At 68.0% G+C, this 112141-nt stretch carries 118 protein-coding genes (1 of these 118 cut by a window edge); 69 read left to right on the top strand and 49 right to left on the bottom strand.

From position 1 onward, the window contains the following. Positions 1-342, bottom strand: the 5' portion of a protein-coding gene (locus tag A5790_RS21665; RefSeq protein WP_066849080.1) for a restriction endonuclease. It extends 240 nt beyond the left edge of the window; only the first 342 of its 582 coding nucleotides appear in the window; the start codon lies at positions 340-342; the stop codon falls past the left edge of the window. Positions 343-434: 92 nt separating this feature from the next. On the opposite strand from A5790_RS21665, the gene A5790_RS21660 reads away from it, so the two are divergent. The 4 genes from A5790_RS21660 to usfY all read left to right on the top strand — a co-directional run bounded on the left by A5790_RS21660 (position 435) and on the right by usfY (position 2609). Next, on the top strand, positions 435-1115 hold the full coding sequence (locus A5790_RS21660) for a PAS and ANTAR domain-containing protein (protein ID WP_066849078.1): 681 nt from the start codon (positions 435-437) through the stop codon (positions 1113-1115). A gap of 83 nt (positions 1116-1198) precedes the next feature. Next, the gene (locus tag A5790_RS21655) at positions 1199-1570 is read left to right on the top strand and encodes a hypothetical protein (protein WP_066849076.1); all 372 of its coding nucleotides are present in this window, start codon (positions 1199-1201) and stop codon (positions 1568-1570) included. Beyond that, entirely contained in the window at positions 1567-2199 is a 633-nt protein-coding gene (locus A5790_RS21650) for a flavodoxin family protein (protein ID WP_066849074.1), read from the top strand. Before A5790_RS21655 ends, A5790_RS21650 begins: the two co-directional genes overlap by 4 nt. A gap of 101 nt (positions 2200-2300) precedes the next feature. Continuing rightward, positions 2301-2609, top strand: coding sequence for a protein UsfY (gene usfY, locus A5790_RS21645; RefSeq protein ID WP_066849071.1), 309 nt, complete (start codon positions 2301-2303; stop codon positions 2607-2609). A gap of 65 nt (positions 2610-2674) precedes the next feature. Here usfY and A5790_RS21640 read toward each other — a convergent pair whose 3' ends face one another. The 3 genes from A5790_RS21640 to A5790_RS21630 form a co-directional block, all read right to left on the bottom strand. Further along, entirely contained in the window at positions 2675-2911 is a 237-nt protein-coding gene (locus A5790_RS21640; protein WP_064346013.1) for a CsbD family protein, read from the bottom strand. Between the two features lie 105 nt (positions 2912-3016). Then, positions 3017-3220: a hypothetical protein gene (locus tag A5790_RS21635; protein ID WP_066849068.1), complete on the bottom strand. Its 204-nt coding sequence runs from the start codon at positions 3218-3220 to the stop codon at positions 3017-3019. Between the two features lie 534 nt (positions 3221-3754). Continuing rightward, a complete protein-coding gene (locus A5790_RS21630; protein WP_066849064.1) occupies positions 3755-4774 on the bottom strand; it encodes a DNA topoisomerase IB in 1020 nt (339 codons plus the stop codon). 256 nt (positions 4775-5030) lie between these two features. On the opposite strand from A5790_RS21630, the gene A5790_RS21625 reads away from it, so the two are divergent. Beyond that, positions 5031-5462, top strand: a complete 432-nt coding sequence (locus A5790_RS21625; protein ID WP_066849061.1) for an ATP-binding protein — start codon at positions 5031-5033, stop codon at positions 5460-5462. Between the two features lie 62 nt (positions 5463-5524). Further along, the gene (locus A5790_RS21620) at positions 5525-6247 is read left to right on the top strand and encodes an RNA polymerase sigma factor SigF (RefSeq protein WP_369816186.1); all 723 of its coding nucleotides are present in this window, start codon (positions 5525-5527) and stop codon (positions 6245-6247) included. Here A5790_RS21620 and A5790_RS21615 read toward each other — a convergent pair. Next, positions 6218-6655, bottom strand: coding sequence for an STAS domain-containing protein (locus A5790_RS21615; RefSeq protein ID WP_066849770.1), 438 nt, complete (start codon positions 6653-6655; stop codon positions 6218-6220). The two genes, A5790_RS21620 and A5790_RS21615, sit on opposite strands and share 30 nt — an antisense overlap. A 285-nt stretch (positions 6656-6940) precedes the next feature. Here A5790_RS21615 and A5790_RS21610 point away from each other — a divergent pair, with 285 nt between their 5' ends. Then, entirely contained in the window at positions 6941-7477 is a 537-nt protein-coding gene (locus A5790_RS21610) for an NTP transferase domain-containing protein (RefSeq protein WP_064394783.1), read from the top strand. A 27-nt stretch (positions 7478-7504) separates the two neighbouring features. Here the strand turns inward: A5790_RS21610 and A5790_RS21605 are convergent, their stop codons facing one another. From A5790_RS21605 to A5790_RS21575, 7 genes are all read right to left on the bottom strand, one after another. After that, a complete protein-coding gene (locus A5790_RS21605; protein ID WP_064394782.1) occupies positions 7505-7834 on the bottom strand; it encodes a hypothetical protein in 330 nt (109 codons plus the stop codon). 50 nt (positions 7835-7884) lie between these two features. Next, a complete protein-coding gene (locus A5790_RS21600; protein ID WP_066849058.1) occupies positions 7885-9687 on the bottom strand; it encodes an acetyl/propionyl/methylcrotonyl-CoA carboxylase subunit alpha in 1803 nt (600 codons plus the stop codon). Positions 9688-9880: 193 nt separating this feature from the next. Further along, complete coding sequence (locus tag A5790_RS21595; protein WP_066849055.1) at positions 9881-10294, bottom strand: SufE family protein; 414 nt, start codon at positions 10292-10294, stop codon at positions 9881-9883. Then, positions 10291-11187 carry a sulfurtransferase gene (locus A5790_RS21590; RefSeq protein WP_066849053.1) on the bottom strand — a complete coding sequence of 299 codons (897 nt, stop codon included), beginning with the start codon at positions 11185-11187 and terminating at the stop codon, positions 10291-10293. Before A5790_RS21590 ends, A5790_RS21595 begins: the two co-directional genes overlap by 4 nt. A 37-nt stretch (positions 11188-11224) precedes the next feature. Continuing rightward, a complete protein-coding gene (locus tag A5790_RS21585) occupies positions 11225-11866 on the bottom strand; it encodes a nucleoside triphosphate pyrophosphatase (RefSeq protein ID WP_066849051.1) in 642 nt (213 codons plus the stop codon). Further along, positions 11863-12114: an acyl-CoA carboxylase epsilon subunit gene (locus A5790_RS21580; protein WP_066849049.1), complete on the bottom strand. Its 252-nt coding sequence runs from the start codon at positions 12112-12114 to the stop codon at positions 11863-11865. Before A5790_RS21580 ends, A5790_RS21585 begins: the two co-directional genes overlap by 4 nt. Before the next feature lie 44 nt (positions 12115-12158). Continuing rightward, the gene (locus A5790_RS21575; protein WP_064394776.1) at positions 12159-13799 is read right to left on the bottom strand and encodes an acyl-CoA carboxylase subunit beta; all 1641 of its coding nucleotides are present in this window, start codon (positions 13797-13799) and stop codon (positions 12159-12161) included. Positions 13800-13942: 143 nt separating this feature from the next. Between A5790_RS21575 and A5790_RS21570 the strand changes: the two genes are divergently transcribed. Together A5790_RS21570 and A5790_RS21565 are read left to right on the top strand one after the other, a co-directional pair. Then, on the top strand, positions 13943-14749 hold the full coding sequence (locus tag A5790_RS21570) for a biotin--[acetyl-CoA-carboxylase] ligase (RefSeq protein WP_066849047.1): 807 nt from the start codon (positions 13943-13945) through the stop codon (positions 14747-14749). 63 nt (positions 14750-14812) lie between these two features. Further along, entirely contained in the window at positions 14813-15331 is a 519-nt protein-coding gene (locus A5790_RS21565) for a PH domain-containing protein (protein WP_064428555.1), read from the top strand. On the opposite strand, the gene A5790_RS21560 is transcribed toward A5790_RS21565, so the two are convergent. Next, complete coding sequence (locus tag A5790_RS21560) at positions 15286-15963, bottom strand: GtrA family protein (RefSeq protein ID WP_064428556.1); 678 nt, start codon at positions 15961-15963, stop codon at positions 15286-15288. The two genes, A5790_RS21565 and A5790_RS21560, sit on opposite strands and share 46 nt — an antisense overlap. A 103-nt stretch (positions 15964-16066) precedes the next feature. Between A5790_RS21560 and A5790_RS21555 the strand changes: the two genes are divergently transcribed. The 3 genes from A5790_RS21555 to A5790_RS21545 are packed head-to-tail and all read left to right on the top strand — an operon-like array spanning position 16067 to position 19007. Next, the gene (locus tag A5790_RS21555; protein WP_369829809.1) at positions 16067-17287 is read left to right on the top strand and encodes a 5-(carboxyamino)imidazole ribonucleotide synthase; all 1221 of its coding nucleotides are present in this window, start codon (positions 16067-16069) and stop codon (positions 17285-17287) included. Continuing rightward, positions 17280-17792, top strand: a complete 513-nt coding sequence (gene purE, locus A5790_RS21550; RefSeq protein ID WP_082694051.1) for a 5-(carboxyamino)imidazole ribonucleotide mutase — start codon at positions 17280-17282, stop codon at positions 17790-17792. The genes A5790_RS21555 and purE overlap by 8 nt, the downstream gene beginning before the upstream one ends. Before the next feature lie 51 nt (positions 17793-17843). Then, entirely contained in the window at positions 17844-19007 is a 1164-nt protein-coding gene (locus A5790_RS21545) for an acyl-CoA dehydrogenase (RefSeq protein ID WP_066849044.1), read from the top strand. 7 nt (positions 19008-19014) lie between these two features. Here the strand turns inward: A5790_RS21545 and A5790_RS21540 are convergent, their stop codons facing one another. The 3 genes from A5790_RS21540 to A5790_RS21530 form a co-directional block, all read right to left on the bottom strand. Beyond that, positions 19015-20448, bottom strand: a complete 1434-nt coding sequence (locus A5790_RS21540; RefSeq protein ID WP_066849041.1) for a multicopper oxidase family protein — start codon at positions 20446-20448, stop codon at positions 19015-19017. Positions 20449-20514: 66 nt separating this feature from the next. Next, positions 20515-21267 carry a TIGR03089 family protein gene (locus A5790_RS21535; RefSeq protein ID WP_066849039.1) on the bottom strand — a complete coding sequence of 251 codons (753 nt, stop codon included), beginning with the start codon at positions 21265-21267 and terminating at the stop codon, positions 20515-20517. Next, on the bottom strand, positions 21255-22721 hold the full coding sequence (locus tag A5790_RS21530) for an LCP family protein (protein ID WP_066849037.1): 1467 nt from the start codon (positions 22719-22721) through the stop codon (positions 21255-21257). Before A5790_RS21530 ends, A5790_RS21535 begins: the two co-directional genes overlap by 13 nt. Before the next feature lie 67 nt (positions 22722-22788). Between A5790_RS21530 and rfbD the strand changes: the two genes are divergently transcribed. Genes rfbD through A5790_RS21515 form a run of 3 tightly spaced genes read left to right on the top strand, consistent with a single transcriptional unit; the run spans position 22789 to position 25658 of the window. After that, entirely contained in the window at positions 22789-23679 is an 891-nt protein-coding gene (gene rfbD, locus A5790_RS21525) for a dTDP-4-dehydrorhamnose reductase (RefSeq protein WP_066849765.1), read from the top strand. An 18-nt stretch (positions 23680-23697) separates the two neighbouring features. Further along, entirely contained in the window at positions 23698-24585 is an 888-nt protein-coding gene (locus A5790_RS21520) for a glycosyltransferase family 2 protein (protein ID WP_066849034.1), read from the top strand. Then, complete coding sequence (locus tag A5790_RS21515) at positions 24582-25658, top strand: sugar phosphate nucleotidyltransferase (RefSeq protein ID WP_066849032.1); 1077 nt, start codon at positions 24582-24584, stop codon at positions 25656-25658. Before A5790_RS21520 ends, A5790_RS21515 begins: the two co-directional genes overlap by 4 nt. Positions 25659-25710: 52 nt before the next feature. Here the strand turns inward: A5790_RS21515 and A5790_RS21510 are convergent, their stop codons facing one another. The 3 genes from A5790_RS21510 to cofD are packed head-to-tail and all read right to left on the bottom strand — an operon-like array spanning position 25711 to position 28666. Further along, on the bottom strand, positions 25711-26247 hold the full coding sequence (locus tag A5790_RS21510) for an NUDIX hydrolase (protein WP_066849030.1): 537 nt from the start codon (positions 26245-26247) through the stop codon (positions 25711-25713). Continuing rightward, entirely contained in the window at positions 26244-27650 is a 1407-nt protein-coding gene (locus tag A5790_RS21505) for a coenzyme F420-0:L-glutamate ligase (RefSeq protein WP_066849027.1), read from the bottom strand. The genes A5790_RS21510 and A5790_RS21505 overlap by 4 nt, the downstream gene beginning before the upstream one ends. Then, positions 27647-28666 (bottom strand): 2-phospho-L-lactate transferase, encoded by a 1020-nt coding sequence (cofD, locus tag A5790_RS21500; RefSeq protein WP_066849024.1) that lies wholly within the window; start codon positions 28664-28666, stop codon positions 27647-27649. Before cofD ends, A5790_RS21505 begins: the two co-directional genes overlap by 4 nt. A 439-nt stretch (positions 28667-29105) precedes the next feature. On the opposite strand from cofD, the gene A5790_RS21495 reads away from it, so the two are divergent. Further along, positions 29106-29375, top strand: coding sequence for a WhiB family transcriptional regulator (locus A5790_RS21495; protein ID WP_174522824.1), 270 nt, complete (start codon positions 29106-29108; stop codon positions 29373-29375). Between the two features lie 9 nt (positions 29376-29384). On the opposite strand, the gene A5790_RS21490 is transcribed toward A5790_RS21495, so the two are convergent. Further along, on the bottom strand, positions 29385-29807 hold the full coding sequence (locus A5790_RS21490; RefSeq protein WP_064394761.1) for a metallopeptidase family protein: 423 nt from the start codon (positions 29805-29807) through the stop codon (positions 29385-29387). 157 nt (positions 29808-29964) lie between these two features. On the opposite strand from A5790_RS21490, the gene A5790_RS21485 reads away from it, so the two are divergent. The 4 genes from A5790_RS21485 (at position 29965) to manA (ending at position 34186) form a co-directional block, all read left to right on the top strand. Beyond that, positions 29965-30384: a DUF3499 domain-containing protein gene (locus tag A5790_RS21485; RefSeq protein ID WP_064345814.1), complete on the top strand. Its 420-nt coding sequence runs from the start codon at positions 29965-29967 to the stop codon at positions 30382-30384. 67 nt (positions 30385-30451) lie between these two features. After that, the gene (locus A5790_RS21480; protein WP_066849021.1) at positions 30452-31849 is read left to right on the top strand and encodes a phosphomannomutase/phosphoglucomutase; all 1398 of its coding nucleotides are present in this window, start codon (positions 30452-30454) and stop codon (positions 31847-31849) included. Further along, the gene (locus A5790_RS21475) at positions 31846-32955 is read left to right on the top strand and encodes a TobH protein (protein ID WP_066849019.1); all 1110 of its coding nucleotides are present in this window, start codon (positions 31846-31848) and stop codon (positions 32953-32955) included. The genes A5790_RS21480 and A5790_RS21475 overlap by 4 nt, the downstream gene beginning before the upstream one ends. A 4-nt stretch (positions 32956-32959) precedes the next feature. Further along, positions 32960-34186: a mannose-6-phosphate isomerase, class I gene (gene manA / locus A5790_RS21470; protein ID WP_066849016.1), complete on the top strand. Its 1227-nt coding sequence runs from the start codon at positions 32960-32962 to the stop codon at positions 34184-34186. 3 nt (positions 34187-34189) lie between these two features. Here manA and A5790_RS21465 read toward each other — a convergent pair whose 3' ends face one another. Together A5790_RS21465 and A5790_RS21460 are read right to left on the bottom strand one after the other, a co-directional pair. Beyond that, positions 34190-35140 carry a DUF808 domain-containing protein gene (locus tag A5790_RS21465; protein WP_066849013.1) on the bottom strand — a complete coding sequence of 317 codons (951 nt, stop codon included), beginning with the start codon at positions 35138-35140 and terminating at the stop codon, positions 34190-34192. Between the two features lie 43 nt (positions 35141-35183). Next, positions 35184-36554 (bottom strand): NAD(P)/FAD-dependent oxidoreductase, encoded by a 1371-nt coding sequence (locus A5790_RS21460; RefSeq protein WP_066849010.1) that lies wholly within the window; start codon positions 36552-36554, stop codon positions 35184-35186. A gap of 54 nt (positions 36555-36608) precedes the next feature. On the opposite strand from A5790_RS21460, the gene A5790_RS21455 reads away from it, so the two are divergent. The 6 genes from A5790_RS21455 to ahcY all read left to right on the top strand — a co-directional run bounded on the left by A5790_RS21455 (position 36609) and on the right by ahcY (position 42114). Beyond that, entirely contained in the window at positions 36609-38075 is a 1467-nt protein-coding gene (locus A5790_RS21455; protein WP_066849007.1) for an amino acid permease, read from the top strand. 192 nt (positions 38076-38267) lie between these two features. Then, on the top strand, positions 38268-39488 hold the full coding sequence (locus tag A5790_RS21450; RefSeq protein ID WP_066849004.1) for an alkane 1-monooxygenase: 1221 nt from the start codon (positions 38268-38270) through the stop codon (positions 39486-39488). Beyond that, on the top strand, positions 39485-39646 hold the full coding sequence (locus tag A5790_RS21445) for a rubredoxin (RefSeq protein ID WP_064394753.1): 162 nt from the start codon (positions 39485-39487) through the stop codon (positions 39644-39646). Before A5790_RS21450 ends, A5790_RS21445 begins: the two co-directional genes overlap by 4 nt. Before the next feature lie 27 nt (positions 39647-39673). Then, complete coding sequence (locus A5790_RS21440) at positions 39674-39853, top strand: rubredoxin (protein ID WP_064394752.1); 180 nt, start codon at positions 39674-39676, stop codon at positions 39851-39853. A gap of 17 nt (positions 39854-39870) precedes the next feature. Continuing rightward, positions 39871-40521, top strand: a complete 651-nt coding sequence (locus A5790_RS21435) for a TetR family transcriptional regulator (protein WP_066849001.1) — start codon at positions 39871-39873, stop codon at positions 40519-40521. 135 nt (positions 40522-40656) lie between these two features. Continuing rightward, positions 40657-42114, top strand: a complete 1458-nt coding sequence (ahcY, locus tag A5790_RS21430; RefSeq protein WP_064426922.1) for an adenosylhomocysteinase — start codon at positions 40657-40659, stop codon at positions 42112-42114. An 87-nt stretch (positions 42115-42201) separates the two neighbouring features. Here the strand turns inward: ahcY and A5790_RS21425 are convergent, their stop codons facing one another. Beyond that, positions 42202-42543: a heme-binding protein gene (locus A5790_RS21425; protein WP_066848998.1), complete on the bottom strand. Its 342-nt coding sequence runs from the start codon at positions 42541-42543 to the stop codon at positions 42202-42204. 111 nt (positions 42544-42654) lie between these two features. Continuing rightward, positions 42655-43341 carry a DUF899 domain-containing protein gene (locus A5790_RS21420; protein WP_066848995.1) on the bottom strand — a complete coding sequence of 229 codons (687 nt, stop codon included), beginning with the start codon at positions 43339-43341 and terminating at the stop codon, positions 42655-42657. Positions 43342-43481: 140 nt separating this feature from the next. Between A5790_RS21420 and A5790_RS21415 the strand changes: the two genes are divergently transcribed. Beyond that, on the top strand, positions 43482-44792 hold the full coding sequence (locus A5790_RS21415) for a lipase family protein (RefSeq protein WP_066848993.1): 1311 nt from the start codon (positions 43482-43484) through the stop codon (positions 44790-44792). Between the two features lie 15 nt (positions 44793-44807). On the opposite strand, the gene A5790_RS21410 is transcribed toward A5790_RS21415, so the two are convergent. Then, positions 44808-45434 (bottom strand): trimeric intracellular cation channel family protein, encoded by a 627-nt coding sequence (locus A5790_RS21410; RefSeq protein WP_066848990.1) that lies wholly within the window; start codon positions 45432-45434, stop codon positions 44808-44810. A gap of 719 nt (positions 45435-46153) precedes the next feature. Between A5790_RS21410 and A5790_RS21405 the strand changes: the two genes are divergently transcribed. The 8 genes from A5790_RS21405 (at position 46154) to A5790_RS21370 (ending at position 53996) form a co-directional block, all read left to right on the top strand. After that, positions 46154-47491 carry a DUF2254 domain-containing protein gene (locus A5790_RS21405; RefSeq protein WP_231987863.1) on the top strand — a complete coding sequence of 446 codons (1338 nt, stop codon included), beginning with the start codon at positions 46154-46156 and terminating at the stop codon, positions 47489-47491. Between the two features lie 39 nt (positions 47492-47530). Further along, complete coding sequence (locus tag A5790_RS21400) at positions 47531-48163, top strand: dTMP kinase (protein ID WP_066848984.1); 633 nt, start codon at positions 47531-47533, stop codon at positions 48161-48163. Between the two features lie 79 nt (positions 48164-48242). Further along, positions 48243-48929 (top strand): two-component system response regulator MtrA, encoded by a 687-nt coding sequence (gene mtrA / locus A5790_RS21395; protein WP_064345844.1) that lies wholly within the window; start codon positions 48243-48245, stop codon positions 48927-48929. A 73-nt stretch (positions 48930-49002) separates the two neighbouring features. After that, a complete protein-coding gene (gene mtrB / locus A5790_RS21390) occupies positions 49003-50649 on the top strand; it encodes an MtrAB system histidine kinase MtrB (RefSeq protein ID WP_066848981.1) in 1647 nt (548 codons plus the stop codon). Further along, entirely contained in the window at positions 50646-52403 is a 1758-nt protein-coding gene (gene lpqB, locus A5790_RS21385; RefSeq protein WP_066848978.1) for an MtrAB system accessory lipoprotein LpqB, read from the top strand. Before mtrB ends, lpqB begins: the two co-directional genes overlap by 4 nt. Positions 52404-52514: 111 nt before the next feature. Next, positions 52515-53015, top strand: coding sequence for a hypothetical protein (locus tag A5790_RS21380; protein ID WP_156656481.1), 501 nt, complete (start codon positions 52515-52517; stop codon positions 53013-53015). Beyond that, positions 53008-53565, top strand: a complete 558-nt coding sequence (locus A5790_RS21375) for a DUF6529 family protein (RefSeq protein WP_066848974.1) — start codon at positions 53008-53010, stop codon at positions 53563-53565. Before A5790_RS21380 ends, A5790_RS21375 begins: the two co-directional genes overlap by 8 nt. A 14-nt stretch (positions 53566-53579) precedes the next feature. Next, a complete protein-coding gene (locus tag A5790_RS21370; RefSeq protein WP_066848971.1) occupies positions 53580-53996 on the top strand; it encodes a ubiquinol-cytochrome c reductase iron-sulfur subunit in 417 nt (138 codons plus the stop codon). A 5-nt stretch (positions 53997-54001) separates the two neighbouring features. On the opposite strand, the gene A5790_RS21365 is transcribed toward A5790_RS21370, so the two are convergent. Then, on the bottom strand, positions 54002-55309 hold the full coding sequence (locus tag A5790_RS21365) for a DUF2252 domain-containing protein (protein WP_066848968.1): 1308 nt from the start codon (positions 55307-55309) through the stop codon (positions 54002-54004). Positions 55310-55353: 44 nt separating this feature from the next. On the opposite strand from A5790_RS21365, the gene A5790_RS21360 reads away from it, so the two are divergent. The 3 genes from A5790_RS21360 (at position 55354) to secA (ending at position 59961) form a co-directional block, all read left to right on the top strand. Then, on the top strand, positions 55354-55983 hold the full coding sequence (locus A5790_RS21360; protein WP_066848965.1) for a ComF family protein: 630 nt from the start codon (positions 55354-55356) through the stop codon (positions 55981-55983). 326 nt (positions 55984-56309) lie between these two features. After that, positions 56310-56945 carry a ribosome hibernation-promoting factor, HPF/YfiA family gene (gene hpf / locus A5790_RS21355; protein WP_197696866.1) on the top strand — a complete coding sequence of 212 codons (636 nt, stop codon included), beginning with the start codon at positions 56310-56312 and terminating at the stop codon, positions 56943-56945. Between the two features lie 193 nt (positions 56946-57138). Beyond that, on the top strand, positions 57139-59961 hold the full coding sequence (gene secA / locus A5790_RS21350; RefSeq protein ID WP_066848959.1) for a preprotein translocase subunit SecA: 2823 nt from the start codon (positions 57139-57141) through the stop codon (positions 59959-59961). Here the strand turns inward: secA and A5790_RS21345 are convergent. Both A5790_RS21345 and A5790_RS21340 read right to left on the bottom strand, forming a co-directional pair. Further along, positions 59958-60431: an SRPBCC family protein gene (locus A5790_RS21345; protein ID WP_066848956.1), complete on the bottom strand. Its 474-nt coding sequence runs from the start codon at positions 60429-60431 to the stop codon at positions 59958-59960. The genes secA and A5790_RS21345 overlap by 4 nt on opposite strands. 16 nt (positions 60432-60447) lie before the next feature. Further along, positions 60448-60969 carry an Rv3235 family protein gene (locus tag A5790_RS21340; protein WP_066848953.1) on the bottom strand — a complete coding sequence of 174 codons (522 nt, stop codon included), beginning with the start codon at positions 60967-60969 and terminating at the stop codon, positions 60448-60450. A gap of 202 nt (positions 60970-61171) precedes the next feature. Between A5790_RS21340 and A5790_RS21335 the strand changes: the two genes are divergently transcribed. From A5790_RS21335 to A5790_RS21315, 5 genes are all read left to right on the top strand, one after another. Further along, entirely contained in the window at positions 61172-62581 is a 1410-nt protein-coding gene (locus A5790_RS21335) for a wax ester/triacylglycerol synthase family O-acyltransferase (protein ID WP_066848950.1), read from the top strand. Positions 62582-62642: 61 nt separating this feature from the next. After that, complete coding sequence (locus A5790_RS21330) at positions 62643-64397, top strand: BCCT family transporter (RefSeq protein WP_066848947.1); 1755 nt, start codon at positions 62643-62645, stop codon at positions 64395-64397. A 6-nt stretch (positions 64398-64403) separates the two neighbouring features. Continuing rightward, positions 64404-64904: a hypothetical protein gene (locus A5790_RS21325; protein ID WP_369829810.1), complete on the top strand. Its 501-nt coding sequence runs from the start codon at positions 64404-64406 to the stop codon at positions 64902-64904. A 60-nt stretch (positions 64905-64964) separates the two neighbouring features. Then, on the top strand, positions 64965-66098 hold the full coding sequence (locus A5790_RS21320) for a ferredoxin reductase (RefSeq protein ID WP_066848942.1): 1134 nt from the start codon (positions 64965-64967) through the stop codon (positions 66096-66098). A 69-nt stretch (positions 66099-66167) separates the two neighbouring features. After that, positions 66168-67406 carry a fatty acid desaturase gene (locus A5790_RS21315; RefSeq protein WP_066848939.1) on the top strand — a complete coding sequence of 413 codons (1239 nt, stop codon included), beginning with the start codon at positions 66168-66170 and terminating at the stop codon, positions 67404-67406. A gap of 238 nt (positions 67407-67644) precedes the next feature. Here A5790_RS21315 and rsgA read toward each other — a convergent pair whose 3' ends face one another. Together rsgA and aroA are read right to left on the bottom strand one after the other, a co-directional pair. Then, positions 67645-68631 (bottom strand): ribosome small subunit-dependent GTPase A, encoded by a 987-nt coding sequence (rsgA, locus tag A5790_RS21310; RefSeq protein ID WP_066848937.1) that lies wholly within the window; start codon positions 68629-68631, stop codon positions 67645-67647. After that, the gene (aroA, locus tag A5790_RS21305; RefSeq protein WP_066848935.1) at positions 68628-69947 is read right to left on the bottom strand and encodes a 3-phosphoshikimate 1-carboxyvinyltransferase; all 1320 of its coding nucleotides are present in this window, start codon (positions 69945-69947) and stop codon (positions 68628-68630) included. Before aroA ends, rsgA begins: the two co-directional genes overlap by 4 nt. Before the next feature lie 44 nt (positions 69948-69991). On the opposite strand from aroA, the gene A5790_RS21300 reads away from it, so the two are divergent. The 8 genes from A5790_RS21300 (at position 69992) to A5790_RS21265 (ending at position 75959) form a co-directional block, all read left to right on the top strand. After that, positions 69992-70762: an SOS response-associated peptidase gene (locus tag A5790_RS21300; RefSeq protein ID WP_082961857.1), complete on the top strand. Its 771-nt coding sequence runs from the start codon at positions 69992-69994 to the stop codon at positions 70760-70762. Next, positions 70759-72288, top strand: coding sequence for a methyltransferase (locus tag A5790_RS21295; protein WP_066848930.1), 1530 nt, complete (start codon positions 70759-70761; stop codon positions 72286-72288). The genes A5790_RS21300 and A5790_RS21295 overlap by 4 nt, the downstream gene beginning before the upstream one ends. A 41-nt stretch (positions 72289-72329) precedes the next feature. After that, entirely contained in the window at positions 72330-72923 is a 594-nt protein-coding gene (locus A5790_RS21290) for a TetR/AcrR family transcriptional regulator (RefSeq protein WP_066848925.1), read from the top strand. Next, complete coding sequence (locus tag A5790_RS21285; protein ID WP_066848923.1) at positions 72920-73747, top strand: enoyl-CoA hydratase/isomerase family protein; 828 nt, start codon at positions 72920-72922, stop codon at positions 73745-73747. The genes A5790_RS21290 and A5790_RS21285 overlap by 4 nt, the downstream gene beginning before the upstream one ends. A gap of 118 nt (positions 73748-73865) precedes the next feature. Further along, positions 73866-74075 carry a hypothetical protein gene (locus A5790_RS21280; RefSeq protein WP_231987862.1) on the top strand — a complete coding sequence of 70 codons (210 nt, stop codon included), beginning with the start codon at positions 73866-73868 and terminating at the stop codon, positions 74073-74075. Then, positions 74072-74935 carry an oxygenase MpaB family protein gene (locus tag A5790_RS21275; protein ID WP_066848919.1) on the top strand — a complete coding sequence of 288 codons (864 nt, stop codon included), beginning with the start codon at positions 74072-74074 and terminating at the stop codon, positions 74933-74935. Before A5790_RS21280 ends, A5790_RS21275 begins: the two co-directional genes overlap by 4 nt. Beyond that, positions 74932-75180 (top strand): hypothetical protein, encoded by a 249-nt coding sequence (locus A5790_RS21270; RefSeq protein WP_066848917.1) that lies wholly within the window; start codon positions 74932-74934, stop codon positions 75178-75180. The genes A5790_RS21275 and A5790_RS21270 overlap by 4 nt, the downstream gene beginning before the upstream one ends. 32 nt (positions 75181-75212) lie before the next feature. Continuing rightward, positions 75213-75959: a YqjF family protein gene (locus tag A5790_RS21265; RefSeq protein WP_066848915.1), complete on the top strand. Its 747-nt coding sequence runs from the start codon at positions 75213-75215 to the stop codon at positions 75957-75959. On the opposite strand, the gene A5790_RS21260 is transcribed toward A5790_RS21265, so the two are convergent. Then, positions 75960-76808, bottom strand: a complete 849-nt coding sequence (locus A5790_RS21260; RefSeq protein WP_066848912.1) for an NAD(P)-dependent oxidoreductase — start codon at positions 76806-76808, stop codon at positions 75960-75962. It lies immediately after the preceding gene. 96 nt (positions 76809-76904) lie between these two features. Then, entirely contained in the window at positions 76905-77393 is a 489-nt protein-coding gene (locus A5790_RS21255) for an aminoacyl-tRNA deacylase (protein ID WP_066848911.1), read from the bottom strand. 242 nt (positions 77394-77635) lie between these two features. On the opposite strand from A5790_RS21255, the gene A5790_RS21250 reads away from it, so the two are divergent. Beyond that, entirely contained in the window at positions 77636-78292 is a 657-nt protein-coding gene (locus A5790_RS21250; protein ID WP_066848906.1) for a sigma-70 family RNA polymerase sigma factor, read from the top strand. Positions 78293-78336: 44 nt separating this feature from the next. After that, a complete protein-coding gene (gene rsrA / locus A5790_RS21245; protein WP_231984608.1) occupies positions 78337-78594 on the top strand; it encodes a mycothiol system anti-sigma-R factor in 258 nt (85 codons plus the stop codon). Between the two features lie 22 nt (positions 78595-78616). On the opposite strand, the gene A5790_RS26545 is transcribed toward rsrA, so the two are convergent. Then, positions 78617-78709 (bottom strand): 50S ribosomal protein bL37, encoded by a 93-nt coding sequence (locus A5790_RS26545; protein WP_090355725.1) that lies wholly within the window; start codon positions 78707-78709, stop codon positions 78617-78619. A gap of 154 nt (positions 78710-78863) precedes the next feature. On the opposite strand from A5790_RS26545, the gene A5790_RS21240 reads away from it, so the two are divergent. Continuing rightward, a complete protein-coding gene (locus tag A5790_RS21240; protein WP_043414713.1) occupies positions 78864-79079 on the top strand; it encodes a biotin/lipoyl-binding carrier protein in 216 nt (71 codons plus the stop codon). 37 nt (positions 79080-79116) lie between these two features. After that, entirely contained in the window at positions 79117-80604 is a 1488-nt protein-coding gene (locus A5790_RS21235) for a sensor histidine kinase (RefSeq protein WP_066848901.1), read from the top strand. Positions 80605-80721: 117 nt separating this feature from the next. Here A5790_RS21235 and whiB1 read toward each other — a convergent pair whose 3' ends face one another. Together whiB1 and A5790_RS21225 are read right to left on the bottom strand one after the other, a co-directional pair. Next, positions 80722-80976, bottom strand: coding sequence for a transcriptional regulator WhiB1 (whiB1, locus tag A5790_RS21230; protein ID WP_014208822.1), 255 nt, complete (start codon positions 80974-80976; stop codon positions 80722-80724). A 248-nt stretch (positions 80977-81224) separates the two neighbouring features. After that, entirely contained in the window at positions 81225-82190 is a 966-nt protein-coding gene (locus A5790_RS21225; protein WP_066848899.1) for a diacylglycerol kinase family protein, read from the bottom strand. A 51-nt stretch (positions 82191-82241) separates the two neighbouring features. Here A5790_RS21225 and A5790_RS21220 point away from each other — a divergent pair, with 51 nt between their 5' ends. Continuing rightward, positions 82242-82670 (top strand): hypothetical protein, encoded by a 429-nt coding sequence (locus A5790_RS21220; protein WP_066848898.1) that lies wholly within the window; start codon positions 82242-82244, stop codon positions 82668-82670. Here the strand turns inward: A5790_RS21220 and A5790_RS21215 are convergent. The 3 genes from A5790_RS21215 to A5790_RS21205 are packed head-to-tail and all read right to left on the bottom strand — an operon-like array spanning position 82619 to position 84848. Further along, complete coding sequence (locus tag A5790_RS21215; RefSeq protein ID WP_066848887.1) at positions 82619-83104, bottom strand: GNAT family N-acetyltransferase; 486 nt, start codon at positions 83102-83104, stop codon at positions 82619-82621. The two genes, A5790_RS21220 and A5790_RS21215, sit on opposite strands and share 52 nt — an antisense overlap. Further along, positions 83101-84195 carry an isochorismate synthase MenF gene (locus A5790_RS21210; RefSeq protein WP_066848883.1) on the bottom strand — a complete coding sequence of 365 codons (1095 nt, stop codon included), beginning with the start codon at positions 84193-84195 and terminating at the stop codon, positions 83101-83103. Before A5790_RS21210 ends, A5790_RS21215 begins: the two co-directional genes overlap by 4 nt. Next, positions 84192-84848 (bottom strand): acid phosphatase, encoded by a 657-nt coding sequence (locus tag A5790_RS21205; protein WP_369829808.1) that lies wholly within the window; start codon positions 84846-84848, stop codon positions 84192-84194. Before A5790_RS21205 ends, A5790_RS21210 begins: the two co-directional genes overlap by 4 nt. A gap of 6 nt (positions 84849-84854) precedes the next feature. On the opposite strand from A5790_RS21205, the gene A5790_RS21200 reads away from it, so the two are divergent. Continuing rightward, on the top strand, positions 84855-85721 hold the full coding sequence (locus A5790_RS21200; protein ID WP_066848880.1) for a ParA family protein: 867 nt from the start codon (positions 84855-84857) through the stop codon (positions 85719-85721). A 48-nt stretch (positions 85722-85769) separates the two neighbouring features. Here A5790_RS21200 and A5790_RS21195 read toward each other — a convergent pair whose 3' ends face one another. Together A5790_RS21195 and A5790_RS21190 are read right to left on the bottom strand one after the other, a co-directional pair. Continuing rightward, positions 85770-86987 carry a hypothetical protein gene (locus tag A5790_RS21195; RefSeq protein ID WP_066848877.1) on the bottom strand — a complete coding sequence of 406 codons (1218 nt, stop codon included), beginning with the start codon at positions 86985-86987 and terminating at the stop codon, positions 85770-85772. Between the two features lie 17 nt (positions 86988-87004). After that, the gene (locus A5790_RS21190; RefSeq protein WP_066848875.1) at positions 87005-88471 is read right to left on the bottom strand and encodes a DEAD/DEAH box helicase; all 1467 of its coding nucleotides are present in this window, start codon (positions 88469-88471) and stop codon (positions 87005-87007) included. 253 nt (positions 88472-88724) lie between these two features. Here A5790_RS21190 and A5790_RS21185 point away from each other — a divergent pair, with 253 nt between their 5' ends. Next, positions 88725-89420, top strand: coding sequence for a ferritin-like fold-containing protein (locus tag A5790_RS21185; RefSeq protein ID WP_066848873.1), 696 nt, complete (start codon positions 88725-88727; stop codon positions 89418-89420). Between the two features lies 1 nt (position 89421). Here the strand turns inward: A5790_RS21185 and A5790_RS21180 are convergent, their stop codons facing one another. After that, on the bottom strand, positions 89422-90168 hold the full coding sequence (locus A5790_RS21180) for a hypothetical protein (RefSeq protein ID WP_066848871.1): 747 nt from the start codon (positions 90166-90168) through the stop codon (positions 89422-89424). A 236-nt stretch (positions 90169-90404) separates the two neighbouring features. Between A5790_RS21180 and A5790_RS21175 the strand changes: the two genes are divergently transcribed. Next, entirely contained in the window at positions 90405-90650 is a 246-nt protein-coding gene (locus tag A5790_RS21175) for a DUF3107 domain-containing protein (RefSeq protein ID WP_064394334.1), read from the top strand. Here A5790_RS21175 and A5790_RS21170 read toward each other — a convergent pair. Continuing rightward, entirely contained in the window at positions 90637-91299 is a 663-nt protein-coding gene (locus A5790_RS21170; protein WP_064394435.1) for a TetR/AcrR family transcriptional regulator, read from the bottom strand. The genes A5790_RS21175 and A5790_RS21170 overlap by 14 nt on opposite strands. A 184-nt stretch (positions 91300-91483) precedes the next feature. Here A5790_RS21170 and A5790_RS21165 point away from each other — a divergent pair, with 184 nt between their 5' ends. The 3 genes from A5790_RS21165 to A5790_RS21155 all read left to right on the top strand — a co-directional run bounded on the left by A5790_RS21165 (position 91484) and on the right by A5790_RS21155 (position 94790). Beyond that, positions 91484-92512, top strand: a complete 1029-nt coding sequence (locus tag A5790_RS21165; RefSeq protein ID WP_064426867.1) for a DUF3152 domain-containing protein — start codon at positions 91484-91486, stop codon at positions 92510-92512. Positions 92513-92705: 193 nt separating this feature from the next. Then, positions 92706-93899: an adenylyltransferase/sulfurtransferase MoeZ gene (moeZ, locus tag A5790_RS21160; protein WP_066848869.1), complete on the top strand. Its 1194-nt coding sequence runs from the start codon at positions 92706-92708 to the stop codon at positions 93897-93899. A gap of 36 nt (positions 93900-93935) precedes the next feature. Then, a complete protein-coding gene (locus A5790_RS21155) occupies positions 93936-94790 on the top strand; it encodes a TIGR02569 family protein (protein ID WP_066849755.1) in 855 nt (284 codons plus the stop codon). A gap of 90 nt (positions 94791-94880) precedes the next feature. On the opposite strand, the gene A5790_RS21150 is transcribed toward A5790_RS21155, so the two are convergent. After that, positions 94881-95177, bottom strand: a complete 297-nt coding sequence (locus tag A5790_RS21150) for an MGMT family protein (RefSeq protein WP_066848866.1) — start codon at positions 95175-95177, stop codon at positions 94881-94883. 2 nt (positions 95178-95179) lie between these two features. After that, positions 95180-95953: an alpha/beta fold hydrolase gene (locus tag A5790_RS21145; protein WP_066848864.1), complete on the bottom strand. Its 774-nt coding sequence runs from the start codon at positions 95951-95953 to the stop codon at positions 95180-95182. Between the two features lie 64 nt (positions 95954-96017). Between A5790_RS21145 and A5790_RS21140 the strand changes: the two genes are divergently transcribed. Both A5790_RS21140 and A5790_RS21135 read left to right on the top strand, forming a co-directional pair. Then, positions 96018-99140 carry an ATP-dependent DNA helicase gene (locus A5790_RS21140; protein ID WP_066848862.1) on the top strand — a complete coding sequence of 1041 codons (3123 nt, stop codon included), beginning with the start codon at positions 96018-96020 and terminating at the stop codon, positions 99138-99140. Beyond that, positions 99137-102370: an ATP-dependent DNA helicase gene (locus A5790_RS21135; protein WP_066848860.1), complete on the top strand. Its 3234-nt coding sequence runs from the start codon at positions 99137-99139 to the stop codon at positions 102368-102370. The genes A5790_RS21140 and A5790_RS21135 overlap by 4 nt, the downstream gene beginning before the upstream one ends. Before the next feature lie 14 nt (positions 102371-102384). Here A5790_RS21135 and A5790_RS21130 read toward each other — a convergent pair whose 3' ends face one another. Further along, a complete protein-coding gene (locus A5790_RS21130; RefSeq protein WP_064394341.1) occupies positions 102385-102780 on the bottom strand; it encodes a hypothetical protein in 396 nt (131 codons plus the stop codon). Between the two features lie 48 nt (positions 102781-102828). Here A5790_RS21130 and A5790_RS21125 point away from each other — a divergent pair, with 48 nt between their 5' ends. Together A5790_RS21125 and nudC are read left to right on the top strand one after the other, a co-directional pair. After that, positions 102829-103905, top strand: coding sequence for a TrkA family potassium uptake protein (locus A5790_RS21125; RefSeq protein ID WP_066848857.1), 1077 nt, complete (start codon positions 102829-102831; stop codon positions 103903-103905). 10 nt (positions 103906-103915) lie between these two features. After that, positions 103916-104842 (top strand): NAD(+) diphosphatase, encoded by a 927-nt coding sequence (nudC, locus tag A5790_RS21120; protein ID WP_066849754.1) that lies wholly within the window; start codon positions 103916-103918, stop codon positions 104840-104842. A gap of 4 nt (positions 104843-104846) precedes the next feature. Here the strand turns inward: nudC and A5790_RS21115 are convergent, their stop codons facing one another. Further along, entirely contained in the window at positions 104847-105098 is a 252-nt protein-coding gene (locus A5790_RS21115; protein WP_064394343.1) for a mycoredoxin, read from the bottom strand. Between the two features lie 83 nt (positions 105099-105181). Between A5790_RS21115 and A5790_RS21110 the strand changes: the two genes are divergently transcribed. The 3 genes from A5790_RS21110 (at position 105182) to A5790_RS21100 (ending at position 108066) form a co-directional block, all read left to right on the top strand. Further along, entirely contained in the window at positions 105182-107305 is a 2124-nt protein-coding gene (locus tag A5790_RS21110) for an ATP-dependent DNA helicase UvrD2 (RefSeq protein WP_066849751.1), read from the top strand. Between the two features lie 158 nt (positions 107306-107463). After that, positions 107464-107643, top strand: a complete 180-nt coding sequence (locus A5790_RS21105; protein WP_066848854.1) for a hypothetical protein — start codon at positions 107464-107466, stop codon at positions 107641-107643. 141 nt (positions 107644-107784) lie between these two features. Continuing rightward, a complete protein-coding gene (locus tag A5790_RS21100) occupies positions 107785-108066 on the top strand; it encodes a WhiB family transcriptional regulator (RefSeq protein ID WP_066848851.1) in 282 nt (93 codons plus the stop codon). Positions 108067-108198: 132 nt separating this feature from the next. On the opposite strand, the gene A5790_RS21095 is transcribed toward A5790_RS21100, so the two are convergent. From A5790_RS21095 to A5790_RS21085, 3 genes are all read right to left on the bottom strand, one after another. Beyond that, positions 108199-109539, bottom strand: coding sequence for an AarF/ABC1/UbiB kinase family protein (locus A5790_RS21095; RefSeq protein ID WP_066848848.1), 1341 nt, complete (start codon positions 109537-109539; stop codon positions 108199-108201). Positions 109540-109581: 42 nt separating this feature from the next. After that, the gene (locus A5790_RS21090; protein ID WP_066848840.1) at positions 109582-110412 is read right to left on the bottom strand and encodes a cyclodehydratase; all 831 of its coding nucleotides are present in this window, start codon (positions 110410-110412) and stop codon (positions 109582-109584) included. Positions 110413-110515: 103 nt separating this feature from the next. Beyond that, the gene (locus tag A5790_RS21085) at positions 110516-111904 is read right to left on the bottom strand and encodes a zinc-dependent metalloprotease (protein ID WP_066848837.1); all 1389 of its coding nucleotides are present in this window, start codon (positions 111902-111904) and stop codon (positions 110516-110518) included. Positions 111905-112141 lie beyond the last annotated feature (237 nt).

The raw sequence follows: 112141 nt of genomic DNA, 5'->3' as shown, positions 1-112141 counted from the left end.
CGGTCGCTTGCCGACGATGATGTCGACCCCCCAGTCTCCGGTGATCGCGGTCATGATCACCGGCGCCCCGCAGGACCGGGCCACCCGCGCCACATGATCCTCGAACTCCGCACCCGACATCGCCGCGGTGAGGTCCTCGCGTGCGCCGGGAGTGGTGACACCGACGAGCGTGCCTGCGAGGAAGCGCGGAAGCGCGGCGAGCACCACCGGCACGACAAGCCCGAGCGCGAGGCTCCACTGCGGGGCGACCCCGAGAAGCCACGCCCCGACGCCCGCCGCCGAGGCCGAAGCCAGGTACAGCTTTACGCTCACGTGACGGATCGTAAGGCGCGACCCCGACATACCCGCTTCGGCCGATCCGGTGCTTGTCAGAGAAACCAGTGGACGATCGTGCTGGAATACACGTGTGCGATCACCGGAGTTAGCCTGCGATCATGACTGACGAGTTGCCCGATACCGACGGGCAGACACCCGTCGAGCAGGCGCTTGCCGGTGGCGACCCGCATCGGGTGGGCTGGTTCCGGTTCTACTTCGCCGACGAACGCTGGGAGTGGTCGCCGCAAGTCGAACGGATGCACGGCTACGAAGCGGGTACGACGGAGCCGACGACCGAGCTGGTGTTGTCACACAAACATCCCGACGACTACCGCCAGGTGGCGGCGACGCTGGATGAGATCCGCCGTACGTCGGGCGCGTTCTCCACCCGCCACCGGATCATCGACACCCACGGCAAGGTGCACCACGTGGTCGTGGTCGGCGACCAACTCTTCGACGACAACGATCAGGTCGTCGGAACCCACGGGTTCTATGTCGACGTCACCCCGTCCACGCTGCAGCGGCGCGACAGGGCCTTCAGTGCGGCGGTCACCGAGATGGCGGAGGCCCGCGGTCCGATCGAGCAGGCCAAAGGGATGCTGATGCTGATCTACCGGATCTCCGCCGATTCGGCGTTCGAGTTGCTCCTGTGGCGGTCGCAGGAAACCAACACCAAGCTGCGAATCCTGGCCGAGCAAATCGCCAGGGATTTCCTCGGGCTGTCCTACGAGGAGGAGTTGCCGCCGCGGTCGACCTACGACAGGCTGCTGCTCACCGCACACTATCGCGTCGAAAACTGAGGTTTATCGGGCCCAGCAGCCGGGAACACCCTCTGCGTCTAATTCACATCGCTGATTGCGCAGCAAATTCGGGAGTTCTCGTCGTGTACCACGGTCCCAGCGAGCTGAGGCATTTCGACATCGGCATCCGCGACGCGGTGCGGTTCGCCATCGGTATCGGCGCCACCGGCGCCATCTTCCTGCTCGGCGCGATGGTGTGGGTGAGCACCTGCCAGGGCGCGACGGCTGACACCCTGGCCTGCGGCGCGCCTCAACGGACCCTGCTGGCGCTCGCTGCGCCCACAGTCCTGCTCCTGGGCGGGGCCCGCGCCTTCTTCCGCGCCTACCAGAACTGGCGAAAGGGCGAGATGTCGACCGCGTGGCAGGGTGCGGGATGGTTCTTGGTGACGTCGATGCTGTTGGTGCTCACGACGAGCATGCCCGCCCTCACCGGTTCCGCGGTGCTCGGCGGATGAGCACACCGGCGAACGCCGACCGCCCGTTGGCCGCCGTAGCGCTGGTCTGCAGCCTCAAACCCAGCCCCGCCGAGTCGAGCAGCGCATTGATGGCCGAACACATCTGCGAGAACCTGCGAGGTGCGGGTGTCGAGACGGAGGTGCTGCGCTGTGTCGATTACGCGATCGCACCGGGCGTCGAGGCCGACATGGGCGACGGTGACGAGTGGCCGCAGATCCGCGAAAAGCTCTTGGGCGCTGACATCTTGGTGTTGTGCACCCCGATCTGGTTGGGGCATCCGTCCAGCGTCACGCAGCGTGTGCTGGAACGCCTCGATGCCGAACTGTCGAGCACCGACGACGCCGGCCGGCCGATCATGGTCGGCAAGGTCGCCGTGGTCGGTGTCGTCGGCAACGAGGACGGCGCTCACAAAGTGATCGCCGACTGCTTTCAAGGCCTCAACGACATCGGCTACACCATCTCGGCCCAGGGCGGCACCTACTGGACCGGCGAAGCGATGCAGAGCAAGGACTACAAGGACCTCGACGAAGTGCCCGAGCCCGTCGCGTCGACGACTGCCGCGTTGGCCCGCAACGCCGCTCATCTCGCAAGGGCACTGGGGGCCGACCAGTACCCGCCGTATGAGTGAAGGCCGGCGTTCGGCCGGTTTCTGCCCCACTGCGGTCGGGTAGTTCTAGCGTTGTCAATAGCCCATACCCCGGGCGGAGGTATGCCGAGAGAGGAGTACCGATGAAAAGCCCGAAGGATCCCGTCGACCACGCGAGGACGACGCGTCCCCACGCCGGCGAGTCGATGAAGGACACCAAGAACATGCCGGGGCTGATCCTCATCGGTATTGCCCTGGTGCTGTTCGTCTCGGCGCTGGCGGCTCACGGCGCTGACGAACACGGCGTCGGCGTCGGATTGGGCAGCGGGTCGGCTGCGCTGTTCATCATCGGCGGTGGCTGGCTGCTCGTCGAGCATCTGCGGGTACGTAAGATCGAAGATCGTTGGTACGCAGAACATCCCGAAGCGCAACGGCAGAAACCGAGTAGCTGACGCACTGAAAACTGAAAAGAGAAAAGCCCAGCCGGTTCGGCTGGGCTTTTCCCGATTTAGATCGGTTACTGCTCGTTCTCCTGGCGCTTTTCGGCAGCCTCGGCGCCTGCGCGCGCGGATTCCGCTTCGGCTTCCTTCTTGGCGGCGTCCTGCTGGGCATCGGCCTTGTCCTGCTGGGCCTTGCCTTCGCGAACCATGTCATCGCGGCCGGTGACGGTGCCAACCGTTTCCTTGGTCTTGCCCTTCACGTCCTCGACGACGCCCTTGATGCCTTCTTCAGGGCCACTGTTCTTCTCGGTCATGTTCACCTTCCGCAGTGCAGTGGATCAGTCCAACCACGAGGAACTTCCTCGCGCAGGTGTCGGGTTCCCGAGGGCCTGATCGACTAAACGCTCGCCAGAGCAGGGTCACTCCGTCGCCGCATCGTCCTCGGGGTCGATCTCCACCGCCTCCAGCTGCTCCTGCCAGTCGGCCGGCGAGGCCTCCAAAGGCGGATTCGGTTGCGAATCAACGCCCGCCTCCTCGTCGAGAACCGGTTCGCTGGCGGCGCGCTGTTGTTCCACCGCGTCGGCCACGGGAACGTCGTCGGGCAGGCCTTCGCTGTCTGACATGCCCGCTGGTGTACCCCCGGCCCACATAGCGAAACGGTGTCGCGCCGCACCCCGTCGGCGCGGTGATCTGGATGTCCGGTACAAATCGAGGCTTGTCCGTGATGCGAAAGTCGTGGGGGAATCGTCTTACAAGTCAAGGGCTCGGGTAGGCGGGGCACATGTCGGTCGTCTCGACTCCACGTTCGGTGCTGCTTTGACATGTACACCGGACCTGGACGGGATTGTCCACGCGCGCAAGGTGTTTCGTGGGCAAACTGTATGACGAGCCGATCGATCTGGGGTGTTGAAGCTTACGAAGAGATCGAGCTGACGAGCCGATGGCGGGACGGCGACCCGGTCTGGACATACCCGCCGTCTACGTGGAGCACAATGCTCCGCGGTTCGTTTCGCGGTCGACAGCGTCTATCCGGTTGCCGAACGGAGCGACATCGCCGAGCACGCGCCCGGAGCCATTGTCGTCGACACCCGCAACCTGCTCGATGCGGCGTTGCTCGAGCCCGGGATGACCTATCTGGGCAACGGAACCCCGTCGGGTTACTGACCTTTGGCAACTTTGCGGATGAGTCGGGCCGTGCCGCGGTCGAGCACCTCCTGCCGTTCGGCCAGGGTCTTCATCTTCGCGGCGCGTCGGGCGGCCGAGGCGATGGTGAGCTCGGACTCGTAGGCCTGCACGACTCGCGGGTCGACGTAGGAACCTCGGGCCACCGCGGGTGTGTTGCCGAGTTCCTCGGCGACCTCCTTCATCACCGCGGACTCGACGCGCTTGATCACAGTCTTGTTGACCGGCGGGTCGGCCTCGACGAACGCGGCAGCCGCCAGCACGGTGCCGTGCCAGGTCCGCAGGTCCTTTACCGTGTACCGATCCCCGACGAGCTCCTTGAACCGCGTGTTCAGGTCGTCGGCGTGAATGTCGATCCAGCTCGAACCGTTGCGGCACACCAGCAGCCGCTCGGTGCGCTCCGGGCGGCGCAACAGCGCGCGGATCGAGCGGACCGCTTCGGGGTCGTCGATCAGCAGCGTGCGCCGCACGCCGCTCTTGGCGGGAAAGTCGAATTCGATGGCGTCGCGCTGCAGGGTCACGTGCTCGCAAAGCAGCGTCGCGATGCCGTACGAGTTGTTCTCCTCGGCGTACTGCTCAGAGCCCGCCCGGAAGTATCCGAGATCGGCCAGGTGCAGTGCGAGGGCCAGCACCCGGTCGCGGTGCAGCCCGCGGCGGCGCAGGTCCGCGGCGATGCGCCTGCGCATCTCGGGCAGCGCGGCCGACATCTCCAGGACCCGGTCGAACTTCTCCTCGTTGCGCTCCTCCTGCCACCTCTGGTGGTAGAGGTACTGGCGCCGGCCCGCGGCGTCCGTGCCCACCGCCTGGATGTGACCGTTGGGGTAGGGGCAGATCCACACCTTCTTCCAGGCGGGCGGGATGACCAGATCCTTGATGCGCTGCAGGGTCTTCTCGTCGGTGACCGGGGTGCCGTCGGGATGTTCGTAGGAGAACCCGCGACCGCGACGCACCCTCCGCAGGCCGGGGCCGCTGACGACGCTACGGCGAAGTCGCATGTTTGGCCCCTGGATGCAGGGGGGTATTGAACCCCCACCATGGAGAAGTCTTACTTTGTCGCGCCGTCAAAACGCCGCTGCTCACAGTCGTGTTCACCGTTTGCTCGGTCGCGTTCGGGGTGGGAGCTTCGCCATGACCGGATAAATACCCGCGCCGGCGTGCGGCACACGTCGCCGTTCGCGGGTCACCGGAGTACTCGTGGTTAGGTGGGATCCGACCTGGGGTAATCTCGCTTCGACATTGCCGGGAGGTCAAATGGCCGACGTCGCCAACAAGAACAATGGGCACGGGCACGGCGCGCGGTCGGTGGAACTCCGGGTCGCCGCCGAACTCGAGAACCTTGCGGTTCTGCGCACCCTGGTCGCCGCGGTGGCGACCTTCGAAGACCTGGACTTCGATGCCGTCGCCGACCTGCGTCTCGCGGTCGACGAGGCCTGCACCAGGCTGATCCGATCCGCAGTACCCAACTCTGTGCTGCTGCTCGTCATCGACCCACGCGACGACGCCGTCGTCATCGATGCGTCCACCACGTGTAAGAGTTCCGACATCCTGGCGCCCGGTAGCTTCAGCTGGCACGTGCTGAGTTCACTGACCGACGAGGTGACAACCTTCGAGAACGGGCACGGGCCCGAGAACGCCCAGGTGTTCGGGATCTCCATGACGACGAGACGAGCGACGCTGCAGTGACGCCGTCGACGTCACAGGGTTCGTCGTCGCGTTCGAACTCTGAGTACGCGGATGTCGCCGACATGTTCCGCGAGCTGAAGAACGTGCCGGAGGACTCGCCGAAGTTCCAGCGGCAGCGCGACCGCATCGTCGAGCGCTGCCTTCCGTTGGCCGACCACATCGCGCGGCGCTTCGACGGGCGCGGTGAGCCACGTGAGGATCTCGTGCAGGTGGCCCGTGTCGGGCTGGTGAATGCGGTGATCCGCTTCGACGTCGAGGCCGGCTCGGACTTCGTCTCGTTCGCGGTGCCCACCATCATGGGCGAGGTCCGACGGCACTTTCGCGACAACAGTTGGTCGGTCAAGGTGCCGCGGCGGCTCAAGGAGCTCCATCTGCGACTCGGCGCCGCCACCGCGGAGTTGTCGCAGCGGCTCGGCCGCGCCCCGACGGCGTCGGAGCTGGCGGCCGAGCTGGGCATGGACCGCGACGAGGTCGTCGAGGGCCTGGTGGCCGGGAGCTCCTACAACACGCTGTCGATCGACAGCGGCGGCAGCGGAACCGAGGACGCCCCCGCGATCGCCGACACACTGGGCGACGTCGACCTGGGCCTCGACCAGATCGAGAATCGGGAAGCGTTGCGGCCCTTGCTCGCTGCGCTGCCCGAACGCGAACGCACCGTGTTGCTGCTGCGCTTCTTCGAGTCACTCACCCAGACGCAAATCGCTGAGCGCGTTGGTATCTCGCAGATGCACGTGTCGCGCCTGCTCGCGAAATCCCTAGCTCGACTCCGGGACCAGTTGCAGTAGGGGCTTGGTGCTCTTGCCATCCGCGAGCGCTGTCTCGATGCTGTCGCAGACTGGCAATGCAGCATCCGGATCGCAGATGCGCAACAAGCGGCTGACCGACGCACTCGGCAACAGCGCCCACTCGATCTTCTCGCCTGCGGTGCGTACGTTGAGCGTGTGCAGCGCGGAGAAACCTGCGGTGCCGAAGAATTCGACGCCCGACAGGTCGACGACGATGCGCTCGAGCTCTGCGGCGTGGCGCATCGCGTAGTCGACGAACTCCTGGGAGTTCGCGGCGTCGATCTCACCGTGGGCGCTGACGATCGCGGTGTCCGGCTGCACCCGGCGGGTCACGAAGTGCGCGGTGTGGCAGTCGCGAGTCTCGTCGGACTGCGCTTGTACAGCGACTGATAAATCGGGATTAGACATGTGTGACTCCATCAGTGAATGTCTCATTCGTACTGTGGTTCACGTCAAAAATTTGGGCCCTGCGTATTCAAAGCCGTCGCAGCAGAGGCGGGGAGTTCTGCCCTTGCACGTCGATGACGTTCCAGCTCGGCTGTGAACTCAACCTGGACTGAACCCTACGCTGCTAACTGACCATGCACAATCGCTATCAAGACCGCCGCCGTAACCGCTGGTCACAGCGGTCAAAACCCCTGACTTCATGACAAATTTGACGAAACTAGAGTCACATCGGAGAGTGGGTGCGCGATGACGCTGAAGGTCACCGGTGTGGTGCTGGCCGCAGGCGCGGGCACCCGCTACGGGATGCCCAAAGTGCTTGCAGCTCAAGGTGAATGGCTCAGAGCCGCGGTCAACGCCTTGAGGGACGGCGGATGTGGCGATGTGGTGGTGGTGCTGGGTGCGGCGGTGGTCGAGGTTCCCCGGCCTGCGCGCGCTGTGTTCGCCGAGGCCTGGGCGGACGGGTTGTCGGCATCGCTGCGGGCCGGGCTCTCGGCGGTCGAGGCCGATTACGCCGTGCTGCACACCGTCGACACACCCGATGTCGGAGCGGACGTCGTGGGTCGGGTGGTGGACGCGGCGGTGGCGTCGGAGTCGGGTATCGCGCGCGCACGCTACGGGCAATCGCCTGGCCACCCCGTGGTGATCGCGCGCAGGCACTGGGCCGCGCTGCTCGAAGAGGTCCACGGCGACGAGGGCGCGCGCTCGTTTCTGGCAGCGCGCGACGACGTCGTTGCGGTCGATTGTGCCGATCTGGCGACGGGTCGCGACATCGACGTCAGGTGATGTCAGGTCACGCCGGCGAGCCGGCAATCAGGTGACCGTGAGGCCCAGCATCGCCGTCGCGAAGCGGCGTACGGAGTGCTCGGCGATCGCGGCCGCATCGGCGTAGCCGTCGCGAAATCGCGTGTGCACCACCGCGGCCTGCGGGTCGATCCTGATCTCGGCCAGCATCTCGCCGGTGGTCGGTTCACACACCGCCCAGGTGTATGCGGTGTCGGACAACCACTGCGCGCGGCAACGAGCGATGTAACCGGGATCGGTCTCACCCATCTCGGCGAGCGCGGGGGCGTCGTCGATCAGCTCGTCATCGCGCGGCGCGCGCAAATACCATGCGCCGGCGTTGATTTCGACGGGCTCCATGGCGATTTCGGTGCGCTAACGCTCGCTGCGCGATCGGTTGCGCACCGAAATCACTTGATCTCGGCGAGGACGGTGCCCTGGGTGATCGCCGCGCCGGGCTCGACCGCCAAGCCGGTGATCGTGCCGTCCTTGTGCGCGGTGACCGGGTTCTCCATCTTCATCGCCTCGAGCACCACGACGAGGTCACCGGCGGAGACCTCCTGGCCCTCCTCGACAGCGACCTTGACCACGGTGCCCTGCATCGGCGCGGTCACGGCGTCGCCGGAGGCCGCCGCTCCGCCGCCACCGCCACGCTTGCGGGCCTTCGGCTTCTTCCGCACGACATTGGAACCGGCGCCGCCCGCACCGCCGCCGCCACCGAGCGCGAGATCGCCGGGCAGCGACACCTCCAGCCGGCGGCCGCCGACCTCGACCACCACGGTCTGCCGCGGGACGGTGTCCTCTTCCTCGATCGGATCGCCGCCGGTGAACGGTTCGATCGTGTTGTCCCACTCGGTTTCGATCCAGCGGGTGTGCACGGTGAAGCCGTTGTCGTCGCCGATGAACGCGGGGTCGGATACGACCGCCCGGTGGAACGGGATGACCGTGGCCAGCCCTTCGACGGTGAACTCGTCCAGCGCGCGACGGGACCGCTCGAGGGCCTCTTGGCGGTTGGCGCCGGTGACGATCAGCTTGGCCAGCATCGAGTCGAACTGGCCGCCGATGACCGAACCGCTCTCGACGCCGGAGTCCAGGCGCACACCGGGGCCGGTGGGCGGCACGAACGTCGTGACCGGGCCGGGGGCGGGCAGGAAGCCACGTCCCGCGTCCTCACCGTTGATGCGGAACTCGATGGAGTGGCCGCGAGGCGTCGGGTCCTCGGTGATGTCGAGCGGTTCGCCGTTGGCGATGCGGAACTGCTGGCGCACCAGGTCGATGCCCGAGGTCTCCTCGGTCACCGGGTGCTCCACCTGCAGGCGGGTGTTCACCTCGAGGAACGAGATCAGCCCGTCCTGGCCGACGAGGTACTCGACGGTGCCTGCGCCGTAGTAGCCGGCCTCCTTGCAGATGCGCTTGGCCGACTCGTGGATCTCCTTGCGCTGAGCGTCGGTCAGGAACGGCGCGGGCGCTTCCTCGACGAGCTTCTGGAAGCGGCGCTGCAGCGAGCAATCGCGGGTGCCCGCCACGACCACGTTGCCGTGCTGGTCGGCGATCACCTGAGCCTCGACGTGGCGGGGCTTGTCGAGGTAGCGCTCGACGAAGCACTCACCGCGACCGAACGCCGCGACGGCCTCGCGGACCGCCGAGTCGTACAGCTCGGGGATCTCTTCGATGGTGCGGGCCACCTTCATGCCGCGGCCGCCGCCGCCGAACGCGGCCTTGATCGCGACCGGCACGCCGTACTCCTTGGCGAACGCGACGACCTCGTCGGCGTCCTTGACCGGATCCGAGGTGCCGGGCACCAGCGGCGCCTGGGCGCGCGCGGCGATGTGTCGAGCGGTCACCTTGTCACCGAGGTCGCGGATCGACTGCGGGCTGGGGCCGATCCAGATCAGGCCGGCGTCGATGACCGCCTGCGCGAAATCAGCGTTCTCGGAAAGGAACCCGTAGCCCGGGTGAATCGCGTTGGCGCCGGACTTGGCCGCCGCGTCGAGCAGCTTCTCGAACACCAGGTACGACTCCGCGGAGGTCTGCCCGCCCAGGGCGAAGGCCTCGTCGGCGAGTCGTACGTGAGGAGCGTCGGCGTCGGGTTCGGCGTACACCGCCACGCTCTGCAGCCCGGCGTCCTTGGCGGCCCTGATCACCCGGACCGCGATCTCCCCGCGGTTGGCGACCAGCACCTTGGAGATCTTCGAGCTGGCGTGACTGGGCACTGCGCCTCCTGGTGGCATGTCTAAGAAACGTCTTTAAGAATGTAACGGAGGGAGTTTATGCGGCCCTGCTGAGGTCTCGGCGAGCCGGTCCCTTACCCGCGAGTAATAAGCCGGAGTTGCTGGCACGGCTCGACGAGCGCTCATCGAGGTACGGGAAATTCTGTACACCAGTGATCGCTCGGCCCGAGAACTCTCAGCGCAGCCGCTTCTTGATGCGGGCCAGCATCGCCGACATCCCGCGCAACCGCAGCGGGCTGATCAGGGCAGCGAGCCCCAATTCAGAGTAGAAGTCATCGGGTACGGCCAGGATCTCGTCGGCAGAGAGGTCGTCGAGCCCCACGGCCAGGATCGCGGCGAACCCACGCGTGGTCGGCGCTTCTGCCGGCGCGCTGAAGTACAGCCGGACATGCTCGCGGTTGTCGGCGTCGACGTGCAGGAACAGCGGCGACTGGCATTCGGGCACCGGTTCCATCGCGGCCTCTTCGAGGTCGGCGGGCAGCGAAGGCAACTCGTTGGCGAACTCCAGGAGCAGTTGCAGCTTGTCCTGCCCCTGCACCTCCTTGAAGTCCGTCACCACCTCCGCCAGCGCGGCCGGCATTGCACTCATGAGGAGCCCGGCACATCCCCTGGTTCGGACCCGGCCACGACAGGCACCCGAACGGCGTTGCCCCATTCGGTCCACGAACCGTCGTAATTGCGGACGCCGGGCAGCCCCAGCAGGTGGGTCAGCACGAACCAGGTGTGGCTCGAACGCTCACCGATGCGGCAGTAGACGATCGTCTCGTCGTCGGGGGTCAAAAAGCCGTACAAATCCTCGAGCTCGGCACGGCTGCGGAACCGGCCACTGTCGTCAGCAGCCTTGGCCCACGGAATCGACCGAGCGGTCGGTATGTGGCCGCCCCGGAGCGCGCCCTCCTCGGGGTAGTCGGGCATGTGGGTGCGTTCCCCGGTGTACTCCTGCGGCGAGCGGACGTCGATCAGAGGCGCCTTTCCGAGCGCGTCGAGAACGTCCTCCTTGAACGCGCGGATCGGCGCGTCGTCGCGCTCCACGACGGGGTAGCCGGTGCTGGTCTTGCTCGGCACGTCGAGCGTGGTTTCCCGGCCGTCGGAGATCCACAGGTCGCGGCCCCCGTTGAGGAGCCGGACGTCCGGGTGGCCGAACAGCGTGAACACCCAGAGGGCATATGCCGCCCACCAGTTGCTCTTGTCGCCGTAGATCACCACGGTGTCGTCGCGGGCGATGCCCTTGCGGTTCATCAGGTCGGCGAACTGTTCGCCGGTGATGTAGTCGCGCACGTGCGGGTCGTTTAGGTCGGTGTGCCAGTCGATCTTGACCGCACCCGGTATGTGACCGGTGTCGTAGAGCAGCACGTCCTCGTCGGACTCCACGATGGCCAGTCCCGGCCTGCCCAGGTTGGCCGACAACCAATCGGCGGTGACCAGGCGTTCGGGATGGGCGTATGACTGCAGGGCAGGGTCTGGATCGGCAGGTAGAGGCACGAACCCGAGCCTACCGAGGCAGGCGTGCCCCGTGGGGTCAGGTGACCGGGTTATCGCGCCAGAGGTCGGCCAGCGACAGCCCGGCGCGCTCGAACATGCCGCGGACCAGGGGCAGTCCGATGCCGATCACCGATGACGGGTCGCCGTCCACGCCCTCGATGAACCAGCCGCCCAAACCGTCGAGGGTGAAGCCGCCCGCCACCGCCGTCGGCTCGCCGCTGGCGACGTAGGCCTCGAGATCGGCCCTCGACGGCACCGCGAAGTGCACGGTGGTGGCCTCGGCTTCGGCCAGCCGGCACACAATGCCGTTGTCCTGCAAGCGGATCATGCAGTGACCCGTGTGGAGCCGACCGGAGGAGCCGGCCATCTGCTGCCAGCCGGCGAGTGCGGCCTCGGCAGAGGCGGGTTTGCCCGCCAATGTCCCGTCGCGGAAAAGCATGGAATCGCAGCCGATCACGACGCAGTCGGCACGGACTGCCGGATCGAGTCCGGCGACGACGGCGTCGGCCTTGGCCGTGGCGAGGGCGACCGTCACTTGCGCGGGTGTCGCCGCGGCGTCGAGCCCGGCGACGACGGCGTCCTCGTCGACGCCGGACACCACGATCAGCGGATCGATTCCGGCCTGCCGCAAGACTTTTCGACGGCCGGAGGACGCCGAGGCGAGGACGACGCGCGTCATCGACGGCGCATGTGTGCCCGTTCCACGAGCGTCACCCGCTGCCAGCTGAACGGCGTGTACCGCAGCCGGTCGACGGGATGACCCCAGAGGTTCTCTTCCTGCTCGCGCGGCTCGGACGGCACGCTCGACGCGGCGGCCAGCACCGCGATCAGCGCGGCGAGCTCGTCCTGGCTCGGCTCACCCCTGACAACCTGGATGTGCGCCTCGTGATCCTGCTTGGCGGCGCTCTGCTCGTCCGTCACCGTCACTTCGGCCTCTCCGTCGCCTGCGGGTGCTGAGCCGTTGTTTGGGCTCACAGGGGGATGTTCCCGTGCTTCTTGGGCGGAATCTGCGTGATCTTGCGTTCCAGCAACCGCAGCGCGTTCGCGACGTAACCGCGTGTGTGCGACGGCGGGATCACCGCGTCGACGTAGCCGCGTTCAGCCGCGATGTAGGGGTTGACCAGGGTGTCCTCGTACTCCTGCTGCAGCTCCAGGCGCAGCGCGTCGACGTCCTCGCCGTTCTTCGCCGCTTCCTTGAGCTTGCTGCGGTACACGAAGCCGACGGCGCCCGAGGCGCCCATCACCGCGATCTGCGCGGTCGGCCATGCGACGTTCACGTCGGCGCCCATCTCCTTGGACCCCATGACGCAGTAGGCACCCCCGTAGGCCTTGCGGGTGATCACGGTGATCTTGGCGACGGTGGCCTCCCCGTAGGCGTAGAGCAGCTTGGCCCCGCGCCGGATGATGCCGTTGTACTCCTGGCCGGTACCCGGCAAGAAGCCCGGCACGTCGACCAGCATCACGATCGGGACGTTGAAGCAGTCGCAGGTCCGGATGAACCGGGCGGCCTTCTCCGAGGCGTTGATGTCCAGGCAGCCGGCGAACTGTGTCGGTTGGTTGGCCACGATGCCGACCGGGCGGCCCTCGATGCGGCCGAACCCGACGATGATGTTCTGCGCGTAACCGGCCTGCACCTCGAGGAACTCGTCCTCGTCGAGGATGCGGGTGATGACCTCGTGCATGTCGTAGGGCTGGTTCGGGGAGTCCGGAATCAGCGTGTCCAGCTCAATGTCCTCGTCGGTGAGGTTGTCCTCGATCGGCCCCTCGGGAACCGCCTCCGGATAGCGCGGCGGGTCGGCGTAGTTGTTGCTCGGCAGGTACGAGAGCAGTTCGCGCACGTAGTCGAACGCGTCCTGCTCGCCGGAGGCCACGTAGTGCGCCAGCCCCGACTTCGACATGTGGGTGTGCGCGCCGCCGAGTTCCTCCATCGTCACCTCTTCACCGGTGACGGTCTTGATGACGTCGGGTCCGGTGATGAACATCTGGCTGGTCTGGTCGACCATGATCACGAAGTCGGTCAGCGCGGGGGAGTACACGTGGCCGCCCGCCGCGGCGCCCATGATCAGTGAGATCTGCGGGATCACGCCGGAGGCCAGGATGTTGTTGTGGAAGATGTTGCTGTACAAGCCAAGTGAGACCACGCCCTCTTGGATGCGCGCGCCCGCACCGTCGTTGATGCCGATCAACGGCCTGCCGGTCTTGATCGCCAATTCCTGCACCTTGACGATCTTCTCGCCGTACACCTCGCCGAGGCTGCCGCCGAAGACTGTCGCGTCCTGACTGAAGATGCACACCTCACGGCCGTCGATGGTGCCGTAACCGGTCACCACGCCGTCGCCGAGCGGGCGGTTGGCCTCCATCCCGAAGTTGGTGCTGCGGTGGCGGGCCAGCGCGTCCAGTTCGACGAACGAGCCCTCGTCGAGCAGCGCCAGGATGCGTTCACGAGCGGTGAGCTTGCCCTTGGCGTGTGTCTTCTCGATCGCTTCCTCGCCGACCGGGTGCAAGGTCTCCTCGGCGCGCCTGCGCAGATCGGCCAGCTTGCCCGCGGTGGTGTGGATGTCGATCTCGTGTTCGCCTGACGGCTCGACCGACGGCTTCTGAACGGAGGTCATGGTGGTCGATGCTAACGAACGACCGGCGCGCGACCGACGGCGCGTCCTTAAGGTCCCCTTAAGGACGCCTTGCGCACCGCGCGCAGACCCGCCGGTGGTAGTAGTGAGGGCCGAACGCGTCTTCAGATGGGAGTCCGATTCCGATGACCGCGCGCCCGGCTCCGCTCGACGTCGAGGTGCTGCGCGAGCAGGTGTTCGCGGGTTCGCGCGCGTGGCGGCGTATCGACGTGGTGGCCGAGACCGGGTCGACCAACGCCGACCTGATCGCACGTGCCGGGGGTGGCGAGGACATCGCCGGCGCGGTGCTGATCGCCGAGAACCAGACCGCGGGCCGTGGCCGCCGGGGTCGCAGCTGGTCGGCGGTGCCGTTCGCGCAGATCACGATGTCGGTGGGCATCGACGCGACCGGGGTGCCCAGCTCCGCCTGGGGCTGGCTGCCGCTGGCGACCGGCGTGGCCGTCGTCGACGCGGTCGCCGACACCGGTGTCACGGCCGGCCTGAAGTGGCCCAACGACGTACTGGCCGGGGGCGGCAAGCTGGCCGGAATCCTGGCCGAGGTCGCGGGTGGTCAACAGGCCGTCGTGCTCGGCGTCGGGCTCAACGTCTCGCTGCGCGGTGAGGACGTCGGCGTCGAGGGGGCCACCTCGCTGGTGGACCTGGATGTCCCGGCACCCGATCGGCAACGCCTGGTCGTGCGGCTGCTGCACGAACTGGGCAACCGCGTCGAGTCGTGGACTCGCGCCGTAGGCGCCGACGCCGGCCTTGCCGCCGACTACCGCGCCCGCAGCCTCACGCTGGGCCGGCGGGTCCGCGCCCTGCTGCCCGGCGATCAGCAGGTCATCGGCGTGGCGCAAGACGTCGACGAGCAGGGTCGGCTGGTCATCGATGCCGACGGCCGGTCGATGACCGTCTCCGCAGGAGACATCGTCCATCTACGGCCCGACCAGTGATTTCGGTGTAATTCGTCGCGCTCATCGCGACTAACGACACCGAAATCGCTTTAAGGTCATCGCATGGGTTACCCCGACAACGTGCTCGCCTCCGACGAGCAGGTGGTCTTGCACCGCCATCCGCATTGGAAGCGGCTGATTGGTCCGGTCCTGGTGTTGCTGCTGGTGACCGCGCTAGCCGCGTTCGGCGCCGGCTACGTCAACACCATGGAGTGGGATCAGACCGCCCGCAACGTCGTGCTGATCGTGATCGGCGCGATCTGGCTGGTGATCATCGGGTGGCTGACGATCTGGCCGTTCCTGAGCTGGTGGACGACGCACTTCGTGATCACCGATCGCCGGGTGATGTTTCGGCACGGGGTGCTGACCCGGTCGGGAATCGACATCCCGCTGGCGCGGATCAACAGCGTCGAGTTCCGGCACGCACTGCTGGACCGCATGCTGCGGACCGGCACGTTGATCATCGAGTCAGCGGCCCAAGACCCGATCGCATTCGACGACATCCCGCGGGTGGAACGGGTCCACTCGCTGCTGTATCACGAGGTCTTCGACACCCTGGGCTCGGAGGAGTCGCCGAGCTGAGCGGCGTGTCCGGCGCGTCGGCCGGGGCGGCGCAGCGGTGTGACGTTGCCCTCGGCGTGCTCGGCGGCGACACCTTCGTGGTGGTCCTCGAGGAGTTCGGCGAGCCCGCCCGCGGTGAGCGACTCCATCGCCCGGTCGGGGTTGCGGCCGAACTCGTCGGGGAACACCCAGCGCCGGAACGCCCAGAACCGGAACGCCATCTGCAGCAGGTTGCCGATGATGTAGGCCGAGATGAAGTCGGCGATGTTCTCCACGGTCAGGCTGACTTCGGGCACCCGCAGCATCAGCACGTAGCTCGAGATCCACAGCGGGGCCATGCTCAACAGCACGCCGACCCCGCTGACGCCGAAGAACAGCAGCGCTTCGTGATGACGCTCGCGGCCGCCGCGGTCGCGGAAGCTCCACTCGCGGTTGAGGATGTAGGACGCGATCACCGCGACGATGCCCGCGATGATCTTCGCCGTGACCGGCTTGGGCTCGAGCACCGTCAGCTTGAGCGTGTAAAAGACCGATGTGTCGATGAGGAACGTCGTCGCGCCGACGATCGCGAACTTGATCAGTTCGTGATGCCGCTCGAAGTACGGCCGTACCGGACGGGGCAGCCGTGCGATCGTCGCATCGGTAAAGGACACAACAGGGCAGTGTACGGAAATACCGCACTCTACGTGTACTCATGCAGGTCGCAGCCGGTGCATCGGAACCGACCCCGCGGCGTGGTCATGACACCATGAAGACGTGTCACAGAACCCCAAGGGGCCGCCGGTGGTGGCCATGGTCGGCGGTGGTCAGCTGGCCAGGATGACCCATCAGGCCGCGATCGCGCTCGGCCAGACGCTGCGCGTCCTCGCCGTCGACGCCGGCGACCCGGCCGCGCAGGTGAGCCCGGATGTGGTGTTGGGCACACACACCGATCTCGAGGCGTTGCGCCGTGCCGCCTCCGGCGCCGATGTGCTGACCTTCGACCACGAGCACGTGCCCGCCGAACTGCTGGAGAAGCTGCTGGCCGACGGCGTCAACGTGGCTCCTCCACCGGCGGCGCTGATTCACGCCCAGGACAAGCTGGTGATGCGCCGCAGGCTCGAGGCGCTGGGCGCGCCGGTACCGCGGTTCGCGGCGGTCGACGACCTGTCCGACATCGACGCGTTCGCCGCACGGATCGACGGTCCCCTCGTCGTCAAGACGGTGCGCGGCGGTTACGACGGCCGCGGGGTCACGCTGGCCGGCGACGTCGCCGAGGCGCGCGAGGCCGCGCAGCGCTACCTACACGGCGGGGCGGAAGTGATGGTGGAGGAGAGGGTCGCGATGCGGCGCGAACTGGCGGCCCTGGTGGCGCGTTCGCCGTTCGGGCAAGGTGCGGCGTGGCCGGTGGTGGAAACCGTGCAACGCGACGGCATCTGCGTCGAGGTGATCGCGCCGGCGCCGGGCCTCGATGACGAGTTACGCTCAGCGGCTGGACAATTGGGCTTGCGGCTGGCCTCCGAACTGGGGGTCGTCGGGGTGCTGGCCGTCGAATTGTTCGAGACGGTGGACGGCGCCCTGCTCGTCAACGAGCTCGCCATGCGCCCGCACAACTCCGGGCACTGGACCATGGACGGTGCGCAGACCAGCCAGTTCGAACAGCACCTGCGTGCGGTCCTCGACTATCCGCTCGGCGACACCGCCCAGATCGTCCCGGTCACGGTGATGGCCAATGTGCTTGGCGCACAACAGACACCGGCGATGGCGATGGACGAGCGGCTGCACCACCTGTTCGCCAGGATGCCTGACGCGAAGGTGCACCTGTACGGCAAGGCCGAGCGGCCCGGTCGAAAGATCGGTCACGTCAACCTCCTCGGCGCGCCCTCCGGTTCTCTTGACGACGACGCGTTCGTGGCCGATGTACGCGAACGCGCGGCCAGGGCGGCACACTGGTTGTCGCACGCGGAATGGACGGATGGATGGGATCCACATGAGTAGTGCTGCTGCGCCGCGGGTCGGCCTGATCATGGGCAGCGACAGCGACTGGTCGGTGATGGAGGACGCCGCCCACGCGCTGGCCGAGTTCGATGTGCCCTTCGAGGTCGGCGTCGTCTCCGCACACCGCACGCCGGTCCGCATGCTCGAGTACGCCCAGAGCGCCGCGGACCGCGGCATCGAGGTGATCATCGCCGGGGCGGGCGGGGCGGCGCATCTGCCGGGCATGGTGGCCTCGGCGACCCCGCTGCCTGTCATCGGCGTGCCGGTGCCGCTGGCCAAGCTCGACGGGCTGGACTCGCTGCTGTCGATCGCGCAGATGCCCGCGGGCGTGCCGGTGGCCACGGTGTCGATCGGCGGCGCCCGCAACGCGGGCTTGCTGGCGGTGCGGATCCTCGGGTCGGCGGACGCGGCGCTGCGCAAGCGGGTCGTACAGTTCCAGGCCGACCTGCACGACACGGTGCTGCAGAAGGACGCGGCGCTGCGCGACCGCCTCCTCGGCGAATAGGGTGCCGGACCCGCGGGAGTAGGGTTACCGGCGAGTAGCAAGGAGTTTTTCATGGCCATCGGCAACCCGTCATTCGACCTCTTTCAGCTCTCCGACGAGCACAACGAACTGCGTGCGGTGCTGCGCGATCTCTGTGAGAAGGAGATCGCCCCGCACGCGGCCGACGTCGACGAGAAGGCGCGCTACACCGACGAGGCGCTGGCGGCGCTGACTGCGTCGGGGATGGCCGCCATCCACATCCCCGAGGAGTACGGCGGTCAGGGCGGCGACTCCATCGCGGCCTGCATCGTGATCGAAGAGGTCGCGCGGGTGTGCGCATCGTCGTCGCTGATCCCGATCTGCAACAAGCTGGGCACCATGGGACTGCTGCTGCGCGGCAGCGAGGAGCTCAAGAAGCAGGTGCTGCCGTCGATCGCCGCCGGTGAGGCCGTCGCGTCGTACGCGCTGTCCGAGCGCGAGGCCGGCAGCGACGCCGCATCGATGCGAACCAGGGCCCGACGTGAGGGCGACGAGTGGGTGCTCAACGGCGCCAAGTGCTGGATCTCCAACGGCGGCCAGTCGACGTGGTACACGGTGATGGCGGTGACCGATCCGGACAAGAGGGCCAACGGCATATCGGCGTTCGTCGTGCACAAGGACGATCCCGGCTTCTCCATCGGCGCCAAGGAGAAGAAGATGGGCATCAAGGGATCGCCCACCACAGAGTTGTACTTCGAGGACTGCCGGATCCCCGCCGACCGGATCATCGGCGAGGAGGGCACCGGTTTCAAGACCGCGCTGGCCACCTTGGACCACACTCGGCCGACGATCGGCGCCCAGGCGGTCGGCATCGCTCAGGGCGCACTCGACGCGTCGATCGTATATGTCAAGGAGCGCAAGCAGTTTGGCAAGCCGATCGCTGACTTCCAGGCGGTGCAGTTCATGCTCGCCGACATGGCGATGAAGATCGAGGCCGCGCGGTTGACGGTGTACTCCGCCGCGGCCAGGGCCGAACGCGGTGAGTCCGAACTCGGGTTCATCTCCTCGGCCTCGAAGTGCTTCGCCTCCGATGTCGCGATGGAGGTCACCACCGACGCGGTCCAACTGTTCGGCGGTTACGGCTACACCACCGACTTCCCGGTCGAGCGAATGATGCGCGACGCCAAGATCACCCAGATCTACGAGGGCACCAACCAGATTCAGCGCGTGGTGATGTCCCGCGCACTGCTGAAGTAGTCACCGCTCAGGTGTACTCGATGAAGGTGGCCATCCCCGCCTCGAGGTGATACGTGTTGTGGCAGTGGGTGATCCACCGCCCGGGGTTGTCGGTGTCGAAGTCGATGTCGACGGTGCGCAGCGGCGCGACGAGCACCGTGTCCTTGCGGGCCCGCGGGCCGTCGGCCCCCATCACCTGGAACGTGTGCCCGTGTAAGTGCATGGGGTGGAACATCTTCGACTCGTTGACATAGCGGATGCGCACGCGTTGGTCGCGCGTGACCGCGTATCCGTCGCGGGGCGGGTCGTAGCGCTTTTGATTGATCGTCCAGGTGTAGCCGTTGACCGGACCGGCCAACCGCATGTCGATGACCTGCTGGGCGGCGCGGCCGGGCAGGTTCACCTCGGGTGCGGCCGCCAGCGTCGCGGTGTCGAGCGGAGGTTGGGTCCGCAGCGTCGCGACATAGTCGTCGATGTTGCCGGCGCCGGCCTTGTTGTCGACCCGCATGTCGAGGCGCGCGTAGCCGTCCTTGCGGTACGCCGCGGCCACGACGGGCGCCGACGCCTGCAGGGTGACAATCGCATCGGCCCGTTCTCCCATCCCGAGGATGACCGAATCGGCCTGCCGGGACTCGACCGGGAACCCGTCGGTCGCGATCACCCGCAGCGGGTGGCCGGGCACGCCGACCTGAAACGCGGTGTCCGAAGCGGCGTTGATGATTCGCAGCCGGATACGTTGTCCGGCACGGTAATCGACGATCTGCGGATCGGCGGTCACGCGTCCGTTGATGACGTAGTAGGGGTAGGTGACGTCACCGCCGTCGTCGCCGAGCGGGGTGGCCGGGGTGATGCCGGCGTCCGGGATGTTCGGCATGGCCGGCATGCCCGCCTTGTTCAGTTCGGCTAGGACCTGGTCGGGGGTGCGGCCGGTGCCGTCGACCCAATCGTCGAGCACGACGACGAGTTCGTCGTCGTAGTCGGCGCCGTCGGCGGGGTCTTCGATGATCAGTGGGCCGTACAGCCCGCGGTCGAGTTGGGTGCCCTCATGGGAGTGGTACCAGTACGTCCCGGCGTCGGGCACGACGAAGTCGTAGGTGAACGACTGGCCCGCGGGCACGGCGGGCTGCGTCAACACCGGCACGCCGTCCATCGCGTTGGGGATGGCCAAACCGTGCCAGTGGATGGTGGTCGGGGCGGGCAGCCTGTTGTCCAGCTGTGCGCGCATCCTCTCGCCTTTGCGGAGGCGGATCTCCGGGCCGGGCACCCGGTCGCCGTACGCCCACGTGCGCAGCGTGACCCCGCCGAGGTCGACGTCCATCTCCGCCGGGGTGAACGTGATGTCGAATCCCGGGTCCGAGGCCCGATCGGCCGACGCCGGCTCGGGCGTCCGCGAAGAACACCCGCCCACGACGGCGGCCGCCACGCCCGCCGACAGCACGAAGAATTCGCGCCGGTCGATCACGCCCTCCAGCGTGGCACTGCGGGGGCATCAGCGTCGGCGAAAGCCCGATTCCGCCGAAATGGCTCCTCAGCCCTTGGTGACCTTCTCGGTGGCCCTGCGACGGTCGGCCAGCGCGGCATCGGGATTGGCCACCTGCACGAGCGAGGCGCCGACGGCGAAGACGGCCAGCATGTGGTCGACGAGCTCGTCGGCGCTATCCCATCCGGCGCTGGACAGCACCCGGTCGGATGCGGTGAAACCCTGTGCTGAGGCGGATTGGCGAACCGCGGCGAGCACCTCGTCGACGCCGCGGCCGTTGAGCGCGGGGCCGGGCATGCGCTCCGGTGAGATCTGGTCGCCGTGTACCCGCACCGCGGTGGCGTAGTCGGTGACACCGACAGGCAGATCGGCCGCGGGCTTGCCGAACGGGTCCAGCGACAGCACCGCGACCTCACCTATTCCGCTGCCCATCCCGACGGCCTCGTCGGCCTCGGCCAACCGGTCCGCGGTGCACAGCGCGACGTCGGCGGAGTCCACCGATGCGTCCCCGAGCACCACCTCGGCGCCGATCCACCAGATACCGAAGAACACGGCGGCGCTCTGCCAGTGCGCGGGCAGCAGAACCGCGATGCGAGACGACGGGCCTGCGCCCAACTCGTCGCGTAACAGGTTGGCGGTCTTGGCGGCCCAGTTCGCGAGCGTGGCGGTGGACAACTCGATGCGCTCGCCGGTCGCGTCGTCGTAGTAGGTGATGCGGGGGCCCGCGGGGTCGGAGGCCATGAGCGGGTCGAGGATTGCCCCACTGAGGGTCGTCACGCTCGTCGACGTTAGTTGACGCACTCCGGGTCGTCGGATCCGGCGGTCAGGATCGGCGAGGGCGGCGGAGCGGTCTCGGTCGACCCGACGGCCACCGAATCGGTGGTCAGCGTCGGAACGTTGCTGCCGTCCAGGCCCGAACCCGGACCGGTGTAGTCGTCGGCCAGCACCACGCGCACGTGCCCCGGGGCCACCGACGGGTCCTCGACGATCGCCAACTCGCCCAGATCCTTCGAGACAGCCTGTGCGCCAAGGTCATCGGCCTTGTTGGCGCGCACCTGGCTGCTGGCCACCGGGTCGCCCTCGTGGTTGCCCGTCGCGCCGGGGGTGAACCCCTTGTTGGTCAGCACCTGCGACACCGCGGCGGCCAGGCCGTTGACCTCGGTGGCATTGACCACCTCGACGGTGGTCTTGTCGGGCGTGTAGGCGATCTGCTCGGTCTTACCTTCGTCCTGCTCGTCCAGCAGGCCTTCGATCCAGCTCTTGACCTCACTGGGGTCCACGCGCACGACGCTCTGCATCCCGTCGTCGCTCCAACCGTTCTCCTGCAGCACTGGAATGGTGGCGAACGCGACGTTGCCCGCGGCCAGCTTCTGCAGTTGCTCGGCGAATTGCATGACGTCCCAACCGTCGGAGAGTACGACGGAGCGCTGCACGGCATCCTGCAGGCGGTTCAAGGTGGCCGGACTCGACAGCGTCTTGCCGGAGATCACCTCGTGCGCAAGGGAAGCCATCACCGCCTGCTGACGCGTCACCCGGTCGAGGTCGCCGCGTGGCAGATCGTGGCGCTGCCGGACGAAGCTCAGCGCCTGCGGGCCGTTGAGCTTCTGCCAGCCGGCAGGAAAGTCGGCTCCCGAAAGCGGTTCGTACACGGGCTCTTTCAAACACACGTTGACGCCGCCGAGGGCGTCGGTGATCAACGCGAAGCCCAGCAACCCGATCTCGGCGTAGTGGTCGACGGTGACGCCGGTGAGGTTGGCCACGGTCTTGATCAGGGCCTCGCGCCCGGCTTCCTTGGCCTGCGGCTCGGCTTCGGTCGGGTCCACGCCCTTCTGCTCGACGAGTTCGGTCATCTTCTCGAGGTGTTCCGAGCCGTACACGCCGTTGATCTTCATCTTGCCGATTCCCGGTGCCTCGACATAGGAGTCGCGGGGGATCGAGATGGCGGTCGCGGATTTTCCGTTGTTGGGGACGCGGATCAGGATGATCGTGTCCGTGTTGGTGGCTTCGTCGTCGCCTGCCCGCAGCGTCGCCAGCTCCTCCTGGGACAGGGGATTGCCGTGCGCGTCGGTGCGGCTGTCCATTCCCACGAGCAGGATGTCGATCGCGCCGTCTTCGCCGCCCTCGCCCAGCGCGATCGACGAGATGTGGTTGATACCGGATTCGAACGAGCGGATCTTGCCCCACGCGACGCCCGTACCGACCACGATCGCCAAGGCCGCGGACACGGCGATGACACGGAGCATTCGACCGGGCATCAGCCCAGGCTACTGGCGAGACGGGCACGAAGCGGGTAGCGCGCCTCGGCGTGCCAGACTCGTGACCATGACTTCTCGCGAGCCGGCCCGGATCGTCATTCCCGGCGCAGGCGGCATGGTCGGTCGGGTTCTCGCAGCTCAGGCCCGTCAGCAAGGTCGCGAGGTGCTGGCGCTGACGTCGTCGGAGCTCGACATCACCGGTGCGGCGGCCGCCCAGCGTGTCATCGAATCCGGTGACGTGGTGATCAACTGCGCCGCGTACACCAACGTGGACGTGGCCGAGACCGAACAGGACCGTGCGCACGCGGTCAACGCCGACGGGCCGGCTCACCTCGCGCGGGCGTGCGCCGCCGTCGGCGCCCGCCTGATCCACATCTCGACCGACTACGTGTTTCCCGGCACAGCGCGGCGCCCGTATGAGATCGACGACGAGACCGCGCCGGTGAACGTCTACGGCCGCACCAAACTCGCCGGGGAGCGGGCCGTGTTGGCCGCCCTGCCCGGCGCGCACGTCGTGCGCACGTCGTGGGTGTACGAAGGCGGCGACGGTACGGACTTCGTCGTGACCATGCGCCGAAAAGCCGCCGGCGACGACACGGTCGAGGCGGTGGCCGACCAGACCGCATCCCCGACCTACGCCGGTGACCTCGCCGCGGCGCTGCTGGAGATCGCCGACAGCGCGATCAGCGCACCGGTGCTACACGCCGCCAACGACGGGCAGGCCAGCCGCTACGACCAGGCGCGCGCGATCTTCGAGGCCGTCGGCGCAGACCCCGGGCGGGTGCGGCCCGTCGCGGGCGCCGAAAACCCACGGCCCGCGCAGCGCCCGACGTACACCGCGCTGTCGGGCCGGGGGTCCGCCGATGCCGGCCTCACCCCGCTGCGACCGTGGCGCGAGGCGCTCGCGGATGCGCTGTCGCGGTACGGGCGTGGCGGCCCGATACCCTCGACGCCGTGAGTTCGGAACGGGTGGCACATGAGTGACGAGTTGGTCGTCGTCACGGTGACGTACTCGCCGGGTCCACACCTCAACCGCTTCCTGGCGACGCTGTCGCACGCCACCGACCGGCCGATGACAGTGGTGATGGCCGACAACGGCTCGACCGACGGCGCACCCGAAGAGGCGCTCGCACGCTATCCCAACGTCCGATTGCTGCCCACCGGCGGCAATCTCGGATACGGCAGCGCGGTGAACCGCGCGGTCGCGGAGTACCTGACGGACTCGGACAACAACGACTTCTTCATCGTGGCCAACCCCGATGTGCAGTGGGGTCCGCGGAGCATCGACATCCTTCTGGAGGCCGCTGCCCGCTGGCCGCATGCGGGTTCGCTCGGCCCGCTGATCCGCGACCCGGACGGTTCGGTGTATCCATCGGCGCGGCACCAGCCCAGCCTCGTGCGCGGCGGGATGCACGCCGTCGTGGGACCGTTCTGGAAGTCCAACCCGTGGACCGCCGAATACCGCCAGGAGCGCCGGGAGCCCAGCGAACGCGCCGTCGGCTGGCTATCGGGATCGTGTCTGTTGCTGCGCCGGTCGGCGTTCGAGGAGATCTCGGGCTTCGACGAGCGCTACTTCATGTACATGGAGGACGTCGACCTCGGTGATCGGCTGTCGCGGGCGGGCTGGCAGAACGTGTATGTGCCGGCCGCCGAGGTTTTGCACGACAAGGGGCACGCGACCGGCAAGGACCCCGCGCGCAACTTGGCCGCCCATCACACCAGCACCTACACTTTCCTCGCGGATCGGTACCCCAGGTGGTGGCAGGGTCCGCTGCGGTGGACGATCCGAAGCTCGCTCGCCGCGCGTGCGGGCCTGGTGGTCCGCAGCTCACGACGCAACCGGGCGAAAGGACGGCGCAAGTGAATCCCGCACACGTCGATGCCGTCATCCTCGTCGGTGGTTTGGGCACCCGGCTGCGGCCGCTGACCCTGTCCGCGCCCAAGCCGATGCTGCCGACGGCCGGCTTGCCGTTTCTGACGCACCTGTTGTCGCGCATCGCAGAGGCCGGTATCGAGCACGTCGTGCTGGGCACGTCGTACAAGGCCGCGGTGTTCGAGTCCGAATTCGGCGACGGATCCAAGTTCGGCCTGCAGATCGAATACGTCGTCGAGACCGAACCGCTGGGCACCGGCGGCGGCATCGCCAACGTCACGGGCAAGCTGCGCCACGACACCGCGCTGGTGTTCAACGGCGACGTGTTGTCGGGTGCCGACCTTCGCGCGCTGCTGAACTCGCACGAGGACAACGCCGCCGACGTGACGCTGCACCTGGTGCGCGTCGGTGACCCTCGGGCATTCGGTTGCGTGCCAACCGATTCCGACGGCATGGTGACCGCCTTCCTCGAAAAGACCCAGGACCCCCCAACCGATCAGATCAACGCGGGCTGCTACGTGTTCAAGCGCGAGGTGATCGAGCGCATCCCCAAGGGCCGGGCGCTTTCGGTCGAACGCGAGGTGTTCCCGGGTCTGCTCTCCGACGGGCTTCGGGTATGCGGCTACGTCGACTCCACCTACTGGCGCGACATGGGCACACCGGAGGATTTCGTGCGAGGGTCGGCGGATCTGGTGCGCGGTATCGCGCCGTCACCCGCGCTGGGCGGGCACCGCGGTGAAAAGCTGGTGCACGACGGCGCCAGCGTCGCACCGGGGGCGCTGCTGATCGGCGGCGCGGTGGTCGGTCGAGGTGCCGAGATCGCCGGGGGCGCACGGTTGGACGGCGCGGTCATCTTCGACGGCGCGCGGGTGGGCGCCGGCGCGGTGATCGAACGCTCGATCGTCGGGTTCGGGGCCCGCATCGGCCCGCGCGCGCTGATCCGCGACGGCGTGATCGGCGACGGCGCCGACATCGGTGCCCGCTGCGAACTGTTGCGCGGTGCACGCGTGTGGCCGGGCGTGACGATCCCAGACGGCGGGATCCGGTTCTCGACCGACGTCTAGCCCGCGATTTCGGTGTCGTTGGTTGCGCTGAGCGCAACGGATGACACCGAAATCACCTGGCGCGGGCGGCCGCCGCCAGTTGGGTGAGACCGAAGTCGCAATCCTCGGGCAGCGCGTCCAGCGGCCACCACCGCAAGTCCAAAGACTCGTCGCTGATGGCGGTTTCGGCGTCGACGGGCGCGTGGACGATGAACTGCATGTCGAGGTGACGGGTCGGCACCCCCAGCGAGCACGTGACGGGGTGGACGTGCAGCGCGGCCATGGTCGGGTCGATCGTGAGACCACCGATGCCGGACTCCTCGGTGGCCTCTCGCAGTGCGGCCGTCACGACATCGGGATCGGTCGGCTCGCAATGCCCGCCGAGTTGCAGCCATCGCCCGAACCGGGGGTGCAGTGTCAGCAGTGCGTGGGTCCCGGCGTGGTCGAGCACGAGGGCCGACCCGGTGACGTGGCCCGCGACGCATTCACGCAGGCAACCGTCGGGTCGGGCCGCCAAGAACGCCAGCACCGCGTGCCGCAGGGTGTCCTGTGCGGGATCCGGTGCGCGCCAACGGCTCAGCACCTCCACCGCTGATGCGTGCAGGCTCACTTGCGCACCAGCAGTTCGTCGGTCGGCACGGGAGGCCGCGGGCCGGACGGCCCGTCCTGCGCGTAGCCGATCGCGATCGCGCCCAACGGTTCCCAGTCGTGGGGCAGGTCGAGCTCCTCACGGACGATGTCGGGGGCGAAGATCGTCGACCCGATCCAGCAGCTCCCGACACCCCGCACCGCCAACGCCACCAGAAGCGCCTGCACCGCCGCGCCGACCGCGACGGTGAACATCGTGTGCTCCGCGGCCGTGCGGTCGGCGTCCGGATAGTCGTGCGCGCCGTCGGGCACCAAAAATGGGATGACGACCTCTGGTGCGTCATAGAGGATCCGGCCGCGTTCGACGCGACGCTCGACGGCGTCGGCGGCGCGCCCGTCGGCGGTGAGGTCGGCGCGCCACTTGTCTTTCATCCGATCCAGCAGGACCTCCCGTCGGGCGGGATCCTGTAGCCACACGAACCGCACCGGTCGGGTGTGATGCGGCGCCGGCGCAGTGAGGGCCTCGGCGACAGCGGATTCCACGAGCTCGGCGTCCACGGGCTCGGCCGTGAACTGCCGCACCGACCGGCGCAGCAGCTGCGCCTGACTCCTGCCGAGCGCGATCGCCTCCTCGGTGCCGAGCCAGAACAGGTCCTCCTCGCCCGCCCGAACCAGCCGGCGCGCGGTGGAACCGTCGTCGGGCAGCCGCAACCCGCGCACCACCGCGACCGGGATGTCGGTCAGCTTGCCCTTCACCAGATCCGCTGCCGCGGCGATCTCGTCGGCGACCGCGATCTCAGTGACGATCAGTTCGTTGCCGTGCCGGTCGACCGAACCGCCGTAACCGTGCAGCACGGTCACGCCGGCCGCGCCGATCGCCACGTCGGTCTGCCCGTTGCGCCAGGCCCGGCCCATGGTGTCGGTGACGACGACGCCGACCGTCACGCCGAGCCGCTCGCGCAGCGCCGACGCCAGTGCCGCGGCGCTGGCATCGGGATCGGTTGGAAGCAGCGCGAGTTCGGCGGAGTCGACGTTGGAGCCGTCGACACCCGCGGCGGCCTGAACGAGGCCGATCGCGTTCTCGGTGATCAGCGTGCGTCCCTTACGCGCCAGCACGCGGACCGCCTCGGCGTCGATGAGCCTGCGCCGCAGCACGTCGCGCTCCTCGGGGTCGATCGGCGCGTCGACGATGCGGCCCTCGCACTTCGACATCACCTTGCTGGTGACCACGACGATGTCGTCGTCGCGCAGCCACGGCGCGGCCTCGGCGATCGCCGAGGCGAGGTCGTCGCCGGGGCGGAACTCGGGCAACCCCGCAATGGGCAGCAGCGCCACCGCGGCGGCCGAGCCATGGTCGCCGCTCGGCGGCGCCGTTGAGCCGGGGTCGCCGCTCGGCGGCGCCGTTGAGCCATGGTCGCCGCTCATGGCTTCACGCCTGCCAAATCCATTCCGGCGCGAACCATCTCGGCGGTGACCTCAGGATCGGTCATGAGCAGTGGCACCGCACGCACCTCGACACCGTCGACCGCCGCGCCGTCTCCCTCGTGCACCAACCAGCCGTCGAGAATGCCGACACCGGAGCGCGCGCCGTAGTGCCTGCCGACGGCTTCGGACGTGCTCGGCACGCCGATCACCGACAGGCATTCATCGGCCATGCCGCGCAACGGCTTTCCGCCGATGATCGGGGAGTAGCCGATGACCGGCGCCGGTGTCGAACGCAGCGCGCCGCGGATACCGGGTACGGCCAGGATCGCGCCGATGCTCACCACCGGGTTGGACGGCGCGATGAGCACGACGTCGGCGGCTTCGATGGCCTCGGCGACGCCGGGTCCGGCAGTGGCTTTTTCGGCGCCGACGAAAGCGAAGCTGTGCGTTGGTACTTTCGCCCGGTATCGCACCCACCACTCCTGAAAGTGGATGGCACGTTTCTCGCCGGCGTACTCGCCGGGTCCGGGATCGGTGATGACGACGTGGGTTTCGCTGCGGTCGTCACTGGCGGGCAGCAGCCTGGCCCCGGGGGCCCATCGCGCGCACAGCGCCTCGGTCACCTGCGACAGCGGATAGCCCGCGCGCAACATCTGGCTGCGGACGAGATGTGTCGCCAGGTCCCGGTCGCCGAGGCCGAACCAATCGGGCTGCACGCCGTAGGCCGCGAGTTCCTCCTTGGCATGCCAGGTTTCGTTGCGATGTCCCCAGCCGCGTTCGGGATCGATACCTCCGCCGAGGGTGTACATGCAGGTGTCGAGGTCCGGACAGATCCGCACGCCGAACATCCACGCGTCGTCACCCACATTGACCACTGCAGCCAGTTCGTGCTCAGCAGTATCATCAGTCCCAGCAGTACCTTTAGCGCCACCAAACTGCCCAAGCCCCAACAGATGTTGCACGCCAAGTAGGAAGCGGGCGCCGCCGACGCCGCCGACCAGTACGGTGACCTTCACATCGACCGAGCGTAGGCCGTCCAACCGAATTCGGTACGGGCAGGAGTGGCGGCCCGGGCCGGTGGGCGGGAGTGTGATGGACACGCCGAGGTCACGACTCGCCGTATTTCGATCACGGAATGGTATGAATTCCTGTTCTAGAGCTTGACCAGGGCGACTGACGCGTGTGTAATCACAGCAGTGTCATTTCCCGGTAGGCCATCCGGTTCCGGTGCCGCAGACCGAGATTCGATCACTTGTTCGAATTGGAAGTGTTCCGCATCTCTGCGGGCCACTTATAGGGGATCAACGAGACCAGGTGAGGAGGCGGAAGATGTCTTTTGAGTACGGCGATTTCGATCGTCTGGTTCGGTTCGACAGCCGAGTCTTCGGCTCAGTAGACAGCGCGCCGCACGCCCATTCGGAACCGGCACCGGTTGAGACGCCCCGGCGTCCCCAGCTGAGTTTGGTGCCCGACCCGATCGATGTGGCGCCGGCACTGACACCGGAGGACGAACTCTGGCAGGAGAAGGCGCTGTGCGCCCAAACCGACCCCGAGGCGTTCTTTCCGGAGAAGGGCGGCTCGACGCGCGAAGCCAAGCGCATCTGCCAGGGCTGCGAGGTGCGCGACGCCTGCCTGGATTACGCGTTGGCGCATGACGAGCGCTTCGGGATCTGGGGCGGCCTGTCAGAGCGCGAGCGTCGCCGCCTCAAGCGCGGAATCATCTGAGCCGCGAGATCAGTCGTCGTCGATCGTCGGGTCGATGACGGAAGGCTCGACGCCCAGATATGTGGCGACCTGAGCCACCAGGATTTCATGCAGCAGCTCCTCGAGCTCGACTGAATCCTTGGCCCGCCGCTCGATTGGCTTGCGAAACAGCACAATTCGCGCGCGTGTTGCGTTCCCCCTGACGTCCACGCCCGCCGGGATCAGCCGGGCCAGCGCGATCGGCCCGTCGGCGATCACTTCCGGCGGCCACTGCACACTGTCGGGATCCTTGGGCGCAATGCGTGGTATCTCGTCCACCGCGACGTCCAGTGTCGCCAGCCGGTCCTGCCAACGCCGCTCGATCGGCTCGTAGGCCTCCAGCACCGCCATGTCGAACCTCTCGGCGCGACTGCGCCAGCCCGGCACGGTCGGGGGGAGTAACGGCCCGCGCATCCCGCGACCCCGGCGCGCGCGCATGTGTCCACGCTTGGCCACCGCTTGGGTGCTCCTTTCGTGCGCGATGAACTGGATCGTAACGGTTCGAGATCGGCCGTCGGCAGGCTGCGCGTGTCCGGCGGCATGCGGAGTGCGGCCACGATAGCCTTCCGCTGTGAACGTTCCCCGTCGCTGCTGCCGGCCCGGGTGTCCGCACTATGCGGTCGCGACGCTGACATTCGTCTACGCCGACTCCACGGCGGTCGTCGGCCCCCTCGCGACGGTGGCCGAACCGCATTCATGGGACCTGTGCGTCGTGCACGCCGGCCGCGTCACCGCGCCCCGCGGCTGGGAACTGGTGCGTCACGCCGGCCCGCTGCCCTCACACCCCGACGAGGACGACCTCGTCGCGCTGGCCGATGCGGTCCGGGAGGGGCGCGACGTCGCTCCGCCGATCAACCGGATGGCGACCGGGTTCTCCGACCCCGTCACCGGTGCACCTGGAGGCTCGCTGATGGCGCCGCCTGCCAGGCGACCCGAGTCCAACGGCCGCCGCCGAGGCCATCTGCGGGTGCTGCCGGACCCCACCGACTAGCCGACGTGCACGTCTGGCCGGACCGTTAGGCTGGCGCCAGTAGTAGTCCGTGTCACAAGGAGTCCTAATGTCCCGGCCCGCCGCGGCGGTTCATCGCGTCATCAAGGCTTATGACGTGCGCGGCCTGGTCGGTACGGAACTCGACGAGTCGTTCGTCGCCGAAGTGGGCGGCGCCTTCGCCCGCCTCGTCCGAGACAGCGCCTCGCAGGTCGTCGTCGGCTACGACATGCGGGCCAGCTCACCCGCACTGGCGGACGCGTTCGCCGACGGCGTGACCGCCCAGGGCCTCGACGTGGTGCGGATCGGACTCGCCTCGACCGACCAGCTGTACTTCGCGTCGGGCCTCATGGACTGCCCCGGCGCGATGTTCACCGCCAGCCACAACCCGGCCGCCTACAACGGCATCAAGCTCTGTCGCGCCGGCGCCAAACCCGTGGGCAAGGACACCGGCTTGTCGACCATCGCCGAAGAGGTCATCGCCGGCGTCCCCGGCTACGACGGTGCGCACGGCACGATCAGCGACCGCGACGTGTTGGCCGACTACGGCGAGTTCCTGCGCTCGCTGGTGAGCCTTGCCGACCTGCGACCGCTCAAGGTCGCCGTCGACGCGGGCAACGGCATGGCAGGCCACACCACGCCCGCGGTGCTCGGACCGATCTCGGGTATCACGCTGGAGCCGCTGTACTTCGAACTCGACGGCACGTTCCCCAATCACGAAGCCAATCCGCTGGATCCGGCGAACCTGACCGATCTTCAGGCCTTCGTCCTGCAGACGGGCGCCGATATCGGCCTGGCGTTCGACGGCGACGCCGACCGGTGTTTCGTCGTCGACGAGAAAGGGCATCCGGTCTCGCCGTCAGCGGTGACCGCGTTGGTCGCCGCGCGGGAACTCGGCAGGGAGATCGGCGCCACGGTGATTCACAACCTGATCACCTCGCGGGCAGTGCCCGAACTGGTGACGGAGCGCGGCGGTACGCCGGTTCGCAGCCGCGTCGGGCACTCCTATATCAAGGCGCTGATGGCCGAGACCGGTGCGATCTTCGGCGGAGAACATTCGGCGCACTACTACTTCCGCGATTTCTGGGGCGCCGACTCCGGAATGCTGGCCGCCCTGCACGTGTTGGCCGCGCTCGGCGAACAACACCGGCCGCTGTCGGAGATCATGGCCGACTACCAGCGCTACGAGGCGTCCGGCGAGATCAACTTCACCGTCACCGACGCCGAGCGCTGCGTCGACGAGGTGCTCAAGGCGTTCGGCAACCGGATCCACTCCATCGACCACCTCGACGGTGTGACCGTCGACCTCGGTGAAGGCGCCTGGTTCAACCTGCGGATGTCCAACACCGAACCGCTGCTGCGACTCAACGTCGAAGCCCGCACCACCGACGAGGTCGACCGGATCGTCGGACAGGTTTCCGACACCGTCCGTGGGCGACTCCCGTCCAACTCCGAGGTGGTCACGTGACCACCGGGCCGTCTCCTTCGGCCGCGATCATCGACCTCGACGACGTCGACGCACTGCTCGGCGCCGACCGCGACGGGCTGCTGCGCGCCGCGTCGATGGCGGGCGCCCAGGTGCGTGCCACCGCCGCCGCGCTCGCGGAGGGCGAACTCGATTCGCTGCGCACCGACGGGACACCGCGGACCGTGATCTGGGTCGCCGGTCGCGGCAATGCGGAGACGGCCGGATCGCTGCTCGCTTCGGCATGGGGCGGATCGGTGGCCGCGCCCATCGTCGTCGCCTCCGAGGTGCCGCCGTGGATCGGCCCATTGGATGTCTTGGTCGTCGCGGGCGACGACCCGGGCGATCCCGCTCTGGTGAACGCGGCCGCCACCGGAGTGCGCCGCGGGGCGCGCATCGTGGTCGCCGCGCCGTATGAAGGGCCGCTGCGCGACGTCGCGGCCGGGCGGGCGGCGGTGCTGTCGCCCAGGGTGTGGGTGCCCGACGACTTCGGGTTCGTGCGCTACCTCGCCGCAGGCCTGGCCACCCTCGACGTCGTCGACCCCACCATGCACGTCGATCTCCACGCGATGGCCGACGAACTCGACGCCGAGGCGCTTCGCAACAGCGCGAACCGAGAGCTGTTCACCAATCCGGCCAAGACACTGGCCGAACGGATGTCGGAGCGCGAAGTGGTGCTGGCCGGCGACAGCGCGGCGACGCTGGCGCTGGCCCGGCACTGCGCGGCCACCATGTTGCGCGTCGCCCATCGGGTCGTGGCCGCCGCCGGCTTCGCCGATGCGCTCGTCGTGCTGCGCGGCGGCATGGGGGGCACGTCGGCGGCGGACCGGGAGCGGTCGATGTTCCACGACGAACAGATCGACGGTCCGCTTCCCCGGCGGATGCGCACATTCGTGCTCACCACCGATGCCGAGCAGCCGATCGTCGCCGCCCGGGCCGCGGATCTGGACGATGTCGATGTGATCAGCGCCCAGGACGTGCCGGAACTGCCGGAGGCAGCAGCCGTGCCGGACGCGTCGACGGCGGCGGGCAGCATGGAACAACAGTTGGCCATGCTCGCCGTCCGCTTGGAGATGACCGCCGTCTACCTGAAACTAGTTCGAGGTTAGCCAAGTGCACTTGCTACGCGGAGCGGTGCGGACCTATGCCTGGGGTTCGCGCACGGACATTGCCGAGTTCACTGGAAAGCCCAGTCCCACAGCACATCCCGAAGCCGAGCTCTGGTTCGGCGCCCATCCCGGTGACCCGGCCATGTTGGAGACCGAAGCCGGTGAGCTTTCGCTACTGGATGCGCTGCGTGACGATCCCGAGGGGCAGTTGGGCGCGGCGGTCTGCGCGCGCTTCGGCGAGGCGCTGCCGTTTCTGGTCAAGGTGCTGGCCGCTGACGAGCCGCTCTCGCTGCAGGCGCATCCCAGCGCCGAGCAGGCGGTGGAGGGCTATGAACGGGAGAACAGGCTCGGTATCCCGGTCTCGGCACCCAACCGCAACTACCGCGACCCCAGCCACAAGCCCGAATTGATCGTCGCCGTGCGGCCGTTCGAGGCGCTCGCCGGCTTCCGGCCGGTGGCCCGGACCATCGAGTTGATGCGTGCGCTCGAGGTCAGCGATCTCGATCCGTTCGTCAACCTGCTCTCCGGTCAACCGGACGGTGACGGACTGCGCGCGCTGTTCACGACCTGGATCACCGCGCCGCAACCCGATGTCGACGTCTTGGTGCCCGCGGTGATCGACGGGGCCATCCACTACGTGTGTTCGGGCAGAGACGAATTCGCGGCCGAGGCAAAGACGGTGCTCGAACTCGGCGAACGGTATCCCGGTGACGCCGGTGTGCTGGCGTCCCTGCTGCTGAACCGCATCACCCTGAGTCCCGGCGAAGGCATCTACCTGCCCGCGGGTAACCTGCACACCTATCTCAGCGGTGTCGGTGTCGAGGTGATGGCCAACTCCGACAACGTGTTACGCGGTGGGCTGACGCCCAAGCACGTCGATGTCCCCGAGTTGTTGCGGGTGCTCGACTTCACGCCCGCCGAGGACGTGGTGGTCCGGCCCGAAAACGTCGAAGACGGCATCGAATGGGTGTACCGCACACCGGCTCAGGAGTTTTCGCTGTCGGTGCTCGACATCGACGCCGACAGGCTCGGTTACGAAATCGACGCGCCCACGCGGCACGACGGTCCGCAGCTGTTGCTGTGCGCCGAGGGTTCGACGGTGGTGCACGCCAAGGGTGGCACCGTCACGCTGACCCGGGGATCCGCGGCGTGGGTGCCCGCCGACGAGGGGCCGATCCGGCTGGCGGCCACCGAACCGACGAAGCTGTTCCGCGCGACGGTCGGCATCTAACGCTCAGTGCGCCGCGTCCTCCTTGGGGCGGCGGCCGAACGGCAACACATGCACCACCGCGACGACGATCGCGCCGACCACCAGGCCGATGACCGCCGACGCGGCCGTGTTGACCAGCCACGCCAGCACGCCGCCGACGCCGCCCACGGCATCGCGGACGATCTCCTCGAGGTGGTGCACGAAGCCGTACGGCAGGTGCCAGCCCAACTCGTCGGTTCCCAGCAGCAGGATGTGGCCGCCGACCCACAGCATCGCGACCGTGCCGATGAGTGACAGCGCCGCAAGCAGTTTCGGCATCCCGGCCACCAGGCCGCGGCCGATCTTCTGCGCGAACGTCGAACTGCGTTGAGCCAGTCGCAGCCCGATGTCGTCCATCTTCACGATGCCGGCGACGACGCCGTACACCGCGATCGTGATCACGATCGCCACGACGATCAGGATGATCAGCCGCGGCCAGAAGGACTGATCGGCCACTTCGTTCAGCGCGATCACCATGATCTCCGCCGACAGGATGAAATCGGTGCGGATGGCGCCCGTCACCATGTACTTCTCGGCGTCCTCACCCACCTCCGCGACGGGGGCGGCGTGGTGGTCGTGGCCCCGTATACGCCCCCACACCTTCTCGGCGCCCTCGTAGCACAGATACGTCGCGCCGAGCATCAGCAGCGGCGTCAGCAGCCATGGCAGGAACTGGCTGAGCAACAGCGCGGCGGGAAGGATGAACAGCAGCTTGTTGCGCAGGGAGCCGATCGCGATGCGCTTGATGATCGGCAGTTCGCGCTCTGCGGCCAGCCCGTGAACGTACTGCGGCGTCACGGCGGTGTCGTCGATGACGACGCCCGCCGCCTTGGCGGTCGCGCGTCCCGCGGCCGCCCCGATGTCGTCGACCGATGCGGCGGCCAACCGTGCCAGCACCGCGACGTCGTCGAGAAGCCCGAACAGTCCCGCGCTCATCGCGTCTCCGTCATGGCCACGAAATTACCCGCTTGCGCGAGGTTCACGCCGATTGAGGCACCCTGACCGCTTGTTTGCCCGCCCGCTTCTCGGCCAGCCACAGCCGCAGGTTGTGCCGGATGGTGCGGCCCACCAGTCGCGGCGACGGCACCATGTAGAGGCTGTCGAGCAGGCTGAACCGGCGTAGAAACCACTCGGCGAGAACGGGATCGGTCTCCGCGGCGCCGAGGAACTGATCGAACAGCCCGCCGACCGGCTTGTACCACCACTTCGACTCGCCGGTCGCATTGTGCAGCGAAAGATCGCCGATGGCCGTCATCACCCAGACCGGCCACGTCGTCTTGGCGGTCGCCTTCGCGAGCCGACCGGCCAGGTCAGGATCCCCGGATGCCAGCACGGATCGCAGGTTGCCGGCCTGGATCGCCGTCATGGTCATACCCTGGCCGAATGTCGGGTTGAAGCTGACCACGGCGTCCCCGAACGGGATGATGCCTGCCGGGAAGCGCTCCAGGGTGTCGTAGCGGCGCCACCGACTCGTCGGATACCGGTGAAACGCCGTCTCGCCCAGCGGGGTGGCCTGGCGCAGCGCGGACGACACGTGCGGTGGCAGGATCTCGTCGGCCAGGTCGAGGATCTGCTCGACGGTCTGTGGTGGCGGCACCTTGCCCACACCGAAGGCTGTGACGTTCCAGTTGCCGTCCTCGTAGAACAGCATGCCGATGCCGAGCGGTTGTTCTCGCGAAGCACCTGCAACCACGACCTTCTCGGCCAGTAGGCCCTCGGGGACGTGGAACTGGTGGCTGGCGTAGGCGATGCCGACGTCGACCGTTTCCTCGGCCGGCCGCGAGTAACCCCACTTCTCCAGCCACGCGGGCAGGCGGGTGCCTCGGCCGGCGGCGTCGACCACCAGATCGGCGTCGACGATCTGACCCGAATCGAGCAGCACACCGGTCACCCGCTCCCGCGCGGCGTCGTAGACGGGTTCGACGACGCCGGCGTGCACGAAGTCGACGTTGTCGATGTTCTTCACCCGCTTGCGGATCTGCCATTCGAGTTGCGGCCTGCTGGGCACGTAGGCGGTGAACTCGTCGCGCAACCGGTGTGCGGTGCCGAGCACGTGGCCGGCCGCGCCGAAGTGGATGCAGTCGGGCCGGTTCTCCAGGATCGGCACCCCGTCGGCCACCATGTCGGCGAGCAGGCCGGGGAAGTGGCTTTCGAACTCCTCGGCGCCGCGGGCCATCAGCAGATGCACGTGGCGGCCTTGCGGCACGGCCGCGCGGTTGGCGGGATCGTCGGGCAGGTCGTCGCGTTCGTAGATGGTGATCCGATCGCTGACGTCCGAGAGGACCCGGGCCGCGCACATGCCCGCGAGACTGCCCCCGATCACGGCCACGTGTTTATAACTCCGCCCCATTGGGTGCACGGTACTCGGTAGATTGCCGAAACGGACCCAACGGGAGGACGTGCGATGGCTCGGCGGACGAAGTCGGTGGAGCAGTCGATCGCGGACACCGATGACCCGGACACCCGGTTACGCAAGGACCTGAACTGGTGGGACCTCACCGTGTTCGGGGTGTCCGTAGTGATCGGGGCGGGCATCTTCACGATCACCGCTTCGACCGCCGGTAACATCACCGGGCCGGCGATCTCGATCTCGTTCGTCCTCGCCGCGATCGCCTGCGGGTTGGCCGCGCTGTGCTACGCGGAGTTCGCCTCCACGGTTCCGGTCGCGGGCAGCGCCTACACGTTCTCCTACGCGACATTCGGCGAGTTCATCGCCTGGATCATCGGCTGGGACCTGATCCTCGAGTTCGCGGTCGCGTCGGCGGTGGTCGCGAAGGGATGGTCGAGTTACCTCGGCGAGGTGTTCGAGTTCGGCGGCGGGACAGCGGATCTCGGTGTGGTGCAATTGGATTGGGGCGCACTGCTGATCATCGCCTTCGTCACCACCATCCTGGCCTTGGGGACGAAGCTCTCCGCCGGCGTCAGCCTGGCGATCACCGTGATCAAGGTGGCCGTGGTGCTTCTGGTCGTCGCCGTCGGGGCGTTCTACATCAAGGCGGCCAACTATTCGCCCTTCGTGCCGCCGGCCGAACCCGGGGAAGGCGGACGGGGGACCGACCAATCGCTGCTCTCGCTGATCACCGGCGCCGAGGGCAGCAGCTACGGGTGGTACGGCTTGTTGGCCGGCGCCTCCATCGTGTTCTTCGCGTTCATCGGGTTCGACGTCGTGGCCACCACCGCGGAGGAGACCAAAAACCCGCAGCGCGACGTCTCCCGCGGCATCCTGGCCTCGCTCGGGATCGTCACGGTGCTCTACGTCGCGGTGGCCCTGGTGTTAACCGGCATGGTGCACTACACCGAACTGCGCGAGGCGGGGGAGAAAGCCAACCTCGCAACGGCATTCAGCGCCAACGGGATCGACTGGGCGGCAAAGGTGATCTCGATCGGTGCGCTCGCGGGTCTGACGACAGTGGTGATCGTGCTGGTGCTCGGCCAGACGCGGGTGTTCTTCGCGATGTCGCGCGACGGCTTGATTCCGCGTGGGCTGGCCAGGACCGGACGTCACGGCACGCCGGTGCGCATCACGCTGATCGTCGGCGTGCTGGTGGCCATCACCGCGTCGGTGTTCCCGATCGGCAAGCTCGAGGAGATGGTCAACATCGGGACGCTGTTCGCGTTCGTGCTGGTGTCCGCGGGCGTGATCGTGCTTCGACGCTCCCGGCCCGACTTGGAGCGTGGCTTCCGGGTGCCCGGCGTGCCGTGGTTACCGATCGCCTCGATCGTGGCGTGCGTGTGGTTGATGCTGAACCTCACCGCGCTGACGTGGATCCGCTTCCTGATCTGGATGGCGATCGGTGTCGTCATCTACTTCCTCTACGGCCGCCGTCACTCGGTGCTCGGCCGCCGCGAAAGCCAGACACTCTCGGCGTAGCCCGCCACACCTGCGCGAGCGCGCAACCCGTGTACGAAATCGCGGGGGCCCAAACCGTACAAGGTTGGGCGCTCGCGCGTCATCGCGCGCCAAGATTGCTTTACAAATACCTCTCTTGTGTCTAGACAACAGACAAATTGCGGCTTATAGTCAACTTCAAGACGTGATGGCACTCACTCCAGGAGGCGGGCAATGACCACCCAGACGACACCGGAACCTGACATCGCACAGTGGCGGGACAGGAAGCGCTACCTGTGGCTGATGGGCTTGATCGCGCCGACGGCACTGTTCGTCATGCTGCCGCTGGTCTGGGCGTTCAACCAATGGGGCTGGCACGCCGCCGCGCAGGTGCCGTTCTGGATCGGGCCGATCCTGCTCTACGTCCTGCTGCCTGCACTGGATCTGAAGTTCGGGCCGGACGGGCAGAACCCGCCCGACGAGGTGATGGAGCGGTTGGAGAACGACAAGTACTACCGCTACTGCACCTACGCCTACATCCCGTTCCAGTACGCCAGCGTGATCGTCGGCGCCTATCTGTTCACCGCGTCGGATCTGAGTTGGCTCGGCTTCGACGGGGGACTGGGCTGGCCTGCCAAGATCGGCCTGGCGCTGTCCGTCGGCCTGCTCGGCGGAGTCGGCATCAACACCGCCCACGAGATGGGACACAAGAAGGACTCGCTGGAACGGTGGCTGGCCAAGATCACGCTGGCACAGACCTGCTATGGCCACTTCTACATCGAGCACAACCGCGGACACCACGTCCGCGTCGCGACCCCCGAGGACCCCGCATCGGCCCGTTTCGGTGAGACGTTCTGGGAGTTCCTGCCGCGCAGCGTCTTCGGATCACTGAGGTCGGCGTGGGAGCTGGAGGCCAAGCGGCTCGAGCGCGCAGGCAAGAGTAAGTGGCACTGGTCCAACGACGTCCTCAACGCCTGGGCGATGTCGGCGGTCTTCTACGGCGCGCTGATCGCGGTCTTCGGCTGGGCCTTGATTCCCTACATCGTCATCTCGGCGGTGTTCGGCTTCACGCTGCTCGAGACGGTCAACTATCTCGAGCACTACGGGCTGCTGCGCCAGAAACTCGAGTCCGGCCGTTACGAGCGCTGCGCGCCGGCGCACAGCTGGAACTCCGATCACATCGTGACCAACCTGTTCCTGTATCACCTGCAGCGCCACAGCGATCACCACGCCAACCCGACCCGGCGCTACCAGACGCTGCGCAGCATGGAGGGCGCGCCGAACCTGCCGAGCGGTTACGCGTCGATGATCGCGCTGACGTACTTCCCGCCGCTGTGGCGCAAGGTGATGGATCATCGGGTGCTCGACCACTACGACGGCGACATCGCGCGGGTCAACATCCACCCTCGCGTGCGTGACAAGGCGGTGGCCCGGTACGCGGGGACGGTCCAGTGACCGCCTACCGCTGCCCGGGTTGTGACTACGTCTACGACGAGGCCAAAGGCGCTCCGCGGGAGGGCTTTTCACCCGGCACACCATTCAGCGAGATTCCCGACGACTGGTGCTGCCCCGACTGCGCCGTGCGGGAGAAGGTCGACTTCGAACCGGTATGACCCCCAACCCGAGAAAAGGAACAACCGATGGATTACAAACTGTTCGTCTGCGTGCAGTGCGGATTCGAGTACGACGAGGAGAAGGGCTGGCCCGAGGACGGGATCGCCCCGGGCACACGGTGGGACGACATTCCCGATGACTGGAGTTGCCCGGACTGCGGCGCGGCCAAGTCCGACTTCGAGATGGTCGAGGTCGCGCGTCCGTGACGACTAGTCTCGCGCGTGTGAACAGCCCGCGCCGGACCGCGCAGCGCATCCCGTACGCCGAAGCGTCGAGGGTGCTGCTGCGCGATTCCATTCTGGACGGCATGCGCGAACTGCTGCTCACCCGCGACTGGTCGGCGATCACCCTGGCCGACGTCGCCAAGGCGGCAGGCATCAGCAGGCAGACCATCTACAACGAGTTCGGCTCGCGCCAGGGGCTGGCGCAGGCATACGCGATGCGCCTGGCCGACCGGCTCGTCGACCAGATCGACGACGCCATCGCGGGCAACGTCGGCGACGTCTTCGCCGCGTTCAGCCAGGGCTTCCGCGACTTCTTCGCCGAGTCGGCAGCCGACCCGCTGGTGATCTCGTTGCTGACCGGCGAGGCCAAGCCCGATCTGCTGCAGCTCATCACCACCGACAGCGGTCCGATCATCATCCACTGCAGTCGGCGGCTGACGCAGACGTTCGTCGACAGCTGGGTGAAGACCAGCGAAGAGGATGCCGGAGTGCTGGCCAGGGCCATCGTCCGGCTCGCGATGAGCTACGTCTCGATGCCGCCGGAAGCCGACCCCAGCGCATCCCCCGCCCGGGGCCACGACGTGGCCCGTGACCTGGCCCGATTGATGACGCCCTTCGCCGAACGCTACGGTGTTATCGATATTCCTTAGCTGTCAGAGCGCCACGGCCGGTTTCACCGCACAAGCGCCTGTCCCGCGAGCCCGCAGGCTTTGGATGTCTACATGGATGTCGCCGTGCGCACATCTGTGCGCTCATAGGCAATGACGAATGAAAAGGGGCTCTACATGACTGAGCTGAAGGCCGACTCCCGCAACGGGATCGACTATAAGGTCGCCGACCTGTCACTGGCCGACTTCGGCCGCAAGGAGATCCGCCTGGCCGAGCACGAGATGCCCGGTTTGATGGCGCTGCGCGAGGAGTACCACGACGTGCAGCCGCTCAAGGGCGCGCGGATCTCGGGCTCGTTGCACATGACCGTGCAGACGGCGGTGCTGATCGAGACGCTGACGGCGCTGGGCGCCGACGTCCGCTGGGCGTCGTGCAACATCTTCTCCACCCAGGATCACGCCGCCGCGGCCGTCGTCGTCGGCCCGCACGGCACGCCGGAGGAGCCGAAGGGCACCCCGGTGTTCGCGTGGAAGGGCGAGACGCTCGAGGAGTACTGGTGGGCCGCCGAGCAGATGCTCACCTGGGAAGGCGAGCCGGCGAACATGATCCTCGACGACGGCGGCGACGCCACGATGATGGTGCTGCGCGGCGCACAGTACGAGAAGCAGGGTGTGGTTCCGCCCGCCGAGGACGACGATCCGGCGGAGTGGAAGGTCTTCCTCGGGGTGCTGCGCGAGCGCTTCGAGACCGACAAGACGAAGTGGACGAAGATCGCAGAGTCGGTCAAGGGCGTCACCGAGGAGACGACGACCGGCGTGCTGCGCCTCTACCAGTTCGAGGCCGTCGGTGAGCTGCCGTTCCCGGCGATCAACGTCAACGACTCGGTCACCAAGAGCAAGTTCGACAACAAGTACGGCACCCGGCACTCGCTGATCGACGGCATCAACCGCGGCACGGACGTGCTGATCGGCGGCAAGAAGGTGCTGATCTGCGGCTACGGCGACGTCGGCAAGGGCTGCGCGGAGTCGCTGGCAGGCCAGGGCGCGCGGGTGTCGGTCACCGAGATCGACCCGATCAACGCGCTGCAGGCGCTGATGGACGGCTTCGACGTGGTCACCGTCGAGCAGGCCATCGGCGAGGCCGACATCGTCATCACCTCGACGGGCAACAAGGACATCATCACGCTCGATCACATGCGCGCGATGAAGGACCAGGCGATCCTGGGCAACATCGGCCACTTCGACAACGAGATCGACATGGCCGCCCTCGAGCGCTCGGGCGCCAAGAAGCTCAACATCAAGCCGCAGGTCGACCAGTGGATCTTCGACAACGGCAAGTCGATCGTGGTGCTGTCCGAGGGCCGGCTGCTCAACCTGGGTAACGCGACCGGCCACCCGTCGTTCGTGATGAGCAACAGCTTCTCCAATCAGGTCATCGCCCAGATCGAGCTGTGGACCAAGAACGACGAGTACGACAACGCGGTGTACCGGTTGGCCAAGCACCTCGACGAGAAGGTCGCCAAGATCCACGTCGAGGCACTCGGCGGTCAGCTGACCAAGCTCACCAAGGAGCAGGCCGAGTACATCGGTGTCGACGTCGAGGGCCCGTACAAGCCCGAGCACTACCGCTACTGATCGTCACCCGAAGGCCCCCCGGCACATCCGCGTGCCGGGGGCTTTCGTTCTCGGGCATCGGCCCCGAACGGGTTGTGCTGCAGTGGTTCAGGGTGTCGGGTCCACGCCTTTGCAGTGGTTCTTCAGATCCATCAGCGGCTGCCGGATACCCGCCATCTCGGCGTTCTCCTGCGGATGGCTGGCCATGTATCCCTTCACCTGATCGGCCACCCCCTCACGCGACATGCCTCTGAGGGTGCTCATGAAGCCGTTGAGGTCAGGATGGGTGAATAAGTAGGCCGACGTTGACGCGTCGACCCCGGCGCGGACGCCTTCGAGATCGGCGCTGGTGCAGTTCGCCTCGGCGTTGGCCAACGGGGACAAGCCGAGCAGCGCGGCGCCGGCCACGACGGCCAACGAGAGCGGGTACGCCCTACGGGTTCCGAACATCGGACGGGCTCCTTCGATCAGGGTGTGACTGCCAGTGTGGAACCGGGCGATGGCTGATGCGCTGCCCCCCAAGCAGCTTCACAGGAGGCGTGCAGCAACCCCCAAGCGGCGCTACGCCGGATACTCGTCGCGCTTGCGCGGCCAGTCGGAGAAATCCTCGCCGCGGCCTTTGGGCGCGCGGTCCAACAGCTGCCAGGTGGCGTTCAGCGCTTCGGTGCCGCGATCGTAGGTCGAGTAGGTGTGGTAGACGACGCCGTCCTCCAGCGCGAAACAGCTCAGCGCCATCAGCTCCATCACGTCGAGCATGCTGCCGCTGCCCGATCCGAAGTCGCGGCGCGGCGTCGGGACGTGCATGTAGCTGAAGAAGTCGGCGTCGAAGTCGGTGTCGCCGGAGGACACCCACTCGATGTCCCAGCCCATCCGCTGCTTGTAGGCGGTCAACACCGGCAACGGCGAACGCGACGACAGGATGAACGTGACGTCGCGCCGGGCCAGGTGAGCCACCGCGCCGACCAGGTTGTCCGTTTCGAAGGTGCATCCCGGGCAGCCCTCTGGGGTCTTCGGCCCGTGCATGAAGTGCCGCACGATCAACTGTGATCTGCCGTCGAACAGCTCGGCGAGCGTGCGACGGCCCGCGGTGGTGTCGAACTCGTATTGCTTGTTCACGCGCACCCACGGCAGCGCCTGCCGCTCCTGCGCCAGCTCGGTGACCCTGCGGGTCAGCTCCTTCTCCTTGGCCAGCTGTCGTTCGTACGCCGTTCGCCACTGTTCACGCGTCCCGACCGCATGAGTCGTCATACCCACTGCCTCCTCGTCACGAAAGGGTTCGGCTAAGCAGACCCGCGCCGGCGCCCGAACTCATCGTTCGACCGCCATGGCGCGAGGCTTGAGCCGGAAACAGGCCTCATGAAACGATTTTCGTTGCTAACGTCCGATCGATGGGTCGCATCGTCGGAATCGCGATTGCCCTCATGGTCTTTTTCTTCGGGACCCCCGCGCCCGCGGCGGCCGACGACCCGACCATCGACGATCACCACCCCTATTTCAACGAGGACGAATACCAGGCGTTCTACACGCCGCCGGATCCGCTGCCGCCGGGCAAACCCGGTGATCTGGTCCGCACGGAGCCCTCGCGCCTGGTGCTCGAACCGTCCGGCGAACTCGGCATGATCATGGCCGACGGCACGCGAATCATGTACCGCAGCAACGACGCTCGAGGAAACCCGAACGTCGTCACCGGCACGTACTTCGAACCGCACGCGCCGTGGCCGTTCGGCGGGCCGCGCCCGCTGATCGTGTACGGTCCTGGCACCCAGGGCCAGGGCGACCAGTGCGCGCCGTCGCGGCAGTTCAATCAGGGCATCCACTGGTCGCCGTACCTCGACCTCGCGTTCAACTACGAGGAGTTGTTCGTCGCGACGATGGTCGCGCGCGGGTTCGCGATCGTCATGACCGACTATGAGGGCCTGGGCACCCCGGGGCTGCACACCTACGCGAACCGGGTGTCGCAGGGCCACGCGATGCTCGACGCGGCCCGCGCCGCCAAGAACCTGCCCGGCACCTCGCTGGCCCCCGACGGCCCGCTGGCGTTCTGGGGCTACTCACAAGGCGGGGGCGCGGCGGCGTCGGCCGCGGAGATGGCCGAGAGCTACGCCCCCGAACTCGACGTGGTCGGCTCCTACGCCGGGGCGCCGCCCGCCGACCTGAAGGCGCTGTTCCCGTTCATCGACGGCAGCATGCTGATCGGAGCGGTGGGTTATGCGCTGAACGGGGTGATGGCGGCCTACCCCGAACACGAGGCGGCGATCCGGGCGACGCTGACACCGCGCGGCGCCGACATGCTCTTCAAGGTGCAGGACCAGTGTGTCGCAGAGACGCTGACGAAGTTCATGTTCCGGCACCTGCAGCCGTACTTCAATCAGGACATCTTCGAACTCGTCGAGCAGGAGCCGTTCAAGTCGCTGTTCGACGAGCAGAAGCTGGGCCGCATGAAACCCAATGCGCCCGTACTCATCAACGCCAACCGGTACGACCCGCTGGTCCCGTGGGCGCCGGCGATGCAGATGGGTCGCGATTGGTGCGCTCAGGGCGCAGACGTCGAGGCGCGCACCAACGAACAACCGCCGTTCCTCAACAAGGCGATGGTCAACCACGGCCTGCCCATGCTGGTCGACGGTGAACCCGCCATGCAGTGGATCGCGGACCGATTCAAGGGTGTGCCGACAGCGTCTAACTGCGGGCGGTTCTGACTGGGCCAGTGGGCCTCAACGTTGCCAAGGGGGACGGGGCGCGTGGAGATCGAACTGCACGCCCACGAGGCGGATCACGAAGCACACCCCCGCGGCACTCAGCGTCGCCGCGATGCTCTGGACGCCGAGCCCGTGGAGGATCGCCGCGCAGGCCGCGCCGGTCATCGCCGGTATCGCATAGAGCTCGCTGCGGAACACCGTGGGCACCTGCCCGATCGCCACATCGCGGATGGTCCCTCCGCCCACGGCGGTGATGGTGCCGACGATGACCGCTTGAAGGACGCCGAACTCGAGGTTCAGCGCCTTATAGGCGGCGAGCACCGCGAACACGCTCAGCCCCACGGCATCGGCGATGGTGATGGGCATCGTGAACCGCTCGAGCGCCGGACTCAGGGCGAACGCGATGACGCCGCCGCCCGCTGCCACGGCCAGATAACGCCAGTCCACGAAGGTCGCAGGCGGAAGTGAATCGAGAAGGATGTCGCGGATGACGCCACCGCCCAGGCCGGTGAGCATGCCAACGGTGACGACGCCGAAGATGTCCAGACGCGTTGCGCGCAGTGAGACGAGGGCGCCGTTGAGAGCAAACGCGAACGTGCCGATGAGGTCAAGCACCAGCAGCAGAGGCGTTTCGGTTGACATTGCTTGGTGTATACCCGAGGCCATGCCCGGCTCGCAGGATGCTGTCGGCGCGGTCCTAGTGGGCTGCCCCGGTTGCCGGACTGGCAGGAGGCGCTCCACACCGGCAGCCGGAGCTGTCGCATCAGGAGCGCGAAACGACCCGCGAGGTCGCCGAGCGACTCCGCGGGTTCGGTTGAAGGTGCATGAAGGTAGGCGACGGGTGTCCTATCCAGATCACGTTGTGCTGCAACTTGATATGCGACCCTACAGCCAGCAGACTCGCGCGATCCGGCGCATCGCGACCGACGCCGACACCACATCGCGGGTAACTGAAGCGTTCGCAGCGTTTCGGCGAGCGGTGTCGGCAGATGCCGCAGCAGACCGCCTGCGACGACTTCAGCGAGACTCCGGAAGCACCCGGCTCGGCGACGTTCGCACAGGTCGTGCAGCCACTTCGGACACCGCGCCCAGACGTTGGTGGTCGCCACGATGGCCTGGTTGGCTCCATCGCCGTCGTCAGTCGGCGCCAGTGATGTGTGGTGGGGTAACTCCAGGTAGGCGAAGGCATTCTGTTACACCGGGAGAACCATGACGACCCTCACCATCCGTCCTTCGGCCGGAGGCGGCGCGACGCCGCCGAGTCGCGTCGCTCTCCAACCACTCTGCCCATGGGAGCGCAGCAAGGGCGCATCTGTCCCAAGCAAATGGCATGGCGCACAACACATCAGGTGCACGACGGTATGATGCGTCCCTTCAGCGGACCGTCGGCGCTGCGGATCTCCACCGCCCTCTACCACTTTCGCGAAAGCCTCTTCGCGCTGCCCGCGCTGGTCCTGGTGGGCGGCATCGCCTTAGCGGAGGCGACGGCCTATCTCGACGACGTCATCGGCGTGGACACTTCGCTGCCGTTGACACTTGAGATGAACAGCAATGCGGCGACGTGGTTACTGAGCACCGTCGCCGGCGCCACCATCACGACCGCCGGGGTCGTCTTTTCGCTTACAGTGGTCAGCCTGCAGCTGGCCAGCAGCCAGTTCTCCCCCCGGGTGATGCGGTCGTTCATCCGGGACCGGCTCAGCCAGTCGGTGATAGGCCTGCTGGTGGGCACCTTCGTGTTCTGTGTGCTGACCCTTCGCCATATCAGCGGGGACCCGATGTCGAATGCGCCGCGGGTGTCGATGACGGCGGCGGTGGTGCTGGCGGTGGTGACGGTGCTGTTGATCATCGCCTACCTCAATCGGCTGGCCTATGGCCTCCAGGTGGGGGAGGTGGTGCGCACCATCGCCGCGGAGGCCGACACCGTCATCGACGAGCAGGCGCGGCAGACGCGTATGGAGACACCGGCCCGCCACCCGCCGGCACCGGGTACGGGCGAGCACCTGACCGTTCACGCAGGCAGCGACGGCTGGGTCACCCAGTCGGCCAGCAGGTACATCCTGGCAGCGATCCCGCCCGCGGCCGTGGTGCGGTTGGAAACCCGGACCGGCGCCTACATCCACCGCGGGGAAGTGCTGATGACGTTGTGGCCTAAGCCGGCCGATGCCGAGCGCGTCGAACGCAAGCTGAGGTCCACGGTGGAGGTGGCCGACATCCGCACCATGCAGCAGGACGTCGACTTCGGGATCCGCCAACTGGTCGACATCGCCCTGCGTGCGCTCAGCCCAGCCATCAACGACCCGACCACCGCGGCCGACGTGGTGCTGCGCCTCGGCAGCATGATGCGCAAACTGCTGACGGCGGATATGCCGCCGCAGGCGGTGTGCGGACCTGACGACAGGATCCTTCTTCGCCCGTGGGACCTGTCGCACGAGGAGTACGTCGCGCACGCCTTCGACCAGATTCGGCAGAGCTCGGTGGGCCAGCCGAACGTCGTGGCCACCGTGCTGCGCGTGCTGCGCATGCTCATCGCGCATGCGCAGAATGAGGACCGCGAGGAGTACGTGCCCGCGCTGCGCCGCCAGATCGAGCTGTTGATGGACGCCGTGGCCGCCCAGGCCGACCTTCACCCCGCCGACCTCGAACGCCTCCGGGCGATCTCTCGGGAGACGGCCCCCGATCCGGCCGAACACGACGTCTGATGGCGCCGGCGGCGACTGGGCATCGCTAGTCTCACAGCCGTGCTGATGGTCATCGAGGGGGTCGACGGTGCGGGTAAGCGCACGTTGACCAACGGACTTCGAACCGCGTTCGAAGCCGAGGGCAGGACGGTGACGAGCCTGGCGTTTCCGCGCTACGGCCAGTCGGTGGAGGCCGACGTGGCCGCCGAGGCGCTGCACGGGTCCCACGGTGACCTCGCCGACTCCGTGTACGCGATGGCGGTGTTGTTCGCGCTCGACCGTGCCCGCGCCCGAGGCGAGATCGAGCGCCTGCAGGACACCCACGACGTCGTCATCCTGGACCGCTATGTCGCGTCCAACGCCGCCTACAGCGCCGCGCGCCTTCGCCAGGACGCCGACGGCGAGGTCGTCGAGTGGGTGCGCGCCCTGGAGTACGAGCGCCTCGCGCTTCCGCGGCCGGACGCACAGGTGCTGCTGGCCGTGCCCATAGAACTGGCGGCCCAGCGCGCCGAGCAGCGTGCCAACACCGAGGTGGACCGGGCCAAAGACGCCTACGAGCGCGACGGCGGGCTACAGCAACGCACCTCTGACGTCTACGCCGCACTGGCCGCATCGCAGTGGTGCGGACGCTGGAAGGTCGCCGGACCCGACGTCGATCCGGCCGCGCTCGCCGCCGAACTGGACGCTCACTAGCCCCGTTCGGTGCCATTCGCCGGTCAAAGCGCGAAACGCGCCGTGTGGTAGCCGGGGTTTATCGCAATTCGGTGACACCATGGTCTCCATGAGGCAAAGGATTCTGGTTGTCGACGATGACCCGTCGCTCGCCGAGATGCTCACCATCGTGCTGCGGGGCGAAGGCTTCGACACCGCCGTCATCGGCGACGGCACCCAAGCGCTGACCGCGGTCCGCGAGCTGCGGCCCGATCTGGTCCTTCTCGACCTGATGCTGCCCGGCATGAACGGCATCGACGTCTGCCGGGTGCTCCGCGCGGATTCCGGCGTGCCGATCGTCATGCTGACCGCCAAGACCGACACCGTCGACGTCGTACTGGGCCTGGAGTCCGGCGCCGACGACTACGTGATGAAGCCGTTCAAGCCCAAAGAGCTCGTCGCCCGCGTGCGGGCCCGGCTACGGCGCAACGAGGACGAGCCCGCCGAGATGCTGTCGATCGGCGACGTCGACATCGACGTGCCCGCGCACAAGGTCACCCGTCAGGGCGAGCAGATCTCGCTGACCCCGCTGGAGTTCGACCTGTTGGTGGCGTTGGCGCGCAAACCGCGGCAGGTGTTTACTCGTGATGTGCTGCTCGAACAGGTGTGGGGTTATCGACACCCCGCGGACACCCGTTTGGTGAACGTGCATGTCCAACGGTTGCGGGCCAAGGTCGAGAAGGACCCGGAGAACCCGCAGGTGGTGCTCACTGTTCGAGGAGTGGGGTACAAGGCCGGACCGCCGTGACATGCACGGCTGTCGGCCGTGGTCGTGATCCCGACCCCTTGGCGGTCGCCGTGTTGACCGCTCGGCGGGCGCCGTGATCTTCAGCTCCAGACGACGCATCCATCGGCGCTCGGCGCCGCTGGTGCGGGGGCTGGGAGCGCTGGGCCGGGCGTTGAGTCTGGCGTGGCGGCGCTCCTTGCAGCTGCGTGTCGTCTCGTTGACGTTGGGCCTGTCGCTGGCCGTGATCCTGGTGCTCGGGTTCGTGCTGACCAGCCAGATCACCGATCGCATCCTCGAGGTCAAGGTCCGCGCGGCCACCGAGCAGATCGACCGCGCACGCACCACAGTCAGCGGAATCGTCGGTGGTGAGGAAACCCGCTCGCTCGACAGCAGCCTGCAGTTGGCGCGCAACACGCTGATCGATCGCAGCGCTGACGCCGAACCGGGCCTGGCGGGCACCTACGACGCGGTTCTGGTGGTGCCCGGTGACGGGCCGCGTGCGGCGACTGCGGCAGGCCCGGTCCAGCAGGTGCCCAACACGCTGCGGGAGTTCGTCAAGGCCGGCCAGGTCAGCTATCAGTACGCGACCGTGCACACCGACGGCTTCTCCGGGCCCGCGCTGATCGTCGGCAGTCCGACGTCGTCATCGGTGACCAACCTCGAGCTCTACCTGATCTTCCCGCTGAACAACGAGGAGTCCACGATCGCGCTGGTGCGCGGGACGATGGCCACCGGCGGCGTGGTGCTGCTCGGCCTGCTCGCAGCGATCGCCTTGCTTGTGGCGCGCCAGATCGTGCTGCCGGTGCGCTCCGCGTCGCGCATCGCCGAGCGGTTCGCCGAAGGCCACCTCACCGAACGCATGCCGGTGCGCGGCGAGGACGACATGGCCCGCCTCGCCGTCTCGTTCAACGACATGGCCGAGAGCCTGCACCGCCAGATCACCCAACTCGAGGAGTTCGGGAATCTGCAGCGCCGGTTCACCTCCGACGTCAGCCACGAACTGCGCACCCCGCTGACGACAGTGCGCATGGCCGCCGACCTGATCTACGACCACAGCGAGGATCTCGATCCCGCGCTGCGCCGGTCCACCGAGCTGATGGTCAGCGAACTCGACCGGTTCGAGACGTTGCTCAACGATCTGTTGGAGATCTCCCGCCACGACGCCGGTGTCGCCGAGCTGTCGGTCGAGTCGCTGGATCTGCGGTCGACGGTGCGAAGCGCGTTGGACAACGTCGGGCACCTGGCCCAAGACGCCGACGTCGAACTCGTCGTCGACATGCCCTCCGAGGAGGTCATCGCCGAGGTCGACCCGCGGCGCGTGGAGCGCATCCTTCGCAACCTCATCGCCAACGCCATCGACCACGCCGAGCACAAACCTGTCCGCATCCGGATGGCCGCCGACGACGACACCGTCGCCGTCACCGTCCGCGACCACGGGGTGGGCCTGCGGCCCGGCGAGGAGAAGCTGGTGTTCAGCAGGTTCTGGCGGTCGGACCCCTCGCGGGTGCGTCGTTCCGGCGGCACAGGTCTCGGTCTGGCGATCAGCATCGAGGACGCCCGCCTGCACCAGGGCAGGCTGGAGGCCTGGGGTGAGCCGGGTAACGGCGCCTGCTTCCGTCTCACGCTGCCGCTCGTCCGCGGGCACAAGGTGACCACCAGCCCGCTGCCGCTCAAACCCGTTGGGCCCGAGGATGTCCCGCCGCGCAGCCGCGATCGCGAACCCGCGCAGGAGTCCGTGTGAGAATCCTGCTGGCAGTCCTGAGCGTGCTGGCGTTGGTTCTCACCGGCTGTGCGGGCGTGCCCAGTTCGTCCTCGCCGCAAGCGATCGGAACCGTCGACCGGCCCGCCCCGCCGAGCCTGCCCAAGCCGACTCCGGGCATGGATCCCGACGTGTTGCTGCGCGAATTTCTCAAGGCCACCGCCGATCCCGCGAACCGGCATCTGGCCGCGCGCCAATTTCTGACCGAATCCGCGTCGCAAGCGTGGGATGACGCGGGCAGCGCGCTGCTGATCGACAACGTGGTGTTCATCGAGACGCGCGGCCCCGACCGGGTGTCGGTGACCATGCGCGCCGACATCCTCGGATCGCTGTCGGACATGGGTGTGTTCGAAACGGGGGAGGGCGCGCTGCCGGACCCGGGGCCGATCGAACTGGTCAAGACCGCCGACGGTTGGCGCATCGACAAGCTGCCGAACGGCGTCTTCCTGGACTGGCAGCAGTTTCAGGCCACCTATCGACGCAACACCCTGTATTTCGTCGACCCGACCGGCAGCACCGTGGTGCCCGATCCGCGCTATGTCGCGGTGTCCGATCCCGACCAGTTGGCCACCGAACTGGTGAGCAAGCTGATCGCCGGGCCGCGACCGGAGATGGCCAAGACCGTCCGCAATCTCCTCGAACCGCCACTGAAACTGCGCGGCCCGGTCACCCGCGCCGACGGCGGCAAGATGGGCGTCGGCCGGGGTTACGGCGGCGCCAAAATCGATCTGGACAACCTGTCGACCACCGATCCGCACAGCAGGCAACTGCTTGCGGCGCAACTCATCTGGACGCTGTCCCGTGCGGGGGTCAACGGGCCGTACGTGATCAACGCCGACGGCGCCGCCCTCGACGACCGGTTCACCGACGGGTGGGAGACCTCCGACGTGGCGGCCACCGACCCGGGCGCGGCCTCGGGAGTGGCGGCGGGCCTGCACGCGCTGGTGGGCGGTTCGCTGGTCGCGCTCGACGGTCGGCGGGCGCCGCGGGTCCCCGGACAGTTCGGGCAGATGCCGAACCAGACCGCGGCGGCGGTGTCCCGCACGGGCCAGGAGGTGGCGTCGATCGTCACGGTGCGGCCGGATGCACCGGATATGGCGTCGTCGATGTGGGTCGGCGCACTCGGCGGGGCCGCGTCGCAGGTGTTGGATGCCCGAAGCCTGTCGCGTCCGAGCTGGTCGCTGGACAACGCGGTGTGGGTGGTGATCGACGGCAACAACGTCGTGCGTGTCATCCAGGACGCGTCGGGCCAGCCGGCGCGCATACCGGTCGACTCCACGCTGGTGTCGAGCAGGTTTCCCGGCGTGATCACCGAACTGCAGCTGTCGCGCGACGGCACCCGCGCGGCGATGGTGATCGACGGCCGGGTCGTTTTGGCCGGTGTCGAACAGACCCCCGGTGGCGGCTATGCGCTGACCTACCCGCGACGCCTGGGCTACGGCCTGGGCAACACCGTGGTGTCGCTGTCATGGCGCACCGGCGACGACATCGTGGTCAGCCGCACCGATCCTGCGCATCCGGTCTCCTACGTCAACCTCGACGGCGTTAACTCCGACGGGCCGAGCCGCAACCTGCTGATGCCGGTCACCACCGTGGCGGCCAACCCGTCGACGGTGTACGTGGCCGACGCCCGCGGGGTCGTGCAACTGTCCGGCTCGGTGGCCGAGGACGATCCGGCGTGGGCCGAGGTGCGTCCGCTGCTGGTGCCCGGCGCCGAACCCGTGCTGCCGGGCTGACAGCCGACCCCCGCGCAGATTTCGCGGCAGGTTCCGTGAACCGTCTGCGGGTGAGTCTCGTTGTGCTGACAGAACGACGCCGCAGGCGTTTGCTATCAGCCAGGAGTGAAGATGAAGACTCGCGGTCCGTTGATCACGTTGGGCGCGGTCGCCGTGCTCGGGATCGCGCTGTGGCTCGGCAACGTTTTTCAGGAGCAAGCGCCAGTGGCCGCCCCGGCGGCGGAATCGGTCACCACGCCGAGCGCTGCGGCGCCGACGACCACGCCGTCACCGCCTGCGACGGGCTTCCCGGCCAAGGCTGACTACGTCGGAACCGTGCCGACCGCGACCGGCGTGATCACGTTGGAGATATCGCTCGACGGCGGCAAGGCGATCGCGTACGCCTGTGACGGCAACTCGGTCGAGGTGTGGCTCCGAGGCGACGCCGAGGACGGTGTCGTCAACGCGACGAGCCAGGACAAGGTGAGCGTTCTCGACGGCCATCTCGAGGGCAATGCGGTGAAGGGGTTGCTGACGATCGGCGAGAAGAGCTGGGTGTTCACCGCGCCGGCAGTCGAAGCGCCCGCCGGCCTCCTTGTGTACGAGCGGGAGAGCGGCGGCAGCGATGTCTGATCCCGTCGCCACCCGCAACACCGGCGCAGCGGGGATGCTGATCGCCGTCAGCCTCGGAGCAATGGTCGCCGTCGCGCTCGGAGTGTTCGGCAAGATCCATGAGCCGCAATTCTTCTCGATTAACGTGGCGGGGTTCTCCAGCGGCACGGCGGTGAAGTCGTGGCTGGCCACCCTCGCGATTGCGTTGGCGCTGTTCCAACTGTTCTCGGCGTTCGTGATGTACCGGTTGACGCCCGGTGGGCGCGCGCCGACGTGGATAGGAACGGCCCACAAGTGGTCGGGGCGGTTGGCGGTGTTGGCCACTGTGCCGGTGGCCGTGCACTGCCTCTACGCTCTCGGCTTCGCCGAAACCGACAGCCGGGTGCTGTTTCACTCGCTGTTCGGCTGTTTCTTCTACGGGGTCTTCGTCACCAAGATGATCCTGTTGACGCGCGGCGGGCTTCACGGCTGGGTGCTTCCCGTCGTCGGGGGACTGGTGTTCTTCGGGTTGGTCTACGTCTGGCTCACTTCGGCGCTGTGGTTCTTCCAGACCAGCGGGCGGAGGTTCTGAGGAAGGGAATCGCTATGCGACGCAAGCAGTTCCTTGCGGGTGCGGGGCTCGGAATCGCTGGTACCGCGTTGGGGGCCTGCAGCACGTACGGCAAGGATCCCGACGCCGCCGAGGAGTCGGCCGTGACGACGACCGGTGGCGCGGTGGTGCCGGTTGCGGTACTCGCAAACGTCGCCGACGTCCCGGTCGGCGGAGGTGTCATCGTCGACCAGACCGTGGTGACGCAACCGACGGCGGGTGATTTCATGGGATTTTCGGCCACCTGCACTCACGCCGGGTGCACGGTGCGCGACGTCGCAGGCGCCACGATCAACTGCCCCTGCCACGGCAGCAAGTTCCACCTGGACGGCACGGTGGCGAACGGACCGGCAACGCGTCCGTTGGTGTCGAAACCAGTGGCATTGCAAGGCGATTCGATCGTCTTGCGCTGACCGGGTCAGGTCGACGTGACCCCCGGGATGCGGCCTTCGCGAAACGCTTCGACGAAATGGCGGTGATCGTCGCGCACGATGCGGGCGTACTGAAGCCCGAACGTCACGAGGTCGGCCGAGAACTCATCGACATGGTCGCCGATGACCGCGTCGATCGCCTCCTCGGTCTGGAACTCGACCACCTTCTGGTCGCTGTCGGCATCCCCGACGCAATGCACCTTGGCCACCGCCCGCCCCAGCTGCTCGATCACCTCGTCCAATTCGTCCGGTTCGGTCAACTCGCTCCAGTCGAGATCGGCTGCATACGGCGATAACTCGCTCACGACGAACCCGACGCCGTCGATATCGGTGTAGCCGAGCAGCGGATCGGCATGGGCCTGCAGCGCACGTTGTGACACCGCCGTTCGGTGGCCGTGATGCTTGAAATGCCGGCCCACGCCTGCCTCTTCGACGACACGGCTGGGCGCGGCGATGTTGCCCTGCTTCATCGACAGCACGGCGTCGTTGTCCAGCGCCTGGTTGAATCCCTCGATCAGCACGGTGTAGGTCGGCAGACCCGCGCTGCCGATACCGTGACCCGTCTTGCCGATCACGTCCTTTATGTCGTAGGTGATGCCTTGGAACCGTTTGGTTTTGGGGATGGTCTCGAGGTATCGCGCGAACGCGGCCTCGACGTTGTCGCGTTCGGCGTCCTCGAGTCGGCGTACGCCCGCGGCGTCCCGGAAGCGTCGGTCCCAGTCGTCGACCACGGTGAGACGATCCAACATCTCGGCCCTCGTCGACAATCGCGCACTCTGCAACGCGGACAGCACGGCGCCGCGTGCGGTGTCGAGATTCAACGAGAAGCCCGTGTCATCGTCGGCCTGCAGGAACCACCGCACCTGATCGACGTAGGCGTGCGCGAAAGTCTTTATCAGCCCGCTGATCTCGTGGTCCGACAGCGCCTTCTGCCAACACATCAGCGCGACGCTGGCCGCGAACCGCTGCAGGTCCCAGGTGAAGTGACCGATGTAGGCCTCGTCGAAGTCGTTGACGTCGAAGATAAGCGTGCCTTCGCCGTCCATGTAGGTGCCGAAGTTCTCGGTGTGCAGATCGCCCTGGATCCACACCCGGCTGGTGCGCTCGTCGGCCCAGCGGTCCTCGCGCGCGGCGACGTCGCCGTAGAAGACGCACGCGCTGCCGCGGAAGAAGGCGAAGGGCTCGGCCGCCATCTTGCGGAACTTGGTCCGGAACGCATCTGGATCGGCCTTCATCAGATCGGCGAACGCACTCACCAGGCAATCGACGATCCACGACTCCCGTTGGTCCTGCATGCCCACGGAGTACCCGTGTCACCCACCACCGCCACACTGACCGCGTGCTCGATCTCGTTCTCCCGCTGCAGTGCGGCGGCTGCGGCGTACCGTCAACGCGGTGGTGCGCGGCGTGCGCGGCGACGCTGACGGTCAGGGCAGAGGATCCGCACCTCGTCTCGCCGCGCGTGGATCCCGGCGTCCCGGTGTACTCCCTGGGCCGTTACGCGGGGCCGCGGCGAGCAGCCGTCATCGCGGTCAAAGAGCACGGCCGAACTGATCTGCTGCGCCCGCTTGCCGGGGCGCTGCGGGCCGGCCTGTCCCACCTGCTGACCTGGGGTCTTCTCGATACCCCGCTGACTGTGGTCCCCGCACCGACCCGCCGGTGGTCGGCCCGGCGGCGTGGCGGTGACCCGGTGACTCGGATTGCGCGTACCGCTGTCGTCGACCTGCCGGGGGTGGGCGTCGTCCAGGCGCTGCGCACACGCGCTCTCGTGGCGGATTCGGTCGGGCTGTCCACCGCCGATCGGCAGCGCAACATCGGCGGCCGGGTCCGGGTCGTGCGGCCCGTCGCGGACGAAGTGCTCGTCGTCGATGACATCGTCACCACCGGCGCCACCGCCGCCGAGTCGGTTCGCGTGCTGCACACCATTGGGGCACGCGTGGCGGCCGTGCTGGTTGTGGCAAACGCGTGACCGCGCCGTGAGGCCGGATTTCAGGCCCACATATCAGACCGAGGTGAAGAACTGGAAACAGGTACCCGGATTCACTGGCACTACCGGGTGAACGCGGCTACCGTCGGCTTCAACACCCGTGAATGACTCACGGCCGGCGCTCAGATACGAAGCGCCAGCATCGCCGACGCGGTAGGAGGTGAGTAGACGACACCTTGCACCGGCGAGCGGCGAGACATGCAAAGCCCCGTCGGTGCGGATCACGACAACCCGGGCACGCTCACGCGTGCGGACGCCGAAGAAACGAGTTGCCAAGCATGTCAAGCCAATCCCTGGACTCCCGAACGATGGTGATCGAGGACGAAACGCCCGAAGCCCGACCGCGCGCCGAAGTCGCGGTCACCGGTCGCAACGTCGAGATCCCCGACCACTTCCGCACGTACGTCGCAGAGAAACTGTCACGCCTGGAACGATTCGACCGCTCGATCTATCTGTTCGACGTCGAGCTCGATCACGAGCGGAACCGACGTCAACGCAAGTACTGCCAACACGTGGAGATCACCGCGCGCGGCCGCGGCCCCGTGGTCCGCGCCGAAGCCTGTGCCGACAGCTTCTACGGCGCGATGGAATCAGCGGTGGACAAGCTCGCCGAGCGGCTGCGCCGTGCGCGTGATCGCCGCAAGATCCACTACGGCGACAAGACCCCGGTATCGGTCGCCAAGGCCACCGCGGTCACCGCACCACCCGAGCCGCTGACAGCGACGCCGGCCGAACACGACGGCGCGGCGCTCGACGAGCACGAGCCCGGACGCATCGTGCGGATCAAGGAGCATCCGGCCACCCCGATGACCGTCGATGACGCGCTGTCGCAGATGGAACTGGTAGGCCACGACTTCTTCCTTTTCCATGACAAGGAGAGCGACCTGCCGTCCGTGGTCTACCGCAGGCACGCCTACGACTACGGCTTGATTCGGCTCGCCTGAGCCGGAGGCTTGATTTCGGCTCGCCTGAGCCGGGGGCTTGATTCGGCTCGCCTGAGCCGCGTGGTTCGGTCCGGCTCACCCGAGCCGGGCCGACCACTATTTCGCCTGGCCTGACGCAGCTGGGCCGGGTTCAGGGCGCATGTCGCCTACCATGGGTTGAGCTCAAGACTTCCAAACCCATAGGGGAACTAGCGTGCTGCAAAAGTTGCTGCGTCTCGGCGAGGGCCGGATGGTCAAACGCCTCAAGGGGGTGGCCGACTACGTCGACTCCCTGGAAGGCGACGTCGAGAAGCTGACCGACGCTGAACTGCGGGCCAAGACCGACGAGTTCAAAAAGCGCGTGGACAACGGCGAAAGCCTCGACGACCTGCTGCCCGAAGCGTTCGCCGTCGCCCGCGAGGCGGCCTGGCGGGTGCTCGACCAGAAGCCGTTCAAGGTGCAGTTGATGGGCGGCGCGGCGCTGCACTTCGGAAACGTCGCGGAGATGAAGACCGGTGAAGGCAAGACGCTGACCGGCGTGCTCCCGGCCTACCTCAACGCGCTGTCGGGCAAGGGCGTGCACATCGTCACCGTGAACGACTACCTGGCCAGGCGCGACGCCGAGTGGATGGGCCGCGTGCACCGGTTCCTCGGCCTGGAGGTCGACGTGATCCTGGCGCAGATGACCCCCGACCAGCGGCGGACCGCCTACGCCGCCGACATCACGTACGGCACCAACAACGAATTCGGCTTCGACTACCTGCGCGACAACATGGCGCACTCCCTGGACGACCTGGTCCAGCGCGGACACAACTTCGCGATCGTCGACGAGGTCGACTCCATCCTCATCGACGAGGCCCGCACCCCGCTGATCATCTCCGGCCCCGCCGACGGCGCGTCGCAGTGGTACACGGAGTTCGCCAGGATCGTGCCGCTGATGGAAAAGGACGTTCACTACGAGGTCGACATCCGCAAGCGCACCGTCGGCGTGCACGAACTCGGTGTCGAGTTCGTCGAGGACCAGCTGGGTATCGACAACCTCTACGAGGCGGCCAACTCGCCGCTGGTCAGCTACCTGAACAACGCGCTCAAGGCCAAGGAGCTGTTCCAGCGCGACAAGGACTACATCGTGCGCGACGGCGACGTGCTCATCGTCGACGAGTTCACCGGTCGCGTGCTGGTGGGCCGTCGCTACAACGAGGGCATGCACCAGGCCATCGAGGCCAAGGAGCGCGTCGAGATCAAGGCCGAGAACCAGACGCTGGCCACGATCACGCTGCAGAACTATTTCCGCCTCTACGACAAGCTCGCCGGCATGACCGGCACCGCGCAGACCGAGGCCGCCGAGCTGCACGAGATCTACAAGCTCGGTGTGGTGCCCATCCCGACCAACAAGCCGATGATCCGCGCCGATCAGTCCGACCTGATCTACAAGACCGAAGAGGCCAAGTACATTGCGGTCGTCGACGACGTCGCCGAGCGCTACGAGAAGGGGCAGCCGGTCCTGATCGGCACCACCAGCGTGGAGCGGTCGGAGTACCTGTCGCGCCAGTTCACCAAGCGCAGGATCCCGCACAACGTGCTCAACGCGAAGTACCACGAGCAGGAGGCCTCGATCATCGCCGAGGCCGGCCGGCTGGGCGCGATCACCGTCGCGACGAACATGGCGGGCCGCGGTACCGACATCGTGCTCGGCGGCAACCCGGACTTCCTCACCGACAAGCGGTTGCGCGAACGCGGCCTGGACCCGGTGGAGACGCCGGACGATTACGAGAAGGTCTGGCACGAGACGCTCTCCTCGGTCAAAGCGGAGTGCGCGCGCGAGGCCGAGGACGTCATCGCCGCGGGCGGCCTGTACGTGCTGGGCACCGAACGCCACGAGTCGCGCCGCATCGACAACCAGCTGCGCGGCCGCTCCGGCCGACAGGGCGACCCCGGCGAATCCCGGTTCTACCTGTCGCTGGGTGACGAGCTGATGCGACGGTTCAACGGCGCCACCCTGGAGGCGTTGCTGACCCGGCTCAACCTGCCCGACGACGTGCCGATCGAGGCGAAGATGGTCACCCGCGCCATCAAGAGCGCGCAGACGCAGGTCGAGCAACAGAACTTCGAGGTCCGCAAGAACGTCCTCAAGTACGACGAGGTGATGAATAAGCAGCGCGTCGTCATCTACGAGGAGCGCAGGCGCATCCTGGAGGGCGAGAACCTCGCCGAACAGGCCCGCAACATGCTCGTCGGCGTGATCACCGCCTACGTCGACGGGGCCACCGCCGAGGGCTATTCCGAGGACTGGGATCTCGAACAGCTCTGGACCGCGCTCAAGCAGCTGTACCCCGTGGGCATCGACCACAACGACCTGATCGACTCCGACGCGATCGGTGAGCCCGGCGAGTTGACGCGCGAGGAACTGCTGGAGGCGTTGATCGCCGATGCCGAGCGCGCGTACGCCGAGCGGGAGAAGCAGATCGAGGAGATCGCGGGCGAGGGCGCGATGCGCCAGTTGGAGCGCAACGTGCTGCTCAACGTGCTGGACCGCAAGTGGCGTGAACACCTCTACGAGATGGACTACCTCAAGGAGGGCATCGGCCTGCGCGCGATGGCTCAGCGCGATCCGCTCGTCGAGTACCAGCGCGAGGGCTACGACATGTTCATCGGGATGCTCGAAGGCCTCAAGGAGGAGTCCGTCGGGTTCCTGTTCAACGTCGCGGTCGAACCCGCACCGCAGCCGGCCGTCGCACCGATCGCACCACCGTCGGGTCTGAGCGAGTTCGCCGAGGCCGCCGCCGCACAGGCGCAAGGTGGGGTGGCGACCAAGGAACGGCCGACGGGAACGGGCCTGCGCGCCAAGGGAATCGACGATGAGTCGCGTCCGCTGACCTACACGGGTCCGTCGGAGGACGGCTCGGCCGAGGTGCAGCGGTCGGGCAACGGCAGTGGCGCACCACGGCAGGCGACGCCCAGCGGCGGCACCCGCAAGCAGCGTCGCGAAGCCGCGCGCCAGCAGGCCCGCGAGCAGAAGGCGATGCGCAGGCGTTAAGAGGGCTCGACGAGCGCGGCGATCCGTCCCAGCGTGGCCCGCATCCCGTCCTCAGCCTGCTTGGGTGATCCGCTCCTCTTGAGCAGCACGCGTTGCCGATCCTCGGATACGTCCCAGGTTTCGCGCACCAGCGTGCCCTCCGGCGTCGGTTCGAGTTCGTAGCGCCAGATGCGGCCGCCGATCAGCCCGAGGGGACCCATCGTCGTCTTCCACGCGATGCGACGGCCGGGTTCGAACTCGACGACGGTGTTGGTGGTCCGGTACCCAAGGAACATCGACTCGGGCCTTCCCCGCATCGCCACGCCGAATGTCGCACCGGCAGAAAGAGGTTGAGACTTCTCGCCGGATGTGCGAGCGACGGTGCCCGAGCCGTCGAAGGCCGGGTGCCTGCCGGCGTCGGCGAGTAACGCGAAGATCGCGTCCGGGGGCGCCTTGATGACGCGCTGTACGTTGATCGAGTCTCCCTGCACGCGAGCAGGCTAGCGCTCAACCGATCTGCAGCGCGACCACCCGCCAGCGCCGGCCGTCGAACGCGATGCGCGCCGCGATCGCGCGGATGCGCTGTCCGCGACTGTAAGTGCCGAATACCTCCGCGGCCGGACCGTCGTCATCGGTCACGCGCACCCTGACCCGGCGCAGGGTGGCGACGGTTGAGTGCGGGTGGCGGGTCAGCGTGAGCACGGTTTCGATCAGCGCCGGCGCCAACAGCGGGCGCAACTGGGCGACGGGGCGGCGCCGGTCGATCACCTCGAGCACCCGGCGCAACGCCGCATCGGCGAAGGCGACCGCCGCGCGCGGCGGGGCGGGCTCGGCGGGGATCGGCCTTTGCGGGTGCCGAGTGTGTTCACCGGCGGATGGTCGGCGGCGCAGCGCTTTTGGCGACGGTGGCGGACAGGCGCCGACACCGAGCGGAGGCGGTTCACAGTCGATGACCGGCGCCACCAGTGCAGCCGGTCGCTGTTGGTCGGGGCCGGACGCGGCCTGGGCAGGGGTGCGAAATGATGTCACAACGCGTTCTCCAGCGACTCGACGAGACGGGACCCGTCTGCTGGAGAGTGGGCAGACACCACCATGATCGCACGGTCTGCGGGGGCTCCGAGACAGCGATAAGCACCCGTGATGCGCATCTGCGGGGTTTGCCTATAGCGTGGCGGGGACTTCGGCGCCCGCGGTCGGACCGCGGGCAGTACAGGGGAGGGACGACGTCGCGATGGTCACCCGGTTGTCGACGGCGGACGCGTCGTTCTACCGCCTGGAGAACACGTCGACGCCGATGTACGTGGGTTCGCTGTCGATCCTTCGCAAACCCCGCAGCGGCCTGAGCTACGAGACCCTGCTGGCCACCGTCGAACAGCGGCTGCCGCAGATACCCCGCTACCGGCAGAAGGTGCGTGAGGTGACGTTGGGCCTGGCGCGCCCGGTGTGGGTGGACGATCGCGACTTCGACATCACCTACCACATCCGTCGCTCCGCGCTGCCGTCGCCGGGCAGCGACGCCCAGTTGCACGAACTCATCGCGCGGCTGGGATCCCGGCCGCTGGACAGGTCGCGGCCGTTGTGGGAGATGTACCTGATCGAAGGCCTGGCCAAGAACCGCCTCGCGATCTACACGAAGTCGCACCAGGCGTTGGTGAACGGCATGACGGCCCTCGAGATCGGCCACGTCATCGCCGACCGCACCCAGAAGCCGCCGGAGTTCGGTGAGGACATCTGGATCCCGTTGCGCGAGCCCAGCGATCGGCAGTTGCTGCTCGGTGCGCTCGGTGAGTGGATCACCCGGCCCGCCGAGCAGATCAGTGCGGTCCGCAACGCCGTCGTCGACGTCGCCACCAACGCGGGCCAGTTGGTCGACATGGGCCGCCGCGCCCTCGAGGTGGCCCGCACCGTGGCGCGCGGCACCGCGCCGAGCAGCCCGCTGAACACCACCGTGTCGCGCAACCGGCGGTTCACCGTCGCCTGCGGGCGGCTCGAGGACTTCCGCGCGGTGCGCGCCCGCTACGACTGCGACGTCAACGACGTGGTGCTGGCCGTGGTGGCCGGCGCGTTACGCAATTGGCTGATGTCGCGCGGTGAACCGGTGACCTCGACCGCGAGGGTGCGGGCGATGGCGCCCATGTCGGTGTATCCGGATGCCGAATTCGACGCGACCGGCCCGGGTCAGGCCATCAGCGAGGTGACGCCGTTCCTCGTCGACCTTCCCGTCGGTGAGGGCAACCCGGTGGTGCGGCTCTCGCAGATCGCCCACGCCACCGAATCGGCGTCCACCGCCGCGAGCCTGGTCGACGCGAGAACCATCGTGACGCTGTCCGGGTTCGCCCCGCCGACCCTGCACGCGATGGGCATCCGGGTGGCGACCACGTTCTCGGCGCGCCAGTTCAACCTGCTGATCACCAACGTGCCGGGTGCACAACATCAGATGTACATCGCGGGCACCAAACTGCTGGAGACCTACGCGGTACCGCCGCTGCTGAGCAACCAGGTGCTGGCGCTGGGGGTGACGTCCTACAACGGCATGGTCTACTTCGGCATCAATGCCGACCGTGACGCGATGAGCGACGTCGATGTTTTGCCGAGTCTGCTGCGCGAATCGATGGAAGAACTGCTAGAAGCGGCCCAATAGCACCCTCTGTGCGTTTGCGGGATTGACTCTCTCACCGCCAGCGGGGTCGAATTGGGTCACCATGACCACGAGCGCAGAGAACGAGACGCCAGGAAAAGCCAGGTCCGCCACACAGCGCGCATTTCGATCGCCGACCGATTCAGTCGTACCCCACCCGGCACTCGACCTGCCGCCACATGACGACGCGTTCACCCGCTCGCGCGGCGTGGACTGGGTCGTCTTCGGGGTCACCGCGGTCATTGCGATTGCCTTCCTGGTGTGGGGCTTCGTCAGCACGGAGTCGCTGGCCTCCGCTTCGGACAGCGCGCTGACGTGGGTGATGGACAACACCGGGTGGCTGTTCGTGCTGACGGCCTCCGGTTTCGTGGTGTTCATCCTGTGGCTGGCGATCGGTCGCTTCGGCGCCATCCCGCTCGGTCGTGACGACGAGGAACCCGAGTTCCACGGGGTGTCGTGGGTCGCGATGATGTTCAGCGCCGGCATGGGGATCGGGCTGATGTTCTTCGGGGTGGCCGAGCCGCTTTCGCACTACGCGACACCGCCACCGGGCACCGGCGAGCCGGGCAACACCGAGGCCGTGCAGACCGCGATGGCCACCACGCTGTTCCACTGGTCGCTGCACCCGTGGGCGATCTACGCGGTGGTCGGGCTGGCGATCGCCTACGGCGTCTACCGCAAGGGCCGGCTGCAGCTGATCAGCGCGGCGTTCGAACCGCTGCTGGGCTCGCGCGCCAACGGACCGTGGGGCAAGGTCATCGACATGCTGGCGATCTTCGCCACGCTGTTCGGCTCGGCCGCCTCGCTCGGTCTGGGTGCGCTGCAGATCCGCAGCGGCCTGCAGATCGTCGGCGGTATCGGGGAAACCGGCAACACCATCCTCGTCCTCATCATCACGGTGCTCACGATCGCGTTCGTGCTGTCGGCGGTCTCCGGGGTCGCGCGCGGCATCCAGTGGCTGTCCAACATCAACATGGTGCTGGCGATGGTGCTTGCGTTGTTCGTATTCGTCGTCGGACCAACGGTTTTCATACTCAACCTGCTGCCGACATCGCTGGGCAGCTACATGGCCGACTTCGCGATGATGTCGGCGCGCACCGGCGCCGAGGGCTCCGCTGTCAACGTGTGGCTGCAGTCGTGGACGATCTTCTACTGGGCGTGGTGGGTGTCGTGGACGCCGTTCGTCGGCATGTTCATCGCGCGGATCTCGCGGGGGCGCACCATCCGTCAGTTCGTCACCGGCGTGTTGTTGGTGCCGAGCCTGGTGTCACTGGTGTGGTTCGCGGTGTTCGGCGGTTCGGCGATCCGCGTCCAGGAGGAGGGCACCGACCTCGCCGGCGAAGGCAGCATCGAGGCGCAGCTGTTCGGCCTGCTCGAGCAGTATCCGATCGCGACCATCGCCAGCGTGCTGGTGATGGTGCTGGTGGCGATCTTCTTCGTCTCCGGCGCGGACGCCGCGTCGGTGGTGATGGGATCGCTGTCCGAACGCGGCACGATCAGACCCGGTCGAGCCACCGTGATCTTCTGGGGTGTAGCCACCGGCGCCGTCGCTGCGGTGATGCTGCTGGTCGGCGGGGAGGACGCGTTGACCGGGTTGCAGTCCATCACCATCATCGCGGCGCTGCCGTTCGTCGTGGTGATGGTCGGCCTGGCCGTGGGGTTGGTCAAGGACCTGCGCCGCGACCCGATGATGGTCCGGAAGAAGTATGCCGAAGAGGCTGTCGACAGCGCGGTCATCCACGGCGTCACGGAGCACGGTGACGATTTCGTCATCTCGGTGGAGAAGGATCCGGCGAGCGAGAAATCGCCTGACGACTAATCTCGCCTGGTGCGCGTCTACATCCCCGCGACCCTGACCATGCTGCAGCAGCTCGTGGCCGACCGGGTGCTCCATGCCCGCAGCGGTACGGCGTTCGCGGTGACGCCCGCCCTGCGCGAGTCCTACGCCGAGGGCGACGACGAAGAACTCGCCGAGGTCGCGCGCCGGGAAGCCGCGCTTGCGTCGCTGCGCCTGCTCGGCAGCGAAGGGGTGGGCGACCTGCCGCCGCGCCGCGCGGTGGTGGAGGCCGAGGTCGACGGCGTGACGCCGCGCCCCGATCTCGATGACGCGGTGGTGCGGCTCGCCGGTCCGGTCGCCCTGGAGGACGTCATCGCCGCCTATGTCGACAATGCCGAGGCCGAGTCCGCGGTGTTGCCCGCGATCGAGGCCGTCGACGACGCGGACCTCGGCGACGAGGATGCCGACTTCGTCGTCGGTGATGCCCAGGACCACGACCTGGCCTGGTACGCGCCGCAGGAGTTGCCGTTCCTGCTTGAACTGCTCTGAGCCCGCATCGGCCTTGATCTCGGCTGGATACGGCAGCGTAGGTTACGGTACCGTAGGTTCATGGCCAAGAACTCCATCAAGGTGTCGGCCAATGTCGCCGACACGGTGAAGCCGACGGTCGCCGGGACCAAGAACCCGGGCCTGCACGCGCTGCGGACCATCGTGGGACGGATCACCACGCCGCTGCTGCCCGACGACTACCTCAAACTCGCCAACCCGCTGTGGTCGGCGCGTGAGTTGCGCGGCCGGGTGCTGAGCGTCCGGCGCGAAACCGAGGACTCGGCGACGCTGGTCATCAAGCCGGGCTGGGGCTTCTCGTTCGACTACCAGCCCGGCCAGTACATCGGAATCGGCGTGCAGATCGACGGCCGTTGGCGCTGGCGGTCCTATTCGCTGACCTCGGCGCCGTCGCGCACCACCCGAACCATCACCATCACGGTCAAGGCCATGCCAGAAGGGTTCCTGTCGACGCATCTGGTCGACGGGTTGGCGCCCGGCACGATCGTGCGGCTGGCCGCGCCGCAGGGCAACTTCGTCATGCCCGACCCCGCCCCGGCGAAGGTGCTGTTCCTCACCGGCGGCTCCGGTATCACGCCGGTGATGTCGATGCTGCGGACGCTGGTCCGCCGCGACCAGATCACCGATATCGTTCATTTGCATTCTGCGCCAACCGAATCCGATGTCATGTTCGCCTCCGAACTCGCCGAGCTGGCCCGCGCGCACCACTCCTACCGACTGCGGACACGCGCGACGCGCACCCAGGGCCGGCTGGACCTGTCGCGCCTCGACGACGAGGTGCCCGACTGGCGCGAGCGACAGACCTGGGCGTGTGGTCCCGAGGGCATGCTCGATGCCGCCCAGCGGTGCTGGTCGAGCGCCGGCCTCGGCGAACGCCTGCACCTCGAGCGTTTCGCGGTGTCCAAGGCCGCCGTGCACGGGCAGGGCGGCACCGTCGAGTTCGCGCGCAGCGGCAAGACGGCCACCGTGGACGCCGCGACTCCGCTGATGGACGCTGGGGAGCAGGTCGGGGTCCAGATGCCGTTCGGCTGCCGGATGGGTATCTGCCAGTCATGTGTGGTGGGTCTGGTCGAGGGCCACGTCCGTGACCTGCGCACCGGTGTCGAGCACGAGCCGGGCAGCCGGGTGCAGACCTGTATCTCCGCGGCATCCGGCGATTGCGTGCTCGATGTCTGAGGTTTACTGGCCGGTAACCTACGGGTACGTAGGTTACGGTAACGTAGGCACGCGAGAGGAGGCTTGACGATGGCCATCACTGACGTTCCCGAATTCGCGCACCTGACTGACGCGGACATCGAGAGTCTGGCGGTAGAACTGGATGCGATCCGGCAGGACATCGAAGACTCCCGCGGTGAGCGCGACGCGCGCTATATCCGTCGCACCATCGCCGGCCAGCGTGCGCTGGAGGTCGCGGGCCGCCTGATGCTGGCGGCAAGCTCGCGCCGCTCGGCATGGTGGGCAGGAACCGTCACCCTGGGCGTGGCCAAGATCATCGAGAACATGGAGATCGGCCACAACGTCATGCACGGGCAGTGGGATTGGATGAACGATCCCGAGATTCACTCCTCGACATGGGAGTGGGACATGAGTGGCTCGTCCAAGCATTGGCGCTTCACGCACAACTTCATGCATCACAAGTACACCAACATCCTGGGCATGGACGACGACGTGGGCTACGGCCTGTTGCGGGTCACCCGGGACACGAAGTGGAAGCCGTTCAACCTCGGAAACCTGCTGTACAACACGATTCTCGCGCTCGGCTTCGAGTGGGGCGTCGGCCTGCAGCACGTGGAGTTGGGCAAGATCTTCAAGGGCAGGGACAACCGCGACGAAAGCAAGGTCCGGGCACGCGAGTTCGCCGCCAAGGCGGGCGCGCAGTTGGTCAAGGACTACGTTGCCTACCCCGCATTGACCTCGCTGTCGCCCGGTGCGACATACCGGTCGACGCTGACGGCGAACGCGGTCGCCAACGTGATCCGCAACGTCTGGTCGAATGCGGTCATCTTCTGCGGCCACTTCCCTGACGGCGCAGAGAAATTCACCAAGACCGACATGGTCGGTGAGAGCAAGGGCCAGTGGTATCTGCGACAGATGCTGGGCAGTGCCAACTTCGAGGGCGGCCCGGTGCTGCGGTTCATGAGCGGCAATCTGTGCCATCAGATCGAGCACCATCTGTATCCGGACCTTCCGAGCAACCGTCTGCACGAAATCTCGGTTCGGGTGCAGCAGGTGTGCGACAAGTACGACCTGCCCTACACGACGGGTTCGTTCCTGGTGCAGTACGGCAAGACGTGGCGGACCATCGCCAAACTGTCGCTGCCGGACAAGTACCTGCGCGACACCGCTGACAATGCGCCGGAGACGCGCAGCGAGCGGATGTTCGCCGAACTGGAGCCGACCCAACGGCGTGGTCTCAAGTCGTCGATCGCGGCCGTGCGGGCCCGCCGTCGCGAGAAGCGCGCAGCCAAACTGGCCGCCGCCTAGCCCCCTCCTTCCGGTTTGCGCGAGCGTGCGTGCTTGCGCACGACACGCCGCGCATTCTCGACACTTTGCGCACGTTGGCGCCGCGGTGACCGTGCGTCCGGCGCCGAGCCTTCCCGCGTCGACCGCACTTCACGCACTCTCGTCGACGACGGGCGTGCGCGAAGCGCCGTAAATCCGCGGCGTGTCGGATGAGACGCGCACGCTCGCGCAACGGTGGGTAGGGCGTGAGAGGCGCGCGCTACCAGTCTGACTCGTGGAGCGCGGCCAGCAGCCGACGGGCGGCGGCGACGCGGTCGAACGTGGGGCCGGTCAACGTGTCGAGCGCGCACTCCGGATCGGCGGGCGGACCCATGTGCCCGCATCCGCGGGGGCAGTCTTTGATCGCTTCGGCCAGATCCGAAAACGCGAGCAGCACATCGTCGGGTTCGATGTGTGCCAGTCCGAACGACCGGATACCGGGCGTATCGATCACCCACCCGCCGAGTTCCAGCGGCAGTGCCACCGACTGGGTCGACGTATGTCTTCCCTTCCCGACGTCGGTCACCTCGCCGGTGGCCCTCTCCGCCTGCGGGACAAGGCGATTCACCAGCGTCGATTTCCCGACCCCCGAATGCCCGAGCAGAACGGTGACGCGCCCCGCCAGCATCGGGGCCACCGTGTCGAGCGGATCGTCGCGACCCGCCGTGGTGATCGTCAGGTCAAGATCGGCGAAGTGCGCCGCAAACGGTTCGGGCGGAGCGAGATCGGTCTTCGTCAGGCACAGGATCGGCTCCAGCCCCCCGGCATAGGCCGCGATCAGCGCGCGCTCGACCAGCCCGGTGCGCGGCGGCGGATCAGCCAGCGCGACGACGATCAGCAGTTGGTCGGCGTTGGCCACCACGACCCGCTCGGTCGGGTCGGTGTCATCGGCGGTGCGGCGCAACACCGTTCGCCGTTCACCGCGTCGGACGATGCGGGCCAGCGTGTCGGGCCGGCCGGACAGGTCGCCGACGATTCCGACCTCGTCGCCGACGACGATCGGGGTGCGGCCCAGTTCGCGGGCCCGCATCGCGACCACGCGGCGGTCCGGGTCGCCGCCGAGCGCGCATCCCCACCGCCCACGGTCGACGGTCACCACCATCGCTTCCTGCGCGTCGGCGTGATCGGGCCGAATCTTGGTCCGCGGCCGCGAGCCTCGGCCGGGCCGCACCCGGACATCGGACTCGTCGTACTCGCGTCGGCTCAAGCGGGGTCGACCTCCGCCGTCTGCCCCGCGAGCATGTCGGCCCACAACTGCGGGAAACCGGGCAACGTCTTGGCGGTGGTGTCGATGTCCTCGACCGCGACGTCGGCCACCCGAAGCCCCACGATCGCGCCCGCGGTGGCCATCCGGTGGTCGGCATAGGACCGCCACAGCCCGCCGTGCAGCGGTCGGGCGGTGATCACCAACCCGTCTTCGGTCTCCTCGCACTGACCGCCGAGACCGTTGATCTCCGCCGAAAGTGCTGCAAGCCGGTCGGTCTCGTGTCCACGCAGATGCGCGACACCCGACAGCTTCGACACCGAGCCGGGGGAGGCCAATGCCGCCAGCGCAGCGACGGCGGGCGTGAGCTCACCGACCTCGTGCAGATCGACGTCGATACCGCCGTACACTTCGGCGCCACACACTTCAAGGTAGCTATCACCATGCTGCACAACCGATCCCAACTTCTTGAGGATCGAGATGATGGCATCGGCCGGTTGGGTGCTGACCCGCGGCCAGCCCGTCAACCGCACGCTGCCTCCGCTGACCACCGCGGCCGCCAGGAACGGCACCGCGTTGGACAGGTCGGGCTCGATGTCCCAATGCCGGGCGGCCACGGGTCCCGGCGACACCCGCCACTGGTTGTCGCGGCCGTCGTCGACGTCGACTCCGGCGTCGCGCAGCATCGCGACCGTCATCGCCACGTGCGGCGCGGAGGGGACCGAGTCGCCGGTGTGCACGACGGTGAGCCCGTCGCGGAAGCCCGCTCCCGACAGCAGCAGCCCCGACACGAATTGTGACGAGGCCGAGGCATCGATCTCCACCGTCCCGCCGGTCACCGATCCGGCGCCCCGCACCGCGAACGGAAGTCCGTCGCCGTCGATGTCGACCCCGAGGCCGCGCAACGCGTCGAGAAGGGGCGCGATGGGACGAGCACGGGCCTGTTCGTCCCCGTCGAACGTGACCGTCGCCGTGCCCAGGGCGGCCACCGGTGGCACGAACCGCAACACCGTGCCTGCCAGTCCGCAGTCGATGCGCGCGCCATCGCTCGGCGCGATCGCGCCGCTGACGGACAGTTCGTCGGCGCGGCCCTCGACCGTCACACCGAGCGCACGCAGCGCCCCGATCATCAGGTCGGTGTCGCGGCTGCGCAGCGCCCCGCTGATCGTCGAATCGCCGTTCGCCGTGGCCAGCGCCGCCAACACCAACGCCCGGTTCGTCTGCGATTTCGAGCCGGGCACGGTGACGGTGGCATGCACCGGAGCCGTCGTCGACGGTGCAGGCCAGGCCTGGCGTTCTTGGTCTGCGGGCGCGCTCACCGCTCCATCTTCCCCTGTCGGCTCGCCGTGCCACCATGGGATTCATGTGTGGACGTTTCGCGGTGACCACGGACCCGGCGTTATTGGCCGAGAAGATCAAGGCGATCGACGAGACCACGGCGGCCACCTCCGGCGGTAAGGACGTGTCGGCGCCGAACTACAACGTCGCGCCGACCACGACTGTCAGCACCGTGGTCCAGCGCCACAGCGAACCCGACGACGACGCCACCCGGCGGCTGCGCTCGATGCGCTGGGGCCTGGTGCCGCCGTGGGTGAAGGCCAAAGAGGACGGCAGCCCCGAGACCAAAGGGCCGCTGCTGATCAACGCCCGCTCGGAGAAGCTGACCACCTCGCCGGCCTTCCGCAACTCGGCCAAGAGCAAGCGCTGCCTGGTGCCGATGGACGGCTGGTACGAATGGCTAAAAAAGGGAGAGGCAAGGGTTCCGAAAATTCCCTTCTTCATGTACGCGGGCGACGGCGAGCCGCTGTTCATGGCGGGTCTGTGGTCGACGTGGCGGCCGAAAGACGCTCCCAAAGACGTCAAACCGCTGCTCAGCTGCACGATCATCACCACCGACGCAGCCGGGCCGCTGGCCGACATCCACGACCGCATGCCGCTGACCATCAGCGAACGCGACTGGGACCGCTGGCTGAACCCCGACGCGCCGATCGACGAGGGGCTGTTACGCGGCCACGGCGACCTCGACCGCATCGAGATCCGCGAAGTGTCCCGGCTGGTGAACAGCGTCCGCAACAACGGCCCCGAGCTGATCGAGCCCGTCGAACCCCAGGCCGAACAAGGCACCCTGCTTTGACGCAGCCGGACCCGCCCGGCCCGCTGTCCGATGTCGCCGTCGTCGACGCGTTGGCCGCCGGCCTGCGCAGCGCGGGGTACACGACCGACGCGGTGGCCGGGCTGCTCGGCGAGGACGCCGACGCCGCGTTCGCCAGCGGAGTGTGGTGGCCGGCCCTGAGAGCCACCGATCGCGTCCTCGACGCCGGGACAGCACAGCAGCGACGCCTGGCGGTGCTGGTGCGGTTGTTCCTGCTGGGCTCGGACGAACCCGCCGACCGCGTCGTCCTCGCGCTCGGCTCCGATATCGACGCACTCGTGACGAACGGCGTGCTGGAGTGGGCGGCGGAGGGGACCGTGCGCGCCGCACTGGACGTCCGGCCCCACAGCGACGGCGTCAACGACTTCTTCGTCGTCTCCGACCTGGACGCCTCGATGCGCTCTGGACCGGTGCACCGCGACCACGTCCTCGGTATCGGCGGTGCGTCGGTCTCGCTGGCCCGCGCCGTCGTGCGCAGGCCTGTCGCCCGCGCGCTCGACCTCGGCACAGGCTGCGGAGTGCAGGCGCTGCACCTGAACGGGCACTGCGCGCAGGTCGTGGCCACCGACACCAACGGGCGGGCGCTCGCGCTCGCGGCGGCGACCGCGCGGCTGAACGGCATGTCCTGGGATCTGCGGCGCGGCAACCTGTTTGAGCCGGTCGTCGGTGAACGCTTTGACCTCATCGTCTCCAATCCGCCGTTCGTGGTGGGCGCCGGCGACCGCGACTACATCTACCGCGACTCGGGTCTTGCCGGAGACGCCCTGTGCCGCAACCTGATCGAGCAAATAGGTGCTCACCTGGAGCCGGGAGGCACGGCGCTGGTCATGGCCAACTGGATCGTCCGCCGAGACGACTGGCGCGACCGGGTGCGAAGGTGGTTGGCGGGCAGCGGTTTGCACGCGTGGGTGGTGCAGCGCGAGCTCGCCGATCCGGTCAGCTACGTGTCGCTGTGGACGGCCGACGCCGGAGAGGATCCAGAGCAAGCGGCGCGCCGCGGAGGGCAGTGGCTCGACTGGTTCGCCGACGAGGGCATCACCGGCGTCGGTATGGGCGTGATCGCGTTGCGTGCCCCACGATTCGGTGAGCATCGCCCGCCTGAGCACATCCTCGAGGAGATCACCGGCATAGACGAGGCCGTCACCGGAGACGAAGTCGACGCCTTCTTCGCGCGCCGGGAGTACCTGCACGACACGTCCGACGAGCAGTTGCTCGCGGCGAGGCTGTCGACGGCGCCGGTGTTCCTCGACGAACAGTCGCTGCCGGGGCCCGACGGCTGGCAGGTCGTCGGCGCGGCCGTGCGCCGCCCCGGTGGGCCAGGCGCGGTCATCGGCGTCGATGAGATCGGGCGGGCGTTGTTGGCCGGCTGCCGGGGCGAGGTGCCGCTGGGGACGTTGATCGACCTGCTCGCAACCGTTCACGGTGTCGACGCCGACGCGCTGGCGCGGGCCGCGCTGCCCGTCGTGCGGGAAGCGGTCGGGCGGGGCATCCTCTACCAGGCCACCTGACCCTTGACAGAGGATTCCTCGGTTCAGTTAGAGTAATCCTCGTGCCATCGCGGACGCGTCCCGATGCGCGGAGCCGGTTGCTTGCCGTCGCGCGCCGCCGCTTCGCGTCCGACGGCGCGCTCTCGGCCACCCTCGATGAGGTTCGCCGTGAAGCCGAAGTGAGCGTCGGTGCGCTGTATCACCATTTCCCCGACAAATCTTCACTCGCCACCGCTGTCTTCGCCCAGCTGCTCAGCGAATACCAGGCCGGGTTCGTCACCATGCTGCGCGGACACGACACCGCCGAGGGCGGCATCCGCGGCGGTGTCACCTATCACCTGCGGTGGATCTCGGCGCATCGCGGCGAGGCCGGCCTGCTGCTCGGCCCCCGGCTCGACAGCGCAGAACTGCGCGCACACAACGAGGCCTTCTTCGCGGCCGTCGGAGACTGGTGGCGTCCGCACCACGGCTACGGCGCGCTGCAGCCGATGCGCGCGGGAGTCACGGCAGCGCTGTGGCTGGGCCCCGCCCAGGAGTACAGCCGGTACTGGATCGCCCGAGCGGTCAAGCGGATACCGCCGGGCACCATCGATACCTTCGCAGACGCTGCGTGGAAGGCGTTGCGCGCCAACGACACCGAGGAGAACCCGTCATGACCGATTCGTTGTACCGGACCATGGTGAGCAGCGGCGACGAGGCCGATGCGCCGCTTCGGGTGCGCGTCGAGCATCGCGGCGACAGGGCCGTTGTCACGCTCGACGAGCCACGACGGCTCAACGTGCTGTCCGCCCCGTTGGTGCGCCAACTGCGGCGGGCGCTGACCGACCTAAACGCCGACCCCGACGTGCGTTCGGTCGTGCTCACCGGAGCCGGCCCGGGCTTCAGCGCCGGAGGCGATCTCCGCATGATGGACGCCGCGATCGACCAACTCGACGCACCGGAGGGCGCCGCCGACATCTGGCGCTGGATCCGCCGCGAATTCGGGGGTATCGCGCGGCTGATCGCCGGATCGGACACGATCTTCGTCGCCGCGCTCAACGGTGCCGCGGCAGGTGTCGGGCTGGCCTGGGCGATGACCTGTGACCTCGTGATCGCCAGCGAACGTGCCGTCGTGGTGCCCGCGTTCGCCAAGCTGGGACTGATTCCCGAGGTCGGCACCAGTTGGGCGTTGACCCGGCGGCTGGGTTACCAGGGCTCGCTGGCCTACTATCTGCGCGGCGAACACATCGACGCCCGCGAGGCCCAACGGCTCGGCCTGGTGCAGGAGGTCGTCGAACACGACCGCCTGCTCGCGGCCGCCGACGACTGGTGTTCGCGCATCGCCGCTCTCCCGCCGCACGCTGTCGCGATGAGCAAGCCCCTGCTGCGGGCGGCCGCCGACGCCGACTGGTCCGATTCCCTCACCCTGGAGGAGTTCGCCGAACCGACGTGCTTCACCACCGCGGCGTTCGCCGACAGAGTGCGCTCGATGCTCTCCTGAACCGGCACCGGCACCCCCGTGCCGCGCTCGAGATTTCCCGCATCTGCCTGATCACGTCAGAATGGGCATTAACATAGTGCGGGTAGGTCGGATGAGGGGGTCAGGCATGGTCGCTGCGGTGAGGAAGCTCTTGAGCTTCGAGATGACCATCGCCGAGTGGATCGGCACCGGGCTCATCCTCGCCGCACCCTACGTCGTCGTCGGCATCGGCTGGACAGCCCTGCGCCTGGACCGGCTCGACGGCAGCGGACTGGCCTGGTTCGTCCAGCTGGTCGGTTCCATCGCGTTCTGGCCGGCGCTGGTTTTCTCGGCGGTGTGTGCCGGATGACGAACCGCTACCGCATCTCCGTTCGACGGCGCACCGCCCGATGGGACCCCGACGCCGACGTCACCGCCGCGGAGGCGATGGACTTCTGGGCGTTCGCCGGGGGGGCCGCCAACGTCGTCATGCAACTGTCCTGGCCTGAGGTCGGCTACGGCGTCGCGGAGAGCAAGGTCGACTCGGGGAACCTGCTCAAACACCCGTGGAAGCGGGCGCGTACGACGTTCCAGTACCTCGCGGTCGCGGTGCTGGGGACTCCCGATGACCGCGCGGCGTTCCGGGAGGCGGTCGACAGCGCACACCGGCACGTCAGGTCGACCGCCGAGAGCCCGGTGCGATACAACGCGTTCGACCGCGACCTGCAGATGTGGGTGGCCGCATGTCTTTTCGTCGGGCTGGAGGACACCTATCAGCTGCTGCGCGGTGAGATGACAACGGAACAGGCCGAGCAGTTCTACCGCTCCGCATGGCCGCTGGGCACCACGCTGCAGGTCACCGAAGATCAGTGGCCGCCGACGCGCGCCGAGTTCGACGACTACTGGCGAAGCGCGTGCGAGCGGGTGAAGATCGACGACCGGGTCCGCGAACACCTGATGCACATGCTGAACCTGCGCATGATCAACCCATTGCTCGGACTGCCGTTTCGGCCGTTGCTGAAGTTCCTGACGACCGGATTCCTCGCGCCGGTGTTCCGCGAACAGATGGGCCTGCGGTGGAACGGGTTTGGCCAGTTCCTGTTCGAATGGCTCTTCCTCACGGTCGCCTTCGTCAACAGGTTCATGCCGGTGTTCCTTCGCCAGGGCGGTAGCTACGTGCTGCTCGCCGACGTGCGCCGCCGGGTCCGTATGCACAAGGCACTGGTATGACGGCGTTGCGCCGCCTGCTCAGTCGCCGGGTCAGCGTCGAGGCGATGATCGAGGCAGCCATGTGGCTGTCGATTCCGTACCTGCTGATCGGCCTGGTGTGGGCCTTCTTCGACGCCGAGCAGGTGCAGTTGATCGACACCGCGCTGCGCACGCGGATCCCGGCCGGGTCGGACATCGGCGCGTTCATGGTGACGGCGGTATTCTGGCCTGCCAACCTGTTCGGCATTGAACTCTGCGTTCCCTGACGACCCCTTGACAGCGGTGTCACGATGGGCCGATGACGGGCCTACCCGACGACGCACTGGCGGGATACCCCGTCGTCGCCGGCGCGGTGCCACGACCGGTCTTCTCCGAACAACGTTGGTGCGACCTCACGTTCGTCCACTGGCCGGTACGTCCGGACACGGTCGCCTCGCTCTGCCCGCCAGGCACCCGCCCCGACGTCTTCAGTGACGGATTCACCTACGTCGGCCTGGTGCCGTTCCGGATGCGCGGCACGACGATCGGGCGGACCGTTCCGCTGCCGTACCTTGGCACCTTCGCCGAGACCAACGTCCGGCTGTACTCGATCGACGAATCGGGCCGCCACGGGGTGGTGTTCCGTTCGTTGGAGACCGAGCGGCTTGCGGTCGTTCCGACTCTCCGGCTCACCCTCGGAATTCCCTATGCGTGGGCGAAGATGCGCATCGAAAGGACCGCGGCCACGGTCACGTACACCAGCCGGCGGCGGTGGCCGCGCCGCGGACTGCGCAGCGTCCTGACCGTGCGTGTCGGCGGCGAAGTGACGCCCACGCCGCTGGAGGTGTGGCTGACCGCGCGCTGGGGTGCGCACACCCGCAAGGCCGGCCGCACGTGGTGGGTGCCGAACGAACACGACCCGTGGCCCCTGTGTGGCGCCGAAATCATCGATGTGCGCGACGATCTCGTCGCCGCCGCCGGCGTCATCCCCGCCGGGCCGATGCTGCGGGCACTGTTCACGACCGGCGTGCGGGCGCGATTCGGGCGCCCGTGCGTCGTCGGCTGACTACGGACCCGTGTACCCGGGCGGGTTCGGAGTGTCCACCCACAAATCGACGCCCAGTTCCGCGCCGGGCACGCAGTTGTACACGGACAAGTCGGTCACGCCGGACTCCAGCAGCACGTCCTCGCAGAGCAGAGATTGGCCGGTGTACTCGCGGGCCGGTTTGTTGAGGATTACGTAGGCGGCGTCGGCGTAGACGTCGGGCTTACGGGCGCGGCCCATCGCCTCGTCGCCGCCCAACAGGTTCTGCACGGCCGCGGTCGCCACCAGCGTGCGGGGCCACAGCGTGTTCGACGCGATACCGGCGTCGCGCATCTCCTCGGCGATTCCTAACGCGCACAACGTCATCCCGAACTTCGCCATCATGTAGGCAGTCGGCTTGAGCCACTGCGACTCCAGCCGGATTGGCGGCGACAGCGTCAGGATGTGCGGGTTCTCGCGGCCCTTCATGTGGGGGATGCAAGCCTGTGACACCGCGTAGGTACCGCGGATCTGGATGCCGTTCATCAGGTCGAACCGCTTCAAGGGGACGTCCTCGATCGAACCGAGGTTGATCGCCGAGGCGTTGTTGACGCAGATGTCGATGCCGCCGAACTGCTCGACGGTCTTGGCGACCGCCGCATTCACAGAGTCACCGTCGCGGACGTCGCCGACGATCGGCAGCGCCTGCCCGCCCGCGTCCTCCAGCTCCTTGGCCGCGGTGTACACCGTGCCGGGCAGCTTGGGGTGGGGCTCAGCCGTCTTCGCGATCAGCGCGATGTTGGCGCCGTCGGCCGCGGCGCGCTTGGCGATCGCCAGGCCGATGCCGCGGCTCGCGCCGGAGATGAACATGGTTTTCCCGTTAAGCGACATGGTCTCACCCTATCCGCCGCGAAATTGCGTTCAGGCCGGTCCGCACTCGAACTTTCGCTGCTGGAATGCCGTTTCGCGAAAACAGGCGCCGGACGCTCACGCGCAGATGTCTGCGGTCACCGCGCCGGTCAGCCGGATCAGGTCTTGCGGGGCCACGGCGACCTCCAAGCCGCGCTTGCCTGCGCTGCACAGCACCCGGTCCCGCAGCAGCGCCGTCTCGTCGATCACCGTCGGCAGCGGCGTCCGCTGCCCAAGCGGGGAGATACCGCCGATCACATAACCCGTCGACCGCTCGGCGGCCGCGCGTTCGGCCATGGTGGCCCTGGGCACGCCGAGCGCGGACGCGGCCGCCTTCAACGAAAGCTTGGCAGGAACCGGCACCACGGCGACGCCGAGACCTGTCGGCAACGCCAGCACCAGCGTCTTGAAGATCTGTTCAGGCGCCACACCCTCGGACCGGGCAAGCGCCTCCACGGCTTCCTCGCCGAACGACGGCTGGCGCGGATCGTGGCGGTAGCGCAGAACCTCATGCGTAACACCGGCGGCCACCAGCGCGGCGATGGCCGGAGTTGCTGCGCGTGCCACCGCGCCAGCCTAGTGCGACGCTCTAACGTCGGGCTTCGGGGAACAATCGGGGCCGGTGTCGCTGTTATTGACGATGGCTGCACCGCGACGGGAGTTCGCGGGCAGAAAACATGTCGGTCTCAACCTCTAGGATGAGCGGAGGGGGTCAGGTGCCAACGCTGGCTATGGACTTTCCAGTGCTCCCGGTCGATCTGCCGGGTTTATTTGCTGGCACCGCGACAGAAGGGACGGTGTTCCCCACCATGACCGACTCCGACGGGTCAACCCGAGATTCGGCGCAGGAGGCTCCTGAACCTCAGGAGACCGACGCCGAGCTCACCGCGCGCTTCGAGCGTGACGCGATTCCGCTGCTCGACCAGCTGTACGGCGGCGCGCTGCGGATGACGCGCAACCCCGCCGACGCCGAGGACCTGCTGCAGGAAACCATGGTCAAGGCGTACGCCGGCTTCCGGTCGTTCCGGGAGGGCACCAACCTCAAGGCGTGGCTGTACCGCATCCTCACCAACACCTACATCAACAGCTACCGCAAGAAGCAGCGTCAGCCGGCGGAGTACCCCACAGAGGAGATCACCGACTGGCAGCTCGCGGCCAACGCCGAGCATTCCTCGACCGGCCTGCGCTCGGCCGAGGTGGAGGCGCTCGAGTCGCTGCCGGACAACGAGATCAAGGAAGCGCTGCAGGCGCTGCCGGAGGATTTTCGGATGGCGGTCTATTACGCCGACGTCGAGGGCTTCCCCTACAAAGAGATCGCCGAGATCATGGACACGCCGATAGGCACGGTGATGTCCCGGTTACACCGGGGCAGGCGCCAGCTCCGCGAGCTGCTGGCCGACGTGGCCCGCGACCGCGGGTTCATTCGGGGACAGCAGATGGACACACCCGAGGAGGTCTCGTCGTGAGCTCGTTCTCTGACGAAGAGCGATGGCAGCCCCCCGTCGGTCCCATCGACCCCGAGCATCCCGAATGCGCCGCGGTCATTGCCGAGGTGTGGACGCTGCTCGACGGTGAATGCACCCCCGAAACCCGCGACAAGCTGCGGCATCATCTCGAGGAGTGCCCCGCATGCCTGCGCCACTACGGCGTCGAGGAGCGGGTCAAAAGCCTGATCGCGAAGAAATGCGGCGGCGAGAAGGCGCCGGAGAGCCTGCGCGAGCGGCTGCGCATCGAGATCAGCCGCACCACCATCATCCGGCGCGGTTAGCGCCGAGGATCACACCTAGGCGCTAGCGCACCGACTTCGAACCGGCGTTGGGCCGCTTACCGTGGTTGGCCTTCGTGTGCTTGCGGTCACGCTTCTTACGGCCACGCTTGGCCATGGTCTACCTCCGAATGCTCTGGGGATTTCTCGGCCCGTGCTCGGCGGGCGCGTTCGGACCATTGTCTCATGGCCCGGCGACAGCGCTGACAAGCCGGTCGTGTGGTTCGATGTAGGCCGAAACGCATACAGCAGCGGAAAGTAATGGGGTGATGATGGCCGAGGACGTTCGCGCTGAGATCGTGGCCAGTGTGCTCGAGGTCGTGGTGAGCGAGGGCGATCAGATCGGCGAGGGGGACACCCTGGTGCTGCTGGAGTCGATGAAGATGGAGATCCCGGTGCTGGCCGAGGTGGCGGGCACCGTGAGCAAGGTCAGCGTTTCGGTTGGCGACGTCATCCAGGCCGGCGACCTCATCGCGGTGATCAGCTGATCACCGCGTCCGTGTGAACCACCGGAAGTAACCCCCGATGTCCACCCTCGGTGATCTGCTCGCCGAGCACACCATGCTGCCCGGCAATGCGGTCGACCACCTGCATGCGGTGGTCGGCGAATGGCAACTGCTCGCCGACCTGTCCTTCGCCGACTACCTGATGTGGGTGCGCCGCGACGACGGCGCCCTGGTCTGCGTCGCGCAGGTGCGGCCGAACACCGCGCCGACGGTACTGCTGGCCGACGCGGTCAGCACGCTGGCCGACGCCGACGCGATGCCACTCGTGGCCACGGCGTTCGCAGCGGGTGAAATCGTCGTGGGAGACGGTGCGGGACAACAGGTTTCACCAGGGCTCAACGTCGAAGCCGTTCCGGTCCGGTACAAGGACGAGGTGGTCGCGGTGCTGACGCATCAGACCGCATTGGAGTCCAGGAAGGCCAGCCCGCTGGAGTCGGCCTACCTCGACTGCGCAGGCGACCTTCTGCACATGCTGTCGGAGGGCACCTTCCCCAACGTGGGGGACATCGCGATGTCGCGCTCGAGCCCACGCGTCGGCGACGGGTTCATCCGTCTCGACGAGACGGGTGTGGTCACCTTCGCGAGCCCCAATGCGATCTCGGCCTATCACCGGATGGGGCTGGCCGCCGAACTCGGCGGGCACAACCTGGTCACCGTCACACGCCCGCTCATCGGGGACCCGTTCGAGGCGCAGGAACTGGCCAACCATGTGCGCGACTCGCTGGCCGGCGGATCGAGCATGCGCATGGAGGTCGACGCCGGTGGTGCGGCCGTGCTGATGCGTACGCTCCCGCTCGTCGTGCACGGCCAACCGGTGGGCGCAGCGGTGCTGATCCGCGACGTGACAGAAGTCAAGCGCCGCGACCGCGCCCTGCTGTCGAAGGACGCCACGATCCGCGAGATCCACCACCGGGTGAAGAACAACCTGCAGACCGTCGCGGCGCTGCTGCGCCTGCAGGCCCGGCGCACCAACAACGACGAAGGCCGCGAGGCGCTGATGGAATCGGTGCGACGGGTCTCCTCGATCGCGTTGGTCCACGATGCGCTGTCGATGTCGGTGGACGAGGAGGTCAACCTCGACGAGGTGGTCGACAGGATCCTGCCGATGATGAATGATGTTGCCGCCGTTGACAGTCCGATCCGCATCCACCGGGTCGGCGATCTCGGTGTGCTCGACGCCGACCGCGCCACCGCGCTGATCATGGTGATCACCGAGCTGGTGCAGAACGCCATCGAGCACGCCTTCGACCCCGGCGTGCGCGAGGGCAGTGTCACCATCCGCGCCGAGCGCTCGGCCAGGTGGCTGGATGTGGTCGTCCACGACGACGGCCGGGGACTACCCGACGGGTTCAGCCTGGAGAAGGCCGACCGGCTCGGCTTGCAGATCGTGCGGACGCTGGTGTCGGCCGAACTGGACGGGTCGCTGGGCATGCGCGAAGGACAGGACGGCGGAACCGATGTGGTGCTGCGGGTGCCGCTGGGCCGGCAGCGTCGACTCGCGCAGTAGCAAACTTCGCAATTCGCAAATCGACCTTTCGTGTCGTAAATCGGCCGTTATTGCATTTACAGAAAGATACGGCCCCGACGAATGTCGGGGCCGTATCTTGTTTGGTTCGGGTAGTGCTCAGACTCCGCTGCGGGCCTTGGTGCGGGCATTGCGACGCTTGAGTGCGCGGCGCTCGTCCTCGCTCATACCGCCCCAGACACCGGCATCCTGTCCGGACTCCAAAGCCCAGGTCAGGCACTCGGTGGTCACGGGGCAGCGGTTGCAGACGAGCTTCGCGTCAGCGATCTGGGCGAGCGCCGGGCCGCTGTTTCCCACCGGGAAGAACAGTTCCGGATCCTCATCGCGACAGACCGCCTTGTGGCGCCAATCCATTAGATCAAACTCCTCGTCAGATACGTCACCTGTGCGCAGCACGGCGCACGGCATATTCTTCGGCTGTTTAACGCGTGCACATTGAATGTTTCTGCAACGTTGCTTCGATGCTTTCACAGGCTGGACAGATGTCAATACTCGCGAGTTAACAAGTGCGCAATGTCACTAGCCGGGTGGCTTCGCACGCCGCAGACTCGTCTGTACTAGACTCGATCCAACTGCGCCCGAAATGGTACGCCGCCAGTCCATCACCGCAGGTCAGGGACCTCTACTGGTGCAGGCGCCAACACGCCGAGCGCGTCGGGGACGGCGGTGAACATCATCGAATCGCGTAATCCGACGTAGTCGCCGTCGATCTGGCAGGCGACCGGCGCCTCGCTGGTCACCTGCAGCCACGGCAGGTCGTCGTCACGGATCAGATGCTTGGCCTCGATGCGCGCTTTCTTGGACAGCATCCGCCGCACCAGCATCAGGTTGGCCCACACATTCATGCTGGTCGTGGCGAAAACACCCAGGCCGGTCTCGAAGGTCGTCATCGGGTTGGTCCACACGGGGCGGGCGTTGGCGTACGTCCAGGGGCTGGCGTTGGACACGAACGCGAAGTGCACGCCGCCGACCGGTTCGCGGTCGGGCAGGTGCACGGTCAGCGACGGTTCCTTACGGGTGCTGGCCAGCATCTCGCGGATGGCGACGCGGATGTAGCGCGAAGCGGTGACGACGCGGCCCTTCGCGCGCTGCGCCTCGACGGCGGCCACCACGTCGCCGTCGACGCCCATCCCTGCGGTGAACACGCCCCAGCGTTCGCCGCAGTCCATCAGCCCGATGCGCCGCCACGACTTGCGGCGGCGGTACTCCGACAGCAGGTCGATCAGCTGATTGGTCGCTTCGATCGGGTCCGGGCTGATGCCGAGGGCGCGCGCGAAAACGTTGGCCGACCCGCCGGGCACCACGCCGACGGCGGGCGCTGCGGCACCGGGCCCCCCGACTTCGAGAATGCCGTTGACGACCTCGTTCACTGTGCCGTCGCCGCCGTGCACGATCAGGACGTCGACGCCGTCACGTGCCGCGTCGCGGGCGATCTCGATGGCATGTCCGCGGTGATCGGTGTGCGCGACGGTCAGCTTCACCCGACTCTCCAGCGCATGGGCCAACAGATCACGGCCGGCCGGAGTCGTTGACGTCGCATTCGGGTTCACGATCAGCACGGCGCGCACGGGGTCTGAGCCTACTGAACCGGTTCTGCGCGCCCCTCTACGCTCGAGGGCGTGATCGTTCCATCTCCGACGACGGTGCGCCAAGCCGCTGTCCTGGTCGCCGTGGAGGGCGCGGCTGCCCTGGTCGCGGCGCTGGTCTATGTGGTGAGCGGGTTCGGCAGGGCCGAAGAGTCCGGGCTGAACAAATACGGCACGGCGCTGTGGTTCGCGATCATGGGCGCCGGTGTGCTGGCCGCGGCGTGGGCGTTGTGGACGGGCAGGCGGTGGGGGCGTGGCATCGCCGTGTTCGCCCAACTGCTGCTCCTACCGGTCGTCTACTACATGGGCGTCGGTTCGCACCAGTGGTTGTACGCCGCGCCCATCGGCGTGGTGGCGGTGGTGACGCTGGTGCTGCTGTTCAGTCCCTCGACCCTGGAGTGGGTGGGGACTCACGGCGATTCTGCGGCCAGCGCCGACAGTTCGGGCCCCGAGACGCGGTAAGTGATCCAGTCCGTCTGTTGCTTGCCGCCGACGGCGTCGTAGAGCGCGATCGCATTGACGTTCCAGTCGAGCACCGCCCACGACAACCGGGTGTAACCGTGCGTGGTGCAGTCCCGTGCCAGGGTTGCCAACAACTTGTGGGCCAACCGGCGCCTGCGGAACTGCGGGCGCACGTAGAGGTCTTCGAGGTGGATGCCGGCGACACCGTCCCATGTGGAGAAGTTGCGAAACCACAGCGCGGCCGCGGCGGCCTGTCCGTCGACCTCGGCGATGTGGCCCGCGACGGCGGCCGGTTCGTCGAAAAGCGCTCGGCGCATCTGGTCTTCGGTCACGGTGCACTCGTGCGAGGCGTGTTCGAACTCGGCGAGTTCGTGGACCATCGCGGTCAGCTCGCGCTCGTCACCGGGGCGCACCCTGCGGATCAGCTCGGTCACGTCGCGGCGCCAAGCGCAGCGAGGATTGTGGTGAATTTGGTTGTGGTTTCCGCCAGTTCGTCGTCGGGATCGGATTCGGCGACGATGCCGCCGCCCGAATATGCCTCGGCCGTCCGGCGATCCGCCGACAGCGCAGCGCAGCGAATCGACACCACCCACCGGCCGTCGCCGCGTTGATCGCACCAGCCGACCGCACCGGCGTAGAAACCGCGGTCGCCTTCGAGCTCGGCGATCAGGTCGGCCGCATCGGCGGTGGGCACGCCGCCGACCGCAGGCGTCGGGTGCAGCGCGATGGCCAAGTCCAGTGCGGTGATCGATCTTTCGCGAAGTGTGCCGGTGATGCGGGTGGCCAGATGCCACACCGAGTCGGTCTTGCGAAGCGCCGGTTCGGCGGCCACCTCGAGGTCGGCGCACAGCGGCTCGAGCGCGTCGCGGATCGTGTCGACCACGAACTGGTGCTCGCGAAGGTTCTTCGCTGAGGCGGCCAGCGCGGCGCCGTTCGCCTCGTCGGTGTCGGGGTCGGGGGAGCGCGGAGCCGAACCCGCGAACGGTGCGCAGACCACCTGATCGCCGCGGCGGGCCACCAGCAGTTCGGGGCTTGCGCCCACCAGCACGCTTCCGGAGTAACCGCCGCCCGCGGCGGTCAGGTCGGCGAGGTACCCGTTGGCCGCGGGATCGGCGCCGACGAGCCGGTGCAGGACGGTGCGCGCGTCCAGCGGTCCGTCGGCGGCCAGCCGAAGGGCCCTGGCGAGCACGACCTTGTGCAGTCCGCTCGACGGGCTGTTGAGCCGGTCGACGGCGCTGGCGACCCGCGCGCGGTGTTCGTCGGGATCCGGCAGCGCCTCGGCTATCTGTACGCCGGGCATCGGGCGTAGCGGCCAGTCCGGCAGCGCGTCGAGGAACTGGACGCTCTGCGGGCGGATCAGCGCCGCCGGTTTGGTCATATCGAAAGGCAACGCCCCCACGATGATCGGGGCGCTGTGCGATGCCAGCGCGGCTCGCGCCTCGGCGACCTTCGGGAACGCGGTGTGCACTCCCTCCGCGACGACGGCGCCGCGGGAGGCCAGGACGAAGGACGGTTCGCGGGTCACCGTGGTTTACACGGATCCTGATGGCCGGTCAGTCCCTGCGCGATGATCTGGCGCATGGCGTGCTCGAATCCGAGGACGGCCAGCGACGCGGCCGCCATCGCGAACCGGATCCCGTCGGACACCGGCAGCTCCACCCACCGCGCGATCATCGAGCGGGAGAAGTGCGCATGGCCCACGAACACGACGTCGCGCGACGTCATGTTGCTCAGCGCCAACTCCAGGGCGCTGTCGGCGCGCTGCGTGACCGTCTCCACGCTCTCGCCGCCGTCGGCGCCGTGCGTCCAGATCAGCCAGTCGGGGACGGTTTCGCGGATCTCGGGCGTCGTCAGCCCCTCGTAGCGGCCGTAGTCCCATTCCCGCAGAAGCGGCGACACTTCGTCGATGTTGAGCCCGGCCAGTTCGGCGGTCTGCATCGCGCGCCGCAATGGGCTGGACAGCACCAGCGGGTCGTCCAGTTCGAGTTCGGCCAGCGCTTCGGCGGCCAGCTTGGCGCGTTCCACGCCGGCCGCGGTCAGTTCGAGATCGGTGTGGCTGGTGTGTCGACCGCTTCTCGACCACTCCGTTTCGCCATGACGAAGCAGGATCAGACGGTGCTCCAAAAGGGCCACGCTCACTGATTCTGCCGCACGGTCGGTCGCGGTGTCCCGGGCCATGCAACGATGGGCACCGTGACGCGAGTACTTGCGGTCGCCAATCAAAAGGGTGGGGTAGCCAAGACGACGACGGTGGCGTCGTTGGGTGCGGCGATTCAGGAGACGGGTCAGCGGGTCCTGCTCGTGGACCTCGACCCGCAGGGGTCCCTGACGTTCTCCCTGGGCCACGACCCGGACAAGCTGGCGGTGTCGATCCACGAAGTGCTGCTCGGCGAGGTCGAACCCGACGTCGCCCTGCTGGAGACGCCCGAGGGGATGACACTGCTGCCCGCCAACATCGACCTGGCGGGAGCCGAGGCCATGCTGTTGATGCGCGCCGGGCGCGAGTACGCGCTCAAGAGGGCGCTGGCCAAGCTCGGCGTCGGAGCCGGAACGCCGGCGACATCAGGCCGAGGAGCTGGTGCGTCGTCTTCATCGGGCCGGTCCGACTACGACGTCGTGCTCATCGACTGTCCGCCCTCGCTCGGCGTGCTCACGCTCAACGGGTTGACCGCCGCCGACGAGGTGATCGTGCCGCTGCAATGCGAGACGTTGGCGCACCGCGGCGTCGGGCAGTTCCTGCGCACCATCGCCGATGTCCAGGCGATCACGAACGCCGACCTGAAGCTGCTGGGTGCGTTGCCAACGTTGTACGACTCGCGCACGACCCACAGCCGCGACGTGCTGCTCGACGTCGCCGACCGCTACGACCTGGCGGTGCTGGCGCCCCCGATCCCGCGCACCGTCCGGTTCGCCGAAGCCAGCGCCTCGGGCGCGTCGGTGTTGGCCAGCCGCAAGAACAAGGGCGCCGCCGCCTACCGCGAGTTGGCCACCGCGCTGCTCAAGCACTGGAAGAACGGCAAGCCGATGCCGACGTTCGCCCCAGACATATAGCGATTTCGGTGCGCTACCGATCGCTGCGCGACTGGTAGTGCACCCGAGTCACGACTGGCCGAGCGCCACCAGTTCCTCGCCGCGCTGTTCGATCACCATCGAACCGGCCACCGCGGGCACCACCGGCGCCGCGCTCGGCGGCCGTGTCAGCGGAATGTGGCGTTCACCCCGCCTGGTCGCGGGGTCGAACACGTCGTAGCCGTCGGTGACGGGGACCAGCAACCGCCCCGCCATGATCGTCGCCGGCCCCAGCGGCTTGTTTTGGCCCTCCGGCGTGACGGTGTAGCGGTATTCGAATCCGTTGGCGGAGAACACCATTACGCTGTCGCCGGTCCACCAGGTGATCAGGTCGCCCGCCCGCGACATCGTCGCCTGCGGCGACGGCGGGCTTGGCACCGGGGTGGTGGCGACCGTCGCGCCCGTCTCGTCGACGATGTTCACCACGGGTTTGGGTGTGGGCACGTAGACCGCGGTCATCGTGTCGGCCACGGCCACCACGCGCGCGCCTGAATCCGGTGCGACACCCGGTTGCTGGATATACCTCAACTCCGGGGTGTCCTCCTCATCGGAGGGCCGCAGCAGCGTCAGGCGCAGATCGGGCTGCCGCGGGCACGCCTCGAGCACCGACACCGCGCTCGAACTCGCTTGTGCGGACACCAGCCGGCACAGCGGCTGCGAGGGGACATCCGGCTTGATGCGCGCATCCAGGGCGCCGTAGCTCAGCATTCGGACCATGTCGGAACGCCACAACTCGAGCCGGTTCTCACCCGCCGAGAGCACGGCGGTGCCGTCCGACGACAGGGTCACCGAGGGGTCGGCGTAGGACGACCGCGCCGGACCGCGCATGCCGGTCTTGGCATCGATCGTGCTGACCTGGCCACAGCCGCGGGTGTCGGGGTAGACGGCGACCGCGTACTGGTAGACGTAGCTGACCCCGCACAGGTCGAGATCACGCTCGTAACTCCACAGCGTGGTCCCGGTCGCGGGGTCGCGGCCCTCCACGGCCCGTCCGTCGCCGGTCACCACCGCACCGCCGACGACCAGCGGCATCGTGGTGGCCGCGCTGGGTGCGCTCCACACCTGGCGCAGCGATTGCGGAACCGCCTTGGCGGGGGTCAGTGCCGGAACCGGGCCGTCCGCGGGCCTGCTGATCGTGGCCCGCGCGTCGCTGGTCCACCACACCAGCCCGGCCGTCACCGCGACCACGACGCCAATCGCCAGCGCCACCATCACATCGGTGCGCGTGCGGCGTTCGGGTTTGACCATCGCGGGGAGGCGGTGGACTAGCCGGTGCTGGCCGGAGCCTTGCGGGGTCGGCGCCTGCGCCTGCGCTTGGCAGGAGCCGTATCGCCGGACCCCTCGCCCGTCTCCCCGGAAGCCTGATCGGACGACGTCGTGGACGCGTCCGGGTGACCGGCGACCGACTTGCCGCCGCGGGTGCGGCGACGCGTGCGGTTGCGGTTGCGCGCGGGGCGGTCGTCGGACTTCTCGGCCGGGGCGCGCCTGCTGCTCTGCACCTTCACGGGCTCGCCGACGGTGCCGGAGGTATCGGCGGGAATGCCGAGCTCGCTGTAGAGGTGCGGTGAGCTCGAATACGTCTCGGCGGGATCGGGGCAGCCGAGGTTCAGCGCCTTGTCGATCATCGTCCAGCGCGCCAACTCGTCCCAATCGACGAGGGTCACCGCGACACCGGTCTTGCCGGCGCGCCCGGTGCGGCCGATGCGGTGCACGTAGGCCTGCTCGTCCTCGGGGATCTGATAGTTGATCACGTGGGTGACGTCGTCGATGTCGATGCCACGGGCGGCGACGTCGGTGGCGACCAGGACGTCGATCTCGCCGGTGCGGAACGCCTTGAGCGCCTTCTCGCGCGCGCCCTGACCGAGGTCACCGTGCACGGCGCCGACCTTGAAGCCGCGCTCGGCCAGTTCGTCGGAGACCTTCTGCGCGGTGCGCTTGGTGCGGGTGAAGATCATCGTCGCGCCCCGACCCTCGGCCTGCAGGATGCGGGCGACCATCTCCACCTTGTCCAGGGCGTGCGCGCGGTAGGCGAACTGCTCGGTGGTGTCGTGGGTGGCCGCAGAATGCGGGGCCTCGGCCCGGATGTGCGTCGGCTGGTTCATGAAGGTCCGGGCCAGCGTGATGATGGGGTCGGGCATCGTCGCCGAGAACAGCATCGACTGCCTGTTGTCGGGGATCTGGCGCAGGATCCGTTCGATGTCGGGCAAGAAGCCCAGGTCGAGCATCTCGTCGGCCTCGTCGAGCACCAGCATGGACAGTCCGCCCAGCTTCAGGTGCCCTTGCTGGGCCAGGTCGAGCAGGCGGCCCGGTGTGCCGACGACCACGTCGACGCCCTTCTCGAGCGCCTCGATCTGTCCTTCGTAGGGCCGACCACCGTAGATCGAGGTGACCGACAGCTTGCGGTCGCCGACGGTCAGGTACTTCGCGGCGGCCGCCAGGTCGCCGTATACCTGCAGACACAGCTCGCGGGTGGGTACGACCACCAAAGCCCGCGGGACGCCCGTCAGGGGGCGGTCGGGGTCGGTGGTGATCCGCTGGAGCAGGGGCACGCCGAACGCCAGCGTCTTGCCCATACCGGTGCGGGCCTGACCGATCAGGTCGTCGCCGGCCAATGCCATCGGCATGGTCAGCTCTTGGATGGCGAAGGGATGCTGCTTGCCGTCCTCGGCGAGAGCGCGAACGATTTCGTCGCGAACTCCCAGTTCAGCAAATGTGGGATTGAGATGCGTCATACGCGAGACGAGGCCTTTCAGTTGTCGTCCTCATGGCTTCCACGCGCGCACGAGTTCGACAAAAGCTGGCCTGTGAAGACCAAGGCCCTGCACTGAGGTAGGCGGACCGACTGCGTGCACGCACATTTCTTTGGGTCGCGGCGGGCTCTGCAAATGTCTTGCGGACGCCTTGAAAATGCCACCGCCCGCACCCATCGTACCTGGCGGCGCTCGCTCGACGAGCCACCCGGCGTCGGCGTTTATTGTTGGGCCCATGAACACGACGCCTCCGGCACCCGGGCAAACCGACTCGGCGACCTCGGATGTGTCGGCCGACCACCCCGGCGTCAACGAGCTTTTCGCGCTGCTGGCCTATGGCGAGGTCGCGGCGTTCTACCGCCTCACCGACGAAGCGCGCATGGCGCCGAACCTTCGCGGGCGCATCAACATGGCGAGCATGGCGGCCGCGGAGATGAACCACTACGAGGTGCTGCGCGACGCGCTCGAGCGCCGTGGAGTCGACGTCGTGCCGGCGATGACGAAATACGCGTCCGCCCTTGAGAATTACCACCGGCTGACCACCCCGAGCACCTGGCTCGAGGCACTGGTGAAGACCTATGTCGGTGACGCCCTTGCGGCCGACTTCTACCTCGAGATCGCCCATGCCCTGCCCGACGAGGTCGCCGACGTGGTGCGCGCGGTGCTGTCGGAGACCGGCCACTCCCAGTTCGTCGTCGCCGAGGTGCGCGCGGCGGTGACGGCCAGCGACCGGCAGCGCCACCGGCTCGCGCTGTGGTCGCGGCGGCTCCTGGGTGAGGCCATCACCCAGGCGCAGTTCGTGATGGCCGATCACGACGAGCTCGTCGACCTGGTGCTGGCCAGCGGTGAAGGTCTGACCCAGATGACCGAATTCTTCGACCGGCTCCAGCGGACACACGCCTCCCGGATGGAGGAGCTGGGCCTCGCCTGACCTACTGGGTGCAGGTGGCGATCATCGAGTTGTTGTTCTGCGCGGCGATCAGCGTGCCCGCGGCGTCGAGGATGCTGCAGTTCAGCTGACCGCCGACGCTGGTCGCGGTGACCGATTTCAGCTCCACACCCGGGTCGAGCACCACCTGCTTGACCCAGGGCAGCGCGACGTTGACGTCGGTGCGCAGCGCGCCCTGGCCGTCGGTGTAGATCACGGTCACCAGGTCGAGCAGCTGGCGGTTACCCGTCACCCGGTAGGTCACGGTGCGCGGTGACGGCGGTGCGGGGGGCGGAACGGCTGCCTGCGCCGTCGTGCTCGGTGCGGGTGGTGGGGTCGTCTCGGCGCTCGGGGTGACCGTCGTGACGGTCTCCGGCGGCAGCGAGGGGACGATCGGCGCAGCCGTTCCCGCGCTCGGCGCGGTGGTGGCAGGAGCGCTCGACGGCGCCGGCGCGTCCGACGTCGCGGTGGCCGACACCGAACCGCTGTCGCCGCCGCCGAGGATGATGCCGGTGGTGCCGATCGCGATGAACAGGATCACCCCGGCCACGCCGGCGACCCACATCCAGCGTCGGTCGATGCTCTCCTCGTCGTATGACTGCTCGTAGTCGTCGTAGTCCTCGAACTCGGGCGAAGCGGGGTAGTCGTAGTCGAAGTCTTCGGCAGGCGGCTCCGAGTAATCGGAGTAGCTGGGAATCCGCTCCGTCGGGGCCAGCGAATACGGTGAGTGCGCGGTGTAAGACCTGTTCATGTGGGTTTTCCCGGTGTCGTCTCGAGCGTAGAAGATCTTGCCGCGCCTGATGCTATCGAGGCAGAAGTGACAGATGAGGTTCGGCGGCTGGTGTGTTGGTTACGGTCCGGACTCGGTTCGGTCGCCGTAGGTCTCGGCGCTTCGCCGACCGCGAACGCACCGGCGTGGTGCGGTCGGTCAGCGGGCCGTCCACTAGCCTTGGCTCAAGTTCTTCGAAAACGAAAGGGGCCCACGGCGTGGAGGTCAAGATCGGTGTCACGGACAGCCCGCGCGAGTTGAGCTTCAACAGCGCGCAGACACCCAGCGAGGTGGAGCAGTTGTTCACCGAGGCGCTCGCCAAGGATTCGGGTGTGCTGGCCCTGACCGACGAGAAGGGCCGGCGCTTCCTCGTGCAGACATCCAAGATCGCCTACGTGGAGATCGGTGCTGCCGATGTCCGACGCGTCGGCTTCGGGGTCGGGATCGGATCTAAGACCGGGTAAGCGGCACGTGTGACAGTCCGCCCCAAGCGAACTGGACCGTGCCCTCGACCGCGTCGTCCTTGGAAATCGGGCGGTCGTTGTTGAGCCAGTAGCGTGCGGAGTCGACGCTGATGGCGACCAGGCCGACCGCGATCATCCTGGCCCGGTGCGCCTCGAGCCCGGAGTCGCGGCTGATCAGGTCGAACACCGCATCGGTGCACGCCTCGGTGGCCACCTTCACCTGCGCGGCGACCTGCGGTTCGTTGACGTAGTCGTTTTCGAAGATCAACCGGTAGCCCTGGCCGTCGTGCTCGATGAAGTCGAAGAACGCCTGGACCGCCGCGCGCAACCGCTGCCGGTTGTCGGTGGTCGTGCGCAGCGCCTGGCGCACACCGGAGACGAGGTTCTCCACATGCTTGGCAAGCACCGCCAGGTAGAGCTCCAACTTGGACGAGAAATGTTGGTACAGAACGGGTTTGCTGACCCCGGCGCGTTCGGCGATCTCATCCATGCCCGCCGCGTGGTAGCCACGGTCGACGAAAACCTCGCTGGCAGCGACCAGTAGCTGCCCTCGACGCTCATCGCGCGGCAGCCTGCCGCCGCGCCGATTCAACACTTCGCCGCCCGGCTGCGCGCCTCTCCTCGCGGCGGTGTTGGCGAGATCGCTCATCACATCCTTCATCTGCGTCGACGGGCACCGGTTATCGCAATGACCTTACTACCGTTGATAAAGCATGCAGGTGAGGCGCGGATCACAGCGTTCGAGGTGGTCGATGGCGCGCCGAAAGTATGAGGACGTCGGCCTGTGTCATCCTGTTGCGGTGACCTACGACTCCCGTACGCGAGGAGGACAGATGGGTCCCGAACCGGGCGGGGGTGTCCGCGTGCCCGCGCTGCGCAACGAATGGCGCGAGCCGTTGCGCGCCCAACGCGATCCGCTCGCCGAGAGCTCGGGACGGGTGAGGTCCAATCGCGATGAGCACCGCGGCTTCCGCAAGCAGTCGTGGCTCGGTCGCTTCGTCTCCACTTACGGCTGGCGGGCCTATGCGTTGCCCGTCCTGATCGTGTTGACCGCCGTCGTCGTCTACCAGACCATCACCGGCACCGGCGCGCCCGCACCCAAGCAGGCCGAGGGTCCGGTGCAGGGCCCACCGACCATCGGCGTGGCCAGCACCGCGATCATCGGCGCCCCGCCCAAGGGGTTGACCCAGTTCGACGCGGACCTGCCGACCGGAATCCTGCCCCAGGGTGGCCCGTTCACCGAGGCCGGCGCCAAGACGTGGCACGTCGTGCCCGGGGCGACCTCGCAGGTCGGCCAGGGCACCGCGAAGGTGTTCACCTACACCGTCGAGGTCGAGGACGGGATCGACACCACGACATTCGGCGGTGACGAGGCGTTCGCCCGCATGGTCACCGAGACGCTGGCCAACCCCAAGAGCTGGACCCACAATCCGCAGTTCGCCTTCACCCGCATCGACGGGACGTCAGGAATCGAACCGGACTTCCGGGTGTCGTTGAGCACGCCGATGACCGTGCGCGAGGGCTGCGGCTACGACATCCAGCTGGAGGCTTCCTGCTACAACCCGGCCTACCGGGACGGGCAGCCGCGCGTATTCATCAACGAGGCGCGCTGGGTGCGCGGTGCGGTGCCGTTTCAGGGTGACGTCGGCTCCTATCGGCAGTACCTGATCAACCACGAGGTCGGCCACGCGATCGGTTACCAACGGCACGAGCCGTGCGGGGGCAACGACCAACTCGCGCCGGTCATGATGCAGCAGACCTTCTCGACCAACAACAACGACGCCGCGCGCTTCGACCCGCAGTCGGTCCAGCCCGACAATCACACCTGCAAACCGAACCCCTGGCCGTACCCGATCGCCTGAGTTCCGTCCTCCCCCTGCCGCGAGTGACCGTGTCTGTGCAGCGACACGCCGTGCCCGGGCGTACAACAGCGGCCGCTCGCCCACGGTGAGCGGCCACGGTCCTGGGGGAAGCGATCGCCGCTCGTTGCTGTTGAATGTCGTAACTGCTGTGATGGTCATAGACGTTGAATCAGGTGGATCAAGGAGAAACACGGTGTCGACACCGTTGCCGCCGCTGGTAGAACCGGCGGCCGAACTCACCCGCGAGGAAGTGGCGCGCTACAGCCGTCACCTCATCATTCCCGACCTGGGCCTGGACGGGCAGAAGCGGCTGAAGAACGCCCGCGTACTGGTCATCGGCGCCGGCGGACTGGGCTCGCCGACGTTGCTGTACCTGGCCGCCGCGGGCGTCGGCACGATCGGGATCGTCGAGTTCGACGTGGTCGACGAGTCCAACCTGCAGCGCCAGATCATTCACGGCCAGTCCGACATCGGCCGGTCGAAGGCCGAAAGCGCGCGTGACTCGATTCTCGACATCAACCCGCTGGTCGACGTGCGGCTGCACCAGTTCCGGCTCGAACCCGAGAACGCCGTCGAGCTGTTCGAGCAGTACGACCTGATCCTGGACGGCACCGACAACTTCGCGACGCGCTACCTGGTCAACGACGCCGCCGTGCTGGCCCACAAGCCCTACGTGTGGGGGTCGATCTACCGGTTCGAGGGCCAGATCTCCGTGTTCTGGGAAGACGCCCCGGCCGACGAGGGCGGCAATGAACGAGGCCTGAACTACCGCGACCTGTACCCCGAGCCGCCGCCGCCGGGAATGGTGCCGTCGTGCGCGGAGGGCGGGGTGCTCGGCATCCTGTGCGCCTCGGTGGCATCGGTGATGGGCACCGAGGCCATCAAGCTGATCACCGGCATCGGCGAAACGCTGCTGGGCCGCCTGATGGTCTACGACGCACTCGACATGACTTACCGCACGATCAAGATCCGCAAGGACCCGTCGACCCCGAAGATCACCGAGCTGATCGACTACGAGGAGTTCTGCGGCGTGGTGTCCGACGCCGCCGCCGAGGCCGCGGCCGATGCGACCATCACCCCTCGCGAACTCAAGGAGCTGCTCGATTCCGGTAAGCCGTTGGCGCTGATCGACGTGCGCGAACAGGTCGAGTGGGACATCAACCGCATTCAGGGCGCCGAGCTGATCCCCAAGGGCGCCTTCGAATCCGGCGAGGCGCTGGCCAAGTTGCCGACCGACCGGACGCCGGTGTTCTACTGCAAGACCGGTGTGCGCTCTGCCGAGGTGTTGGCGATCGCGAAGAACGCCGGGTTCTCCGACGCGATGCATGTGCAAGGCGGGATCGTCGCGTGGGGTAAACAACTCGAACCCGACATGGTGATGTACTAACGGCTGGTTTGCCGAAACTCCGCTTACGCTGAGGTGGTGACTGTCGAACGGCCACCGGATCATGTGCTGGCCGCGTTCGGCCTGACCGGTGTTGAGCCCGTTGCACTCGGGCCGGGCTGGGAGGGTGGCTGGCGCTGTGGCGAAGTGGTGGTGTCGATGGTCGCCGACCACGCCCGCGCCGCGTGGTCGGCCAAGGTCCGCGAGACGTTGTTCGTCGACGGGGTTCGCCTGGCGCGTCCGGTGCGTTCGACGGACGGGCGGTATGTGGTGGCCGGGTGGCGTGCGGACACCTTTGTCGCCGGGACGCCGGAACCCCGCCACGACGAGGTGGTCTCGGCCGCGGTGCGACTCCATGAGGCGACGGCCAAACTCGAACGCCCGAGGTTTCTGACACAGCCGCCGGTCGCGCCGTGGGCTGACGTGGACGTGTTCATCGCGGCCGACCGCGCCGCCTGGGAGGAACGGCCGCTGCACTCGTTGCCGCCGGGCGCCAAGGTGTCGCCGGGGTCGGCCGACGGGCAACGCTCGATCGAGTTGCTCAATCAGCTTGCCACCCTGCGTAAGCCGACGAAGAGCCCCAGCCAGCTGGTCCACGGCGACCTCTACGGCACAGTGCTTTTCGCAGGCACCGCCGCACCCGGGATCACCGACATCATCCCGTACTGGCGGCCGGCGTCGTGGGCCGCCGGTGTCGTCGTGGTGGACGCACTGTCCTGGGGCGAGGCCGACGACGGGCTGATCGAACGCTGGAGTCCGCTTCCCGAGTGGTCGCAGATGTTGTTGCGCGCGTTGATGTTCCGTATCGCCGTGCACGCCCTTCATCCGCGGTCGACGGCCGCCGCGTTCCCCGGTCTCGCGCGGACGGCGGCTCTGGTCCGCCTGGTGCTCTAAGCGTCGCCCGCTAAGCGTCGCCCCGCCGAACGTGGGTTACCCGCACGCGCGCGGCGCTCGGAGCGTGCGTCAACCCCACACTGGACACCTTCAGAATTCGTGGCGCACGGCGCGCAGGTTCACCCGGCCGTCGTCGGCAAGCACACCCTCGGCGCGCAGTAGTTCGAGCTGTCGAGTGCTCAGGTGCGGCGCGGGGCGACCGGACGCGCGAATCACCCGATGCCACGGCAGGTCCGACGAGTCGGTGCGCATGATCCAGCCGACGATGCGCGGGCTGGAAAGCCCGGCGGCATCGGCGATATCGCCGTAGGTCGACACCCGCCCCGGCGGGATCGCGGCGACAAGCGCGCGCACGGCCTCCACCTGTTCGTCGGTGACCGGCGCCATCGCTAGGAGCCGAGCTGCTTGCGGATCAACGCCGCCGTCTCGGCGGGCTTGGCCTGCGCAACCATGTGGTCGCAGTCCCACTCCAGCAACGTGAAGTCCGCGCCGAGGCGCTGCGCCAGCGCCGTGACGATGTCGTCGGTCGCATACGGTGGTCTGGTGCGGGCCGCCCGCACGAGGGTCGTGGGAATGCCCTTGGGAGGCAACGTGACCGGGCGGGCGAGCTCGCTCCAGTACGACATCATCGCCGGGATGCTGATCCGCCAGCCGACCCGTCCGGACGGCAGATCGATCAGATGCTCGTCGAGCTCGCGATCCAGCTCGGCCGGCTCGACCTCACCCCATGAGCCGTTCGCCTTCTCGGCGCGCGCCTCGGCGCGGTCGGTGTAGTCGGGGGAGGCGAACATGTCGTCGGCGATCTGGCGCATCCAGTCGCCGTCCAGGCCGACGGCCGGGTCCAGCAGGATGATCCGCGACACCAGGTCTGGCCGGGCGGCAGCCAGATTCAGCGCCACCGCTCCGCCGAAGGAGTGGCCGACCACCACCGCGGGACCCTCGAGCAGCGCGGCCAGCGCCGCGACGTTCGAGTCGATCGACCACGGAGCCGCCCAGGAGGCACGGCCGTGCCCGATGAGGTCTGGTGCGACGACCGCGTACTCGTGCAGGTGGCGCGTGGCCAGCGTCTGCCATCGCTGCCCGTGTCCGGTCAGGCCGTGGATCGCCAACACCTGTGCGGGCCCGGCAGGCCCGTAGCGGTGAACGTGCAGGAGTTCGGTCACGGCTATCGATGCTGCCAGCCTCGGGTGACGGCCACTTGTCGGACCCCCGTGGTGTCATGCCAACATGTCCGCACCGCACACCGACCTCACGCCGAGCGCGCTCACCGGTCCCGGCACGCGCGGCGTTTTCCGTGTGGTCGGCGGGCCCGGCACCGGTAAGAGCTCGCTGCTGATCCAGACGGCGGTCGCGCACATCACCGCCGGCGTCGATCCGGAATCGGTTCTGCTGCTGACCGGTTCGGCACGCCTCGGCGCACAGGTGCGGGCGCGCATCACCTCGACGCTGTTGCAGGCCGGCACCCGCACAGTCGTGCGCGAACCGTTGGTGCGCACCGTGCACTCGTATGCGTTCGCGGTGCTGCGGCTGGCCGCTCAGCGCAACGGCGATCCGCCGCCGCGGCTGATCACCAGCGCCGAACAGGACGGGATCATCCGGGAGCTGCTCGCCGGCGACATCGAGGACGGCGACCGCGCGGCGACGGCGTGGCCGCACCATCTGCGCCCGGCGTTGAGCACCGTCGGCTTCGCCAACGAGCTGCGAGACCTGTTGGCCCGCTGCGCCGAGCGCGGGGTCGATCCCGTCGAACTGCAGCGCATCGGGCGGCGCTCGGGCAAGACGGAGTGGCTGGCGGCCGGCCAATTCGCCCAGGCCTACGAGCAGATCATGCTGTTGCGCTCGGCCGTCGGCATGGCGGCGCCGCAGGCCACCATCCCCGCACTGGGAGCGGCCGAACTGGTCGGGGCGGCGCTGGAGGCGTTGGGCACCGACGGCGAGCTGCTGGCCGCCGAACGTGGCCGCGTCAAGATCCTCCTCGTCGACGATGCGCAGCAGCTCGATCCGCAGGCGGCGCTTCTGGTCCGGGTGTTGGCCCAGGGCGCCGAAACCGCGGTGTTCGCAGGTGATCCCAATCAGGCGATCTTCGGCTACCGCGGCGCCGACCCGGCGCTGCTGCGCGGCGACGAGCCGGCGATCGTGCTGACCGAGTCGCACCGCTGCGCACCCGCGATAGCCGACGCCATCACCGACGTCGCGCGACGACTGTCCGGTGTCGACGGGGGGCGCGTGCTGACCGGGGCGGCCGGCCCAACAGGCGCACTGGCCGTGCGTATCGCCGCCTCTCCGCACGCGGAGGCGGCGATGATCACCGACGCGCTGCGACGGGCGCACCTCGTCGACGGCGTCCCGTGGTCCCAGATGGCCGTCGTCGTACGTTCGATGCCCCGCCTCGGTGCGGCGTTGGCCCGCACACTGGCCGCGGCCGGAGTCCCGGTGGACGCGCCGTCGCCGGCGACACCGCTCGGCGACCAACCCGCCGTGCAGGCGCTGCTCACCGTGCTGGCGGCAACGTCGCAGGGACTCGACGCCGAGCAGGCGGTGTCGCTTGTGACGGGACCGATCGGCCGCGTCGATCCGGTGTCGCTGCGCCAACTTCGGCGCGCGCTGCGACGCATCGACGGCTCGCAACCGCCACGAGATTTCGGCGATCTGCTGGTCGAGGCGGTGGAGCACGGGGTCGACGGATTGCCGGAGAACCTGGGCCGGCCGTTGGATCGCGTGCGTAAGGTGCTGGCGGCGGCCCGGCGCAGTGCCGAGACGGGCGCCGATCCGCGTTACACGCTGTGGCAGGCCTGGCAGCGCTGCGGGCTGCAACGACGCTGGCTGGCTGCGAGCGAACGCGGCGGTGTGTCCGGCGCGCAGGCCGACCGGGACCTCGACGCCGTCACCGCGCTCTTCGACGTCGCCGAGCAGTACGTGAACCGCACCGCGGGCGCGACGCTGCGCGGGTTGCTCGACCATGTCGCCGGTCTCGGATCGCCCGCCCGCGACGAGCGTGCCGACACCGAAGCGGTCGCCGTGCTCAGCGCGCACGCCGCGATGGGCCGCGAGTGGGAGTTCGTCGTCATCGCCGGTGTGCAGGAAGGACTGTGGCCCAACACCGTTCCGCGTGGCGGGGTGTTGGCCACCCAGCAGCTGGTCGACCTGCTCGACGGTGTCACCCAGCACGCTGCAAGCGTGTCGACGCGGGCGCCGCTGTTGGCGGAGGAACGCCGGTTGCTCATCGCCGCGATGGGGCGTGCCCGCAGCCGACTTCTGGTGACGGCAGTCGACAGCGATAACGGCGACGAGTCGCTGCTCCCGTCGGCGTTCTGCTACGAGTTGGCCGCACTATCGGACGACCGCGATTCCGACCTCACCGAGCCGGTCAGCGCACCGCGCGTACTGGCCCCCGCAGCGTTGGTCGGCCGACTGCGCGCCGTGGTGTGCGCGTCCGACGATGCGGTCGACGACACCGCAAGGGCTTGCGCGGCAACACTGCTGGCGCGCCTGGCGGCCGCCGGCGTGCCCGGTGCCGACCCGGCGCAGTGGCAGTCGATGACTCCGCTGTCCAGCGAGGACCCATTGTGGAGCGGCGACGGCCACACCGTGACATTGTCGCCGTCGACGCTGCAGATGCTCACCGACTGCCCATTGCGCTGGCTGCTGGAGCGGCACGGCGGGGCCGACGGTCGCGATGTGCGCTCGGCGGTCGGCTCGTTGGTGCACGCCCTCGTCGCCGATCCGGGGCGCACCGAGAGCCAGATGGTCAACGAGCTCGAGAAGATCTGGCCCAAGCTGCCATTCGAGTCACGTTGGTACGCCGACAACGAACTCGACAGGCACCGTGCGATGTTGGCGACGTTTGAGCAGTGGCGCGCGCAGACCCGCGGCCAGCTCACCGAGGTGGGCAGCGAGGTCGGCGTCGACGGTGTCGTGATCGAGGGTAGCGACGGTGGGCCCGACGTGCGCGTGTGCGGACGTGTCGACCGCCTCGAACGCGACAGCGAGGGCCGGCTCGTCGTGGTCGATCTCAAGACCGGCAAGAGCCCGGTGACCAAGGACGACGCGCAGAACCACGCCCAGTTGGCGATGTATCAGCTCGCGATCGCGGAAGGTCTGCTGGGACAAGGGGACTCTCCGGGTGGTGGCCGCTTGGTCTATCTCGGCAAGACCTGCGCATCGGGGCCTACCGAGCGCACACAGGACGCGCTGACACCGGAGAAGTGCACCGAGTGGCGCGACACGGTGCGCGCGGCAGCGGCGGCCACCCAGGGCCCGGAGTTCGTCGCGCGGGTCAACGACGGATGCAGCCATTGTCCCGTGCGGACGATGTGTCCCGCCCAGGCCGCGACCGGAGGGCAGCCATGACCGCGCGATACAGTCCACACGAACTCGCCGCGGCCCTCGGCCTTTTCGCGCCGACCGAGGAACAGGCCGCCGTGATCGCGGCCCCGCCCGGACCTCTGGTGGTCATCGCCGGCGCCGGGGCGGGCAAGACCGAGACCATGGCCGCGCGGGTGGTGTGGCTGGTCGCCAACGGGTACGCGCACCCCGGCGAGGTTCTCGGCCTCACCTTCACCCGCAAGGCCGCCGGCCAGCTGCTGCGCCGGGTCCGCACCCGACTGGCCCGGCTCGCGGGCGCCGGCCTTCTTGGCGAAGGTGCCATCACCGACGAGCCCCCGACCGTCAGCACGTATCACGCCTTCGCCGGTAACCTGCTGCGCGAGCACGGCCTGCTGCTGCCGGTCGAGCCCGAGACCCGACTGCTGAGCGAAACCGAACTGTGGCAGTTGGCCTTCCGCGTGGTGTGTCAGCACCCCGAACTGCACACCGAGAAGACACCGGCGGCGGTGACGTCGATGGTGCTGCGGCTCGCGGGTCAGCTCGCCGAGCACCTTGTCGACACCGATCAGTTGCGCGACACACACGTCGAGCTCGAGCGGTTGGTGCATACGCTGCCCGCCGGTCCGTATCAACGCGACCGGGGCCCCAGCCAGTGGCTTCTGCGGCTGCTGGCCACCCAAACCGAGCGCACCGAGCTGGTCCCGCTGATCGACGCCCTGCACCAGCGGATGCGGGCCGACAAGGTGATGGACTTCGGCATGCAGATGGCTTCGGCGGCCAGGCTGGCCGAAAACTTCCCGCACGTGGGTGAGCAACTGCGCCAGCGGTATCGGGTGGTATTGCTCGACGAATACCAGGACACCGGGCATGCGCAGCGGGTCGCCTTGTCGTCGTTGTTCGGCGGCGGAGCCGATGACGACCTCGCGCTGACCGCGGTCGGCGATCCCATCCAGTCGATCTACGGGTGGCGCGGGGCGTCGGCCACCAACCTGCCGCGCTTCACCACCGACTTCCCCCGTTCGGACGGCACACCGGCGCCCACCCTGGAACTGCGCACGAGCTGGCGCAACCCGCCGCGTGCGCTGTATCTGGCCAACGCGGTCTCGGCGCAGGCGCGACGGCGTTCGGTGGCGGTACGCTCACTGCTGCCCAGGCCGGACGCCGCGCTGGGCACCATCCGGTGTGCCCTGCTGAACGACGTTGCGGCCGAACGCGAGTGGCTGGCCGGCCATATCGCCGACATCTTCGAGCGGTCGCGCCAAGACGGGGTGTCGGCGCCGACGACGGCCGTGCTGGTGCGCCGAAACGCCGACGCCGCGCCGATGGCCGAAGCGCTCACCGCCCGCGGTGTGCCGGTCGAAGTCATCGGGCTGGCCGGCCTTCTCGGTGTGCCGGAGGTCGCCGACGTGGTGGCGATGTTGCGGACGATGGCCGACCCGAGCGCGGGCAGCGCGACCATGCGGGTCCTCACCGGGCCGCGCTGGCGGCTGAGCGGCGGCGACATCACCGCGTTGTGGCGGCGCGCTGTACAACTCGACGACCGAACCGAAGCCCCCGCCGGGGCCGCCGAACGCATCGCCGCGCAGGCGGCCCCCGACGCCGATACCGCGTGCCTCGCCGAAGCGGTCACCGATCCCGGTGCGTCTGCGGCGTATTCGCCGACGGGGTACGCGCGGATCGTCGCGCTGGGCCGCGAGCTGACCGCTTTACGGGCGCATCTGTCGCACCCGCTTCCCGAACTCGTCGCGGAGGTGCGCCGCGTGCTCGGCATCGACACCGAGGTACGCGCGCGCCGCCCCGTCACGGCGGGCTGGTCGGGCACCGAACATCTCGACGCGTTCGCCGATGTGGTGGCCGACTTCGCCGACCGTCCCGGCGCCGATGTCACCAGCCTGCTGGCCTACCTCGACGCCGCCGAAGAGGTGGAGAACGGTTTGGCCCCGGCCGCAGGGTCTGTCGCGGCCGACCGGGTGCAGATCATGACCATCCACGCGGCGAAGGGACTCGAATGGCAGGTGGTCGCCGTTCCGCACCTCAGCGGCCGCGTCTTTCCTTCGACCGGTACCGCCCGCACGTGGTTGACCGACGCCGGCGACCTCCCTCCGCTGCTGCGCGGCGACCGGGCCACGCTCTCCGAGCACGGCGTCCCGGTGCTCGACACCACTGACGTCAACGACCGCAAACGACTGTCCGACGTCATCGGCGAGCACAAGAGAAGCCTCGAACAGCGCCGCATCGACGAGGAACGCCGCTTGCTCTATGTGGCGCTCACCCGCGCCGAGGACACCCTGTTCTTCTCGGGCCACCACTGGGGAGCGTCGGAAAGCAAGGCCCGCGGCCCGTCGGAGTTCCTCTGCGAGCTCAAAGACATCATCGACAAGTCCGCCGACGAGGGCGAGCCCTGCGGTGTGATCGAACATTGGGCGCCGGCGCCATCCGATGGTGAACCGAACCCGTTGCGGGACAAGGTGGTCGAAGCCGTCTGGCCCGTAGATCCTGCGGGTGCGCGCCGCGCCGACGTGGCGCGCGGGGCGACGCTTGTGGCCGAGGCGATGTCGAACGCCCACGATGACAGACCCATCGACTCCGGGGAAGGGTGGGAGGCCGACGTCGACGCGCTCATCGCCGAACGCACCCGGATCGTCGAACCGTCGGCGCCTCCGCTTCCTCTACAGGTGTCGGTCAGCACCATGGTGGAGCTCGGCAAGAACCCCGAAGCCGTCTCGCAGCGGCTGCGCCGTAGGCTGCCGACGCGTCCGGATCCACATGCGTTGCTGGGCACGGCGTTTCACGACTGGGTGCAGCGCTTTTACCACGCCGAGCGCCTGTTCGATCTCGACGATCTGCCGGGTGCGGTCGATCATGACGACGCTGTGGCCGAGGAACTCGCCGAGTTGCAGGCGGCGTTCGCGGTGTCGCCGTGGGCGGCTCGCACCCCGGTCGACGTCGAGGTGCCGTTCGACATGGTGATCGGCGGCCGGGTGGTCCGGGGACGCATCGACGCCGTGTTCGCCGACGACGACGGCGGAGCCACCGTGGTGGACTGGAAGACGGGCGAGCCGCCGAGCACCGCGGAAGCCCTACAGCACAACGCCATTCAGCTCGCGGTGTACCGGGTGGCGTGGGCTGCGTTGCACGGATGTCCGGTCGAGTCGGTGCGGGCGGCGTTCCACTATGTGCGCAGCGGTGTCACCGTCACCCCCGAGACGCTGCCCGGCGTCGACGAACTCGCCGGCCTGCTGGAAGCGGCCTGAAAGGCCTAGGAGGCTTACGACTCGCGGTAGACCTTCACGGCCTGGACGATCATCGGAATCTGCAGCGGCAGGCGCGCGATCGCGACCAACCGCATCGGCAGCGGCTTGTCCCACCACAACCGGACCATGTTGACGTTGCCCGGGAACACCGCGACGAACAGCGCTACCGCGGCCAACGCACCGAAGCGTCGCGTCTTCGGCGCCAGCAGAAGGCCCGCCACCCCGAGCTCGGCGACGCCCGAGGCGTACGTGTAGAACCGCGGACTGCCGGGCAGCTCGGCGGGGATGATGTCGTCGAACGGCTTGGGCGCGACGAAGTGCAACGTCCCGATACCCAGCAGGCCGGCCGCCATCCGGTAGGCGCGCGACGGGCTGGCCATTTGCTGCAGTTCGGGCGGGGGAGAGGTCATGATTACATTGTGGCGTGCACACCCCTGCGGGACCGGTAACGGGTCCTCGTGGCCAAAGGTAGGTTGCGGCGCCGGCTCGCCGCCATCGAGCAGGACCTGACTACACAGCCCGACTCGCGGCTCGTCGACATCCTGCGGATCCCCGAACCGTTCATCAGCCCGACCCAGCGGATCATCCGCCGCGTCATCTACGCGACGCTGGCGCTGGCCGCCGCCGTGCTCATCGTGTATTTCGACCGCGACGGCTACCGCGACGTCCAGGACAACCAGCTGTCGTTCCTGGACTGCCTGTACTACGCGACGGTCTCGCTGTCGACGACCGGCTACGGCGACATCACCCCGTTCACCCCCGAAGCCCGGTTGATCAACGTCCTGGTGATCACCCCGCTGCGCGTCGCCTTCCTGATCGTGCTCATCGGCACCACCGTCGAGACGCTGACCAGCCAATCGCGCGCGGCATTGAAGATCCAGCGATGGAGGAGCAGAGTGCGCAACCACACCGTCGTCATCGGCTACGGCACCAAGGGCAGAACGGCGGTCGCCGCGATGGTCGGCGACGAGGTCGCGCCCGCCGACATCGTCGTCGTCGACGAGAACGCCGGCGCTCTCGAACGCGCCCGCAGCGCCGGGTTGGTCACCGTCCACGGCGACGCGACCAAGGCCGACATCCTGCGCCTCGCCAGCGCCCAGCACGCGAAATCGATCATCGTCGCCACCGACGACGACGCCAGCGCGGTGCTGGTCACTCTGACCGCGCGCGAACTGGCGCCCAACGCCAAGATCATCGCCGCGGCCCGCGAGTCCGACAACCAACACCTGCTGCGGCAGTCGGGCGCCGACTCGACCGTGGTGTCGTCGGAAACGGCGGGCCGACTGCTCGGCATCGCCACCCAGACCCCCAGCGTCGTGCAGATCATGGAAGACCTGCTGACACCGGACGCCGGCTTCGCGATCGCCGAACGGGAGGTGACGCCCAAGGAGGTGGGCGGATCCCCGCGGCACCTGCACGACATCGTCCTCGGCGTGGTCCGCGGAGGGGAGTTGCTGCGCGTCGACTCACCGGAGGTGGACACCGTCGAGTCCGGCGATCGGCTGCTCTACATCCGCAATGCCGACGCCGAGTGACAGCCGAAAGATGACGCCGTTTCGCCTGCGCAACGTACCGCTGCTCTCCCGCGTGGGTGCCGACCGCGCCGACACCCTGCGCACCGACGTCGACGCCGCACTGGCCGGATGGCCTGACGCGCTGGTGCTGCGCGTCGATCGCCGCAACCAGGTCTTGATCGCCGACGGCAGCGTCGTCCTCGGCCGCGCCGCCAAACTGGGCGATCGGCCGCCGGAGAACGCGGTCTTCCTCGGCCGACTCAACGATGGCAGGCATGTGTGGGGGATCCGCGGTGCGCTCGAGGGACCGGAGGACCCGCACACCAACACCGAGGTGCTCGACCTGCGTCGGGCCGGGCAGGTGTTCGACGACGTAAGCGCGCAACTCGTCGCCACCGCAACGGCGTTGCTCAACTGGCATGACGTCGCGCGGTTCAGCCCCGTGGACGGTGCGCCGACCAAGCCCATCAGGGCCGGGTGGGCGCGGGTCAACCCGCTCAACGGCCGCGAGGAGTATCCCCGCATCGACCCTGCGGTCATCTGCCTGGTGCACGACGGACACGACCGCGCGGTGCTGGCCCGCCAGGCGGTGTGGCCGGAGCGGCTGTTCTCGATCCTGGCCGGCTTCGTCGAGGCCGGTGAGTCGTTCGAGACCTGCGTCGCCCGCGAGATCTTCGAAGAGATCGGCCTGACGGTCACCGACGTGACCTACCTGGGCAGCCAGCCGTGGCCGTTTCCGCGGTCGCTGATGGTCGGGTTCCACGCCATCGGCGACCCCGAGCAGGAGATGGCGTTCAACGACGGCGAGATCGGCGAGGCCGGCTGGTTCACCCGGGCCGAGATCCGCGAGGCCCTCGACCACGGAGACTGGAGCAGCAACTCGCCGTCACGGCTACTGCTGCCCGGGTCGATCTCGATCGCGCGGGAGATCATCGAGTCCTGGGCCGCGCTCGACTGATTGCTCAGCCGCCGAGCTTCGCCTTGACCTCGCGTGCGGTCGGGTTCGTCAAGGTCGAACCGTCGGGCAGCTTCAGCGTCGGAACGGTCTGGTTGCCGCCGTTGGCGTTGGCGACGAACTCCGCAGCCGCGGGGTCCTTCTCGATGTCGACCTCGGTGAACGCGATGCCCTCGGCCTGCAGCGCCTTCTTCAGACGCACGCAGTAGCCACACCAGGTGGTGGTGTACATGATCACGGGAGTCTGTGCTGCGCTCATAAGGCGTTCAACGTATCCGATGAACCGAACATGCCCGACGGCGTACCGGTCATTTGTCACCGCCCCCTGCCAAGATGGACCGCATGTCGGTAGAGGTCGCTTCGGTGGGTAGCCGCCCGGACACCGTCGACGACCTCGACGACGAGCAGCGCGAGGCGGTGCTCGCCCCACGCGGTCCGGTGTGCGTGCTCGCCGGCGCGGGCACCGGTAAGACCCGCACGATCACCCGGCGCATCGCCCACCTGGTCGCGGCGGGCCACGTCGCTCCCGGGCAGGTCCTCGCGGTCACCTTCACCCAGCGCGCGGCCGGTGAGATGCGGGCCCGGTTGCGTGCGCTCGACGCGGCCTTCGGCGGTGTCGGCACCGGTTCGGTGCAGGCGATGACGTTTCACGCCGCCGCGCGCCGCCAGCTGTCGTACTTCTGGCCCCGCGTCGTCGGCAACACCACCTGGGAGCTTCTCGACACCAAATTCGCGGTGGTGGCCCAAGCCGCCAACCGGGCCCGGCTGTCGACCAGCACCGACGACGTGCGCGACCTCGCCGGCGAGATCGAGTGGGCCAAGGCGTCGCTGATCAGTCCCGAGGACTATCCGGAGGCGGTCGCACAGGTCGGCCGCGACATCCCGTTCGACGCGGCGAAGGTGGCCGCCGTCTACACCGGCTACGAGGCGCTCAAGGCCCGCAGCGACGGGACCACCCTGCTCGACTTCGACGACCTGCTGCTGCACACCGCCGCGGCAATCGAGAACGACGCCGCGGTGGGCCAGGAGTTCCGCGATCGTTACCGCTGCTTCGTCGTCGACGAATACCAGGACGTGACGCCCCTGCAGCAGCGGGTGCTTGACGCCTGGCTCGGCGAGCGCGACGACCTCACCGTCGTCGGCGACGCCAACCAGACCATCTACTCCTTCACCGGCGCCACCCCCCGCTACCTCCTCGACTTCTCCCGGCGCTTCCCCGACGCGGCGGTGGTCCGCCTGGAACGCGACTACCGCTCGACCCCGCAGGTGGTGTCGCTGGCCAACCGGGTCATCGCGGGTGCGCGCGGCCGGATGGCGGGCAGCAAGCTGCACCTGGTCGGGCAGCGCGATCCCGGCCCCGCGCCCAGGTTCGCCGAATATCCCGACGAGGTCGCCGAGGCCAAGGCGGTGGCCAAGAACATCAAACGGCTTCTCGAATCCGGCACCGAACCGGCCGAGATCGCGGTGCTCTACCGCATCAACGCCCAGTCGGAGGTCTACGAGGAGGCGCTCACCGAAGCCGGCGTCCCGTTCCTGGTGCGCGGCGGTGAAGGGTTCTTCAGCCGTCAGGAGATCCGCCAGTCGCTGGTGGCGTTGCAGCGCGCGGCCGAACGCGACCTCGACGGACCCCTACCCGAGGTCGTGCGGACGGTGCTCGAACCGCTCGGGCTCACCGTCGAGCCGCCGCCGGGCACCAAGGCGAGGGAACGATGGGAAGCGCTGACATCGCTGGCCGAACTCGTCGACGAGGAAGTTGCGCTGCGTCCCACCCTCGACCTGCGCGCACTGCTCGCCGAACTGCGCCAGCGCGCCGACGCGCGCCATTCTCCGGTCGTGCAGGGCGTCACGCTCGCCTCGCTGCACGCGGCGAAGGGCTTGGAGTGGGATGCGGTGTTCCTGGTCGGCCTCGCCGACGGCACGCTGCCCATCTCCCACGCCCTCGCACACGGTCCCGACAGCGAGGCGGTCGAAGAGGAACGCCGGCTGCTCTACGTCGGAATCACCAGGGCCCGTGTGCATTTGGCGCTCAGCTGGGCGCTCGCCCGGGCTCCCGGCGGACGGCAGAGCCGCAAACCGTCGCGGTTCCTCAACGGCATCGCGCCGCAGTCGTCGAACACCAGCGATACGCCGACCAAACCCCGACGTGCGCGCGGCGCCACCCCCCGCTGTCGGGTGTGCAACAGCGTGTTGACCGCACCGGCCGCGATCATGTTGCGCCGCTGCGAAACCTGCCCGTCCGACATCGACGAGCAGCTGCTCAGCGACCTCAAGGACTGGAGATTGCGCACCTCCAAGGAGATGAGCGTGCCGGCGTATGTGGTGTTCACCGACAACACACTGATCGCGATCGCCGAGACGCTGCCCACCGACGACGCCGCGCTGGTTGCGATCCCGGGCATCGGGGCACGCAAGCTCGAGCAGTACGGCTCCGACGTGCTCGCCCTCGTCAAGAGCCGGACCCGGTAGGCGGGGCGAGGACAGGCCGGCGACACACACGGCCAAACGTCGTAAAGATCGCGCCAAACCCGCTGGTCAAAAAATCAATTGTCAGCCGCCGCTGTTACGCTTAGCCTCAACATCACACCGCTTGGGTGTCTTTTTGTGCGAAAGGAGGGACCGACATCATGGGTAGCAACTACGCGATCACCGGCGTAGCCGTTGCTGGCATGACGCGGACCCTCCATGTCGCCGCCGCTGCGGCGCATCCCGCGTTCGCCGCCGGTGCCGCCGCTGCCATCACCCCGCAGCGCAAGCGCCGCGCCGCCGCCGCGACTGTGTCGTCCGTCGATCGGGGCACCACCTAGGTAAGCCCACGATTTCGCCGAAAAGGCCACGGACCCGCAGTCGGATCCGTGGCCTTGGTCTTTTGGACACGACGTCAAAGCCCTGGTTCCCGGATCCAGCAAGGAAAAGATTCGAAACCCACGACCAGGGAAGGACTGGACATGTCACTCGGGACATGCCGAGAGAAGACGAAGCTGGCGGTGCCGTGTCACAGGGGCGATCCCGATATGTGGTTCGCCGAGAATCCCGTCGAACTCGAACGCGCCAAGGCGCTGTGCGCAGGGTGCCCGATCCGGCGTGAGTGCCTAGCCGCAGCGCTGGAACGGCAAGAGCCGTGGGGTGTTTGGGGCGGCGAGATCCTCGAACGGGGCACCGTCATCGCGCGCAAGCGCCCACGTGGCCGGCCGCGCAAGAACGGCGTCGGGAACCCGGCAGCCGCATAGCCGCACACGGGGCGGCCTGCGCGCGCTCGATTGTGAATCTGGCGACGCTCAACCCACGAAATGCGTCGTCAGATTCACGATCCGTACCGAGGGCGGGCTGTTCGCATCCGACGCGCACGGGGGCGCGGGGCGTCAGGCGGCTTCGTCGGCGAAACCCGGAATCAGTTCGGTGGCAAGCCTTCTGGCCGGAACGTGCGCATCGAGCTGGCAGGCGATCGCGACGTTGGACGCTATCACCCGCATCGGAATCGCGAGCTTGGCCGGGATGTCCATCTGCCGGGCGGCTTTGATCTGGCCTGCGGCGCGCTCGGGACGCATGTTGGCGGTCGTGATCCGCTGCAGCCACTTGCGGTTGTAGTGGAAGACCTCGACCTCGAGCGGTTCGACGTACTGGCGCATCATGTCGTCCATCTCGCGCTTGGACACCTGCTCACCCTTCTGGATGAAGCCGATGTTCTGCATCGTGGTGAGCAGGTTGTCGTAGTCGTCGTTGAGCGCATAACGCGTCGCCAAACCGATCTCGATCGGAATACCGCCGGGCATCGGGGCCACCGCGCCGAAGTCGATGACGCCCATCTTCTCGTCGGGCAACAGCATGAAGTTGCCGGGATGGGTGTCCCCGTGCATCATCTCGAGCCGGCGAGGTGCGTCGTAGGTCAGCTCGAAAAGCCTGGTGCCCATCAGGTCTCGTTGTTCTTGGGTGCCCTCGCGGATGATCACCGACATCGGCACGCCCTCGATCCACTCCTGGATCACGACCTTGGGCGCGCTGGCCACGATGCGGGGAACCACGAAGCGCGGGTGGCCTTCGTAAGCCCTGGCGAACGCGCGCTGGTTGTCGGCCTCCAGCCGGTAGTCGAGCTCCATCTCGGTGCGCTCGATGAGTTCTTTGACCACACTGTCGACGTCGGCGCCCGGGGACAGTTGCTTGAGCACGCCCACCATGCGCTGCATCGTTTTCAGGTCGGCCCGCAGCGCCTCGTCGGCGCCGGGGTACTGGATCTTGACCGCGACCTCGCGGCCGTCCGACCACACCGCCTTGTGGACCTGGCCGATGCTGGCCGACGCCACTGGCTGGTCATCGAACGACGCGAACCGCTCCCGCCACTTGGTGCCCAGTTGCGCGTTGAGCACCCGGTGCACCTTGGCGGCGGGCAGCGGCGGGGCTTCGCGCTGCAGCTTGGTCAGCGCCTCGCGGTACGGCTTGCCGTACTGCTCGGGGATCGCGGCCTCCATCACCGACAGCGCCTGACCCACCTTCATCGCCCCGCCCTTGAGCTCGCCGAGCACGGTGAAAAGCTGCTGAGCCGCCTTGTCCATCAGTTCGGCGTTGACCTCGTCTTTCGACCGTCCGGTCAATCGTTTGCCGAAGCCCAAGGCGGCCCGTCCGGCCATACCGACGGGCAAGCTCGCCAGCTTGGCGTTGCGCGCGGCCCGGCCCCGCTTGATCTCACTCACCAGACCATCATCCATGACGCGGTTGCCCGCAGCGCAACGACTTGCCAACGGCCGATGTCAACATGCGCAGCGGGGATGGCGCGACCACCGCCGTGCCACCACCGAACCCACGTTGACGTCGAACTCCAACGTGGTGTCCAGCGTCGGCGGCGGTTCGGGGGAGTCGTCGACGTCGACGCCGCCATGCACCGCGGCAAGGACCCGGTCGACCTGGTTGAGCGCCAGCGCCGCGGTGGCCAGCAGCGTGGCCCGGTCGGCGCTGCCGACGGTATGGCGCAGCTGCGCCGCGACGGCAGGCCACGCCGCGTCCCGGTCGCTGCGATGCAGGTCCGCGCAGGCCAAACAACTCGTCACACCCGGAAGAACCAGCGGCCCGACCAGTCCGACACCGTCGCGCACACGCACCGGCAGGTGGGCGACTCCGACCGCATGCAGTTCGCGCACCATACGCGGATCGGCCACCAGGTAGTCGGTGAGAACCACGAGATCGGTCGGCTCCGACGGCGCACCGGTGTCGGTACGGGTGCTGAGGCTCAGGCGCGCACCCGAACAACGCAGCGCCGCGGCGAGCAGATCCGACAACGGCCCGCGCCCGTGAATGCGGACCGCGGCCGAACGGCCACGCCGGCAGGCGGCCACGGTGACGACACCGGCGTCGACCAACGATTTCAGCAGGTTCTCGACGACCGCGCCGTCGGGGGCGAGCGCCGCAAGGTCGGCCACCCGTGCACCGGACTGCAGGCGACGCAGCATGTCGGCCAGCGTCGTCGTGGCCAGTCCCGCCGGCGGACGGATCACGACGGCGCGCCGCGGATCCCAGCCCACCTGCACGGCACCGTCGGGCCGCATCAGCACCGGCGTCGCGGCGCTCAACGCATAGCGCGTCATCGATCGAGCGTGCCACGCCCCGGCCCGGTCACCGCCGGTTATCCACAGGCGCGATTGGGTGCGCGTGGTGGCGCTGGGCGCGACGGACTACACCCGAACCGAGCTAGCGGTCTTCGTCCTTGCCGTTCTCAGGTTTTTGGATGTCTTTCTCGAGATCGGCGATCGCCTCCTCGATGGCGCTGTCCATCCCGCTGGTGTCGCCGCCGATCATCCGGTCGATGAACCCGGCCGGTTCGTCGAGATCCTTTGCGCTGGGCAGCAGGTCGGGGTGCTGCCACACCGCGTCGCGGCGGTCGGAGCCGACGGCCTCGGTCAACCGCTCCCACAACGCGGCGGCCTCGCGCATCTTGCGCGGACGCAACTCCAGGCCGACCAGGGTCGCGAACGTCTGCTCGGCGGGCCCGCCGGTGCCGCGGCGCCTGCGCAGCATCTCCGCGAGCGCCGATGTGCCGGGGATGCGGTCGCCGAGCGCGTCGGAGACGACGGTCTGCACCCAACCCTCGATCAGCGCGAGCAGCGTTTCCAGCCGCTCGAGCGCCGCGGTCTGCTCCGGCGTCGCCTTCGGTTCGAAGATGCCCTGGTTGAGCAGCTGTTCCATCTGAGCCGGGTCGGTCAGCGCGGCAGGGTTGAGGCCGGACGCCAGTTCCTCGATGCCGCTCATGTCGATCTTCATCCCCCGGGCGAACGCCTCGACCGCGTTGAGCAGCTGGCTGGCCAGCCACGGCACATGGCTGAACAGGCGGTGGTGTGCGGCCTCGCGGGCGGCCAGGAACGTCAGGATCTCGCTACGCGGCTGCTCGAGACCCTCCGACAGCGACTCGACCGCATCGGGCATCAGCGCGGCCACGCCCTTGGGGCCCAAGGGCAGCCCGATGTCGGTGGAGGTCAACACTTCTCGCGACAGCTTGCCCAGCGCCTGACCTAGCTGTGAGCCGAACGCCATGCCGCCCATCTGCGTCATCATCGACAGCAGCGGACCAGCCATGGTGCGCGCCTCGTCGGGAAGCGCCGACACCCACACCGTGGAGATCTGTTCGGCGACCGGGTCGCACAGCCGCTTCCACCTGTCGAGGGTGTTGTCGATCCAGTCCGTCGGCGTCCAGGCCACCGATTTGCTGGTGCCCGCGGGAAGTGCTGTCACGCCGTCGAGCCAGGTCTCGGCCAGGTGCACGGCGTCGACGATCGCCGCGGAGGTCTTCTCTGGAATTGGCGCGACGAAACCGATCTGGCTCGACGCCAACTGGCGGGCCAGGTCGTAGTTCACCGGTCCCGATTGTTTGCCGCCGGCCATCGCGCTGCCGGCGCCGCTGAACATCTCGCCGAGCTTGCTGAAGATCTGCCCCAGCTGGGACATGTCGAATTCGGATCCGCCTTGAAACCCCATGCCGAACGGGTCGCCGGGCCCCCCGGATCCGGAGTCGGGATCCTTCTTGCGCTTGTCGCGCTCGGAGTCGTCGTCGCCGGCGGAGAAGCCGAAAGGCACGTCAGCCATGCCCCCAACGGTACTCACCAGGGCGGGGCCTTGTGGGTGGGCGCCTCACGCTGACAGCGAACCCGCCCCGGACCGCCCGTTTCCGGGTTGCGGCGGGATGACAGGCCCGCGACGGACGTCGTGGGCACGGTCGCGTGTAGCGCAACCTTTAGATTGGGCGTCAGTGTGAAGGTGAGGTGCCGCGTAGTGCGGTGGTTGAATCCTTTTCACCTGGTGTCTGGCTCTTAGATTGGCTGC

The sequence above is a fragment of the Mycobacterium sp. 852002-51152_SCH6134967 genome (assembly GCF_001667105.1).
GTDB classification, from domain to species: domain Bacteria; phylum Actinomycetota; class Actinomycetes; order Mycobacteriales; family Mycobacteriaceae; genus Mycobacterium; species Mycobacterium neumannii_A.
The sequence above is the reverse complement of the archived record's forward strand: the minus strand, read 5'-3'. Positions and strand labels throughout refer to the sequence as shown.

Excerpts from the sequence above, each read along its gene's own strand:
- A5790_RS21660 (WP_066849078.1), top strand. The coding sequence starts at position 435 with ATGACTGACGAGTTGCCCGATACCGACGGGCAGACACCCGTCGAGCAG.
- A5790_RS21650 (WP_066849074.1), top strand. The coding sequence starts at position 1,567 with ATGAGCACACCGGCGAACGCCGACCGCCCGTTGGCCGCCGTAGCGCTG.
- usfY (WP_066849071.1), top strand. The coding sequence starts at position 2,301 with ATGAAAAGCCCGAAGGATCCCGTCGACCACGCGAGGACGACGCGTCCC.
- A5790_RS21640 (WP_064346013.1), bottom strand. The coding sequence starts at position 2,911 with ATGACCGAGAAGAACAGTGGCCCTGAAGAAGGCATCAAGGGCGTCGTC.
- A5790_RS21635 (WP_066849068.1), bottom strand. The coding sequence starts at position 3,220 with ATGTCAGACAGCGAAGGCCTGCCCGACGACGTTCCCGTGGCCGACGCG.
- A5790_RS21630 (WP_066849064.1), bottom strand. The coding sequence starts at position 4,774 with ATGCGACTTCGCCGTAGCGTCGTCAGCGGCCCCGGCCTGCGGAGGGTG.
- A5790_RS21625 (WP_066849061.1), top strand. The coding sequence starts at position 5,031 with ATGGCCGACGTCGCCAACAAGAACAATGGGCACGGGCACGGCGCGCGG.
- A5790_RS21620 (WP_369816186.1), top strand. The coding sequence starts at position 5,525 with ATGTTCCGCGAGCTGAAGAACGTGCCGGAGGACTCGCCGAAGTTCCAG.
- A5790_RS21615 (WP_066849770.1), bottom strand. The coding sequence starts at position 6,655 with ATGTCTAATCCCGATTTATCAGTCGCTGTACAAGCGCAGTCCGACGAG.
- A5790_RS21610 (WP_064394783.1), top strand. The coding sequence starts at position 6,941 with ATGACGCTGAAGGTCACCGGTGTGGTGCTGGCCGCAGGCGCGGGCACC.
- A5790_RS21605 (WP_064394782.1), bottom strand. The coding sequence starts at position 7,834 with ATGGAGCCCGTCGAAATCAACGCCGGCGCATGGTATTTGCGCGCGCCG.
- A5790_RS21595 (WP_066849055.1), bottom strand. The coding sequence starts at position 10,294 with ATGAGTGCAATGCCGGCCGCGCTGGCGGAGGTGGTGACGGACTTCAAG.
- A5790_RS21585 (WP_066849051.1), bottom strand. The coding sequence starts at position 11,866 with ATGACGCGCGTCGTCCTCGCCTCGGCGTCCTCCGGCCGTCGAAAAGTC.
- A5790_RS21575 (WP_064394776.1), bottom strand. The coding sequence starts at position 13,799 with ATGACCTCCGTTCAGAAGCCGTCGGTCGAGCCGTCAGGCGAACACGAG.
- A5790_RS21570 (WP_066849047.1), top strand. The coding sequence starts at position 13,943 with ATGACCGCGCGCCCGGCTCCGCTCGACGTCGAGGTGCTGCGCGAGCAG.
- A5790_RS21565 (WP_064428555.1), top strand. The coding sequence starts at position 14,813 with ATGGGTTACCCCGACAACGTGCTCGCCTCCGACGAGCAGGTGGTCTTG.
- purE (WP_082694051.1), top strand. The coding sequence starts at position 17,280 with ATGAGTAGTGCTGCTGCGCCGCGGGTCGGCCTGATCATGGGCAGCGAC.
- A5790_RS21545 (WP_066849044.1), top strand. The coding sequence starts at position 17,844 with ATGGCCATCGGCAACCCGTCATTCGACCTCTTTCAGCTCTCCGACGAG.
- A5790_RS21530 (WP_066849037.1), bottom strand. The coding sequence starts at position 22,721 with ATGCCCGGTCGAATGCTCCGTGTCATCGCCGTGTCCGCGGCCTTGGCG.
- rfbD (WP_066849765.1), top strand. The coding sequence starts at position 22,789 with ATGACTTCTCGCGAGCCGGCCCGGATCGTCATTCCCGGCGCAGGCGGC.
- A5790_RS21520 (WP_066849034.1), top strand. The coding sequence starts at position 23,698 with ATGAGTGACGAGTTGGTCGTCGTCACGGTGACGTACTCGCCGGGTCCA.
- A5790_RS21505 (WP_066849027.1), bottom strand. The coding sequence starts at position 27,650 with ATGAGCGGCGACCATGGCTCAACGGCGCCGCCGAGCGGCGACCCCGGC.
- A5790_RS21490 (WP_064394761.1), bottom strand. The coding sequence starts at position 29,807 with ATGCGCGGGCCGTTACTCCCCCCGACCGTGCCGGGCTGGCGCAGTCGC.
- A5790_RS21480 (WP_066849021.1), top strand. The coding sequence starts at position 30,452 with ATGTCCCGGCCCGCCGCGGCGGTTCATCGCGTCATCAAGGCTTATGAC.
- A5790_RS21465 (WP_066849013.1), bottom strand. The coding sequence starts at position 35,140 with ATGAGCGCGGGACTGTTCGGGCTTCTCGACGACGTCGCGGTGCTGGCA.
- A5790_RS21460 (WP_066849010.1), bottom strand. The coding sequence starts at position 36,554 with ATGGGGCGGAGTTATAAACACGTGGCCGTGATCGGGGGCAGTCTCGCG.
- A5790_RS21455 (WP_066849007.1), top strand. The coding sequence starts at position 36,609 with ATGGCTCGGCGGACGAAGTCGGTGGAGCAGTCGATCGCGGACACCGAT.
- A5790_RS21450 (WP_066849004.1), top strand. The coding sequence starts at position 38,268 with ATGACCACCCAGACGACACCGGAACCTGACATCGCACAGTGGCGGGAC.
- A5790_RS21440 (WP_064394752.1), top strand. The coding sequence starts at position 39,674 with ATGGATTACAAACTGTTCGTCTGCGTGCAGTGCGGATTCGAGTACGAC.
- ahcY (WP_064426922.1), top strand. The coding sequence starts at position 40,657 with ATGACTGAGCTGAAGGCCGACTCCCGCAACGGGATCGACTATAAGGTC.
- A5790_RS21425 (WP_066848998.1), bottom strand. The coding sequence starts at position 42,543 with ATGTTCGGAACCCGTAGGGCGTACCCGCTCTCGTTGGCCGTCGTGGCC.
- A5790_RS21420 (WP_066848995.1), bottom strand. The coding sequence starts at position 43,341 with ATGACGACTCATGCGGTCGGGACGCGTGAACAGTGGCGAACGGCGTAC.
- A5790_RS21415 (WP_066848993.1), top strand. The coding sequence starts at position 43,482 with ATGGGTCGCATCGTCGGAATCGCGATTGCCCTCATGGTCTTTTTCTTC.
- A5790_RS21410 (WP_066848990.1), bottom strand. The coding sequence starts at position 45,434 with ATGTCAACCGAAACGCCTCTGCTGCTGGTGCTTGACCTCATCGGCACG.
- A5790_RS21405 (WP_231987863.1), top strand. The coding sequence starts at position 46,154 with ATGATGCGTCCCTTCAGCGGACCGTCGGCGCTGCGGATCTCCACCGCC.
- mtrA (WP_064345844.1), top strand. The coding sequence starts at position 48,243 with ATGGTCTCCATGAGGCAAAGGATTCTGGTTGTCGACGATGACCCGTCG.
- A5790_RS21380 (WP_156656481.1), top strand. The coding sequence starts at position 52,515 with ATGAAGACTCGCGGTCCGTTGATCACGTTGGGCGCGGTCGCCGTGCTC.
- A5790_RS21375 (WP_066848974.1), top strand. The coding sequence starts at position 53,008 with ATGTCTGATCCCGTCGCCACCCGCAACACCGGCGCAGCGGGGATGCTG.
- A5790_RS21370 (WP_066848971.1), top strand. The coding sequence starts at position 53,580 with ATGCGACGCAAGCAGTTCCTTGCGGGTGCGGGGCTCGGAATCGCTGGT.
- A5790_RS21365 (WP_066848968.1), bottom strand. The coding sequence starts at position 55,309 with ATGCAGGACCAACGGGAGTCGTGGATCGTCGATTGCCTGGTGAGTGCG.
- hpf (WP_197696866.1), top strand. The coding sequence starts at position 56,310 with ATGGTGATCGAGGACGAAACGCCCGAAGCCCGACCGCGCGCCGAAGTC.
- A5790_RS21335 (WP_066848950.1), top strand. The coding sequence starts at position 61,172 with ATGGTCACCCGGTTGTCGACGGCGGACGCGTCGTTCTACCGCCTGGAG.
- A5790_RS21330 (WP_066848947.1), top strand. The coding sequence starts at position 62,643 with ATGACCACGAGCGCAGAGAACGAGACGCCAGGAAAAGCCAGGTCCGCC.
- A5790_RS21320 (WP_066848942.1), top strand. The coding sequence starts at position 64,965 with ATGGCCAAGAACTCCATCAAGGTGTCGGCCAATGTCGCCGACACGGTG.
- A5790_RS21315 (WP_066848939.1), top strand. The coding sequence starts at position 66,168 with ATGGCCATCACTGACGTTCCCGAATTCGCGCACCTGACTGACGCGGAC.
- A5790_RS21300 (WP_082961857.1), top strand. The coding sequence starts at position 69,992 with ATGTGTGGACGTTTCGCGGTGACCACGGACCCGGCGTTATTGGCCGAG.
- A5790_RS21285 (WP_066848923.1), top strand. The coding sequence starts at position 72,920 with ATGACCGATTCGTTGTACCGGACCATGGTGAGCAGCGGCGACGAGGCC.
- A5790_RS21275 (WP_066848919.1), top strand. The coding sequence starts at position 74,072 with ATGACGAACCGCTACCGCATCTCCGTTCGACGGCGCACCGCCCGATGG.
- A5790_RS21270 (WP_066848917.1), top strand. The coding sequence starts at position 74,932 with ATGACGGCGTTGCGCCGCCTGCTCAGTCGCCGGGTCAGCGTCGAGGCG.
- A5790_RS21265 (WP_066848915.1), top strand. The coding sequence starts at position 75,213 with ATGACGGGCCTACCCGACGACGCACTGGCGGGATACCCCGTCGTCGCC.
- A5790_RS21260 (WP_066848912.1), bottom strand. The coding sequence starts at position 76,808 with ATGTCGCTTAACGGGAAAACCATGTTCATCTCCGGCGCGAGCCGCGGC.
- A5790_RS21250 (WP_066848906.1), top strand. The coding sequence starts at position 77,636 with ATGACCGACTCCGACGGGTCAACCCGAGATTCGGCGCAGGAGGCTCCT.
- A5790_RS26545 (WP_090355725.1), bottom strand. The coding sequence starts at position 78,709 with ATGGCCAAGCGTGGCCGTAAGAAGCGTGACCGCAAGCACACGAAGGCC.
- A5790_RS21240 (WP_043414713.1), top strand. The coding sequence starts at position 78,864 with ATGGCCGAGGACGTTCGCGCTGAGATCGTGGCCAGTGTGCTCGAGGTC.
- A5790_RS21235 (WP_066848901.1), top strand. The coding sequence starts at position 79,117 with ATGTCCACCCTCGGTGATCTGCTCGCCGAGCACACCATGCTGCCCGGC.
- whiB1 (WP_014208822.1), bottom strand. The coding sequence starts at position 80,976 with ATGGATTGGCGCCACAAGGCGGTCTGTCGCGATGAGGATCCGGAACTG.
- A5790_RS21205 (WP_369829808.1), bottom strand. The coding sequence starts at position 84,848 with ATGGCCCGGGACACCGCGACCGACCGTGCGGCAGAATCAGTGAGCGTG.
- A5790_RS21200 (WP_066848880.1), top strand. The coding sequence starts at position 84,855 with ATGGGCACCGTGACGCGAGTACTTGCGGTCGCCAATCAAAAGGGTGGG.
- A5790_RS21195 (WP_066848877.1), bottom strand. The coding sequence starts at position 86,987 with ATGGTCAAACCCGAACGCCGCACGCGCACCGATGTGATGGTGGCGCTG.
- A5790_RS21190 (WP_066848875.1), bottom strand. The coding sequence starts at position 88,471 with ATGACGCATCTCAATCCCACATTTGCTGAACTGGGAGTTCGCGACGAA.
- A5790_RS21185 (WP_066848873.1), top strand. The coding sequence starts at position 88,725 with ATGAACACGACGCCTCCGGCACCCGGGCAAACCGACTCGGCGACCTCG.
- A5790_RS21180 (WP_066848871.1), bottom strand. The coding sequence starts at position 90,168 with ATGAACAGGTCTTACACCGCGCACTCACCGTATTCGCTGGCCCCGACG.
- A5790_RS21170 (WP_064394435.1), bottom strand. The coding sequence starts at position 91,299 with ATGAGCGATCTCGCCAACACCGCCGCGAGGAGAGGCGCGCAGCCGGGC.
- A5790_RS21165 (WP_064426867.1), top strand. The coding sequence starts at position 91,484 with ATGGGTCCCGAACCGGGCGGGGGTGTCCGCGTGCCCGCGCTGCGCAAC.
- A5790_RS21150 (WP_066848866.1), bottom strand. The coding sequence starts at position 95,177 with ATGGCGCCGGTCACCGACGAACAGGTGGAGGCCGTGCGCGCGCTTGTC.
- A5790_RS21140 (WP_066848862.1), top strand. The coding sequence starts at position 96,018 with ATGTCCGCACCGCACACCGACCTCACGCCGAGCGCGCTCACCGGTCCC.
- A5790_RS21135 (WP_066848860.1), top strand. The coding sequence starts at position 99,137 with ATGACCGCGCGATACAGTCCACACGAACTCGCCGCGGCCCTCGGCCTT.
- A5790_RS21130 (WP_064394341.1), bottom strand. The coding sequence starts at position 102,780 with ATGACCTCTCCCCCGCCCGAACTGCAGCAAATGGCCAGCCCGTCGCGC.
- nudC (WP_066849754.1), top strand. The coding sequence starts at position 103,916 with ATGACGCCGTTTCGCCTGCGCAACGTACCGCTGCTCTCCCGCGTGGGT.
- A5790_RS21115 (WP_064394343.1), bottom strand. The coding sequence starts at position 105,098 with ATGAGCGCAGCACAGACTCCCGTGATCATGTACACCACCACCTGGTGT.
- A5790_RS21110 (WP_066849751.1), top strand. The coding sequence starts at position 105,182 with ATGTCGGTAGAGGTCGCTTCGGTGGGTAGCCGCCCGGACACCGTCGAC.
- A5790_RS21105 (WP_066848854.1), top strand. The coding sequence starts at position 107,464 with ATGGGTAGCAACTACGCGATCACCGGCGTAGCCGTTGCTGGCATGACG.
- A5790_RS21100 (WP_066848851.1), top strand. The coding sequence starts at position 107,785 with ATGTCACTCGGGACATGCCGAGAGAAGACGAAGCTGGCGGTGCCGTGT.
- A5790_RS21095 (WP_066848848.1), bottom strand. The coding sequence starts at position 109,539 with ATGGATGATGGTCTGGTGAGTGAGATCAAGCGGGGCCGGGCCGCGCGC.
- A5790_RS21090 (WP_066848840.1), bottom strand. The coding sequence starts at position 110,412 with ATGACGCGCTATGCGTTGAGCGCCGCGACGCCGGTGCTGATGCGGCCC.
- A5790_RS21085 (WP_066848837.1), bottom strand. The coding sequence starts at position 111,904 with ATGGCTGACGTGCCTTTCGGCTTCTCCGCCGGCGACGACGACTCCGAG.